120 protein-coding genes and 2 tRNA genes (2 of these 122 running past the window's edge) are annotated in these 110050 nt (G+C 61.8%); 60 read left to right on the top strand and 62 right to left on the bottom strand.

The annotated features are described in order from the left end of the window. A protein-coding gene (locus AB8A27_RS15575; protein ID WP_441242666.1) for a tlde1 domain-containing protein crosses the window boundary here: on the top strand, positions 1-6 show its 3' portion. Its footprint begins 1128 nt before the window's first position; the window shows 6 of its 1134 coding nt (coding positions 1129-1134); the start codon falls outside the window, past its left edge; it ends in the stop codon at positions 4-6. Between the two features lie 47 nt (positions 7-53). Here AB8A27_RS15575 and AB8A27_RS15570 read toward each other — a convergent pair whose 3' ends face one another. The 4 genes from AB8A27_RS15570 to AB8A27_RS15555 all read right to left on the bottom strand — a co-directional run bounded on the left by AB8A27_RS15570 (position 54) and on the right by AB8A27_RS15555 (position 2128). Next, positions 54-968 (bottom strand): tetratricopeptide repeat protein, encoded by a 915-nt coding sequence (locus AB8A27_RS15570; RefSeq protein ID WP_441242665.1) that lies wholly within the window; start codon positions 966-968, stop codon positions 54-56. Positions 969-1037: 69 nt separating this feature from the next. Then, on the bottom strand, positions 1038-1313 hold the full coding sequence (locus AB8A27_RS15565) for a DUF1488 family protein (protein ID WP_441242664.1): 276 nt from the start codon (positions 1311-1313) through the stop codon (positions 1038-1040). Positions 1314-1571: 258 nt separating this feature from the next. Continuing rightward, complete coding sequence (locus tag AB8A27_RS15560; RefSeq protein ID WP_092146841.1) at positions 1572-1868, bottom strand: hypothetical protein; 297 nt, start codon at positions 1866-1868, stop codon at positions 1572-1574. Continuing rightward, positions 1865-2128: a hypothetical protein gene (locus AB8A27_RS15555; RefSeq protein WP_092146843.1), complete on the bottom strand. Its 264-nt coding sequence runs from the start codon at positions 2126-2128 to the stop codon at positions 1865-1867. The genes AB8A27_RS15560 and AB8A27_RS15555 overlap by 4 nt, the downstream gene beginning before the upstream one ends. Positions 2129-2400: 272 nt before the next feature. Between AB8A27_RS15555 and AB8A27_RS15550 the strand changes: the two genes are divergently transcribed. Continuing rightward, positions 2401-3228 (top strand): transglutaminase-like domain-containing protein, encoded by an 828-nt coding sequence (locus tag AB8A27_RS15550; RefSeq protein WP_441242663.1) that lies wholly within the window; start codon positions 2401-2403, stop codon positions 3226-3228. A 124-nt stretch (positions 3229-3352) separates the two neighbouring features. Continuing rightward, on the top strand, positions 3353-3697 hold the full coding sequence (locus AB8A27_RS15545; protein WP_441242662.1) for a hypothetical protein: 345 nt from the start codon (positions 3353-3355) through the stop codon (positions 3695-3697). 97 nt (positions 3698-3794) lie between these two features. Here AB8A27_RS15545 and AB8A27_RS15540 read toward each other — a convergent pair whose 3' ends face one another. Beyond that, a complete protein-coding gene (locus AB8A27_RS15540) occupies positions 3795-4547 on the bottom strand; it encodes an SDR family NAD(P)-dependent oxidoreductase (protein WP_441242661.1) in 753 nt (250 codons plus the stop codon). 84 nt (positions 4548-4631) lie between these two features. Here AB8A27_RS15540 and AB8A27_RS15535 point away from each other — a divergent pair, with 84 nt between their 5' ends. Then, complete coding sequence (locus tag AB8A27_RS15535) at positions 4632-4958, top strand: ArsR/SmtB family transcription factor (protein ID WP_441242660.1); 327 nt, start codon at positions 4632-4634, stop codon at positions 4956-4958. A gap of 123 nt (positions 4959-5081) precedes the next feature. On the opposite strand, the gene AB8A27_RS15530 is transcribed toward AB8A27_RS15535, so the two are convergent. From AB8A27_RS15530 to AB8A27_RS15500, 7 genes are all read right to left on the bottom strand, one after another. Further along, positions 5082-5543 (bottom strand): MarR family winged helix-turn-helix transcriptional regulator, encoded by a 462-nt coding sequence (locus AB8A27_RS15530; RefSeq protein ID WP_441242659.1) that lies wholly within the window; start codon positions 5541-5543, stop codon positions 5082-5084. Positions 5544-5701: 158 nt separating this feature from the next. Further along, positions 5702-6415, bottom strand: a complete 714-nt coding sequence (locus AB8A27_RS15525; RefSeq protein ID WP_441242658.1) for an SDR family NAD(P)-dependent oxidoreductase — start codon at positions 6413-6415, stop codon at positions 5702-5704. 70 nt (positions 6416-6485) lie between these two features. Continuing rightward, entirely contained in the window at positions 6486-6887 is a 402-nt protein-coding gene (locus tag AB8A27_RS15520; RefSeq protein WP_441242657.1) for a hypothetical protein, read from the bottom strand. Next, positions 6884-7765, bottom strand: a complete 882-nt coding sequence (locus tag AB8A27_RS15515) for an NmrA family NAD(P)-binding protein (protein ID WP_441242656.1) — start codon at positions 7763-7765, stop codon at positions 6884-6886. Before AB8A27_RS15515 ends, AB8A27_RS15520 begins: the two co-directional genes overlap by 4 nt. Before the next feature lie 433 nt (positions 7766-8198). Beyond that, complete coding sequence (locus tag AB8A27_RS15510) at positions 8199-8588, bottom strand: hypothetical protein (RefSeq protein ID WP_441242655.1); 390 nt, start codon at positions 8586-8588, stop codon at positions 8199-8201. A 192-nt stretch (positions 8589-8780) separates the two neighbouring features. Beyond that, positions 8781-10421, bottom strand: coding sequence for a chaperonin GroEL (groL, locus tag AB8A27_RS15505; RefSeq protein WP_441242654.1), 1641 nt, complete (start codon positions 10419-10421; stop codon positions 8781-8783). Positions 10422-10461: 40 nt separating this feature from the next. Then, entirely contained in the window at positions 10462-10779 is a 318-nt protein-coding gene (locus AB8A27_RS15500) for a co-chaperone GroES (protein WP_441242653.1), read from the bottom strand. Positions 10780-11198: 419 nt separating this feature from the next. Here AB8A27_RS15500 and AB8A27_RS15495 point away from each other — a divergent pair, with 419 nt between their 5' ends. The 3 genes from AB8A27_RS15495 to AB8A27_RS15485 all read left to right on the top strand — a co-directional run bounded on the left by AB8A27_RS15495 (position 11199) and on the right by AB8A27_RS15485 (position 13294). Continuing rightward, positions 11199-11483, top strand: a complete 285-nt coding sequence (locus tag AB8A27_RS15495; RefSeq protein WP_068736319.1) for an usg protein — start codon at positions 11199-11201, stop codon at positions 11481-11483. A 108-nt stretch (positions 11484-11591) separates the two neighbouring features. Then, positions 11592-12131, top strand: coding sequence for a cupin domain-containing protein (locus AB8A27_RS15490; RefSeq protein WP_441242652.1), 540 nt, complete (start codon positions 11592-11594; stop codon positions 12129-12131). A 101-nt stretch (positions 12132-12232) separates the two neighbouring features. Beyond that, positions 12233-13294, top strand: coding sequence for a dipeptidase (locus AB8A27_RS15485; RefSeq protein ID WP_441242651.1), 1062 nt, complete (start codon positions 12233-12235; stop codon positions 13292-13294). 19 nt (positions 13295-13313) lie between these two features. Here AB8A27_RS15485 and AB8A27_RS15480 read toward each other — a convergent pair whose 3' ends face one another. The 7 genes from AB8A27_RS15480 to AB8A27_RS15450 all read right to left on the bottom strand — a co-directional run bounded on the left by AB8A27_RS15480 (position 13314) and on the right by AB8A27_RS15450 (position 20161). After that, positions 13314-14564, bottom strand: coding sequence for a NupC/NupG family nucleoside CNT transporter (locus AB8A27_RS15480; RefSeq protein WP_441242650.1), 1251 nt, complete (start codon positions 14562-14564; stop codon positions 13314-13316). 78 nt (positions 14565-14642) lie between these two features. Further along, positions 14643-15401, bottom strand: coding sequence for an SDR family oxidoreductase (locus tag AB8A27_RS15475; protein ID WP_441242649.1), 759 nt, complete (start codon positions 15399-15401; stop codon positions 14643-14645). A 50-nt stretch (positions 15402-15451) separates the two neighbouring features. Continuing rightward, positions 15452-15973 (bottom strand): GNAT family N-acetyltransferase, encoded by a 522-nt coding sequence (locus tag AB8A27_RS15470; RefSeq protein ID WP_441242648.1) that lies wholly within the window; start codon positions 15971-15973, stop codon positions 15452-15454. Then, positions 15970-16716, bottom strand: a complete 747-nt coding sequence (locus AB8A27_RS15465) for a proteasome-type protease (RefSeq protein WP_093756417.1) — start codon at positions 16714-16716, stop codon at positions 15970-15972. Before AB8A27_RS15465 ends, AB8A27_RS15470 begins: the two co-directional genes overlap by 4 nt. Before the next feature lie 135 nt (positions 16717-16851). Then, positions 16852-17694 carry a transglutaminase family protein gene (locus AB8A27_RS15460; protein ID WP_441242647.1) on the bottom strand — a complete coding sequence of 281 codons (843 nt, stop codon included), beginning with the start codon at positions 17692-17694 and terminating at the stop codon, positions 16852-16854. A gap of 41 nt (positions 17695-17735) precedes the next feature. Next, complete coding sequence (locus AB8A27_RS15455) at positions 17736-18680, bottom strand: alpha-E domain-containing protein (protein ID WP_092146872.1); 945 nt, start codon at positions 18678-18680, stop codon at positions 17736-17738. A 62-nt stretch (positions 18681-18742) separates the two neighbouring features. Continuing rightward, positions 18743-20161, bottom strand: a complete 1419-nt coding sequence (locus tag AB8A27_RS15450) for a circularly permuted type 2 ATP-grasp protein (protein WP_441242646.1) — start codon at positions 20159-20161, stop codon at positions 18743-18745. A 221-nt stretch (positions 20162-20382) separates the two neighbouring features. Between AB8A27_RS15450 and AB8A27_RS15445 the strand changes: the two genes are divergently transcribed. From AB8A27_RS15445 to AB8A27_RS15435, 3 genes are all read left to right on the top strand, one after another. After that, positions 20383-21117, top strand: coding sequence for a competence/damage-inducible protein A (locus AB8A27_RS15445; protein WP_441242645.1), 735 nt, complete (start codon positions 20383-20385; stop codon positions 21115-21117). Positions 21118-21180: 63 nt separating this feature from the next. Continuing rightward, a complete protein-coding gene (gene gpt / locus AB8A27_RS15440; RefSeq protein WP_441242644.1) occupies positions 21181-21705 on the top strand; it encodes a xanthine phosphoribosyltransferase in 525 nt (174 codons plus the stop codon). A 23-nt stretch (positions 21706-21728) separates the two neighbouring features. Then, complete coding sequence (locus tag AB8A27_RS15435; RefSeq protein WP_441242643.1) at positions 21729-22346, top strand: hypothetical protein; 618 nt, start codon at positions 21729-21731, stop codon at positions 22344-22346. Between the two features lie 153 nt (positions 22347-22499). Here AB8A27_RS15435 and AB8A27_RS15430 read toward each other — a convergent pair whose 3' ends face one another. Further along, positions 22500-23522 (bottom strand): methionine synthase, encoded by a 1023-nt coding sequence (locus AB8A27_RS15430; RefSeq protein WP_441242642.1) that lies wholly within the window; start codon positions 23520-23522, stop codon positions 22500-22502. Between the two features lie 134 nt (positions 23523-23656). Here AB8A27_RS15430 and AB8A27_RS15425 point away from each other — a divergent pair, with 134 nt between their 5' ends. The 4 genes from AB8A27_RS15425 (at position 23657) to AB8A27_RS15410 (ending at position 28253) form a co-directional block, all read left to right on the top strand. Further along, positions 23657-24361, top strand: coding sequence for a glutathione S-transferase N-terminal domain-containing protein (locus AB8A27_RS15425; protein WP_441242641.1), 705 nt, complete (start codon positions 23657-23659; stop codon positions 24359-24361). Positions 24362-24502: 141 nt separating this feature from the next. Further along, positions 24503-25132, top strand: coding sequence for a 2-hydroxychromene-2-carboxylate isomerase (locus AB8A27_RS15420; protein WP_441242640.1), 630 nt, complete (start codon positions 24503-24505; stop codon positions 25130-25132). Further along, positions 25132-26109, top strand: a complete 978-nt coding sequence (locus tag AB8A27_RS15415; protein ID WP_441242639.1) for an NADPH:quinone oxidoreductase family protein — start codon at positions 25132-25134, stop codon at positions 26107-26109. The genes AB8A27_RS15420 and AB8A27_RS15415 overlap by 1 nt, the downstream gene beginning before the upstream one ends. Positions 26110-26207: 98 nt before the next feature. After that, positions 26208-28253 (top strand): methyl-accepting chemotaxis protein, encoded by a 2046-nt coding sequence (locus AB8A27_RS15410; RefSeq protein WP_441242638.1) that lies wholly within the window; start codon positions 26208-26210, stop codon positions 28251-28253. A 97-nt stretch (positions 28254-28350) separates the two neighbouring features. Here the strand turns inward: AB8A27_RS15410 and AB8A27_RS15405 are convergent, their stop codons facing one another. From AB8A27_RS15405 to AB8A27_RS15370, 8 genes are all read right to left on the bottom strand, one after another. Beyond that, a complete protein-coding gene (locus AB8A27_RS15405) occupies positions 28351-29022 on the bottom strand; it encodes an esterase/lipase family protein (protein ID WP_441242637.1) in 672 nt (223 codons plus the stop codon). 8 nt (positions 29023-29030) lie between these two features. Continuing rightward, entirely contained in the window at positions 29031-29921 is an 891-nt protein-coding gene (locus AB8A27_RS15400; protein ID WP_441242636.1) for a crotonase/enoyl-CoA hydratase family protein, read from the bottom strand. 152 nt (positions 29922-30073) lie between these two features. Further along, positions 30074-31234 (bottom strand): M20 aminoacylase family protein, encoded by a 1161-nt coding sequence (locus tag AB8A27_RS15395; RefSeq protein ID WP_092146895.1) that lies wholly within the window; start codon positions 31232-31234, stop codon positions 30074-30076. Between the two features lie 12 nt (positions 31235-31246). Then, positions 31247-32770 carry a M81 family metallopeptidase gene (locus tag AB8A27_RS15390; RefSeq protein WP_441242635.1) on the bottom strand — a complete coding sequence of 508 codons (1524 nt, stop codon included), beginning with the start codon at positions 32768-32770 and terminating at the stop codon, positions 31247-31249. A gap of 157 nt (positions 32771-32927) precedes the next feature. Beyond that, a complete protein-coding gene (locus AB8A27_RS15385) occupies positions 32928-34604 on the bottom strand; it encodes an ABC transporter ATP-binding protein (protein ID WP_441242634.1) in 1677 nt (558 codons plus the stop codon). Continuing rightward, complete coding sequence (locus AB8A27_RS15380) at positions 34601-35485, bottom strand: ABC transporter permease (protein ID WP_092146899.1); 885 nt, start codon at positions 35483-35485, stop codon at positions 34601-34603. The genes AB8A27_RS15385 and AB8A27_RS15380 overlap by 4 nt, the downstream gene beginning before the upstream one ends. Positions 35486-35498: 13 nt before the next feature. Further along, complete coding sequence (locus AB8A27_RS15375; RefSeq protein WP_092146901.1) at positions 35499-36440, bottom strand: ABC transporter permease; 942 nt, start codon at positions 36438-36440, stop codon at positions 35499-35501. 285 nt (positions 36441-36725) lie between these two features. Next, positions 36726-37859 (bottom strand): M20/M25/M40 family metallo-hydrolase, encoded by a 1134-nt coding sequence (locus AB8A27_RS15370; protein ID WP_441242633.1) that lies wholly within the window; start codon positions 37857-37859, stop codon positions 36726-36728. A 330-nt stretch (positions 37860-38189) separates the two neighbouring features. On the opposite strand from AB8A27_RS15370, the gene AB8A27_RS15365 reads away from it, so the two are divergent. Further along, positions 38190-39809: an ABC transporter substrate-binding protein gene (locus AB8A27_RS15365; protein ID WP_441244918.1), complete on the top strand. Its 1620-nt coding sequence runs from the start codon at positions 38190-38192 to the stop codon at positions 39807-39809. 608 nt (positions 39810-40417) lie between these two features. Further along, the gene (locus AB8A27_RS15360; protein ID WP_441242632.1) at positions 40418-42043 is read left to right on the top strand and encodes an ABC transporter substrate-binding protein; all 1626 of its coding nucleotides are present in this window, start codon (positions 40418-40420) and stop codon (positions 42041-42043) included. Positions 42044-42288: 245 nt separating this feature from the next. On the opposite strand, the gene AB8A27_RS15355 is transcribed toward AB8A27_RS15360, so the two are convergent. Next, a complete protein-coding gene (locus AB8A27_RS15355; RefSeq protein WP_441242631.1) occupies positions 42289-42852 on the bottom strand; it encodes a helix-turn-helix domain-containing protein in 564 nt (187 codons plus the stop codon). Between the two features lie 34 nt (positions 42853-42886). On the opposite strand from AB8A27_RS15355, the gene AB8A27_RS15350 reads away from it, so the two are divergent. The 9 genes from AB8A27_RS15350 to AB8A27_RS15310 all read left to right on the top strand — a co-directional run bounded on the left by AB8A27_RS15350 (position 42887) and on the right by AB8A27_RS15310 (position 51061). Then, a complete protein-coding gene (locus AB8A27_RS15350; RefSeq protein WP_441242630.1) occupies positions 42887-43048 on the top strand; it encodes a hypothetical protein in 162 nt (53 codons plus the stop codon). A gap of 133 nt (positions 43049-43181) precedes the next feature. Next, positions 43182-43529: a RidA family protein gene (locus AB8A27_RS15345; RefSeq protein ID WP_441242629.1), complete on the top strand. Its 348-nt coding sequence runs from the start codon at positions 43182-43184 to the stop codon at positions 43527-43529. A gap of 157 nt (positions 43530-43686) precedes the next feature. Then, on the top strand, positions 43687-45006 hold the full coding sequence (locus AB8A27_RS15340) for an MFS transporter (RefSeq protein WP_092146913.1): 1320 nt from the start codon (positions 43687-43689) through the stop codon (positions 45004-45006). A 96-nt stretch (positions 45007-45102) separates the two neighbouring features. Beyond that, complete coding sequence (locus AB8A27_RS15335) at positions 45103-45624, top strand: MOSC domain-containing protein (RefSeq protein ID WP_441242628.1); 522 nt, start codon at positions 45103-45105, stop codon at positions 45622-45624. After that, entirely contained in the window at positions 45621-46577 is a 957-nt protein-coding gene (locus AB8A27_RS15330; RefSeq protein WP_441242627.1) for a PDR/VanB family oxidoreductase, read from the top strand. The genes AB8A27_RS15335 and AB8A27_RS15330 overlap by 4 nt, the downstream gene beginning before the upstream one ends. 287 nt (positions 46578-46864) lie before the next feature. Next, positions 46865-47893: a 2-keto-3-deoxygluconate permease gene (locus tag AB8A27_RS15325; RefSeq protein ID WP_441242626.1), complete on the top strand. Its 1029-nt coding sequence runs from the start codon at positions 46865-46867 to the stop codon at positions 47891-47893. Position 47894: 1 nt separating this feature from the next. Next, the gene (locus tag AB8A27_RS15320) at positions 47895-49145 is read left to right on the top strand and encodes a four-carbon acid sugar kinase family protein (RefSeq protein ID WP_441242625.1); all 1251 of its coding nucleotides are present in this window, start codon (positions 47895-47897) and stop codon (positions 49143-49145) included. Then, complete coding sequence (pdxA, locus tag AB8A27_RS15315; RefSeq protein WP_441242624.1) at positions 49142-50143, top strand: 4-hydroxythreonine-4-phosphate dehydrogenase PdxA; 1002 nt, start codon at positions 49142-49144, stop codon at positions 50141-50143. The genes AB8A27_RS15320 and pdxA overlap by 4 nt, the downstream gene beginning before the upstream one ends. Positions 50144-50209: 66 nt before the next feature. Further along, positions 50210-51061 carry a DeoR/GlpR family DNA-binding transcription regulator gene (locus AB8A27_RS15310; protein ID WP_441242623.1) on the top strand — a complete coding sequence of 284 codons (852 nt, stop codon included), beginning with the start codon at positions 50210-50212 and terminating at the stop codon, positions 51059-51061. Between the two features lie 96 nt (positions 51062-51157). Here the strand turns inward: AB8A27_RS15310 and AB8A27_RS15305 are convergent, their stop codons facing one another. From AB8A27_RS15305 to AB8A27_RS15290, 4 genes are all read right to left on the bottom strand, one after another. Next, positions 51158-52471: a serine hydrolase domain-containing protein gene (locus AB8A27_RS15305; RefSeq protein ID WP_441242622.1), complete on the bottom strand. Its 1314-nt coding sequence runs from the start codon at positions 52469-52471 to the stop codon at positions 51158-51160. A gap of 174 nt (positions 52472-52645) precedes the next feature. Then, on the bottom strand, positions 52646-53059 hold the full coding sequence (locus tag AB8A27_RS15300; RefSeq protein ID WP_441242621.1) for a hypothetical protein: 414 nt from the start codon (positions 53057-53059) through the stop codon (positions 52646-52648). A gap of 266 nt (positions 53060-53325) precedes the next feature. Then, positions 53326-55272 (bottom strand): glycosyltransferase, encoded by a 1947-nt coding sequence (locus tag AB8A27_RS15295; RefSeq protein ID WP_441242620.1) that lies wholly within the window; start codon positions 55270-55272, stop codon positions 53326-53328. Further along, complete coding sequence (locus AB8A27_RS15290) at positions 55269-56636, bottom strand: HlyD family secretion protein (protein ID WP_441242619.1); 1368 nt, start codon at positions 56634-56636, stop codon at positions 55269-55271. The genes AB8A27_RS15295 and AB8A27_RS15290 overlap by 4 nt, the downstream gene beginning before the upstream one ends. Before the next feature lie 396 nt (positions 56637-57032). Between AB8A27_RS15290 and AB8A27_RS15285 the strand changes: the two genes are divergently transcribed. After that, positions 57033-57479 carry a DUF4279 domain-containing protein gene (locus AB8A27_RS15285; RefSeq protein WP_441242618.1) on the top strand — a complete coding sequence of 149 codons (447 nt, stop codon included), beginning with the start codon at positions 57033-57035 and terminating at the stop codon, positions 57477-57479. A gap of 33 nt (positions 57480-57512) precedes the next feature. Here the strand turns inward: AB8A27_RS15285 and AB8A27_RS15280 are convergent. Next, positions 57513-57598: transfer RNA gene (locus tag AB8A27_RS15280), tRNA-Leu, on the bottom strand. 150 nt (positions 57599-57748) lie between these two features. Between AB8A27_RS15280 and AB8A27_RS15275 the strand changes: the two genes are divergently transcribed. After that, positions 57749-58156: a twin-arginine translocation pathway signal gene (locus AB8A27_RS15275; protein WP_441242617.1), complete on the top strand. Its 408-nt coding sequence runs from the start codon at positions 57749-57751 to the stop codon at positions 58154-58156. Positions 58157-58166: 10 nt separating this feature from the next. Here the strand turns inward: AB8A27_RS15275 and AB8A27_RS15270 are convergent, their stop codons facing one another. Then, the gene (locus AB8A27_RS15270; RefSeq protein WP_441242616.1) at positions 58167-59333 is read right to left on the bottom strand and encodes an FAD-dependent monooxygenase; all 1167 of its coding nucleotides are present in this window, start codon (positions 59331-59333) and stop codon (positions 58167-58169) included. A 9-nt stretch (positions 59334-59342) separates the two neighbouring features. Continuing rightward, on the bottom strand, positions 59343-59588 hold the full coding sequence (locus AB8A27_RS15265) for a zinc-finger domain-containing protein (RefSeq protein WP_092146933.1): 246 nt from the start codon (positions 59586-59588) through the stop codon (positions 59343-59345). Between the two features lie 241 nt (positions 59589-59829). Between AB8A27_RS15265 and AB8A27_RS15260 the strand changes: the two genes are divergently transcribed. The 4 genes from AB8A27_RS15260 (at position 59830) to AB8A27_RS15245 (ending at position 63256) form a co-directional block, all read left to right on the top strand. Then, a complete protein-coding gene (locus AB8A27_RS15260) occupies positions 59830-61008 on the top strand; it encodes a hypothetical protein (protein ID WP_441244917.1) in 1179 nt (392 codons plus the stop codon). Positions 61009-61058: 50 nt separating this feature from the next. Continuing rightward, positions 61059-61811 carry an alpha/beta fold hydrolase gene (locus AB8A27_RS15255; protein WP_092146937.1) on the top strand — a complete coding sequence of 251 codons (753 nt, stop codon included), beginning with the start codon at positions 61059-61061 and terminating at the stop codon, positions 61809-61811. A 226-nt stretch (positions 61812-62037) separates the two neighbouring features. Beyond that, entirely contained in the window at positions 62038-62865 is an 828-nt protein-coding gene (cysE, locus tag AB8A27_RS15250) for a serine O-acetyltransferase (RefSeq protein ID WP_441242615.1), read from the top strand. A gap of 172 nt (positions 62866-63037) precedes the next feature. Further along, positions 63038-63256, top strand: a complete 219-nt coding sequence (locus AB8A27_RS15245; RefSeq protein ID WP_441242614.1) for a DUF3126 family protein — start codon at positions 63038-63040, stop codon at positions 63254-63256. Positions 63257-63328: 72 nt separating this feature from the next. Here the strand turns inward: AB8A27_RS15245 and AB8A27_RS15240 are convergent, their stop codons facing one another. Next, positions 63329-63979, bottom strand: a complete 651-nt coding sequence (locus AB8A27_RS15240; RefSeq protein ID WP_441242613.1) for a response regulator — start codon at positions 63977-63979, stop codon at positions 63329-63331. Continuing rightward, positions 63976-65355, bottom strand: coding sequence for a histidine kinase (locus AB8A27_RS15235; protein ID WP_441242612.1), 1380 nt, complete (start codon positions 65353-65355; stop codon positions 63976-63978). The genes AB8A27_RS15240 and AB8A27_RS15235 overlap by 4 nt, the downstream gene beginning before the upstream one ends. A 195-nt stretch (positions 65356-65550) precedes the next feature. On the opposite strand from AB8A27_RS15235, the gene AB8A27_RS15230 reads away from it, so the two are divergent. The 3 genes from AB8A27_RS15230 to AB8A27_RS15220 are packed head-to-tail and all read left to right on the top strand — an operon-like array spanning position 65551 to position 67557. Further along, positions 65551-66312 (top strand): MotA/TolQ/ExbB proton channel family protein, encoded by a 762-nt coding sequence (locus tag AB8A27_RS15230; RefSeq protein ID WP_286144369.1) that lies wholly within the window; start codon positions 65551-65553, stop codon positions 66310-66312. Then, positions 66309-66947, top strand: coding sequence for a hypothetical protein (locus tag AB8A27_RS15225; RefSeq protein ID WP_092146947.1), 639 nt, complete (start codon positions 66309-66311; stop codon positions 66945-66947). Before AB8A27_RS15230 ends, AB8A27_RS15225 begins: the two co-directional genes overlap by 4 nt. A gap of 4 nt (positions 66948-66951) precedes the next feature. Next, on the top strand, positions 66952-67557 hold the full coding sequence (locus tag AB8A27_RS15220; RefSeq protein WP_441242611.1) for a hypothetical protein: 606 nt from the start codon (positions 66952-66954) through the stop codon (positions 67555-67557). 1219 nt (positions 67558-68776) lie between these two features. Here the strand turns inward: AB8A27_RS15220 and AB8A27_RS15215 are convergent. Beyond that, positions 68777-69484 (bottom strand): hypothetical protein, encoded by a 708-nt coding sequence (locus AB8A27_RS15215; protein WP_441242610.1) that lies wholly within the window; start codon positions 69482-69484, stop codon positions 68777-68779. 229 nt (positions 69485-69713) lie between these two features. On the opposite strand from AB8A27_RS15215, the gene AB8A27_RS15210 reads away from it, so the two are divergent. Both AB8A27_RS15210 and AB8A27_RS15205 read left to right on the top strand, forming a co-directional pair. Next, positions 69714-70043 (top strand): DUF6949 family protein, encoded by a 330-nt coding sequence (locus tag AB8A27_RS15210; protein WP_441242609.1) that lies wholly within the window; start codon positions 69714-69716, stop codon positions 70041-70043. Between the two features lie 47 nt (positions 70044-70090). Further along, complete coding sequence (locus AB8A27_RS15205; protein ID WP_115029522.1) at positions 70091-70621, top strand: gamma carbonic anhydrase family protein; 531 nt, start codon at positions 70091-70093, stop codon at positions 70619-70621. A 21-nt stretch (positions 70622-70642) separates the two neighbouring features. On the opposite strand, the gene AB8A27_RS15200 is transcribed toward AB8A27_RS15205, so the two are convergent. Both AB8A27_RS15200 and AB8A27_RS15195 read right to left on the bottom strand, forming a co-directional pair. Next, positions 70643-70816, bottom strand: a complete 174-nt coding sequence (locus tag AB8A27_RS15200; RefSeq protein WP_441242608.1) for a hypothetical protein — start codon at positions 70814-70816, stop codon at positions 70643-70645. Beyond that, positions 70785-71063 (bottom strand): hypothetical protein, encoded by a 279-nt coding sequence (locus AB8A27_RS15195; protein WP_441242607.1) that lies wholly within the window; start codon positions 71061-71063, stop codon positions 70785-70787. The genes AB8A27_RS15200 and AB8A27_RS15195 overlap by 32 nt, the downstream gene beginning before the upstream one ends. A gap of 141 nt (positions 71064-71204) precedes the next feature. Here AB8A27_RS15195 and AB8A27_RS15190 point away from each other — a divergent pair, with 141 nt between their 5' ends. The 3 genes from AB8A27_RS15190 to AB8A27_RS15180 all read left to right on the top strand — a co-directional run bounded on the left by AB8A27_RS15190 (position 71205) and on the right by AB8A27_RS15180 (position 72353). After that, positions 71205-71510 carry a hypothetical protein gene (locus AB8A27_RS15190; protein WP_441242606.1) on the top strand — a complete coding sequence of 102 codons (306 nt, stop codon included), beginning with the start codon at positions 71205-71207 and terminating at the stop codon, positions 71508-71510. A gap of 155 nt (positions 71511-71665) precedes the next feature. Further along, complete coding sequence (locus tag AB8A27_RS15185) at positions 71666-72046, top strand: hypothetical protein (RefSeq protein ID WP_441242605.1); 381 nt, start codon at positions 71666-71668, stop codon at positions 72044-72046. Positions 72047-72161: 115 nt separating this feature from the next. After that, positions 72162-72353, top strand: coding sequence for a hypothetical protein (locus tag AB8A27_RS15180; protein WP_441242604.1), 192 nt, complete (start codon positions 72162-72164; stop codon positions 72351-72353). 243 nt (positions 72354-72596) lie between these two features. Here AB8A27_RS15180 and AB8A27_RS15175 read toward each other — a convergent pair whose 3' ends face one another. The 3 genes from AB8A27_RS15175 to AB8A27_RS15165 all read right to left on the bottom strand — a co-directional run bounded on the left by AB8A27_RS15175 (position 72597) and on the right by AB8A27_RS15165 (position 74872). After that, positions 72597-73220: a transglutaminase-like cysteine peptidase gene (locus AB8A27_RS15175; protein WP_092146963.1), complete on the bottom strand. Its 624-nt coding sequence runs from the start codon at positions 73218-73220 to the stop codon at positions 72597-72599. Positions 73221-73551: 331 nt separating this feature from the next. Continuing rightward, positions 73552-74166 (bottom strand): PilZ domain-containing protein, encoded by a 615-nt coding sequence (locus AB8A27_RS15170; protein WP_092147246.1) that lies wholly within the window; start codon positions 74164-74166, stop codon positions 73552-73554. A 148-nt stretch (positions 74167-74314) separates the two neighbouring features. Next, entirely contained in the window at positions 74315-74872 is a 558-nt protein-coding gene (locus AB8A27_RS15165) for a PAS domain-containing protein (protein WP_441242603.1), read from the bottom strand. 506 nt (positions 74873-75378) lie between these two features. Between AB8A27_RS15165 and AB8A27_RS15160 the strand changes: the two genes are divergently transcribed. Both AB8A27_RS15160 and AB8A27_RS15155 read left to right on the top strand, forming a co-directional pair. Beyond that, complete coding sequence (locus tag AB8A27_RS15160; RefSeq protein WP_441242602.1) at positions 75379-76161, top strand: rhomboid family intramembrane serine protease; 783 nt, start codon at positions 75379-75381, stop codon at positions 76159-76161. Between the two features lie 237 nt (positions 76162-76398). Next, entirely contained in the window at positions 76399-76827 is a 429-nt protein-coding gene (locus AB8A27_RS15155; protein ID WP_441242601.1) for a CBS domain-containing protein, read from the top strand. A gap of 15 nt (positions 76828-76842) precedes the next feature. Here AB8A27_RS15155 and AB8A27_RS15150 read toward each other — a convergent pair whose 3' ends face one another. Further along, positions 76843-77895 carry a patatin-like phospholipase family protein gene (locus AB8A27_RS15150; RefSeq protein WP_441242600.1) on the bottom strand — a complete coding sequence of 351 codons (1053 nt, stop codon included), beginning with the start codon at positions 77893-77895 and terminating at the stop codon, positions 76843-76845. Positions 77896-78121: 226 nt separating this feature from the next. Between AB8A27_RS15150 and AB8A27_RS15145 the strand changes: the two genes are divergently transcribed. Both AB8A27_RS15145 and AB8A27_RS15140 read left to right on the top strand, forming a co-directional pair. After that, on the top strand, positions 78122-79192 hold the full coding sequence (locus AB8A27_RS15145; RefSeq protein ID WP_441242599.1) for a hypothetical protein: 1071 nt from the start codon (positions 78122-78124) through the stop codon (positions 79190-79192). 240 nt (positions 79193-79432) lie between these two features. After that, positions 79433-81901, top strand: coding sequence for a putative bifunctional diguanylate cyclase/phosphodiesterase (locus AB8A27_RS15140; protein ID WP_441242598.1), 2469 nt, complete (start codon positions 79433-79435; stop codon positions 81899-81901). A 7-nt stretch (positions 81902-81908) separates the two neighbouring features. Here AB8A27_RS15140 and AB8A27_RS15135 read toward each other — a convergent pair whose 3' ends face one another. The 3 genes from AB8A27_RS15135 to AB8A27_RS15125 form a co-directional block, all read right to left on the bottom strand. Beyond that, entirely contained in the window at positions 81909-82475 is a 567-nt protein-coding gene (locus tag AB8A27_RS15135; protein ID WP_441242597.1) for a nitroreductase family protein, read from the bottom strand. 97 nt (positions 82476-82572) lie between these two features. Continuing rightward, positions 82573-82977 (bottom strand): hypothetical protein, encoded by a 405-nt coding sequence (locus tag AB8A27_RS15130; protein ID WP_441242596.1) that lies wholly within the window; start codon positions 82975-82977, stop codon positions 82573-82575. Continuing rightward, positions 82977-85208 (bottom strand): YadA family autotransporter adhesin, encoded by a 2232-nt coding sequence (locus AB8A27_RS15125; RefSeq protein ID WP_441242595.1) that lies wholly within the window; start codon positions 85206-85208, stop codon positions 82977-82979. The genes AB8A27_RS15130 and AB8A27_RS15125 overlap by 1 nt, the downstream gene beginning before the upstream one ends. A gap of 199 nt (positions 85209-85407) precedes the next feature. Between AB8A27_RS15125 and AB8A27_RS15120 the strand changes: the two genes are divergently transcribed. Further along, on the top strand, positions 85408-86340 hold the full coding sequence (locus AB8A27_RS15120) for a hypothetical protein (protein ID WP_441242594.1): 933 nt from the start codon (positions 85408-85410) through the stop codon (positions 86338-86340). 19 nt (positions 86341-86359) lie between these two features. Here AB8A27_RS15120 and AB8A27_RS15115 read toward each other — a convergent pair whose 3' ends face one another. Further along, positions 86360-86563: a hypothetical protein gene (locus AB8A27_RS15115; RefSeq protein WP_441242593.1), complete on the bottom strand. Its 204-nt coding sequence runs from the start codon at positions 86561-86563 to the stop codon at positions 86360-86362. 293 nt (positions 86564-86856) lie between these two features. After that, positions 86857-88890 (bottom strand): threonine--tRNA ligase, encoded by a 2034-nt coding sequence (gene thrS, locus AB8A27_RS15110; protein WP_441242592.1) that lies wholly within the window; start codon positions 88888-88890, stop codon positions 86857-86859. Positions 88891-89087: 197 nt separating this feature from the next. Here thrS and AB8A27_RS15105 point away from each other — a divergent pair, with 197 nt between their 5' ends. Beyond that, entirely contained in the window at positions 89088-90212 is a 1125-nt protein-coding gene (locus AB8A27_RS15105) for an MFS transporter (protein WP_441244916.1), read from the top strand. On the opposite strand, the gene AB8A27_RS15100 is transcribed toward AB8A27_RS15105, so the two are convergent. Then, positions 90209-90535, bottom strand: coding sequence for a GrlR family regulatory protein (locus AB8A27_RS15100; protein ID WP_089264900.1), 327 nt, complete (start codon positions 90533-90535; stop codon positions 90209-90211). The genes AB8A27_RS15105 and AB8A27_RS15100 overlap by 4 nt on opposite strands. Before the next feature lie 16 nt (positions 90536-90551). Here AB8A27_RS15100 and AB8A27_RS15095 point away from each other — a divergent pair, with 16 nt between their 5' ends. Continuing rightward, positions 90552-91106, top strand: coding sequence for a DUF3574 domain-containing protein (locus AB8A27_RS15095; RefSeq protein ID WP_441242591.1), 555 nt, complete (start codon positions 90552-90554; stop codon positions 91104-91106). Here AB8A27_RS15095 and yidD read toward each other — a convergent pair. Next, on the bottom strand, positions 91103-91441 hold the full coding sequence (gene yidD, locus AB8A27_RS15090; RefSeq protein ID WP_441242590.1) for a membrane protein insertion efficiency factor YidD: 339 nt from the start codon (positions 91439-91441) through the stop codon (positions 91103-91105). The two genes, AB8A27_RS15095 and yidD, sit on opposite strands and share 4 nt — an antisense overlap. A gap of 237 nt (positions 91442-91678) precedes the next feature. Between yidD and AB8A27_RS15085 the strand changes: the two genes are divergently transcribed. Continuing rightward, positions 91679-92617: a hypothetical protein gene (locus AB8A27_RS15085; protein ID WP_441244915.1), complete on the top strand. Its 939-nt coding sequence runs from the start codon at positions 91679-91681 to the stop codon at positions 92615-92617. A gap of 11 nt (positions 92618-92628) precedes the next feature. Here the strand turns inward: AB8A27_RS15085 and AB8A27_RS15080 are convergent, their stop codons facing one another. Beyond that, positions 92629-93093 (bottom strand): iron-sulfur cluster assembly scaffold protein, encoded by a 465-nt coding sequence (locus AB8A27_RS15080; RefSeq protein ID WP_092146984.1) that lies wholly within the window; start codon positions 93091-93093, stop codon positions 92629-92631. Between the two features lie 265 nt (positions 93094-93358). On the opposite strand from AB8A27_RS15080, the gene folE reads away from it, so the two are divergent. Both folE and hisI read left to right on the top strand, forming a co-directional pair. Then, positions 93359-94081, top strand: a complete 723-nt coding sequence (folE, locus tag AB8A27_RS15075; protein WP_441242589.1) for a GTP cyclohydrolase I FolE — start codon at positions 93359-93361, stop codon at positions 94079-94081. 102 nt (positions 94082-94183) lie between these two features. Beyond that, on the top strand, positions 94184-94624 hold the full coding sequence (gene hisI, locus AB8A27_RS15070; RefSeq protein ID WP_441242588.1) for a phosphoribosyl-AMP cyclohydrolase: 441 nt from the start codon (positions 94184-94186) through the stop codon (positions 94622-94624). Between the two features lie 18 nt (positions 94625-94642). Here hisI and AB8A27_RS15065 read toward each other — a convergent pair whose 3' ends face one another. After that, the gene (locus AB8A27_RS15065) at positions 94643-95338 is read right to left on the bottom strand and encodes a hypothetical protein (RefSeq protein WP_441242587.1); all 696 of its coding nucleotides are present in this window, start codon (positions 95336-95338) and stop codon (positions 94643-94645) included. A 227-nt stretch (positions 95339-95565) separates the two neighbouring features. Between AB8A27_RS15065 and AB8A27_RS15060 the strand changes: the two genes are divergently transcribed. Then, the gene (locus AB8A27_RS15060) at positions 95566-96555 is read left to right on the top strand and encodes a transglycosylase SLT domain-containing protein (RefSeq protein ID WP_441242586.1); all 990 of its coding nucleotides are present in this window, start codon (positions 95566-95568) and stop codon (positions 96553-96555) included. A 300-nt stretch (positions 96556-96855) separates the two neighbouring features. Further along, the gene (locus tag AB8A27_RS15055) at positions 96856-98028 is read left to right on the top strand and encodes a DUF2336 domain-containing protein (RefSeq protein ID WP_441242585.1); all 1173 of its coding nucleotides are present in this window, start codon (positions 96856-96858) and stop codon (positions 98026-98028) included. Positions 98029-98187: 159 nt separating this feature from the next. On the opposite strand, the gene AB8A27_RS15050 is transcribed toward AB8A27_RS15055, so the two are convergent. The 4 genes from AB8A27_RS15050 to AB8A27_RS15035 form a co-directional block, all read right to left on the bottom strand. Next, complete coding sequence (locus tag AB8A27_RS15050; protein WP_441242584.1) at positions 98188-98769, bottom strand: Hpt domain-containing protein; 582 nt, start codon at positions 98767-98769, stop codon at positions 98188-98190. A 22-nt stretch (positions 98770-98791) separates the two neighbouring features. Further along, on the bottom strand, positions 98792-99337 hold the full coding sequence (locus AB8A27_RS15045; protein ID WP_068731951.1) for a response regulator: 546 nt from the start codon (positions 99335-99337) through the stop codon (positions 98792-98794). 87 nt (positions 99338-99424) lie between these two features. After that, entirely contained in the window at positions 99425-100204 is a 780-nt protein-coding gene (locus AB8A27_RS15040; RefSeq protein ID WP_441242583.1) for an NAD kinase, read from the bottom strand. Between the two features lie 192 nt (positions 100205-100396). Beyond that, positions 100397-100969, bottom strand: a complete 573-nt coding sequence (locus AB8A27_RS15035; RefSeq protein WP_441242582.1) for a tetratricopeptide repeat protein — start codon at positions 100967-100969, stop codon at positions 100397-100399. Between the two features lie 167 nt (positions 100970-101136). Here AB8A27_RS15035 and AB8A27_RS15030 point away from each other — a divergent pair, with 167 nt between their 5' ends. From AB8A27_RS15030 to AB8A27_RS15015, 4 genes are all read left to right on the top strand, one after another. After that, on the top strand, positions 101137-101547 hold the full coding sequence (locus tag AB8A27_RS15030; protein ID WP_441242581.1) for a His-rich protein BRANT: 411 nt from the start codon (positions 101137-101139) through the stop codon (positions 101545-101547). A 221-nt stretch (positions 101548-101768) separates the two neighbouring features. After that, positions 101769-102203, top strand: a complete 435-nt coding sequence (locus AB8A27_RS15025) for a hypothetical protein (RefSeq protein ID WP_441242580.1) — start codon at positions 101769-101771, stop codon at positions 102201-102203. Positions 102204-102529: 326 nt separating this feature from the next. Further along, positions 102530-103249, top strand: coding sequence for an outer membrane protein (locus tag AB8A27_RS15020; RefSeq protein ID WP_441242579.1), 720 nt, complete (start codon positions 102530-102532; stop codon positions 103247-103249). A 1416-nt stretch (positions 103250-104665) separates the two neighbouring features. Then, positions 104666-104740 (top strand) — tRNA-Thr (locus AB8A27_RS15015). Positions 104741-104801: 61 nt separating this feature from the next. Here the strand turns inward: AB8A27_RS15015 and AB8A27_RS15010 are convergent. Together AB8A27_RS15010 and AB8A27_RS15005 are read right to left on the bottom strand one after the other, a co-directional pair. Next, positions 104802-105113, bottom strand: a complete 312-nt coding sequence (locus tag AB8A27_RS15010; protein ID WP_441242578.1) for a hypothetical protein — start codon at positions 105111-105113, stop codon at positions 104802-104804. 175 nt (positions 105114-105288) lie between these two features. Further along, positions 105289-105432 (bottom strand): hypothetical protein, encoded by a 144-nt coding sequence (locus AB8A27_RS15005; protein WP_441242577.1) that lies wholly within the window; start codon positions 105430-105432, stop codon positions 105289-105291. A gap of 151 nt (positions 105433-105583) precedes the next feature. On the opposite strand from AB8A27_RS15005, the gene AB8A27_RS15000 reads away from it, so the two are divergent. The 3 genes from AB8A27_RS15000 to AB8A27_RS14990 all read left to right on the top strand — a co-directional run bounded on the left by AB8A27_RS15000 (position 105584) and on the right by AB8A27_RS14990 (position 107025). Further along, entirely contained in the window at positions 105584-105805 is a 222-nt protein-coding gene (locus tag AB8A27_RS15000; RefSeq protein WP_441242576.1) for a hypothetical protein, read from the top strand. Positions 105806-106248: 443 nt separating this feature from the next. Next, a complete protein-coding gene (locus AB8A27_RS14995; RefSeq protein ID WP_441242575.1) occupies positions 106249-106650 on the top strand; it encodes a hypothetical protein in 402 nt (133 codons plus the stop codon). Positions 106651-106902: 252 nt separating this feature from the next. Then, the gene (locus AB8A27_RS14990) at positions 106903-107025 is read left to right on the top strand and encodes a hypothetical protein (protein ID WP_441242574.1); all 123 of its coding nucleotides are present in this window, start codon (positions 106903-106905) and stop codon (positions 107023-107025) included. A gap of 483 nt (positions 107026-107508) precedes the next feature. On the opposite strand, the gene AB8A27_RS14985 is transcribed toward AB8A27_RS14990, so the two are convergent. Continuing rightward, positions 107509-107772 (bottom strand): hypothetical protein, encoded by a 264-nt coding sequence (locus tag AB8A27_RS14985; protein ID WP_093762074.1) that lies wholly within the window; start codon positions 107770-107772, stop codon positions 107509-107511. 290 nt (positions 107773-108062) lie between these two features. Here AB8A27_RS14985 and AB8A27_RS14980 point away from each other — a divergent pair, with 290 nt between their 5' ends. Then, entirely contained in the window at positions 108063-108488 is a 426-nt protein-coding gene (locus AB8A27_RS14980) for a hypothetical protein (RefSeq protein WP_092151882.1), read from the top strand. A gap of 49 nt (positions 108489-108537) precedes the next feature. Beyond that, entirely contained in the window at positions 108538-109188 is a 651-nt protein-coding gene (locus tag AB8A27_RS14975; protein WP_441242573.1) for a hypothetical protein, read from the top strand. 78 nt (positions 109189-109266) lie between these two features. Here AB8A27_RS14975 and rlmB read toward each other — a convergent pair whose 3' ends face one another. Beyond that, on the bottom strand, positions 109267-110050 hold the 3' portion of the coding sequence (gene rlmB / locus AB8A27_RS14970; protein ID WP_441242572.1) for a 23S rRNA (guanosine(2251)-2'-O)-methyltransferase RlmB. The gene runs 92 nt beyond the window's last position; 784 of the gene's 876 nt are visible here — the last part of the coding sequence; its start codon lies off the right edge, out of view; the stop codon is at positions 109267-109269.

The raw sequence follows: 110050 nt of genomic DNA, 5'->3' as shown, positions 1-110050 counted from the left end.
GACTGATCGATATGACTGACGTGTCGCCCACGAAGGCGATGCGTGTTCAGTCACTATGAGCCGACCTTCGGATCGATCTTTCGGGCACTCGCGACATCTGCTGCGCCGCCGGCGTTGTCGCCCATTTCAAGCCGTGTCATGCCGCGCAGATAGAGCGCCTTGGCGTATTTCGGATTGATGCGCAGCGCCGCATTGAAATCGGCCATGGCGCGGTCGTTGTCACCCTTGTCGGACCACACGCCGCCACGATTGGTCAGCGCCGCCACATAGGTCGGTGCGATGCGGATCGCCTCGCTGTAGTCAGCGATGGCGCGATCGTTGTCCCCCTTCAGGCTGAAGGCGAAGCCGCGATTGAACACCGGACAGGGGTCGTTCGGATTAATCCGGATCGCTTCGCTGAAATCGGCGATGGCACGCGCATGATCGCCCTTCACCAGCCAGGCGCCGCCGCGATTGCTATAGGCGCCACCTTCCTGCGGATTGAGACGGATCGCCATGTCGTAGTCGACAATCGCCCGGTCATTGTCATCCTTGGCGTACCAGGCGACACCGCGATTGACATAGGCATCGGTGTTGTTGGGATCGAGATTCAGTGCGACGCTGAAGTCGCTGATGGCGCGGTCATTATCGCCGCGGGCGAGCCAGAGATTACCGCGCATGAAATAGGCGCGGGCATAATCCGGATTCAGGCGGATAGCTTCGTCGAAAGCGGCCATGGCAGGGCCGCTTTCGTGCCGCTCGTGATATTCGAAGGCGCGATTGAAGTGCAGTTCCGCAAGCCGGCGTCCGCTGTAATTGCCCGAGGCGATGGCGCGATCGCAGGCTGCGATCGCGAGAACGCCGGAGGCATCGGTACATTGCTGTGCATCGTCAGCAGCAGCTTGCGCGATCGGCATTGCTGCGCTCGCCAGCATGGCAGCGAACAGGACGCGGATGGCGCAACGGTTCAGGCTTGGAAAGTGGCGCATGGCTCGATCTCTCGCGTGTGACAGGCGTTGGTCACACGGCGAGGAGGAAGGGTTCAATCGCGGAAGAAGCTACCGGAAATCGATGCTCCGGAGCACGATGCCCGGTGGTCTGCCCTCAAATTCGGAATTCGCGAATTTGCGTGCCGCGCAGGCCTCGATGCGATCGCGCAGCCGGGCGAACTGCTCCTCGCGCTGTTCGGGCTTGGTGCGTGTTGCTTTTTCAAGCTCGTCCATCGCGCTGGTGCTGATCGCGCAGGCCACTTCGGTGGCGTCGTTCATCATCGAGAACAGAACGACCATGCGATTATATTCGAAGCTTTGGAAAACACCGTGTGTGAGCGCCATGATGGTCCTCCAGCGTCAGAGCTTGCGCTTCGGTACGACTGGCGTGAGTTCTGCGATCCTGCGCAGGCATTCGGCCTCGGTGTGATGTGGGCCTGTGACAAATGTACTGCTGATCTTGGTGCTGTACCAGCCGGACTCGACGCCAAGACGGAGAGATTCTGCGACTTGAACGTGACGGTGTAAGAGGTTCCGCATAAGGATGCCTTCGGTTGAGCGCTGGCTGCTGCAGGATCGCTGCGACCTGTGTAATGATAGGGATCAATCGTTGGCGGCGAGCCGCGTGAAGTCGTCCAGCACGATCGCGATCAGATCGCGGTGGCGGGCATCCTGCACACTCAGGGAAGCAGCGTAGAGATTGAGCACATAACGTGCCTTGGCAGCGGCCTCCGGCCATGTCGCGGCAGGCGCGGTAAGGAGCTGCTCTTCAAGTTCCTGCTGCCGCTCCCGCAGTGCTGCGGCATTGGATTCGACTTCGGCAAGACTACGCCTGAGGTCGGTGGCTTTCTGTGCCGCCAAGCCGCGGCGGCTGTCCAGCTCGACGGGAGTGTCGGTCATGGCGCGCTCGCGTCGATGCGCTGCGCATCTGCCAGCTCAAGCGAGCCAATGGAGATCATTTCCATGGATCTCGTATGGGGCGGTGCGCCTGGCACGATGATCATGGTTGCCGTGCGCCGATAGCTGGCGAAGGACAGTCCCTCGATCATCTCTTCATCGGTGATGACCTCATATGATCCCGCCGGGATCAATCGATCGAGGCCTTTCAACTGGAAAGGGTGTTTAAAAGTAACGGTCTCGCGGCGCGATCTCGTCGTCACGCGCGTATGTCGCTGCTGAGATCTGGCATGAGGCTAGCGTGCGCTTATTCATGGGCATTAGCTATCGATTTCTTTGCGCGATCCGGTATTTCGCCGAATATCGCTTCTGTTGTCTTGTTATCGGACGTTTCGTTGCCATTTCGAGGATGTATCCGACATTGACGACGGTCTGGCCGAGGCTTGCGCTGAGTTTTCTCGCAAGATCGTCGCCTGGTGTGCGACGCTTGCGTTGCCTTTGAAATCGGAGATCTTACCAGGATGAGGTGTTTTGCATGAAGATCCGCGTTGGCTACGAGATGATCTATGATTTCCCGCAGCCGACGCCTGTGATGATCGTGATGGGCACGCATTTCACGCGTGCCTCCGACGTAGTGGTACCCGACTATCTCACGATCAATCCCTCAGTTCCGATCACGCCGTATCGCGATGGCTTCGGCAACTGGTGCAGCCGCATTGTCGCGCCGCCGGGCCGCATCACGTTCAAAGCCGACGGGATCGTCAACGATAGCGGCAAGCCGGATATCATCGTGCCGTCCGCCATGCAGTACACAGTAGAGGATCTGCCCGCCGAGACGATCGTCTATCTGCTTGGCAGCCGTTACTGCGAGACGGATCGGCTGTCGGACATCGCGTGGCAGTTGTTCGAGAAGACTGTGCCTGGCTGGGTGCGCGTGCAGGCAATCTGCGATTTCGTGCACAACCATATCCAGTTCGGTTACGAGCATGCACGCGCCACCAAGACCGCTTGGGATGCTTACAACGAGGGCAAGGGCGTGTGCCGGGACTATGCGCATCTGGCCATCACCTTCTGCCGCTGCATGAATATTCCGGCGCGCTACTGCACCGGCTATCTCGGCGACATCGGCATGCCGAAGCCGTGGGCCGACGGCGATTTCGCCGGCTGGTTTGAAGCTTATCTCGGTGGTCGTTGGTATACATTTGACGCACGCAACAACATTCCGCGCATCGGTCGCGTGTTGATCGCACAGGGCCGTGATGCGGCGGATGTGCCGATCACGCAAACTTTTGGGCCGAACACGCTGGTGAGTTTCAAGGTGTGGACCGACGAGATTGATGAAACCACGCAGGCCGCCCACTGATTTCCTTTGTCGGCTCTGTCGCACCTTCGCCTAAGCCTGCATTCAGCAGCATGTGAGCGGCCGGCAAGGAACCGAGCGCTCAGGCGAGAATTTCACCTGTCATAACTTCCTAAGGACAGGACCGATGGCAAACACTCTGACAAGCCTGACGACCGCCGTGGCGTTGATTGCGGGTTCCAGCGCCGCGGCTTTGGGCAGTGGCACGGACGCACAGCGCGAAGCATGCACGCCCGATGCGTTTCGCCTCTGTACATCCGCGATGCCGGATGAGGGGCGGGTGGAAAACTGCCTGCGCAATGCTGGCCCGCGATTGAGCCGCGCCTGTTATGATGTGTTCTATCCGCGGATGGAGAACGATCAGGCTCGGATGGCGCACGGGCAGGCGCCGTCACGCGAACGCATGAAGCCATCAGCGGTGGATCGCATGCAGACACCGTCGATGCCGCCAGCCGGCGAGGATGATGATTGAGGCAAGGCGAGATCAGACCTCGCATAACGAGCGAAGGCGGTGCTGATGGCACCGCCTTCGACATATGTCGGATCGCCTGTTGAGCAGAACGCGTGGGTTACCTGAATCCGCCGGTGGCGTGCAGCGTTTCGCCGGTCACATAGGATGCGGCATCAGAAGCCAGGAAGGCCACGACGGAGGCGATCTCCTCGACCTTGCCGATACGCCCCATCGGCGTCGCCGATTCAATCCACTTGCGCATGTCGCCTTCATGGAAGCCGGCTGACACCACGCCCTCGGTCGCGATCATGCCGGGATTGACGGCGTTGACGCGGATCTTGCGCGGCGCAAGCTCCTTCGCCAGGACCGATGTGATCGCATCGACCGAGGCCTTGGTCGCGGTGTAGACCGCCGAGCCCGGCGGGGTGATGGTCGAGACGCCCGATGAGATGTTGATGATGCTGCCGCCATTGGCGTTGAAGTGTCTGGCCGCTTCCTGCGAGGCGAGCAGCAGACCGAGCACGTTCAGATCGAAATGCCTGTGAAAGTGCTCCGGCGTGATGTTTTCGAGCGGCGCGAATTCGTAGACGCCTGCGTTGTTGACGAGAACGTCGATCGGGCCGAACACCTTGACGGTCTCCGCCACCACGGATTTCGCGCCGTCCGGCTCGGCGAGATTGCCGTGCACGGCGATTGCCTTGCCGCCCTTGGCGGTGATCTTCGCGACGACCTCGTCGGCGCCCTTCTTGCTCGATGCGTAATTGACGGCGACGGCAGCGCCCCCGGCGGCGAGCTGGATGGCGATTTCAGCGCCGATGCCCTTGGAGCCGCCGGTCACCAGCGCAACTTTGCCTTCGAATGTCTTGGTCATGGTCGTGATCCCTCTTGGATGCTTCGGTAGTTCGGAAGTATGGAACTATTGAACCAGTGCAAGGGGGCGCCTATATCTTTTTTCATGGTTCAGTTCGTTCACCCCGCGACCAAGGACATCACGCTATCCGGCGTGCTCTCGGCGCTGGCTGATCCCATTCGGCTGCAGATCGTCCGGGGCTTGCTGCAGGAGAGCGGCTGCCTGTCCTGCACGGCGGCGTCGCCATGCCCGACCATCGCCAAGTCCACTTTGTCGAACCATTTTCGCGTGCTGCGCGAGGCCGGCCTGATCCAGACCAGCAAGAAGGGTGTCGAGCATCAGAACGCGGTGCGCGCGGCGGATATCGAAGCGCGGTTTCCCGGGCTGTTGATGGCGATCCTGGCGAATTCGGGGGATGAGGGAGCGGCGTAGGCGCGTCGATGTGGCGGCGGGCAGCAAGCCGCTGAGCAGGTAGAAACGCTTCCCTTGTCAGCGAAGCGCGCCGTAAACTCATGATTTGAGTGGACGTGAACCCGGCCTCAACCCGGAAATCCTTTAGTCCTTCGATGAATTTGCCTTCGGCTGACCGACCGTCAGATCCTCCAACACGCCTCGCAGCGCGGCGACATTTTCCGCGCCATTCAATTTCACCAACTGTCGCTGAGCCTTCTGCCAGAGGGGGGAGGCTTCGCCGTGAAGACGGCGACCCGCTTCGGTGATTTCTATCAGGCGGCTTCGGCCATCCGTGGGGGAGGGTCGAATTTTGACCAGGCCGTCACGTTCCAGAAATCCCACCATCTTGCCCATCGCTGTTCGTTCGATGTCGAACCGCTCGGCGAGCGCATTGACCGCGACGCTCTCCACCTCGTTGAGGGCAGCCAAAGTGAGGAATTGCGTAATGCGAAGGCCCGTTGGCTCGAGGTGATCATCATAGAAGCGGGAAATCTGTCGGCTCGCCTTTCTCATGGCGAAGCAGTTGCATTGATCGATTCCGAGAGGCTGGTTGATCGACAGCATCTGTTTGCCCTTTTCAATTTCTACCGGTTACCGGTGGGCTCGCGCTACACACGAGCCCTGTTACGTTGTTCATGAAAGCGGATATCACAGACTCGGAGTCCTGTGACGTATCCACCTCGCATGTCGCCGAGGGAATACTTGTTTGCCGACCGCCGTGTTCAGAGACCGGGCGGTGGAGTGATATAGCCGGGCACCTCGGCCGCGAGCGTGCTTTTCAGCAACGTCGTTCCCTTGTCGGCCATGATCTCGCTCTTGCCCGCCAGCAGTGCATCGTAGGTCTGGCGAACAACGTCCTCAGGATTGGCTTTTGGCACGTCGATGCCGTTGGTCAGGTCGGTGTCCACGAAGCCGACATGCAGGCCGAGAACCTGGACGCCGCGTTCATGCAGGTGAAAGCGAAGCTGGTTGGTGTAGCTCCACGCCGCCGCCTTCGACGCGGCATAGGGCGTCAAAATCGGACGCGGAAGCCACACGATGTCGGACAGCACATTGATGATGCCGGCATGTGGCTTGTTCAACAATGTCTGCTCAAAGGCCTGCGTGACGCGCACCACGCCATAGTAATTGGTATCGAAGATGCGGGCTGATTGCGTCTCGACGTCGGGCGAGAGGGGGCCCTCAATCAGAGCGGCGATGCCCGCATTGTTGATCAGCAGATTGGTATCTGCCGCCAGTTCTGCAGCAGCGGCAATCGACGCCTTGTCGGTCACGTCGATCCGGACCGGAACGATGCCCGGCTCGTCGAAGCCGCTGGTGTTGCGCATGCCCGCATATATTTTCGCCGCGCCGCGGCGACGCGCCTCTTTTGCAAAGGCCAAACCCAGGCCGCGATTGGCGCCGGTGATGAAGACGGTAGCGTTCTTGATATCCATGATGAGCTTCCTTTTCAAAGCCACCTGCCACGCGCGCCCGGATGGTTACGCTGGCCTGTGGGCGTTCAGTTCAAAGAAAAACGTGGGTCGGCAACTGTTTCGACAGCGCCTCCCGCAAATCGGCCGCGAGAGACAGGACCGAGCCAAGCGGGCTCATTCGCACGCTGACACGTGGCACCGAACCATCAGGGTTGTGGTCGACGACCACGGTCGCACTCAGGCTTTCGCCACTCTTCAGGGTGGCCTCGTATTCGAGAAAAAGCCGCGACCCCACGGTCTGAAGAAACGTAGGCGTCTGGGAGGCGTAAAACGTTCCGACCGTATTGACCGCCAGCCTGATCGCATCGCGTCCGACGACAGGTTCACGCAGCACAGAACTCACAAGCTCTGCATCCGACGCCAGGTCATCCAGAAACGGATGACGTTCATTCTGGGTGTGTGACATTTCCTCAAACCCTTGCTGCGTGCTCAAGCAAACGCGGCTCGATTCTGGGAGATAAACTGCTGAACCGAGAGTGGCGGTTTTCCTGTTATCTTCTCGACGGCGTTATTGGTGCCCGAGAAGATGCCGTCGCGATAATTCTGGGCGACTTCAACCAGATGCTGCGTGAGGAACGGTGGGAACTTGTAAAGAGTCTCCATCTTGTTCCGGAATTCCTCGATGGAGGTCGGCGCATAATCGATACGTGATCCGAGGACTTCGCTCATCGCCGCGGCGATCTCCACATGGTTCATCTCAACGGGGCCGTGGAGTGTGTAGGTTTTGCCTTCGTGGCCTTTTGGTTCGGCCAACAGATGGGCGATGACCCGCCCCTGATCGTCCGCCGCGATGGGTGCGTGACGACCATTCGCGAAGGGGAATTCGATCTTTTTCTTCGTCCAGATCTCTTTCGCAAAATGCGGGTAAACCAGCCAATCGGCAAAGAACGTGGGACGTAAATGCGTCGTCGGAACGCCTGACCAATCGAAGACCCGCTCTGAGATCCAGTGGTCCTGTGCCGCGTGGCTTGTCGACTCCCGCCGTGCCGAAATCTGCGACATGTTGACGATCGCCGCGACGCCCGCTTCCTTTGCAGCTTGGGCGAAATAGGCGGCGGCACTGACAATCCCCGGCGCGATCGGATGAAGGAAGTAAGCCGATTTGATGCCTTCCATCGCGGCGCGAATTTTGTCGATGTCCGAGAAATCACCGACGGCGATGTCGACACCGCGCGCCCTCAGGGCAGCTGCCCGTTTGTCGTCGGAGCGAACATAGGCGCGCACGCGCCGACCCATTTTTAGAAGTTCGTCGACGGCAACGCCTCCGGTCCGTCCAGTTGCACCGCTCACAAGAAAATCCACGTCGCTCATCGTTCTGCTCCATGTCGATATGAGAGCATATGCTCTTATATCGAGGAATGTAGGAGCATATGCTCGCTTATGCAAGGTCTATTTTGGCGCTGATTTTTGTCGCTGGTCGCGCCTCCGGAGCACCCGGCTCGATCCGGCCGATGGCAGGAGGGGCGACGACGGGTCAGCAACGGACAAGTACGACGGTTGATCGTCGCGGCTCCGAAGGATTGGCGGAGCCGAACCGACAATGGCAAAACAAATCGTCCGATGCCCGACTGCCCAAACAAAAACCCCGGCATCGCTGCCGGGGTTCTGCATTTGATAGTTTGCCTGAACAGCGTCGGACTTAGAAGTCCATGCCGCCCATGCCGCCGCCCGGAGGCATGCCGCCGGCCGGAGCTGCCTTCTTCGGCAGTTCGGGAGTCGTGGCTTCCGTTAGCCCGCGTGGCGCCTACCTCACCATGATGTTGAAGTTACCGCGTCGCGAGGTGCCGTTCGGAAAGAATGCTTCAAGGGCGACGCTGTCCGATCCCACATAGCCGCGCTCCGAAACGTATTTGACGATAACTCCGGGAACACACCGCCAGTTGCAGTCGCTGCGTGGATTGATGGGGCGGAAATACGGAAAGATCGACGCCTTGGTGATGATCAGACGCCCGTGCTCGGGGCTCTGTGTCACCCGCACGACGGGACGGCCCGCGTCACTGCAGTCTGGGTTAACCGATGCAAGTTGTCCTAATTCGATCGGGCTGCCGCTCAGGGCAACCTTGTTACCGTATTGTGCTTGAGCCGCGACGCTCGACAGAAAGAGACACATGGCAACGATAGCAATGCGATACATTTCCAATTTCCTAGTGGAAGCCGTCCGAATAAGTCGGCGGTATCCTATTCGGGAACCGACTGTATGCAATTAGTAATTGCATCGATCGCAGCGATAAATGATACGGAATATCCGCACGACTTGATCCAAACAAAAACCCCGGCATCGCTGCCGGGGTTCTGCATTTGATAGTTTGCCTGAACAGCGTCGGACTTAGAAGTCCATGCCGCCCATGCCGCCGCCCGGAGGCATGCCGCCGGCCGGAGCTGCCTTCTTCGGCAGTTCGGCAACCATGGCTTCCGTGGTGATCAGGAGGCCGGCAACCGAGGCTGCGTTCTGGATCGCTGCACGGACAACCTTGGTCGGGTCGATGATGCCCTTCTTGAGCATGTCGCCATAGGTGCCGGTCTGCGAGTCGAAGCCGTGGCTGTAGGCCGCGTTTTCGAGCACCTTGCCGACGATGACCGAACCGTCTTCGCCTGCGTTGATGGCGATCTGGCGAGCCGGAGCCGACAGGGCCTTGCGGACGATCTCGACGCCGGTCTTCTGGTCGTCGTTGGCGGTTTTGATCTTCTTCAGCTGTTCCGAAGCGCGGAGCAGAGCGACGCCGCCGCCGGGGACGATGCCTTCTTCAACCGCAGCGCGGGTCGCATGCATCGCGTCATCAACGCGGTCCTTGCGCTCCTTCACTTCGACTTCGGTCGCGCCGCCGACGCGGATGACGGCAACGCCGCCAGCCAGCTTGGCGAGACGCTCCTGCAGCTTCTCACGGTCGTAGTCCGAAGTGGTCTCTTCGATCTGCGCCTTGATCTGCGCCACGCGTGCTTCGATGTCGGCCTTCTTGCCGGCGCCGTTGACGATGGTGGAGTTTTCCTTGTCGATCATCACCTTCTTGGCGCGGCCGAGCATCTGCAGGGTCACGTTTTCCAGCTTGATGCCGAGGTCTTCCGAGATCGCCTGGCCGCCGGTCAGGATCGCGATGTCCTGCAGCATGGCCTTGCGGCGATCGCCGAAGCCCGGAGCCTTCACGGCGGCAACCTTGAGGCCGCCACGCAGACGGTTGACGACGAGGGTGGCGAGAGCTTCGCCTTCGACGTCTTCAGCGACGATGACGAGCGGCTTGCCGGTCTGCACGACGGCTTCGAGCAGCGGCAGCATCTCGTTCAGCGAGGAGAGCTTCTTCTCGTTGATGAGGATGTAGGCGTCGTCGAATTCAACGCGCATCTTGTCGGCGTTGGTGACGAAGTAGGGCGAGATGTAGCCGCGGTCGAACTGCATGCCTTCGACGACGTCGAGTTCGGTTTCGAGCGACTTGGCTTCTTCAACCGTGATGACGCCTTCGTTGCCAACCTTCTTCATCGCGTCGGCGAGGAACTTGCCGATTTCGCTGTCGCCGTTGGCCGAGATGGTGCCGACCTGGGCGATTTCGTCGTTCGAGGTGACCTTCTTGGAGTTCTTGACGAGGTCAGCAACCACGGCTTCCACAGCCAGGTCGATGCCGCGCTTCAGGTCCATCGGGTTCATGCCGGCAGCGACCGACTTGGCGCCTTCACGGACGATCGCCTGGGCGAGCACGGTGGCGGTGGTGGTGCCGTCGCCGGCCGCGTCGGCCGACTTCGAGGCCACTTCGCGCACCATCTGGGCGCCCATGTTCTCGAACTTGTCGTCGAGCTCGATCTCCTTGGCGACGGTGACGCCGTCCTTGGTGATGCGGGGAGCACCGAACGACTTGTCGATGACGACGTTGCGGCCCTTCGGACCGAGGGTGACCTTCACCGCGTTGGCGAGAATGTCGACGCCGCGCAGCATCTTGTCGCGGGCATCAACGCCGAATTTTACTTCTTTGGCTGACATGTTTTGCTTCCTTGAAAATCAGGATGGAGGGGAAAGGCGCTTAAGCGGCCTTCTTCTTGGCAGGAGCGGCACCTTCGAGGACGCCCATGATGTCGCTTTCCTTCATGATCAGCAGGTCCTGGCCGTCGATCTTGACCTCGGTGCCCGACCACTTGCCGAACAGGACGCGCTCGCCAACCTTCACGTCGAGCGGGACCAGCTTGCCGGATTCGTCACGGCCGCCGGGGCCGACGGAAACGATCTCGCCCTGGGAGGGCTTCTCTTTGGCGCTATCCGGAATGATGATGCCGCCAGCTGACTTCTCTTCGGCGTCGATACGCTTGACCACGACGCGGTCGTGAAGCGGACGGAATTTCATGCAGTCCTCCTAAGTTTCTGTAGATGCTCGAGAAATTTAAATTGGCAGTCTGTGCCAACAAGTGCCAGCGCAGCTGGTCCGGACATAGGCCGAACGTTCCCCACCGGCAAGGGTCTGTACCAAATTTTTTGGCACTCAAATATGACGGGTGCCAGAATTGGTTAAGGTCCTCCGACACCAGTCCCCGGACGCGTTAGCAATCGCGGTAAGCTGCTGCTAACGCTGGGCTTTCAACTCATTATTAAACTTTTAAGCTTGTGATGAAGACGTTGCTTGCGTCACATTTCATGCATCGTGTTGTCATGGGCGAAGTGGAAGCCGGTTCGCTGCAGTCAGCGCGGTCAAAGGAGAGCAGAGCGAAGTTCGACGTCAAACCGGAATCCACTTAGCCGAATGCGCTCTGTCCATGGAGGTTGAACATGGTCTCGAGAAATGCAGCTTCTGACGATTTCAGAAAGCAGGTGCTTGGCTACGGACTGACGACGGCGCAGATCCTCTACCGCATGCCCGATCACCCCTCGCTGCTGCAGACCTATGTCTGGCAGAACTACGATCTGTTTCCGAAATTTCCGGCGCTAAAGGATTTCCTCGACTTCTGGCAAGAGAAGCTCGATGGCCCATTATTCGCGGTCACCGTCGCGCATTCGAAACTGATCAAGCCGGCCGAGCTTCGTGCCGTGGATGGCGTCTTCCGGTTGCACTAGTCCGCGCCTCTCAACGCGCCGGATGAATTGCCGCTGTGCTGAACTACCGCTAGGTTCTCCACACGCGCTGGCCGTTTGTTTGGCATTGCGCCGGGTGGGAAACACGACATGGCGAAGCTGAAGCGAACGTCAAAGAGCGCGCTGAAAACGGCTGCGACGAAGAAGTCTGCGACACGGGCGGTGGCGAAAGCGGCAAAGAAAGTCTCTGTCGGTAAACCGGCAAAGCCGAGCGCGAAGAGCGTCGCTGCGAAGCCCGGCCCGCGCCGCAAGCAGCGCGTCGCGATCAGTCACTATCAGGAAGAAGCATTTCTCGGCGACGGCCTGCGTGCCTATGCGAAGTATCGCGATCTCGGCGTCGCCGCTGCGACCAGCGGTTTGGCGCACGCGCATGTCATCCGGCTGATCGGGCCTTGCGATCCGAAAGAGGTCTCCAAGCTTCACTATCACGATGCCGAGTTTCAGCTGGTCTATGTGCTGAACGGATGGGTGAAGACTTACATGGAGGGCGAGGGCGAGACATTGATGCGTCAGGGCTCGAGCTGGACCCAGCCGCCGCGCATCAGGCACCTGATCCGCGATTACTCCGACAATTGCGAATTGCTGGAAGTGATCCTTCCGGCGGAGTTCAAGACGGTGGAAGTCCGGTAGTTCGCGTGCGGAAATGCGACGCGTGCCTTGTTCGCGCGTCGCAGTGACGTTGAATCAGCTATGCTGAGCCCGTCGCTGCCCTGGCTCTCAACGAGTATCTCATGACTGCATCCGTTCCGGTTTTCGACGGTCACAACGATGTGCTGCTGCGGCTGTACAAATCGCAATCGCACGATCCGGTATCCGACTTCCTGACCGGGGAAGCCGCCGGTCACATCGACCTGCCGAAGGCGAAGGCCGGCGCGTTCGTCGGCGGGCTGTTCGCGCTGTATTCGCCGGCGGCTCAGGCGTCATCGGGATTCATGGCGCAGATGACGGGCGGACGCTACGCCGTGCCGCTTCCCGAGCCGCTGACGATGGACGAGGCGCGCAATTCCGTCGTCGCCGAACTGGCCATCCTGCTGCAGCTCGAACGCGCTTCCGCAGGCGCGGTGGCGATCTGCACCACTACCGCCGAAATCCGGTCCGCCATTGAGCGCAAGGCGCTGGCCGTGGTGGTCCATCTGGAAGGCGCAGAGGCCATCGACGCCGAGCTCAGATTCCTCGACGTTCTCTATGCGGCGGGGTTGCGGTCGATCGGGCCGGTGTGGAGCCGGACCAACATCTTCGGCCATGGCGTGCCGTTTCACTTCCCGTCCGGGCCCGATCTCGGCGATGGTCTCACCGCGGCCGGCGAGCGGTTGATCGGCGCCTGCAATGACCTGAAGATTCTGGTCGACCTGTCGCACATCACCGAGAAGGGTTTTTGGGACGTGGCGCGGCTGTCGAAGGCGCCGCTGGTGGCGACCCATTCCAATGCCCATGCACTGTGCCCGTCGCCGCGCAATCTCACCGACAAGCAGCTCGCCGCGATCCGCGACACCGGCGGCATGGTCGGCCTGAATTTCGCGACCTGCTTCCTGCGCCCCGACGGCAGCATGCGGCCCGACACCGGCATCGAGCTGATGGTGCAGCAGATCGACTATCTGCTGGAGAAGCTGGGCGAGGATCACGTCGGGCTGGGATCGGATTTCGACGGCGCGGTGGTGCCCGAGGCCATCGGCTCCGCCGCGGGTCTGCAGGCGCTGTTCGTGGCCTTGCGCGACAAGGGCTATTCCGAGACGCTGCTCGGCAAGCTCGGCGCGGGCAATTGGCTCGGTCTGCTGCAGCGGACGATCGGCTGACCGGCGCTGGCGGCGTGTCTCAGGTGAGCATGCCCACGATCGCGCCCATCAGGCAGGTCGTCAGCGTGCCCGAGACGATCGACTTCACACCGAGCGCATTGATTTCGTTGCGACGCTCCGGGGCCATGGTGCCCAGGCCTCCGATCATGATTCCGAGGCTGGCAAAATTTGCGAATCCGCACAGCGCATAAAGCATGATGAGGCGCGAGCGCGCATCCAGCGCATCGGGACCAAGCTTCGCCAATTGAACATAGGCGATCAACTCGTTGAGGATCGTCTTGACGCCCATCAGCGAGCCCGCGGTCAGCGCCTGGTCCCACGGCAGGCCCATCAGCCAGCATATCGGCGCCATCAGGTAGCCCAGCATCCGCTGGACCGAGATCGGCGTTCCTCCGATCGTCGGCATCATCATGAGGATGGCGTTCATCAGATACATCAGCGCCACGAAGACCAGCAGCAGGGCGATGATGTTGACAAGCAGTTCGATGCCCGCACTCGTGCCCTTGACGATCGCATCTATCGTGCTCGTGGCCGATGCGCCCGGATTGGCGAGCAATCCGCCGGTGCGACGATCCTCGGTCTCAGGCACCATGATCAGGCTGACGAGGATTGCCGCCGGCGCCGAGAGCACGGACGCAATCACGAAATGCGCCGAGGCATCGGGGATCAGCGGCGCCATGAAAGTGGCATAGAGCACCAGCACGGTGCCGGCGATTCCCGCCATGCCGCCGGTCATCACCAGAAACAGTTCGCTGCGCGTGAGCTGCGCGAGATAGGGGCGAATAAACAACGGGGCCTCGACCATGCCCAGAAAGATGTTCGCGGCCGTTGACAGCCCGACTGCGCCACCGATGCCGAGTGTGCGTTCGAGCAGCCACGCCATGCCACGCACGATCGGCGGCAGGATACGCCAGTAGAACAACAGGCTGGTCAGCACGCTGATGATCAGCACCACAGGGAGCGCCTGCAGCGCGAGCACGAAATCCGCGCCGGGATTCTTGAGATCGAACGGCAATGCGCCGCCGCCGAGATAACCGAACACGAAAGATGTGCCGGCGCGCGACGCTGCGGCGATGGTACTGACAGCATCGTTGATGCTGCTGAAGGCGCGGGTCACGACGGGAAGCTTCAGCAGGGCCGCGGCAGTGAGGATCGTCAATGCGAGACCGATCGTGGCCTGTCTCAGCGACACTTTGCTGCGGTTTTCACCGAGCGCCCAGGCGATCCCCAAAAGTGCGATGACGCCGAACGCCGATTGTAGCTGCAGCATGAATCCCCCGAAACCGCGGCGATGATGCCGCGGCTCCTTATGTCATGCAATCGTAATGCCGCTGAGGCGGGTTACGTTTTAGCCGCGTCCGACGAACGGCATCTTCGTTGCCATGACCGTCATGGTCAGCACATTGGCGTCGAGCGGCAGGCCGGCCATATAGGCGACGGCGTCGCCGACGGCTTTGGCGTCCATGCGTGGCTCCTGCTTCGAGGTGCCGTCAGGCTGCAGCACGCCGGGGCCGTTGACCATGCGGTCGGTCATGGGTGTGGCGGCGTTGCCGATATCGACCTGGCCGACGGCGATGTCATAGGCGCGGCCGTCGAGATTGCTGGCCTTGGTCAGGCCGGTGATGGCGTGTTTGGTCGACGTGTAGGCGGCCGAGAACGGGCGCGGTGCATGCGCCGAGATCGAGCCGTTATTGATGATGCGGCCGCCGCGGGGCGTCTGATCCTTCATGATGCGGAAGGCATGCTGCGTACACAGGAACGGCGCAGTGAGATTGGTGTTCACCACAGCCTGCCACTGTTCGAGGCCGAGGTCTTCGAACGGGATTGCCGGCGCGCCCATGCCGGCATTGTTGAACAGCACGTCGAGCCGGCCGAATTCCTGCATGATTTTCGCGAACAGCGCGGCGATCGAGGCGGGGTCGGCCATGTCGGCGCTCACGGGAAGGCTCTTGCCGCCATTGGCTGCGCCGAGCTTCTGGGTCTCTTGCAGCAGTTCGAGCCGGCGACCGGCGAGCACGACGGTGAAACCGGTATTCATCAGCGCGAGCGACGCGGCACGGCCGACGCCGGTGCCAGCTCCGGTCACGAGTGCGATCTTGTTGGTCATCTGTTTCGTCCCTGTTTTCTTTTTACGAGAGGTCTTTTTGAGTGAGGTCTTTATTTTGAGAGATCCCGGACCATGAAGCGTGCGTTGTCGCCGTAGCTTTGCAGTTTCTGATCCAGTTCGGAATCGCGCAGGATGGTGAAATCGTGCCGTTGCCAAAAATGAACTGAATTGTTGACGGCAACAAGCGTCATGTTGGGCAGTTGCATCAACCTGGCGCATGCCGCCATCATATCGACGGCGACGGTCGCGGCGCCGGATCTGCGAATTTCGGGCAACAATGCGAGATCGTGAATGTAGAAGGTTGACGGCGCGGCAGGCATCGTCAGCAGGCTGTTCAGTGGCGGTGGCGCCTTGAACTGCCAGGGATGGCAGATGGCGTAACCTTTGATGCCGTCTTGGCCTTCCAGCACGGCGCAGCCGGTTGGATTCAGCGCCATGCGGTTCGCGAACACGACCTCGTCTTCGGGAAAATCGGGATGAACGGCATCGGCGATGGCGAGGACGGACGGCAGGTCCGCCTCCGTCATGATGCGCCATTTCATCGGAACTGCGGTCATCGCGGCCGCGCTCAATTGTCTTTCTTGTAGGGCGGGCGCGGAATGTTTTGATGCGCCGCGCGCAGTGCTGCCGACCAGCGCGAGCGCAGGTCGTGGAAATAGGGCTCGCCGGCTTCGATACGGTGATTGAGATCGGCGTCGCAGACATCGGTGCGCACCACCAGCACATCGATCGGCAGGCCGACGCCGATATTGGAGCGCATGGTCGAGTCCATCGAGATCAGGCCGGTCTTGAGCGCCTCATAGAGTTCGACGTCGTAATGCATCGCGCGGTCGAGCACCGGCTTGCCGTATTTGTGCTCTCCGATCTGCAGATAGGGCGTGTCCACCGTGCATTCGATGAAGTTGCCGGCCGGGTAGATCATGAACAGCCGCATCTTGGCGCCCTTGATCTGGCCGCCGAACAGGAACGAGACGTCGAAATTGATATCCTCGGCCTCCAGCGCCTTGCCCTCGGTGGCGTTGACGTGCCGGATGGCGCGGCCGATGCGCTGCGCGGCCTGAAACATCGTCGGGGCGTTCAGCAGGGTCTCTAGCTCGCCCGTGGTCGGGTTCTCCAGCCCCTCGCTCAGGGTGGAGAGCACCGATTGGCTGATGGCCAGGTTGCCTGCCGAGGCCACCGCCATGATGCGGTCGCCGGGCTGGTTGAAGATGTGCAGCTTGCGGAAAGTCGAAATGTTGTCGAGCCCGGCATTGGTGCGCGTGTCCGCGATCATCACCAGGCCGTCCTTGACGAGAATTCCGCAGCAATAGGTCATCTTTGGTCCCTTGCGAGCGCGATCAGCAAAAGTGGACCACGGTTTTGCGTCCGATCGCGCTCCAGAATAATACAGGGAAGCGTCTTACGCGGTGGGTATCGCCCGGGCAACCTCGGAAAACCAGCCTGAGGTTGTTCAGGACTGGCTCTGTGACTGCGACTGGCCGCGGCCATTGGCCTGATCGACCTTGACGGCCACAGTCAGGGTTTCCGTGCCGCCGCCATAGCGGGTGCCGCGGACCGGGGCTGCCCCGAGGTAATCCAGGCCGATGGCAACACGGGCATGGGCGTCGGTGGTGCAGATGGCATTGGCGGGATCGAAGCCGACCCAGCCGAGATCCGGCACATAGGCCTCGGCCCAGGCATGCCCGGCCAGCTGGTTGATCTCGCCATCGGCACGCCAGAAATGGCCGGAGACGAAGCGGGCGGGTACGCCGGCCGAGCGGGCACAGGCGATGAAGATATGCGCGTAATCCTGGCAGACGCCGCGCTTGCCGATGAAGGCCTCGCTGGCCGACGTGCCGGTGCTGGTTGGATCGGTGTCGAAGGTCATGTGCTCGTTGATGGCCATCATCAGCGCATGCAGGAAGCCGAGCACGTCGGTTTCCGCGCCCGGCACAAGGTCCTTCGTAAAGACCTGCATCGCCGGGCTGACATCGGTCAGGTCGGTCTGGCGCAGGAACAGGCTTGGCGGAAACCGCTCGTCCGTGCCCTTCAGCACGCCGCCGGTGTCCTGGGTGTCGATCAGGCCCTCGACACTGACGGTCAGGTCCGAAATCGGCCCATGCGTCAGCACATGGGTGATGTTGCCGAATGCGTCCTCATGCAGATCGAGGCGGGAATCGGTGGAGACGTCGATCTGCCACTCGGCGACATACTGGCCGTCATGGCTGCCCGGCGTCATGCGCAGAATCTGGATCACGCCCGAAGCCGGTGGCTCATAGCGATAGGTCGTCGAATGGGCGATACGCAGGCGCATGGCAACGTGTCCGAATCTGCCGAAAGAGCCGCGAGGCTGGCTCAAATCAGATATTGCTTGGAGATGATGTCGCCAAGGCGGCTATTGTCCGCAATGAATTCCTGGATGAATTCATGCAGGCCGTGCTGGAAGATATCCTGCATATTGCTGTGTTCAAGCCTGTTGCGGACGCCGCGGGCATGGCGCTGGGCGGCGCCTTGGCGGCCATAGGACACGCCGATCTGGTCGAGATTGCGTACCAGATTGCCGTAGCAGCTCGCCAGCGAGCGCGGCAGCGTGTCGTTGAGGATCAAAAGGTCCGCGATCAGCCAGGGCTTCAGCGTCTCGCGATAGACCCAGTGATAGGCCGTGAGCGCCGACACCGACCGCAGGATCGAGGTCCACTGATAGTAATCGAGCGGGCCGCCGACATGTTCGTCCTCGGGCAGCAGCAGATGATATTTCACATCGAGAATGCGCGCGGTATTGTCGGCGCGTTCCAGATGCAGGCCGAGCCGCGAAAACCAGTAGGCATCGTTGCGCAGCATGGTGCGGTAGGCTGAGCCGTCGAAGCGCAGCGATGTCTCCTGCACGAAGCGCAGGAAGTTCGCCAGTTGCTCGCGTGTCTTGGCGCCGCCGCTCCAGACCGACTGCAGCTCCAGCCACGCGCTGTTGATGGTGTCCCACATCTCGCCGGTCAGTGCGGTGCGCACGGAACGCGAGTTCAGCCGCGCCGCCTCGATGCAATTGCGGATCGAGGAGGGATTGGCCGTCGAGAACGAGAGATATTCGACGACGTTGGTCTCGTTGGCTTCCTCGTACAGTTCATAAAAGGACGCACTGACGCCTGCGGTGAGCAGCGCCGAGTCCCACTCATTGGTCTGGCCGATATACGTATTCGGCAGCGCGGTGACGCGCAGCGTCGCCTCGATCGTGCGTGCGAGATATTCGGCGCGTTCGACGTAGCGGGCTAGCCAGTACAGGTTTTCGGCGGTGCGCGACAGCATGCGGGAATGTTACTCTTTGAAAATTGGATCGTCGGTCGAAGTCCGGTTGCCTGTTTCGAGAATTATTCGTCGAGTATCCACGTATCCTTGGTGCCGCCTCCCTGGCTGGAATTCACCACCAGCGAGCCTTCCTTCAGCGCCACGCGGGTCAGGCCGCCGGCTACGATGGAGACGCTCTTGCTGCCGGTGAGCACGAAGGGACGAAGATCGACGTGCCTTGGTGCCAGGCCTGACTCGGTGCAGGTCGGGCAGGTCGACAGCGCCAGCGTCGGCTGGGCGATGAAGCCTTCGGGCTCGCGCTTGAGCTTGTCGCGGAAGGCTTCGATGGTCGCCTTGGTGGCGGCCGGACCGATCAGCATGCCGTAGCCTCCGGAGCCATGGACTTCCTTGACCACGAGTTCGCTCAAGTGATCGAGCACATAAGCGAGATCGCCGGCTTCACGGCAGCGCCAGGTCGGCACATTCTTCAGGATCGGTTCTTCGCCGAGATAGAACTTCACCACTTCCGGCATGTAGCTGTAGATCGCCTTATCATCGGCGATGCCGGTGCCGACTGCATTGGCCAGCGTGACATTGCCGGCCATATAGGCGGACATCAGGCCGGGGACGCCGAGCGCTGAATCCGGGCGGAAGGTGAGGGGATCCAGAAAATCGTCATCGACGCGGCGATAGATCACGTCGACGCGTTTGAGCCCTTCGGTGGTGCGCATGAAGACTTCATCGTTCTTGACGATGAGGTCGCGGCCCTCGACCAGTTCGACGCCGAGCTTGTCGGCCAGGAACGAGTGTTCGTAGTAAGCCGAGTTGTAGACGCCGGGTGTCATCAGCGCGACGGTCGGTTCTGTCGAGGCAGATCGCGGTGCGACGGAGCGCAGACAGGACAATAGTTCGTCCGGATATTTCTCGACCGGCGCGACGCGATGCCGCGCGAACAGGTCGGGGAAAAGCCGCATCATGATCTCGCGGTTCTCCAGCATATAGGAGACGCCGGAGGGGGTGCGGGCATTGTCCTCGAGAACGAAGAATTCATCCGGATTGGTGCGGACGATATCGATGCCGGCGATGTGCACATAGACATCGTGCGGGACGTCCTGGCCGTTCATCTCCGGACGGAACACCGGGTTCTGGAAGATCAGGTCATCCGGGATCAGGCCGGCGCGGAGGATTTCGCGGCCGTGATAGATGTCCTTGAGGAACATGTTGATGGCGCGGGTGCGCTGCTTCAGGCCCTTTTCCAGCAGGGTCCATTCCTTGCCGGAAATGATCCGCGGAATGACGTCGAAGGGGATCAGGCGTTCGGTGGATTCGGAGTCGCCGTAAACCGCGAAGGTGATGCCGATCCGGCGGAACAGCAGCTCCGCTTCCTGGCGGCGATGTTCCAAAGCGTCCGGAGGCGTCTCCTGGAGCCAACGGGAGAGTTCTTCATAGGCCGGGCGGAGCTCGCCTTGGGGCCCGTTCATTTCGTCGAACGCGACTGCCATGTACCCTGACTGTTGTTTCGAGGCCGTACGGAGATTGCACGACTGAAAGGGATGGTAGCAAGGGGCGGGCCAGCACGATATGCATTCAACAAGAGCAATTCGTATGAGATGCGTGTAAAGCTGCCTGAAAAAACGGCTGGACGCTGCTCGTTTCGGCAGCAAAACCCCGTGACATCAGGACTTTGCCTGCGCATGGTCCCGGGAATGGTGAGGAACGACGAATGACCGAGATTGTGACCGCGGGCATCCTGGTGATCGGCGACGAGATTCTGTCAGGTCGGACCAAGGACAAGAACATCGGCTTCATTGCCGAGTATCTCACTAATATCGGCATCGACCTCAAGGAAGTCCGCGTCGTCTCCGACGATGAGCCGGATATCGTCGCGGCACTCGATGCGCTGCGTAAACGCTACACCTACGTTTTTACCACTGGCGGCATCGGACCCACCCATGACGACATCACGGCGGATGCGGTGGCCAAGGCGTTCGGCGTCAAGATCGATCATCATCCCGAAGTGGTCGCGCGCTTTCAGGAGCGTTTCGGCGCTGATCTCAACGAAGCCCGGCTGCGGATGGCCCGCATTCCCGACGGCGCCGACCTGATCCAGAGCGCAACGATTTTGGCACCCGGTTTCAAGATCGACAATGTGATCGTGATGGCCGGCGTGCCGTCTATCATGCAGGCGATGATGGACATCGTTGCGCCAAAGCTGAAGTCCGGCCTACGCATGCTGTCCGACACGGTGAAGGCCAATGCGCGTGAAGGCGATGTCGGCGGTCCGCTGCGCGATATCGCGAAGGCGCATCCGGATACGATCATTGGCAGCTATCCGTTCATGGATGAGCAGGGCAAGCCGAACACCCATCTGGTGGTGCGTTCGCGGGATCAGGATAAGCTCAATGCGGCAATGGAGGCCGTCAAGGCGATGTTGGCGACAATCAATACGCCCAAGTGAAATTAAACGAGTCAATCAACATAAGTCCGGCCGCCTGAGGGCGACTGATGCAAGGAGACGAACATGGCCGATCATCCGGAATTGAGCGCTGAGGAGCGCGCCGGCAAGGCATTCCCGGTGTCCTGGGATCAATTCCATCGCGACTGCCGCGCGCTGACCTGGCGACTGAACAGCGCAGGTCCATTTCATGCGATCATCGCCATCACGCGTGGCGGCCTCGTGCCGGCAGCGATCGTGGCGCGCGAGCTTGGCGTCCGTGTCATCGATACGGTTTGTATCGCCAGTTACGAGCACAACAAGCGCGGCGAATTGCAGGTGCTGAAGGGGCTCTCGGCCGATGCACTGAAATTCGGTGGTGGCGACGGCAAGGGCCTCCTGATCATCGATGATCTCGTCGATACCGGCAAGACGGCGCGCATTGTCCGCGACATGCTGCCCAAAGCGCACTTTGCGACGGTCTATGCCAAGCCGATGGGGCGACCTCTGGTCGACACCTTCATCACCGAAGTTTCGCAGGATACCTGGATCTTCTTCCCGTGGGATCTCGGCCTGTCGTTCCAGCCGCCGATGCGCGAAGGCGCTGGCTAGGCTCTCGTTGCGAGGAGACGCGATTGCCACTGCAAAATCGTGTCACGCCGACAGGCGATATCGTCGCGACGCCGGAGCGCGGAACGTTCACCGGCAATCGTGGCATCATCCATGATCCCTCGAGCAAAACGCTTCTGAACAGGCGCTGGTCCAATCCAGCCTGGATCACCTGCGTCTGCGAATTCCGCGGGCGTCGCCGCGATGTGATGGCGACACGCAGCTGGACCGAGCTGTTCTTCCTCGACGAGGCCACATCCTTCGCGGCCGGTCACCGCCCATGCTTCTACTGCCGCCGCGAAGACGCGAACCGCTTTCGCGCAGCGTGGGAGGAGGGCAACGGCGTCACGCGTGTGCGGGCGACGGAGATCGATGCGGTGCTGCATCGGGAACGGCTGGAGGGGCGCAAGAAGCGACTGCACCCGCTGAACGAACTGATCGAGGCATTGCCGGATGGGGCGATGGTACAGGCGGGTGGTGAGAGCTATTTGATCGCGCAGGGGCGGGCGTTGCAGTGGTCGTTTGCGGGCTATAGCGCCTCGGTCGGAAAACTCTTCGACGCGCAATTGCTGACGCCGCCATCGACGCTGAATGCATTTAGCGCCGGCTATCGGCCGGTGCTGCATGGAAGTGCCGGTCTGTAACTAAAACTCGTCATTCCGGGATGCACGCAAGTCGGCGTAGCCGACTGGAGTGCAGACCCGGAATCCCGAAGTGTTCAACCAAGTTGGGATTCCGGGTTCGCGCGCAAAGATGCGCGCGCCCCGGAATGACGAGGTGTCGGGCGGCGAAGTACCTTACCCCAGCTTCTGCCTCGCCAGCTTCGCGCCGGCCCCCAGCGCCCGCAGCTTCGCCTCCGCGATATCGCGCTGCATCGGCGCCATGCCGCAATTGGTCGTCGGCACGATCTTGTCCTTCGGCACGTACTTCATCACGGCCTCGATGGTGGCGACCACATCCTCCGGCGTCTCGATCGTATCGCTCGCGACATCGATCACACCGGCCTGCACGACCTTGTTTTTCAGCAGTCCCAGCAATTCCAGCGGCACGCGCGAATTGCGGCATTCGATGGCGACTTGCTGGATCGGGCTGGCGTCGATGGCCGGGAAGATCTCTTCATATTGCCGCCACTCGCTGCCGAGCGTTTCCTTCCAGTCGGTATTGGCCTTGATGCCATAGCCGTAGCAGATGTGAACGGCTGTGGCGCAAGTGAGGCCCTGTGCCGCGCGCGCCAGCGCCTTGACGCCCCAGTCGGCGGCTTCGTCCATGAAGACGTTGAAGGCCGGCTCGTCGAACTGGATCATGTCGACGCCGTCGGCCTGTAGCGCAAGCGCTTCCTGATTGAGAAGTTCGGCGAAAGCGAAGGCCATCTTGACGCGATCGCCGTAATAGCTGTCGGACAGGGTGTCGATGATGGTCATCGGGCCGGGCAGAGTGAACTTGAACTTGTTCTTTGTATGCGCGCGGGCAGCCTGCGCCTCGAAGGCGTGAACGCGGCCCTTGAGCTGCAGCGGCGCGATCACCTGCGGCACCATCGCCTTGTAGCGATCCTTGCGGATGCCCATCTCGACCTTGTGGGCGAAGTCGATGCCGTCGACCTTCTCCAGAAAGCCATGGACGAAATGCTGCCGCGCCTGTTCGCCTTCGGTGACGATGTCGACGCCGGCGTCTTCCTGCACCTTCACCGCCAGCAGCGTCGCATCGCGCTTGGCGCGGGCCAGTTCGTCGCCGGAGGAGCGCCAGGTCGGCCACAGCTTGTTGGGTTCGGCGAGCCATTCGGGCTTCGGCAGCGAGCCGGCGATGGTGTTTGGAAACAGCATTTGTTCGCTCCCCGGAAATTGTGTTTTGCGGAGGCCTATCTGCCACGTTCCTGCCCCTCCGTATATGGGATTGGCGCACCCATAAGGGAGGGCTAGGATTGGCCAAAACGTATCGGGGACGCCGGGAAAATTATATGATCGACCTGCATTACGCATCGACGCCGAATGGCTGGAAAATCTCGATCATGCTGGAGGAATGCGGGCTGCCTTATACGGTCGTCCCCATGCAGCTCGGCCGCGGCGACCAGCACAAGCCTGAATTCCTCAAGCTCAGTCCCAATGGCCGGATGCCGGCCATCGTCGATCGCGCGCCCGCCGATGGCGGCGATCCGGTCTCGATTTTCGAGAGCGGCGCGATCCTGATCTATCTCGCGGAGAAGTCCGGCCAGTTCATGCCGACCGAGATGCGCAAGCGTTTCGACGTCATGCAGTGGCTGATGTGGCAGATGGGCGGGCTCGGTCCGATGCTCGGTCAGAACGGGCATTTCCTGCTCTATGCGCCCGAGAAGATTCCCTATGCGATGGATCGCTATACGCGGGAGGCGAAGCGCCTGTATGGCGTGCTCGACGCGCATCTTGGCGAGGGCCGCGATTACATCGCCGGCGACTACTCCATCGCCGATATGGCGTGCTTTCCCTGGATCATGACCCACAAGGCGCAGGGCCTGACGCTGGATGACTTTCCGCATGTGAAGCGCTGGTTTGCGCTGGTCCGCGCACGGCCGCAGGTGCAGGCGGGTCTTGCCGTCGGCAAGCAGGACAAGAAGCCGATGGATGAGCAGGCGCGGAAGATCATGTTCGGTGTGGACCAGCCGGCGCATGCGCAGCAACAGCAGTGAGATTCGTCGTTCCGAGGCGGCGGCGCGCCTTCGCGCCGACGAACCCGGAACCTGGCAGTAATAAAAACACATCGGGATTCCGGGTTCGCGCCAAGTGGCGCGCCCCGGACTGACAGAGAACAACAATAAGAGGAAACACCCATGATCGAATTCTTCTTCGACTGTTCCAGCCCCTGGACCTATCTGGCCTTCCACAATATCCAGCCGCTCGCGAAGGAGTTTGGCCAAGAGATCTCGTGGCGGCCCATTCTGGTGGGTGGCATCTTCAATTCGATCAATCCCAGCGTCTACGAGTCGCGCAAGACGCCGGTGCCGGCGAAGGCGCGCTACATGAAGAAGGACCTCGGCGACTGGGCGCGTTCGGCGGGCCTGGCCATCAAGATGCCGCCGACGGTGTTTCCGGTGAACAGCGTCAAGGCGATGCGCGGCTGCATCTGGCTTGGAAACGATGCGATGGTGCCGTTTGCGCGCGCGGTGTTCGAAGCCTATTGGGGCGACGACAAGGATATCTCGCAAGATGATGTTCTTACGGAGATCTGTACGCGTACCGGCATCGATCCCGCGAAATTCTTCGCGGGCATCGGCGATCAGGCGATCAAGGATCAGCTCAAGGCGAACACCGATGAAGTGATCGCGTGGGGCGGCTTCGGCTCGCCGACCATCTATCTCGGCAAGACCGACATGTATTTCGGCAATGATCGCCTGCCGCTGATCCGCGAGGCGCTGCAGCGTCGCAAGGCTGGCGCTGCAAGCGCCGAGAGTGCCGCCTGATGCCGAGAGCAATTGTTTGCCGTGAGCTCGGGTCGCCTGAAAGCCTGCGCCTCGAACAATTTGCATCAGTGCCGCTGAAACCCGGGCAGGTCCGCGTTGCCGTGCGCGCCGCGGGCATCAACTTCCCGGATATTCTGATGGCGGCCGGCGAGTATCAGCTCAAGCCCGAACTGCCGTTCACGCCGGGCATGGAAGCGGCGGGCGACGTCAGCGAAGTCGCCGGCGATGTGCCGGGCTTCGCGGTCGGGGATCGCGTTATCGTCAAGCTGCGTCATGGCGGCTATGCGGACGAGGTCGTGGTGACGTCGGCACAACTCACTCCGCTGCCGTCGACATTCGATTACGCGGAGGGAGCGACGTTTCTTGCGGCGCATGGCACCGCGCATCACGCGCTGGTCGACCGTGGCCAGATCAAGCCGGGTGAAGTGCTGCTGGTGCATGGCGGCGGTGGCGGCGTCGGTCTGGCGGCGGTGGAGATCGGCAAGCTGCTGGGCGCCACGGTCATCGCGGCTGCATCCTCGGAAGAGAAGCTTGCAGTCGCCAAAGCGCGCGGTGCGGATCATGGTATGCTGTATGGGTCCGAACCGTTCCGTGACGCGGTGAAGCGCATCACCGAGGGCCGCGGCGTCGATGTGGTCTTCGATCCGGTCGGTGGCGAGATCTTCGAGCAAAGCCTGCGCTGCATCAATTGGGGCGCCCGCCTGCTGGTGATCGGCTTCACCGGTGGTATCGGTGTGGCGAAAACCAATCTCGTGCTCATCAAAGGTGCCAGCGTGCTCGGCGTTCGCGCAGGCGAGGCGGCGCGGCGCGATCCAAAGATCGGCGAAGCGCGCATCGCGCAGCTCCTCGCATGGGCAGAGGCGAGAAAGATCAGGCCAAATATCTCGCATCGATTGCCGCTGGCTGACGTTGCGCAGGCCATGCGACTCCTCACCGAACGCAAGGCCATTGGTCGCGTCGCGCTCATGATGGACTGACTAATTTTTAGTCAAGGTAGAACGAGGGTTCCTTTACGAATTACACGTAAAACGAGTGTCGTTGAGTGAGAACGACATGTTGTTGAACGAGAGTGATCATGTTGAAGCATACCAAAATACTCTACCGCATCGCTCTTTCCGCAATTCTGCCTCTGATCATTCTGGCCGTACTGGCTGCCTATGAGATTTCCACCAAGGCCGCCGTGCATGGTGAAATGTCGCGGCTCGAACCCGTCGCGGCAAATGTTACCAAGCTCAGCCGCCTCGTTCACGAATTGCAGAAGGAACGGGGCATGACCTCGGCCTTCCTGAGCAGCAAGGGCGCGCAGATGCGCAGCGAGCTGGCGGAGCAGCGCAAGCGCAGCGATGCCGAGCGGGCGATGGCTACGGGGGCGCTCAGGGAGCTCAAACGCTCGACGCTGACCGATCTCGCGCAGGCTGCGGAAGCAGGCGACGAAAGTCTCGGCAAGCTCGATGCCCTGCGCGGCGAGATCGACGCGCAGACAGTAGCCGCACCGGTAGCCTTCGGTCGTCTGACGGAAACGATTGCACGTCAGATTTCCGTGATCACCGGCATCTCCAATCTCAGCACCGATGACGACATCTCCAAGGCGATAGCGGCCTATGCGAATGTGATCGAAGGCAAGGAGCGCGCAGGCCAGGAGCGTGCGCTGAATGCGGGCGGCATTGCAGCCGGCAAATTTGAACTGCCGGTTTTCTCCCGCGGCATCGGCCTCGCCGCCGCTCAGGACGGTTTCTTCGCAGCGTTCCGTGCCACCGCGTCGCCACAGGCGATTGCATTGTTCGGGCGCAACATGTCGGGTCCCGCGATCGATCGCGTTCATACGATGCGCAAGACGATCGAGCAGGGCGGCCTCACTGGTGACTTCAAGTCGCTCGACAGCAAGAGCTGGTTCGACGCCAGCACCGTGCGGATCGATCTCCTGAAGTTGGTCGAGGACGGTCTCGCCAACGATCTCGCCGCGCTGGTGACTGGCAAGAAGGCCGACGCCGCTCGCGCACTGACGATTGCCTCGGCATTGATGATCCTGGCGCTGCTTGCCAGCGGTGGTGCCGTGGTGGCAATGGCCCGGAGTATCACGCGCCCGATCGGCGAACTGTCGACCTCGATGACCGACCTTGCGAAGGGCGATGTCTCGACGCAGATAGGCGGCACGGATCGCGGCGACGAGATCGGCGGCATGGCGCGCGCTGTCGCTTTCTTCAAGGAGAACATGATCAAGACCAACGAGCTCAGCGCCCGGGAAGCGGAGGAGATCAACCGGCGTAACCTCCGCACGGCGCGGGTGACCGAGCTGACCAATGCATTCGACAGCGAGATCGGCACGCTACTGTCATTGCTGACCACCGCGTCGTCGCAATTGCACGGGACGGCGGAATCGCTGACGTCCACGGCGGGGGAGACCATTCGTCAGGCAACCGTCGTGACGGCGGCCTCGACCGAAACTTCGACCAATGTGCAGACCGTTGCGGCTGCGGCCGAGGAATTGTCGAGCTCGGTGGTGGAAATCGGCCGGCAGGTCTCGCATTCGTCGGCCATTGCGCAGAAGGCGGTGGAAGAAGCCGGCCGCACCAATGATACGGTGATAGCTCTGTCATCGGCCGCCGAAAAGATCGGCGATGTCGTCAATCTGATTACAGAGATTGCCAGCCAGACCAATCTGCTCGCGCTGAACGCCACCATCGAGGCGGCGCGTGCGGGCGAGGCCGGTCGTGGTTTCTCGGTCGTCGCCTCCGAGGTGAAGAGCCTTGCCGGCCAGACGGCGAAGGCGACTGAAGAAATCCGCACGCAGATCGCGGCGATCCAGTCCTCGTCGGGCAATGCGGTCGTCGCCATCCGTGCGATTTCCGGCACCATCGGCACCATCAACGAGATAGCCGCGTCGATTGCCAGCGCGGTGGAGGAGCAGAGCGCCGCGACTCAGGAGATCGCGCGCAATGTCCAGCACGCGGCCCAGGGCGCCAACGAGATATCGCGTACCATCAGCGGCGTCAGCGATATGGCTGGCGACACCGGTTCATCGGCCGGCCAGGTGCTGAGCGCGTCAGACGACCTCGCGCGGCAGTCGACCCGGATGCGCAATCAGGTCGAAAGCTTTCTGGCGGCGATCAAGTCGGCCTGAGAAGCTGCGCAGGCGCTCGCAGCCGGCCCTTGCCGGGGGAGGTTAGATCCCATGTGGCGCTTATGCGCTTACGTCGGAATGTGATTGCTCATTTGGGTCACACGTCGAACCGCCCGTGTTTCAGGAAGGCGATGGTCTGCATGATCGCTTCCCTGTTCCGGATCATCATCGCATGTGAGGCGTGGATGACGAGGTGGTCGGTCATACCTTCAAGCTTCGTGCGCGCGACGGTGACACGGCCATCATTCGGGCCACGCAACATCAAGCGCGAAGCGATCGGATCGAGCGTGCGATCGCCGGCGATGATGCCGACCGGATAGTCAACTGGGGGAAGCATCGCCTCAGTTAAGTCATCCCGCACCGTAACGAGTTGTTGGCCCGCCGGGCCGAAATACATGCGATAGGCCCGCCAGTTCTTGAGACGGTCCGCAATCTCGCTGCCGCCGTTCGGCGTGCCCAGCATCACCACGCGGCCCAGACGCGGCGGGCGATGGCGCGCCAGATAGACCCGCGCCAGCAGGCCCCCCATCGAATGGCAGACGAAATGCGTGCAGCCTTCGTTGGCCTCGGCGAATGGCGCGATGGCGGGGTGAATGTCATCGGCCAGTGCAGACAGCGTCTTGCCCCGGCTGGGATAGCCGATATTCCGCGTTGCGAAGCCTGCGGCTTCGACCGCCTGCTGCATCTTGATGAAGGATCGGAACGACCGGCTGATGCCGTGCAGGAAAATGACGCCCTCAGACGGACGATGAGAGGGCGTCGATTTCATTGACGGTCCTATTTGTAGTCGCGCTCGTCCCACCACGGGAAATAGCTCGGCATGTCCGTGCTGACCTTGTTCTTGAACTCGGCCGGACGCTTCTCGAGAAACGCCACGACGCCTTCCTTGACGTCTTCCGAGCGACCGCGGGTATAGATGCCGCGGCTGTCGATCTTGTGCGCTTCCATCGGATCGTCGGCGCCCATCATGCGCCACATCATCTGGCGGATCAGCGCCACAGACACCGGCGCCGTCTTGTCGATGAAGGTCTTGGCCAGGGCGCGTGCGGTTGGCAGCAACTCATCGGGCGGCACAACCTTGCTGGCAAGGCGCCCGGCGAGGGCTTCTTGTGCGGGGAACACGCGGCCGGAGAAACACCATTCCAGCGCCTGCGAGATGCCGACGAGACGCGGCAGGAACCAGCTCGACGCAGCCTCCGGCACGATACCGCGCTGGGAGAACACGAAGCCGAAGCGTGCGGCTTCGGAGGCGATGCGGATGTCCATCGCGAGCTGCATAGTGGCGCCGATGCCAACGGCCGGGCCGTTCACGGCAGCGATGACCGGCTTGAGGCATTTGAAGATGCGCAGGGTCACCTGGCCGCCACCATCGCGCACCATCGGATCGCTATAGTCGACATCGCCGCTCGCAAGACGCTTCACCGGACCGCGCTTCGCGTCGCGATCGAAAGTGTCGGCGCCGGACGACAGGTCGGCACCCGCGCAAAAACCGCGTCCGGCGCCGGTCACGATGATCGCGCGCACATTGTCGTCCGCATCGGCCTTGTCGAAAGCGTCGATCAGCTCGGCCTGCATGGTGGCGTTATAGGCATTGAGCTTTTCAGGGCGGTTCAGCGTGATGGTGAGGATCTGCTCGTCGACGCTGTAGAGGATGGTCTCATAGGCCATGGTGGTTTCTTCCCTGTTTGTTTTTGTTTTGATCTTGATCGTCATTCCGGGGCGCGCCATTTGGCGCGAACACGGAATCCCGATGTGTTTTCATTATTACTAGATTCCGGGTTCGCGCGCGAAGATGTGCGCGCCCCGGAATGACGCCAAGATTACACCGGCAACCTTGTCTCGACGATGCGGGCGAACATGCTGGCGCCGATGGGCAGGATTTTGTCGTCGAGATAGTAGCCGGGATTGTGCACCGGTACCGAGCCTTCTTGCCCGACCCAGAAATAGGCGCCGGGCACGGCATGCAGCATGTCGGCGAAATCTTCCGAGCCCATTTTCGGCTTCGCGCGGGTGATCACATTGGCGTCGCCGACGATGGTGCGGGCCACGTCCTCGACGGCCTTGGAATGTTCTTCCTGATTGACCAGCACGCTGAAGCCGTCACGGATATCGACCTTGATCTCGCAATCGAACGCCGTCGCCATGCCGGCAGCGAGCGCATGCATGCGTTCACGGATCTGCATCCGGACCTTCTCGGAGAAGCAACGCACGGTGCCACAGAGCTTGGCATCATCCGGAATGACGTTATAGGCCGAGCCCGAATGGATCTGGGTGATCGACAGCACCGCGGATTCGAACGGATTGACGTTGCGGCTGACGATCGACTGCATCGCCTGACCGAGCGACATCGCGATCACGACAGGGTCCTTCGAGCGCTCCGGCATCGCGCCATGGGCGCCGTAGCCGCGGATGGTGATGTCGAAGAAGTCGGCGGCGGCCATTGCGGGGCCGGGGAAGATGCCGACTTCGCCGTGATTCATGTCCGGCGCGTTGTGCAACCCGTAGATTTCATCGCAGGGGAACTGCTTGAACAATCCGTCCTTGATCATCGCGCGCGCGCCACCGAGGCCTTCTTCGGCGGGCTGGAAGATGAAATGCACGGTGCCGTCGAAATTGCGGGTCTCGGCAAGATAGCGTGCGGTGCCGAGCAGCATGGTGGTGTGGCCGTCATGACCGCAGCCGTGGAAACGGCCGGGAATGGTCGAGCGCCAGGCGAGGTTGGTGTTCTCTTCCATCGGCAGCGCGTCCATGTCGGCGCGCAGACCGATCCGCCTGGTGCCCGAGCCTTTGCCCTTCAGCACGCCGACGACGCCGGTGCCCCCCAGGCCGCGATGCACTTCGACGCCCCAGGACGTGAGCTTGTCGGCAACGATGCCGGAGGTGCGGACTTCCTCGAAGCCGATTTCCGGATGCGCATGCAGGTCGCGGCGGATGGCGGTGAGTTCGTCGGCGAAGGCGTCGATACGTTCGAGTGTGGGCATGGGTTTATCCGTTCACGGCACGAGGGCGGGTGATGAGGTCTGGGGCGTAAATGGTTCGCCATTCGGCTTCAGCCGAATGCCCGGACGCAGATGCTTCCACGGCAGTACCGACGTATCCGCCGGCATCGCGCCGGGCGCGGCGCAGATCAAAAGCTTGCCGGCGATCGGCTCGAAGTCGGCGCGGAAATGCACCGAGCTCTTGTTGACGAGAATGTTCTGCTCAGTCGGCTCGATGCCGACATAGCGATACATCGACTGGTCGGCGAGCTGGGCCTTGTGCGAGGAGATGATGACGCGAACATCGTCGATACGCAGGCAGGCCGAGGGGCCCATATCCATGTCGCGACCGCCATAATAGGGGCCGGGAGCGACGAACTTGCCGTCCGACAGTTTCTCGACCACGAACGTGTTCTCATAGGGCGCGTCGCCGGGAATGCCCGACTTGCCGCCGATCGAGAGTTTCACGGTGGCGCCTTCACCGGCCTCATGTGCGGCCTTCGCGGCAGCGGGGTCGTAGATCACGCCATGGGCGGCCTTGATCGCCTTGTTCTTCACCAGCGCGCGCAACATGCCCGTGGTGTCACTGTCGCCGCCGGCGCCGGGATTGTCCTGGGTATCGGCGATCACGACCGGCTTGGTGAGGGTCTTCGCCAGCTCCATGGCGTGCAGCACGCCTTCGTCCGGCCTGTAGATCTTGCCGTCGAAATCGTCTTCGTGGCCCATCACCAGTTTGACGATGGTGTCTGCGGCAGCGTCTGCATCGGCCTGCGTCACGCCATAGGCGAACACGCTCGGGCAGCAATGCGGGAAATCGGCGGCAGGAAAGCCGGGGCAGAACGACAGCGTCGGCACCTGGTCGTGTTCGAGCGCGGCGAGCTTCAAATAGACGCCCTTGGTCGGCTCGTCATTGGTGCATTGCCAGCTGATCGGAATCAGGAACGGCAATTGCCGGAACGCCTTGGCGAAGCGGTTGCCGGCCAGCAGCAGCTCCATGTGGCGCGCGCAGGCGCGGCCGGTATCGGCCATGTCCACATGGGGATAGGTACGATAGGCGATCAGCGCGTCGGTGTATTCGACCGTTTCCGGCGAGATGTTGCCATGCAGATCGAGGCTGACCACGAACGGGATATCCGGCCCGATCACCTCGCGCACCCGCCGCGCGATCTCGCCTTCGCCGTCATCGAGATGTTCGGTGACCATGGCGCCGTGCAGATCGAGATAGACCGCATCGAGGGGCAGTGCTGCCCTGATGCCGTCGATCATCTCGCCGACGATGCGCTCGAACGCATCCTTGGTGACATGCGCCGAAGGGCTGGCGCCGCAGGCGATGGTCGGGATCAGCTCCCAGCCGCGTGTCTCGGCTTCCTCGACGAAGCCGGCGAGGCCGACATTGATGCCACGCATCACCTTGAGGACGTCGGCGCCATGGGTCATCGACGGCCATCCGCCGCCATGCACGAAAGCCTCGTAAGTCGCCTTGGTCGGAGCGAAAGTGTTGGTCTCGTGGAGGAAGCCGCCGACGGCGATACGGGTCATGAAGTCATTCCAATTGAAGCCAAGCTGTCATTCCGGGATGCGACAAACGGCGAAGCCGGATGGCGCAGGCCCGGAATCTCCAAGTGTTTTGAACATATCGGGATTCCGGGTTCGCGCGCAGCTTGCGCTGCGCGCGAACCCGGAATGACGGGGGATACTAGACGGCCGCCGGCACGGCGGTGCTGCCATCGACCGCGCGGAAGTTGGCGAAATCCCATCCTCGTCCGGGCGCCGCGTCAAGCAGCTGGCGCGTATAGGGCTGTTGCGGATTTGCGAGGACTTCCGCCGCGGGACCCTGTTCCACCACCCGGCCATGCTGCATCACGGCAACGTCATCGCAAATCTGGGCGGCGACGCGCAGATCGTGGGTGATGAACAGGATGGCGATGCCGAGCCGGGTCTGGATGTCATCGAGCAGCCGCAGCACTTGCGCCTGCACCGAGACGTCGAGGGCCGAGACGGCTTCGTCGGCCACCAGAACTTCCGGATCAAGGGCAAGCGCGCGCGCAATGGCGATGCGCTGGCGCTGGCCGCCGGAGAACTGGTGCGGATAGCGCGACACTGCGTCGGGTGGAAGACCGACCAGTTCGAGCAGTTCACGCGCCCTGGCCATTGCCACCGAATGTTTGGTGCCGAAATTGATTGGACCTTCGCAAATGGACTCGCCAATGGTGATGCGCGGATTGAGCGAACGATAGGGATCCTGGAAAACGATCTGTATCTTCTTGCGGTGCGGCTGCAACGCGTGACGTGACAGGTCGGAGATTTCGCGTCCGGCGAGACGGATGCCGCCCGAGGTTGGATCGATCAGTCGGACGATACAGCGCGCGACGGTCGATTTGCCCGAGCCGCTTTCGCCGACGATGCCGAGCGTGCGACCCTTGCGCAGTGTCAGCGTGACGTCCTGGGCTGCGTGGACCTCGCGCGGTTTCCCGAACATGGACCGCTCGCGATAGACCTTGCCGAGCTCATTCGCTTCGAGCACGACGGGATTGAAGCCCACTTCCTCGCGGGCCGCGCGGGGAATGAGGCTCGGCACCGACGACAGCAGGTTACGAGTATAGTCCTGCGTGGGTGCGCTCAGAACATCCTTCAATGCTCCGGTTTCGACCAACCGTCCATGACGCATCACGGCGACGCGGTCGGCGATATCGGCGACGACGCCCATGTCGTGAGTGATGAACAGCACGGCGGTGCCGTGATCCTTCTGCAGCTCGCGGATCAGCTTGAGGATCTGCGCCTGGGTGGTGACGTCGAGCGCCGTGGTCGGTTCGTCGGCGATCAGCAGCTTGGGTTCGAGTACGAGCGCCATGGCGATCATGATGCGCTGGCGCTGGCCGCCGGAGAGGCGATGCGGATAGGACGCGAAGATGCGCTTCACATCCGGCAGGTGGACCTGCTCCATCATGTCGAGGATCTTGGTGCGCCGTGCGCTAGCGCCGAGACTGGTATGGGTGCGCAACACCTCGTCGATCTGCTTGCCGACGGTGACCACCGGATTGAGCGCGGTCATCGGCTCCTGGAAGATCATCGCCATGGTGGTGGCGCGGAGCTCGCGCAGCCGCCGGTCGCTCGCCTGCAACACGTCCTCGCCAACCAGCTTGATGCTGCCGCCGATCGCCTTCAGGGAATCCCGCGGCAGCAGCCCCATGGTGGAGAGCGAGGTCACGGATTTGCCGGAGCCGCTTTCGCCGACCACGCAGAGGGTTTCGCCTTCGCGGACCTGCAGCGAGATGCCATCGATGATCTTCTTGCCGGCTCCGGTCTTGCCGACGCCGACGACGAGGTTTTCGATTTCCAGTGCGATGGGGCGGGTATTCACGGTGGTGTTCACTTGCCGGCCTCACGCTGCTTCATGCGGGGATCGAGTGCGTCGCGGGCAGCGTCGCCGATCAGATTGACGGAGAGGATGGCAATCGACAGCAGCAGTCCGGGCCAGAAGATCAGCGACGGTTTGACCTGGAAGAAGGCGCGACCCTCGGCCATGATGTTGCCCCAGGTCGGGGTTTCCGGGCTGATGCCGGCCCCGAGGAACGACAGAATCGCCTCGGTGAGAATGGCGGATGCGGCGATAAAGGTGCCCTGGACGATCAGCGGCGCCACGGTGTTCGGCATCAGATGCTTCCACATGATCTTCGGCATGCTGGAGCCGAGCGAGATCGCCGCCTCCACATAGGGCTCCTCACGCGCCGACAGCACCACGGAACGCACCAGTCGCGCGACGCGGGGGATTTCCGGAATAGTGATCGCAATCAGCACCGTCGTCAGGGTGGCGCCTGACAGCGACACGACGGCGATGGCCAGCAGCACGCCGGGCATCGCCATCAGGCCGTCCATGACACGCATCATCACAGCGTCAGCCAATTTGAAGAAGCCCGAGAACAGGCCGATGAACAGGCCGATGACAATACTGGTGACGGCGGCGCCGAGGCCGATCAGGAGCGAGATGCGACCGCCATAGAGGATGCGCGCCAGCACGTCGCGGCCGTAAGCGTCGGTGCCGAGCAGATATTCCGAACTGGCCGGCTTCAGCCGCAAGGCGGGTGCCAGCAATTGCGGATCGTGCGTCGTCAGCCACGGTGCGAAGATCGCCGACAGGATCACCAGCGTCAGGCAAATCGTCGCCACTGCGATGATCGGCGTCGCGGTGAGAAAGCCGAGCGACGGACCGCTGCGGGAGGGGAGGGCCGGGTTGGGAAGGGATTCGATCGCCATCAGATACAGATTCCTAGTAACGAATTCTGGGATCGAGCAGTGCGTAGGCAAGGTCGATAAGCAAATTGACCCCGACATAAACGCCCGAGGTCAAAAGGATCATGGCCTGGATCACGGGAAAATCCCGCGCAAGCACGGCATCGACCGTCAAGCGACCGATACCGGGCAGGTTGAACACACTTTCGGTGACGACAACGCCGGAGATCAGCAGTGCGAAGCCGGTGCCGATCACCGTGATGACCGGCACAGCGGCGTTGCGCAGCGCATGGCGGAACAGCACGCCGCCCTCGTTGATGCCCTTGGCGCGCGCGGTGCGGACATAATCTTCGCCGAGCACACCGAGCATCGCCGCGCGGGTCATGCGCGCGATCAGCGCGACATAGACGAAAGACAGCGCGATGGTCGGCAGCGTGATGCGTTCGACGAAGGGCCCGAAGCCGCGCGAGATGCTGCGGAAACCCTGCACTGGAAACCAGCGCAGTTCGATCGCGAACACCTGAACCAGCACGTAACCGATCACGAACACCGGCACTGAGAAGCCGAGCACCGACAGCGCCATCACGAAGCGATCGATCCATGTGCCGTGCTTCCATGCGGCGATGACGCCGAGCGGAATCGCAACAAGGATCGAAACCAGCATCACGCATAGTGCAATGCTCAGGGAGGGCTCGATGCGCTGGTTGACCATCTGCAGCACAGGCACGTTGGAGATCAGCGAGGTGCCAAAGTCACCGTGCAGCAGGCGCCAGACCCAACTGAAGAACTGGGTATAGAGCGGCTCGTTGAGGCCGAGCTGGGTCCGGATACGGTCGAGCTGCTCGGGCGTTGCGTTATCGCCAGCGATGATCGCAGCAGGATCGCCCGGCGTCAGCCGAAGCAGCAGGAAGACAAACAGGGCCACCACGCCCATGACGGGTATGGCCGCAAGAATCCGGCGAATGAGGTATCCGAGCATGGCGCTTTCCTATTGGTGGTGTTGATCGAACGTAACTGGACCGCGTCGGTCAACCGGAAACGTCACGGGCTCGCTGCTTCTGATCGTCATTGTTTGTGAAAAACACAAGGTTTGTGACGAACGCTGGGTTTGTGACAAAACTGGATTTTTCGAGAAACGCTGATTCACTGTCGCAACTGGCCTCAACCCGAAGTTCGCTAAACCTGAAAGTAGAGGGAGCAAGTCCTGTGCCACCTCACGGTTCGCGCCATGCCATGCACCGCGCGAACCGGGGCGACGATTGCATCAATCGAGGGTCGCCAGCAATCCCGCCATCAGGCGGCCGCGATCGACCAGGCTCTGCGCAACGATATATTCGTTGAGCGTGTGCATGTCGGCGCCATGAACGCCGAGCCCGTCGAGGGTCGGGATGCCCATCGCGCCGGTAAAATTACCGTCGGAACCGCCGCCCTTGCTGCCATGGGTCAGTTCGGGCAGGCCGAGGCTGGCATTGATGGCCTTGGCTTTCTCGAACAGCGCCATGGTCGCAGCGGAGGGTTCCCATACCGGGCGGGTGACGCCGCGGGTGACCTTGAAGGTGACGTCATTCTCGGTGCCCGACAGCGCGAGCATGCGCTCGACGCCTTTGTCGAGATCTTCCTGGCGCTTGGCCATGCTCAGTGCTTCGCCGGTACAGGAGGAGGCAACGCAATTGACCCATTGTCCGCCATGCACGATGCCGACGCTGAAGGTGCAGTCCGGTCCGGTCATCTCGTCGATCTGGACGATTTTCTTCGCCATTTCGCGAATCGCGGAGCGGCCGTTCGACAGTGTCGCGCCGGAATGGCTGGGCCGGCCGATGGTTTCGAGATTGAAGCGGGCGATCGCGTAGCGGCCTGACGTGACGCCGTTGTTCGCGCTGCCGGGTTCCGGCACCAGCACGTATTTGTTGCGCGCGGCCTCGGCTTCGATGATGTCGCGGGTCGATGGCGTGCCGACTTCCTCGTCCGGCGTGAACAACACGGTGATCGGCAGCGGTGTCGTATAGGAGATGCGCGCAAGCTGGCGGATAGCTTCGAGCGACAGGTAATTTCCGCCCTTCATGTCGCAGATCGCCGGGCCGTAGCAGAGTTCGCCGTCACGGCGCCACTTCAGTTTTTCGATGGTGCCAACCGGATGAACGGTATCCATGTGGCCCGCGATCAGAATACCGGGCTCGCCGAATTTCGGATGTGGAAAACGCGCACGAACGCAGCCGCCGAAGCCCATGCGTCCCGCGATGCGCTCGATGGTCGCACCCATGACCTGCATGTCGCGCGCGGCAAGATCGAGCATGCCGTTGACCGCATTCGCGTCCCATGTGGGGCTCTCGCATTCGACCCAGACGCGCAGGCCCTGCAACATGTTCTCGAGATCAAACGGGAGTTCGGCGGGGTTCATCAAGTCATTCCTCTTGGGTGAGAATTTCGTCACGGATGATTAAGGCGCTCCGTGCCTGCGCACATTGCGAGAGTTCGTTGGCGAGACTTGGGGCGTGACTTAGCAGCAGCGCAATCGCCTTTGCAAATCGACGATGTGCATTGCAATGCATTCTACACCGTGTGGATGTATCGCGTGGAAAACGCGATTGACGCACATCACGCTTGATGCCAAGTCTTTGAAGCCTAAATGATAAAGGCAATACGCGAAGGTGCCTAAAGTTCTATCGCGTTGCATAATCGATCATCGATCGATGATCGGATTCCAGCCAGGAGAGATTGAGTGTCCTATATGTCACGTTGGCAGCATTCCGCGGCCTTCACGAAATTGACACTGCCGGGTCTGGCAGTAGCCGTTGCGCTCGCGCTGCCGGTGCTGTCGTCGCCCGCGCATGCGGCCGGCAAGACTATCACTGCAGTGATGCATTCCGATCTGCGCGTGATCGATCCCGGCATCACCACCGGCTATATCGTCCGCGACCACGGCTATATGGTATATGACACGCTGCTCGGCATGAACTCGAAATACGAGATCAAGCCGCAGATGGCCGACTGGAAGGTCTCCGACGACAAGCTTGTCTATACCTTCACGCTGCGCGATGGCCTGCTGTGGCATGACGGCAAGCCGGTGACCGCGGAAGACTGCGTCGCCTCGCTGCAGCGCTGGGGCCGCAACGACGGCATGGGCCAGAAGCTCATGGACTTCACCAAGAGCATCGAGGCCCCCGACGCCAAGACCATCGTGCTGACGCTCAAGGAGCCCTACGGCCTCGTTCTGGATTCGATCGCCAAGCCATCGTCGCTGGTGCCGTTCATGATGCCGAAGCGTCTGGCCGAGACGCCAGCCGGCAAGGCGATTGCCGAGCAGGTCGGTTCGGGTCCGTTCAAATTCGTGCAGTCCGAATTCCAGCCCGGCGTGAAGGCGGTCTACGAGAAGTTCAAGGAGTACAAGCCGCGCTCCGAGCCGACCGACTGGCAGGCCGGCGGCAAGGTGGTGAAGGTCGATCGCGTCGAATGGATCACCATGCCCGATGCACAGACCGCGGTGAATGCGCTGCAGTCGGGTGACATCGACTTCATGGAGAATGGTCCCTACGACCTGCTGCCGGTCCTGGCGAAGGATCCGGAGCTCAAGATCGAAGTGCTCAACCCGCTGGGCTTCCAGACCTTCGGTCGCATGAACTTTCTCAACCCGCCTTTCGACAATCCGAAGATTCGCCGTGCCGCGTTCCTGGCCATGAGCCAGAAGCCTGTGCTGGATGCGCTGGTCGGCGATGCCAAATACTACAAGGTCTGCGGCGCGGTGTTCGGTTGCGACACGCCGAATGCGACGGATGTCGGTTCGGAAAGCCTGGTGAAGGGCAATGGCGTCGAGGAAGCCAAGAAGCTGCTTGCCGAGGCCGGCTACGACGGCACCCCGGTGGTGATCATGGCGCCGACCGACGTGACCACGCTCAAGGCTCAGCCGATCGTTGCCGCGCAGTTGCTTCGCAATGCCGGCTTCAAGGTCGAGGTGCAGGCCACCGATTGGCAGACGGTGCTCAGCCGTCGTCCGAGCCAGAAGCCCGTCAAGGAAGGCGGCTGGAACATGTTCTTCTCGAACTGGGTCGGTGCGGACATTCTCAATCCCATCAGCAATGTCGCGACCTCCGGCCGCGGCAAGGGCAATGGCGGCTGGTTCGGCTGGAGCGAAGATGCCGAGCTGGAAGTTCTGCGCGACAAATACGCACGCGCGACCACGCCGGAAGAGCAGAAGAAGCTTGCCGTCGAGATCCAGAAGGAAATCTACGACAAGGTGATCTACATCCCGCTCGGCGAATACAAGGTGCCGAGCATCTGGCGCACCTCGCTGACCGGCGTCACCCAGGGCGCTGCGATTCCGATGTTCTGGAACATCGACAAGAAGGACTGACCGGCGCCGCTGTGGTGACCAGGTTTGAGTAACAGAACGCCGGCCTGAGTGATCAGGCCGGCGTTTTTGTTTTGGGAGAAGTGGATCGCAAGTTTCTCAGCACGTCGTCCCCGCGCAGGCGGGGACCCATACACGCTTGAGATTCATTATGAGCGCGGTCCTATCTAACTCTGCCGTTTCTATTTCGACGATCGTGGTTATGGATCCCCGCCTGCGCGGGGATGACCACAGCGTGTACAGCGCATTACCGCTCCGACGATGCCGCCGACGCCACGAGCGATACTTCGGCCTTCGGCTTGCCGGCCCGAGCGAAGCGATGCGCTCGATGGTCGCACCCATGCGATGGCGCGTAGCGAGGTCGAGCATGCCGAAGGCCGCGCACGTGACTTCCCAGCAGGGCAATCGCCTTTGCAAATCGACGATGTGCATGGCGATGCATTCCACTGCATGTGGATGTAGCGCGTGGAAAACGCGATTGACGCGCATCATGCTTGATGCAAGTCTTTGATGTCTAAAAGATAACGGCAATGCGTGGTAGCGCCTAATTTTCTATCGCGTTGCACAAGCAATCATCGACCGATGGTCAGTTTCAAGTCAGGAGAGATCGAATGTCCTACATGTCACGTTGGCAGCGTTCTGCGGCCTTCACGAAATTGACGCTACCGGGTCTGGCGGTAGCCGTTGCGCTCGCGCTGCCGATGCTGTCGTCGCCCGCTGATGCGGCCGGCAAGACCATCACCGCAGTGATGCATTCCGATTTGCGCGTGCTCGATCCCGGTATCACCACGGCCTATATCGTGCGCGATCACGGTTACATGGTCTACGACACGCTGCTGGCGATGGATGCGAATTTCAAGGTCCAGCCGCAGATGGCGGAGTTCAAGGTCTCCGATGACAAGCTGGTCTACACCTTCACGCTGCGAGATGGCCTGAAGTGGCATGACGGCAAGCCGGTGACTGCGGAAGATTGCGTCGCTTCGCTGCAGCGCTGGGGCCGCAATGACGGCATGGGCCAGAAGCTCATGGACTTCACCAAGAGCATCGAGGCGCCCGATGCCAAGACCATCGTGCTGACGCTCAAGGAGCCCTACGGCCTGGTGCTGGATTCGATCGCCAAGCCATCGTCGCTGGTGCCGTTCATGATGCCGAAGCGTCTCGCCGAGACGCCCGCCGGCAAGGCTATCCCGGAGCAGATCGGTTCGGGTCCGTTCAAGTTCGTGCAGGCTGAATTCCAGCCGGGCGTGAAGGCGGTCTATGAGAAGAACAAGGACTATGTGCCGCGTTCCGAGCCCGCGAGCTGGGCGGCCGGTGGCAAGGTCGTCAAGGTCGACCGCGTCGAATGGGTCACGATGCCCGATGCGCAGACCGCGGTGAACGCGCTGCAGTCCGGCGACATCGATTTCATGGAGAACGGTCCCTACGACCTGCTGCCGATTCTCGCCAAGGACAAGGATCTCAAGATCGAGGTTCTGAACGAGCTCGGTTACCAGACCCTGGGCCGCATGAACTTCCTGTTGCCTCCCTTCGACAACGTCAAGGTCCGCCGCGCGGCGTTCCTCGCGATGAACCAGAAGCCGGTGCTCGATGCGCTGGTCGGTAATGCCGACTACATGAAGGTCTGCGGTGCCATGTTCGGCTGCGGCACACCGAATAGCACCGACGTTGGTTCGGAAACCATGGTCAAGGGCAGTGGCATGGCGGAAGCCAAGAAAGCTCTGGCCGATTCCGGTTACGATGGTACGCCCGTGGTCATTATGGCGCCGACCGACGTATCGTCGCTGAAGGCGCAGCCCATCGTTGCAGCGCAGCTTCTGCGCGATGCCGGCTTCAAGGTCGAAGTGCAAGCCACCGACTGGCAGACCGTGGTGACGCGCCGCGCCAGCCAGAAGCCCGTCAAGGAGGGCGGCTGGAACATGTTCTTCACCAATTGGGTCGCTGCTGACATTCTCAACCCGGTTTCCAACGTCTCGACGTCGGGTCGCGGCAAGAATGGCGGCTGGTTCGGTTGGTTCGAGGACGCCAAGATCGAAGAACTGCGCGACAAGTATGCGCGCGCAGCGACGCCTGCGGAACAGAAGGCTGCCGCTGTGGAAGTCCAGGCCCGTGCGCTCGAGCAGGTCGCGTATCTGCCGCTCGGCGAATACCGGATCCCCAGCATATGGCGGAAGTCACTGACCGGCGTGCTGCCGGGCGCGGCCACTCCGGTGTTCTGGAACATCGACAAGAAGGAATAACCGGCGCCGCTGCGGCGGGCAGGTTTGGATAAGAGAGCGCCGGCCTGAGTGATCAAGCCGGCGCTTTTGTTTTTGGGAGACGTGGATCGCAAGTTTCTCAGTACGTCGTCCCCGCGTAGGCGGGGACCCATACACGCTTGAGATTCGTTGTGAACGCGGTCGGATCTAACTCTGCCGTTTCTATTTCGACGACCGTGGTTATGGATCCCCGCCTGCGCGGGGATGACCACAGCGTGTATAGCGCATTAGCGTTCGGGCGATGCCGCCGACACCACCAGCAGCACGTCGGCCTTGGGCTTGCCGATGCTGCGCACCCAGTGCGGGGTCTCGCCGGAAAAGTACAGGCAGTCGCCTTTCTTCAGGATGATCTCTTCATCCTCGATCTTGATCGCCATCTTGCCCGATATGACGAACAGGAATTCCTCGCCCGCATGCGATGCACGCGGTGCGAATTTCAGCGGCGGCCGGATCAGGAACGGCTCCATCATCTTGCGTGTGCGTCCCGCAGCCAGCGCCAGCAGATCGACGCCGTCGTCCTGCATCGGCGTTTGCTGCTCGTCCTGGCGGAACAGCGTGTAGCGCGGGGCCGGTGTCGGGTTGGGATCGAACAGATAGGTGACGTTGACATCGAGCGCGGCGGCGAGGCGCAGCAGCGCGTTCACCGACGGCGTCTTCAAGCCGCGCTCGACAAGCGAGATATAGCCGCGCGTCAGCTCGCTCTGGGTGGCGAGCTGATCCAGCGTCAGTCCCTTGGCGGTGCGTAACTGGCGCAGGTTGAACCCAACCGCATTCTTGCTGACGTCGAGCAACGTCGATCTCCTGATGAAGTGCTCATTCTTTTAGATGGCGGCGGGCGATGGCGAAAGGGCCGTCTCGCCGGTCTCCTTGAAAGAGTTCCAGGGCGGCGCCGGCGTGTTTCTGCTGGAAAACATTGCTGCAGAAATTTCCAGCATGGGCAAGGATAATTTAGGCAAACCTGCCCGAAAACGGCGATTTATAGCCTGACCTATGTGCATCTGTCGCATTCTGCCGGTTTAGGCATCAGATGCCGATTTTCGTGACGTTGATTTCTGTCAGTAAACCTGTTGGATTTTGATAACGGGAATATGTCCTCAGAAAACGACACGAAGGCAGATATATGATCAAGCGTTTGAAGCCCGGTAAGCGGCTCAGCATGGCCACTATTCATGGTGGTCTCGTTTATCTCGCAGGACAAGTGCCGGACGATCTGTCTGTCGGCGTCGAGGCGCAGGCCAGTGAAGTGCTCGCCAAGATCGACGCGCTGCTGAGCGAAGCCGGCACCGACAAGTCATCGATCCTGAGCGCCACGGTGTGGCTGCCGAACATTGCCGATTTCGCGGCTTTCAACACGGTCTGGGATGAGTGGGTGCCGGCAGGCGCATCGCCCGCACGCGCCTGTGTGGAAGCGCGGCTCGCCAATCCGTCGATCCGCGTCGAGATCGCAGCCATCGCTGCGATTCCCTAGGAATCGCTGCCATTCCTTAAGCGTCCCCGACGCCTGCGCTGAGGCGACTGAAAGAACAGCGAAAGTTCACGAGAAGACCCGGACTGCGCCGCGAGATGTCGCGGCACGGAACGAGCCCACGCGCCTGAAACTGAACATGTCTTTTGAAGGAGTGAACATGACCGTCGCAGAAGAATTCAATACAGTCACTGCCGTGTCGGAGAATCCCGACGACGCGGCCATGCGCAAGATCGTATGGTCGAGCGTGATCGGCACCGCCGTCGAATGGTACGACTTCCTGATTTACGGCGCGGCCACCGCGCTGGTGTTCAACAAGGTGTTCTTCGCTGCCGGCGATCCGGCGCTTGCGACCATCGCGGCCTTCGGCACCTATGCCGTCGGCTTCCTCGCGCGTCCGCTCGGCGCGGCGATCTTCGGTCATTATGGCGACCGCGTCGGCCGCAAGGCGATGCTGGCGATTACCATCATGGTGATGGGCCTCGGCACTTTCGCCATCGGCCTGCTGCCGACCTACGCACAGATCGGCATCGCGGCGCCGATCCTGCTCATCGCACTGCGCTTCCTGCAGGGCATCGGCCTTGGCGGCGAGTGGGGCGGGGCCGTGCTGATGGTGGTCGAGAATTGTCCGACGCATAAACGCGGCTTCCTCGGCAGCATGGTGCAGGTCGGCAATCCCGTCGGCAATCTCGCGGCCATCGGCATGTTCGCGCTGGTCTCGCAACTGCCCGAAGAAGATTTCATGAGCTATGGCTGGCGCATTCCGTTCCTGATCTCGATCCTGCTGGTCGGCGTCGGCCTGTGGATCCGCATGAGCATGGAAGAGACGCCCGCGTTTCGCGCCATCAAGGCCAAGAACGAAGTCGCCAGGATGCCGATCGTCGACATCTTCAAGTATCATCGCCGTCCGTTCTTCACGGCAGTCGGTCTGAAGATCTCGGAAATCGCCTATGCCTCGATCGCCGGCGTGTTCATCATGTCCTATGCGACGTCGAAGCTCGGCCTGTCGCGCGGCCTCGTGCTGAACGGTGCCTTCATCGCGTCCTTTGTCGCATTGTTCTCGATCCCGTTCTTCGGCTGGCTGTCGGACAAGGTCGGGCGCAAGACGATGTTCTATGCGAGCTGCGCGTTCTGCGCCGCCTTCGCATTCCCGATGTTCTGGCTGCTCGACACCCGCGATCCGACCATCGTGATCCTCACCATCGTTGTCGCGATCTCCTTCGGCCAGATGGTGATGTTCGGCATCGGCGCGCCCTGGTATTCGGAACTGTTCACCGCCAAGCTGCGCTATAGCGGCGCGTCGCTCGGCTTCCAGGTCGGCGCGGCCATCTCGGGCGGCCTCAGCCCGCTGATCGCGGCTTCGCTGATGACATGGGCCGGCGCGACCTGGCCGGTGTCGATCTTCCTCATCGTCTGCGCCTGCATCACCGCGATCGCGACATCCTTCGCGCCGGAAATGGCGAACAAGGAACTGACCTGACGGTCCTTGCCTGACGCATCGGGGCGGCAGCGCGTCTGTCGCCCCGACCCGTCCAACAATCGCTGCGATGATCTGATCTGCAGAAGGAATTGAGCGATGCTCGATACGTTGACGCCAAAATCCGCAACCGGCGCCGTGGTCCCGTCATGGACCGGCGTTGTGCGCTATCTCCACATCACGCCGCGCGCGTTCCTGCCGATGCGCGAAATGCCCGAACTCACACTGGTCGCCGGCAAGGGCATCGAGGGCGATCGCTACATGATCGGCCGCGAGGAGGGGTTCTATTCGCACAAGCCGGAAGAAGGGCGGCAGGTGACGCTGTTCGAATACGAGACGCTGGTGGCGCTGAAGCGCGATCACAATATCGATCTCGGTCCCGAGGAACATCGCCGCAATGTCACCGTATCCGGCGTGCCGCTGACGCATCTGGTCGGCCGCCAGTTCTGGCTCGGCGAGACGCTGCTGGAGTCGACGCGGCTGTCGATCCCGTGCCGGCATATCGAGGAGATCACCGGCAAGGCGATCTTCGATCCGCTGATCAACCGCTCCGGCCTCAACTGCAAGATCCTGCAAGGCGGCACCGTGCGCGTCGGCGATGCCGTGCGGAACATGCAATGAGCGCGCTGCCAAACACCAAAGTCAGGACCATCGTCGATACGATCGAGGATGGCGGCCAGGGCATCAAACTGTTCTCGCTGGTCGATCCCGATCGCTGGGAGCTGCCGCCGTTCCGGCCCGGCGCGCATATCGATCTGCATCTGCCCGGCGGACTGGTGCGGACCTATTCGCTCTGCAACGATCCCGTCGATGACAAGCGCTATGTCGTTGCGGTGAAGCGCGAGGCCGAAGGGCGGGGCGGCTCCATCGTGCTGCATGATGCGGTCAAACTCGGCGACACCATCGGCGTGACGTTGCCGCGCGGCGGGCTCGATCTCTCCACTGAAGTGACGCGCTTCACTTTCATCGGTGGCGGCATCGGCGTCACGCCCTTCCTCTCTGCCGCGGCCTGGCTCAAGCGCATGGGCCGTTCGAAGTTTACGCTGCACATGATTGCGCGCGGCGAGCCGCCGCTGGCCGATCTGCTCGCGCCGCTGCGCAAGTCCGGCCATCTGGTGATCCACGACACGTCGAGCGGACAGCGCCCGGATATCGCGGCGCTGGTCGGCCGGCCACTGTCGGATGTTGCGCTCGCCTGCTGCGGCCCTGACGGCATGATCGATGATTTCGAACAGGCGTCACGCGACTGGCCCGCCGATCGCGTTCATATCGAACGCTTCGTGCCGCCGCCGCTGCCAGTCGATCCCGACGCCAAGCCCTATGTGCTCGCGCTGGCGAAATCGAACCGGGAAATCACCGTGGCCGCAGGGCAGACCATGCTGTCGGCGCTGACAGATATCGGCATCGATGTCCCCGCGTCGTGCTGCGGCGGCATCTGCGGTTCCTGCAAGGTGGACTGGCTCGAAGGACAGCCGGTGCATCGCGACCGTGTGCTGTCGCCGGCCGAGCGCGAACGCAGCCTCCTGGTCTGCGTGGCGGGTTCCGCAAAAGACCGTCTGGTTCTCGACCTCTAATTCACCGATCGGGCAGGCAGCAGGCGGCGACGGTTGATCCGTTGCCGCCTGTTTGCGTTCGATCCCGTGCATGGCAGGGCCCGCCGTTCCGGTCGGCGGAACGGGCGCTGTGGATGGCTTACGGACATACCTTGGTCATTTAACTAATTTTTAGAAATTGCGCAATTTGCGCAAAAAGTGTTTGATGTCTGCGCAATTTGCGCATATCGGGCGATGTGCGCAGGGGCTCCTGAGGGAAATTGCGCAGAATAATCAGTGACGCGCAGGACGCGGGAAGGAAATAGACCATGCAGATTCCAATTAAGCGGGCGATTGAGAAGGTGCCCGGCGGCATGATGACGGTGCCGCTGCTGATCGGCGCGCTGTTCGCGACCTTTGCCCCCAACACCCCGAAATTCTTCGGCTCCTTCACCGGCGCGCTGTTCTCCGGCGGCGCTCTCAGCATTCTCGCCGTGTTCTATGTCTGCATGGGCGCGAGCATCGACTTCAAGGCGACGCCTTACATCGTGAAGAAGGGCGGCGCCCTGATGATCGTGAAGGTCGGTACCGCAATTATCCTGGGCCTGATCTTCGGTCGCTTCCTCGGCGAAGCTCCGGTCACCGCCGGCATCTTCGCAGGCGTCTCGACGCTGGCGATCGTCGCCGCCATGAACGACACCAATGGCGGTCTCTACATGGCGCTGATGGGCCAGTATGGTCGCCCGCGTGACGTCGGTGCCTACAGCATCATGACGCTGGAAAGCGGTCCGTTCCTCACCATGGTGACGCTCGGCGTCGCTGGTCTGTCATCGTTCCAGTGGCCCGCGCTCGTCGGCGCGATCCTGCCGCTGGTGGCCGGCATGATCCTTGGTAATCTCGATCGCGAGCTGCGTGACTTCCTCAGCAAGGCCGTGCCTGTGATGATCCCGTTCTTCGCCTTCGCGCTCGGCACCGGTTTGAACCTGACGCAGGTCTGGCAGGCGGGTCTGCTTGGCGTCGGCATGGGCGTTGCGGTCGTCATCGTGACCGGCATTCCGCTGTTCCTCGTTGATCGTCTCACCGGCGGCAACGGCGTCGCGGGTGTTGCTGCGGCATCCACCGCTGGCAATGCGGCGGCTGTGCCTGCGATCGTTGCTGCGGCCAATCCGGCCTATGCGGCTGCTGCCGGTCCGGCGACCATTCTCATCGCGGCCTGCGTGGTCGTGACTGCGATCCTGACGCCGATCCTCACCTCGTGGGTTGCGGGCATCGTCGGCCGTGATGTCGAGCCGGAAGCAGAGGCGATGACGCCTGCTGCGCCGGTTGTCGCAGCGCCCGCACCAGCGGTTGGGCACTAAGATGACGGGTCGCTGGCTGATCCTCGCTGACGATCTCACCGGTGCAGCAGACTGCGCCATCGCCTTCGGTCGCCGGGGCCTTGCGGCTGCCGTGACCTGGGGCGAGATCGCAGGTGCCGGGGATCGCCAGCATCCGGTTCTCTCCTATGATGCAGCGAGCCGCGGCCTGTCGGCCGAGGCCGCTGCGCATCGGCATGCCGAGATATTGCAACAGTTGATGGAGCCGGATCGGCTCCTGTTCAAGAAGATCGACTCCACGCTGCGCGGACAGCCGGCCTCCGAGACAGCAGCTGCGCTGGCGCATCTCAAGGCGCAGTCCGGTTCGGCCTTCGGCATCTTCGCGCCGGCCTTTCCCGCGACCAACCGCACCACGATCAATGGCCGCGTTGTCGTCAATGGCCGTCCGCTTGAAGAGGCCGAGGTCTGGAAGCGCGATCACACCTATGACAATGCCGATATCGCCGATGTACTGGCCTCTGCCGGCGTGCGCAGCGAGAAGGTGCTGCTCGGGACCATTCGCGGCAGCGATCTCAAGGCGCAGCTCGCGCGTATCGCATCTGGCGATAGTGTCGTTGCGATCTGCGATGCGGAGACGGAGCACGACCTGCATCTGATCGCGGAAGCCAGTCTGAAGATTTCACCGGCGACGCTGTTCATCGGCAGTGCCGGCCTCGCGCATGCGCTGGCTGAGCTCGATGACGCCAGCGCCGCCGAGAAGCTCGAAATTCCGACGAGCCCATATGGCACCCTGATTGTCGTCGGCTCGCTCGCCGGCGCGTCGCGCTCCGCCGCGCGCAAGCTGGTCGCCAGTGGCACTATCATCCATCTGCCGGTCACGCCGGAAGTCTTGCTCGGCGACAAGGCAGGACAGGCGGCGCTGGCCACGCGCGTGACCGAGGGACTGACCGCAGGCGGCGATGTGCTGGTCGAGATCGTGATGGATGACAATCCGAAAATGTCGCTCGGCCCGCGGCTCGCGCAGAATCTTGCCGATGCGCTGATGCCGGTGGCGCCCAGCATCGGCGCCTTTGCGGCGACCGGCGGCGAGACCGCCGCAGCATTGCTGTCGCGCTTCGGCGTCAACGGCATCCGTCTTGCCGACGAGATCGAGCCCGGCGTTTCGCTGGGTCTTACGCTTGGCGCACTGTCAGTTCCGATCGCCACCAAGGCCGGCGCCTTCGGCGACGAGAACAGCCTGATCAAAATTCGCGAACGTCTTCACACCGTCCGAACTCAAGGAAGCTTCACATGACCCGTCCGACCATTGCGATCACCATGGGCGATCCCGCAGGCATCGGGCCCGAAGTGATCATGAAGGCCTTCGCCCATCCCGAAATGCTGGCGATGTGCAATCCGCTGGTGATCGGCGATGCCAATCGCTTGCGCAAGGCTGGCGAGATCGTCGGCGCGAAAATCGGCGTCGACTCGCTCGCTGACGCCAAGGCGGCGAATTTCGACGCCAAGGCGGTGCAGTGCGTGGATCTGAAGATCGTGCCCGATGACCTGCCGTTCGGACAGAACTCCCCGATCGCGGGCGAGGCGGCTTACCGCTTCATCGAGAAGGCCGTCGAGATTGTCCAGGCCGGCATCGCCCAGGGCATCTGCACGGCGCCGCTGTCCAAGGAAGCGCTGCATGCGGCTGGCCACAAATATCCAGGCCATACCGAACTGCTCGCGCATCTCACCGGTACGCCGGAAGTGTCGATGATGCTGGTGTCGCCGAAGCTGCGCGTGATTCACGTCACGACGCATATCGGCCTGATCGATGCCATCAGGAAGATCGAGCCGGGTCTGGTCGAGCGCGTCATCACACGCGGTCACGACGTGCTGGTGAAGGCCGGCATCAAGAATCCAAAGATTGGCGTCTGTGCCATCAATCCGCATGCCGGCGAGAACGGGTTGTTCGGCTATGGCGAGGAAGCCGAGAAGATCACGCCGGCCGTGGAAGCCTGCCAGAAGAAGGGCTGGGACGTGCGCGGTCCGCTGCCGGCGGACACGCTGTTCTTCCTCGCCGGTCGCGGTGACTACGACATGGTGGTGGCGATGTATCACGATCAGGGTCATGGCCCGATCAAGGTGCTGGGTCTGGAATCCGGTGTGAATATCACGGTCGGCCTTCCGGTGATCCGCACCTCGGTCGATCACGGCACCGCCTTCGACATCGCCGGCAAGGGCATCGCCGACGAGCGCAGCCTTCTCGAGGCCTTGCGGCAGGCGGTGGATCTCGCGCCGGGCGCCAAGGCGGCTTGACAAGCTCCTCCGTCATGCCCGGCCTTGTGCCGGGCATCCACGTCTTGTTACTTCACGAAGACGTGGATGGCCGGGACGTCAAGCGAAGCTCGCTTCGCGCTGCCCGGCCATGACGAAACGCCGGTGAATACCAGGTTGAGGGGGCCGGATTCGATGTCGATGCGCAGCAAGGAGCGGCACGCCCGCCTGTTGGACGCCCTGAATGCAGGAGAGATCGATGTCGACGATCTCGCGCGGCGCTTCGGCGTGTCCGGCTCCACCGTGCGGCGCGACCTGCAGCATCTCTCCAAGAACAACGCGGTGCGCCGCACTTACGGTGGTGCGATTCTCACCGGCCATGTCGCCGAGACCACGCTCGATCAGCGCTTCGCCGTGCAGGGTAAGGAGAAGCAGGCCATCGCGCGCGCCGCGATCGACCTCATCGAGGACGGCGACACGCTGATCCTCGATGCCGGATCGACCGTTGCGGCTTTCGGCAAGCTGCTATTGCAGCGCCGCCTGCGCATCATCACCAACAATATCGCGCTGCTGCCGTTTCTCGCCAAAGCGCCAAGCATCGAACTCGTGGTGCTGGGCGGCGCGCTGCGCGCGACCAGCATGAGCACCATGGGGCCGCTGGCCAGCGACGCGCTGCGCCGCATGACGGCCGACCGCGCCATCATGAGCGCCGACGGTGTCGTCAGCACCCGTGGCCTGTGCGAGGCCGATCTCGATCAGGTCGCGCTGAAGTCGCTGATGATGCAGCAGTCCAAGGACGTCATCGTGCTCGCCGACGCCGGCAAGCTCGGCCGCGCCGAACAGGACGCCTGGGCGCCGCTGCCGCCGCGCTGGACGCTGGTGACGGGCGCAGGTGCCTCTGCGGAGCAACGCAGGCTGATGGAGAGTGCAGGGGCGCGTATCGTGGTGGCGGGCGGGTAGGCGCGGCCGCTGCGTTCTACGACTGAAGCGCGAGATGGCGGGCTTGAGACGCATAAGGTTCTAGGACGCGGACTCATTAAGCCGCAGCCATAGTTATCAGCCTAGCTGATCGACCAATGCCGACCATAGAGCCCATTGTTCGCCTCGATGTACCGGGTCCTCAATTGCAGTGTGCACCATGACGACCTTAGAGGTCGGATCAACGCAAATATACTGGCCCTTGAATCCTAACAACGCGAACTGCCGCCTCTCACCGGGAAACAACCACAAGAGATAACCGTAGCCCAATTTCTTCGTCGCCGCGACCGGTCGCAGATAGTCATCCGAAGCTCGAACGGTGGTTGCATCGATCATCCATTGCGTCGGAACGATCTGCTTGCCATCCCATGCGCCATCATGCGCCAGCAAGCGTCCTAGCCGGGCGTAATCGCGCAGAACGGCATTGAAGCCAAAGTGCCCCAGTTCGAAGCCTTCTGCGTCTACCAGCCAATTGGCATCCGCTTCCGCGCCGATCGGCTCCCATACTTTCTCGCGTAGATAGTCAGATGCTGACTTGTTGACAGCACCGTGAAGCACCATGCCGAGCACGTCGGCTTCTATGCTCGCGTAGTAAAATCTCGTTCCCGCTGGGGCGACACGCTGATTGAACTGCACAATGCTCTTAACCGTACCCAACTTTGAGTCCGGGAACGCGATCCCCATGCCGTTCCATAGGCGATTGAGGTCACGTCCTCCGTCTCTTGTTTCACCGAAATCGACGCCTGAGGACATGTGCAGAAGATCGCGAATTGTCGTCCTGCCGTACTCGCTACCCATAAAACCCGGTACATAACTTTCGGGGGTATCATCGACCGACTTAATCGCCCCCTCCGAGATGGCGATCCCGATCAACAGTCCGGTTATCGTCTTGACCATCGACTGGGATACGAACCGATCTTGATCAGTTCGCGCGTACTGATAGCCCTCGAAGATAATCTGGTCGTCCTTGGCGATCAGCAGGCCAGTGGCCGGATTGCGCGACATGTAGTCGAGGGGCGAAAACTTGCTCCCCTGAAAATGGTAGTGAACGTCTGCCCTCGAGCACTTGAACTTCCAAGGCGTCGCAGCTCGCCTGATGAGCCGCGTTTGATAGATGTGATCGATATGGGTGAATGCGCCGACACGGTATTTTGGCTCCCAAGGGTCGCCTTGCCTCCGCGCCTCCGTAATGTCGGGAAGAGGATAACCATCTTTGGCGCCGTAAAGCTCGGCGTTTGGACCTGTTGTGGAGAAAATCGGACCGGCGCAGTCTTGCGTTTCGCCGGGTGAAACTGGTTTCGCGGTTGCGGGAATCGGACCGGCAAACGCACAGGCGACCGTAGCAGCCAGCGATGACACAGCCTTGCGACGGGAATATTGCGGCGCCGACATGACGTCCCCCAAAGATTCCCGCAAGTAGAGATCAAAATGGGTGGAAACTTCAAGGAGTATGTCTCCTATTGGCCCAGCGCGACATATTGCGCTACCGCCCAAACTCGGTCGCTATAGGGGCAAAGCAGACATTGCTTTAGTCGCATCACGCCGCCGTGTTTATGGGTACACGGCCTAGTACCGTCTCAACAGGCCGCGCGCCGCGCTGATATCACCGTAGTCGGCACAGGCCGCTTTCGGGTTTTTGATGAGGTCTGCCCGGAGCCGCTTGGACGTTCTGCTGGCCGCCTCAAACACTTCGGGACGAAATTTACTTCTATCGTAGTCTTCGCCGTCGTAAGCCTTTATGGCCGCGGCATAGGCGTCGATCATTGCCATCGCGGCAGCAGGGCTTCCAAGAAGTCTGGCGCCGAGTTGAACGCCGTGGGCGCCGTCGGCCTCGTATCCGCTGCATCGTTGTTCGAGCACCGCGGCTGCGGTGACAAGTTGGTCAAGGAACGTCGCCTCGGCGTCGGTGAGTATTGCGGCATCTGCCCGTCCTGGCGCGATCATCGCGAGCAGCGCAATTGCTGGCAGTTTGATTTTCATTGCCATTGCTCTCCCCGAAAATCCCGGTGTCACAAGACACACGCTCCGACGATATGACCAAGCTTGATGCAAACGGATGGGCGAAGCAGGACGTGCAAGTCGAGCGCTCTTTAGCTTATTGCGCAGCAGCCTGGTGATGAGGCTTGACGTAGATCAACGAACAGCCGCCGTTTCCTTGCTGCAACCATATCGGTTCAACCCAGGGAACGCCGAAATGCGAAAGTGTGCTGTAGGCCGTTCCGGCGCCGTGCCGATACGGCTATGGTTCAATTGAACAGTCGCATCAATAAGGCTTTGCCAACCGGGACTGCCCGGACACCGTGAAAGGCGCGAACATACTCTCCTGCGTAAAAGGCGCGGACGACGCGAATTCGCGTTGCGGCGGCTTCTTCGAAGCGAACACCGAAACCATCACTCGTGCGTCGCATGACCGTTGCCGACACATTCTGACCGTATACGTTGCACTTGAGAACAGTCCCCACTTGCGGCGGCGCAGGATCGATGAAGCGAGCACCGGTGATCGAGATGTCTGCCATGCGAACCAGCCGCGGGGCGCTGTCCTCGTGAATGAGGACGGGCTCATCGCGCTCAAATCGCTCGGCCTTCCGACGGCGAGGCTGCTCGATACAGATGAAGCACACGATCGCGAGGACGACGCAGTTGTACAAACTCCAGCCAAGCGCCAGTCCGCCGTAAGCAATACTCTCTCCCTTCAGATTGATAATGAAGGCGTAAGCGATCGCCAGCATGGTGATCAGCAGCGCAGATCCATAAAGCCGCAGAAGCGGCCACTCGATGAACCTCTGATTGCGATCGCCGCCTTTGGCGGTGACCTTGAACTTGTGACCCTTTGGTTTGATCAGGCCCGTGATGATTGCTTTCAGGACTGCGGGTGCCGCGATGTATTGCGAGACGTCCGTCATGATCGCCAGTGAGCGGCCGCGGGAAATCCAGGTCATCGTAAATGCGTGCCAGACGTAGAAGGGCAGGAAGTATGACAACAGCTCGGAGAGATCGGCGTAGATCGCCTTGATCCCGAACAGGAGATAGAGCCACGGCACGATCAGGCCGAGCATCTTCGTTCCATAAGCCCCGGCCCAGCTCATGAAAGCGTCGACGAGCGAAAGCCGGTCGATGAAAGCGAGTCTCGATTGCGATGAAAAGGGCCCGCTTCGGCCTCTTACGATTTGCATGAAACCGAGGCACCATCGACCGCGCTGGGTGATGTATTCCTTGAGGCCTTCGGGCGCCAATCCAAGCGTAAGCCGTTCGTTCAGATAGACCGTGTGATAGTTACGCTCCTTCAGACGCAATGTGACGAGATAGTCCTCGGTGACCGAGTCCGTCGGGAATCCACCGATCTCCATGAGGCTTGAAAAGCGGATTACCGAGGAGGTGCCGCAGCAGAAAGCCACCCCCCAGGCGTCTTTGGCCGGCATCAGAATATCAAAAAAGAAACGTTGCTCGTCGGGCCACACCTCGGTGGCGGCCAGATTGGACTGGATCGGATCCGGATTGATAAAGTGCTGCGGCGTCTGCACAACGCCAATGGTCTTGTCTTCCATCAAACTGGTCGTGCGCGTGAGAAACTCCGGCAGGGGAACGAAGTCGGCATCCAGGATGGCTACGAAATCCGGTTTGTCTTGTAGTCCAGCGACGTGGCGCAAAGCGTGATTGATGTTACCCGCTTTTGCATGCTGATTGTCCGGACGGGTCAGGTAATGACAGCCGAGTACTTCGGTCAGGCGTTTGAGCCATAACCGTCGCCCGTCATCCAGGACCCAGACACGATAGTTGCCGTATTCCAGTCCCGTGGCGCCGATGATCGTGCGTTCGAGGATCGCTTGCTCCTCGTTGTATGTGCAGATGAAGACATCGACGAGCGGAACCCGCGCGGCGGCCGCGGCTTTTTTTATTGCAGCCTCGACGTCGGCAGAGCGATCAATCGTTCGGCTGAGAAACAGCATCGACAGGCAGACAGCAAGTAACGAGGCAGCCTCAGCCAGCATGAAGGGGTAGCCGACGAGAAAGTCGGCGGTAAAGCCGGGCGGCGGAAGCGTCTGCGTGACACGCCACACGAAGTATCGGATCAGCAGAATGACGGATATCCCGGCCATCAATGATCGGGCGAACGTGCTGTCGCGCTTCAGCATCGGCGCGATCGCGAGACAAGCACCGAGAGTGGCGATGCCTGGTGCGAAGGCTGAGATCATGGGTTCGACGTGCCGTGATCGAACACGACCCGTCCCGTGCGCCCCACTGCACAGTCTTTGCCCGTGGTATCGAGATTGGGCATCGAGACCGTCACACGATAGGGTTCCTTGTTCAGCGTGTCGGGATTGATGGCCAGGTTCGCGGGCGCACCAGATGCGCCAGTGAGATTCACGATCGACCCCTCTATCGCCGGACTGCCGTCATTCGGCTCAAAAGTCGCCTGCTCGCTCAGCCTGAGCCTGTTGTAAACACGTTCGGTGACATTCGCCGTTACCACAGCGCCGCTGCAATCAAGTAGCTTCAGCAATGGTTGTCCGGCCCGGACATCCTCGCCTGGCGACGTCATCATCTCCCAGATCCGGCCAGTCACGGGCGCTTTGATGTCCGCTTCCGATCGACTGACATAGAGCAGTTGCTCGGACGCGATCTCGCTTGCGAGCCATGCGATCTGGGCATCCGCATGCGCCAGATCGGCTTTGAGATCATTCGCACGTTGCCGCATCTCTTCTTCGCGCTGGGCCGAACTTGGGCGGTCATTGTAGCTATCGCCAAGATATGTGCCCTTCTGCGCGGCAATGAGCTCGATCTTGGCGGCATCGAGTCTTCGGCGCGCGCCGATCTCGGTTTGCTGGGCGACCGATTGCTCCCGGGTCAAGCGGGCGAATTCCACGCTGGAGACGCTGCCCGACTTGATCAGCGACGATGCCCGCTCGACGGCGGCGGTCGCCTCTTCCCGCCGGGACGCAGCGGCTTCGATCGCCGACTGTATTTCAGCGATGCGTGCTTCCAGTTGGAGGCTACGGCCTTCCTTGAATTGGGAGGCCTGCCGCGCGAGATCTTGCTGCGCGGCTTGAGCCGAGGCGAATTTGGTCGCCAGACTCGGACGCTCATTGTCCAGTCGCGACATCTGTCGTCTGAGATCATCCAGCCGGTTTCGATCGCCCCGCGCATTCACGACGCGCAGGAGGAGGTCACCTTCATTCACTGCGCTCGACGTCGAACGGCCGGACTTCGAACTGACTTCGCCATCGATCGGCGACCTCAGCGTCACGAGCCTGGCATTGACCACCGCCTCCACGCTGGAGGTTTGCAGGACTGCTCTGAGTGGCAGCCATCCGAACACGGCGACAATGGTGAGACCGGCAGCGATCTTCAGCACCCGCCGAACGGTGCTGTTTGAGTGCGGAGGCGTTGTCGGATCAGGCGAACTGCGGTTTGCCGGCTCGTCGATATCCGGCTTCAGTCGATCTTCCAGATCGCGCTGCAAACCCCTGGCGCCGGGATCGAGGGACTGGACATCGTCCTCGACAACGGATGAGGGGGCGAAGCCGGAGGAAAATTGAGTCTTTTGCGCACGATCCATGGCAGCCGAGCCCGAATTGTCGGAGAGCGGACCAATTCGGTCCCTTCGAAGCGATTCCATGTCAGGTGAGTAGAGTGTGCCCCCGCTTAAGAGCCCGCTAAGGTAGACCCCGCATCTTTCGATAAAACTGCAGCAATCCGGGGGTACCATTCTCCGAACAACCGCTATTCCCGATACGTTCAGAACCGAACGCTACGCCGCGCTGACGCGACTGTCGGGATCTCGCGAACCACAACGGTTTCGGTTGGAAAACGTTTGCTGGCCGGGGCGGAAAAGCTATGCAGATCAATAGGGCGGACGTGGCGGAACTGGTAGACGCAAGGGACTTAAGATAAGTCGAGTTGCACGCGTTGACTAAGACTCGACCGTCTAGGTTTGTGGACCTGAGGTGCCTTCATGTCGGAAGCGTATGGCTCGAAAGAAGGGGGGAGGCGTTTCGACGTTGAGCTTTTTATTATACACCCCACACTTCGCCCAGATGATATTTCCGCGGCGCTCGGCCTAGACGCGCATTTTTCTCATGGCGTGGGTGAGCCTCGGGTCACACCAAAAGGAAATTCCTTGCCGGGCACTTACAGTGACACGCGATGGCGGCACACGGTACGGCACACTGTCCAAGATCAGCGGTTCGCGCAGCAGATCGCCGATTTCGTTAATAGCATGAAGCCTCATAGCGAGACGTTCGCTAAGCTGAGAGCCAGCGGTGGGCGAACAAATCTCGTTTTTCAGTTCCTTGGCGACGGCTATTTTGGTGATGAGATTCGTCGCGACACGCTATCGACGATGATTGAACTGGGACTGAATTTTCAGATTGAATGCTTCGCGGACCCACAAACGGGTTAAGGCCGCTCATGTATCTAGCTAACTTTGCGGTTTTGGTGCCCCCTGCCGGACTCGAACCGGCACGCCCAGAGGACTCAAGATTTTAAGTCTTGTATGTCTACCAATTCCATCAAGGGGGCAGGCTGCGCTTCCTTACCTTTAAAATCGCCGGCCGCCAAATCGCTTATGAGATCAGGCAAATAGTCGGCGGGAGCAGGCAGCTTCAGCCTCAATCCGGCCACCGGCGGCTGCTTTACGCAACTTCAATCCTGCCCGGCTAGAAAGTCCCGATGATCGCATCTCCCTCCCGTTCCCGCCTGCCGACGCACGCTGCCGCGCTGGCGTCGTTGCTCGTTCTGGCCAGCTATCTCGGCGGCTGCGCCAGCATGGGCGATGGCATGGTGTCGGGCGCCTTCGTCGATCCCGCGAAATATGACCTCTACGACTGCAAGCAGCTCGAGACCGAGCGCAAAACGCTGGCGACGCGGACGGCCGAATTGCAGGGGCTGATCGACAAGGCCCAGACCGGCGCGGGCGGGGCAGTGGTCAGCGAACTCGCTTATCGCAACGATTACATCTCCACGCGGGCGCAGGCCAAGCTGGCGGAAGAGAACTGGCAGAAGAGCAAATGCGTCGCGAGCGCGCCGGTGGCGCCGCCTCCCGCTGCACCGCGCCAGCGATCCGGCGCGCGTTCCTGAGCCGTCCGGCTCAAAGCTTCCAGTTATAGATCCAGTCCTGCCGCGCCTGCAGACGGCCTGCACCCAGCGCGCGCATCGTCAGATCGCGCGCCAGCGCCATGGGCCCGCGCAGATGATAGATCTGGCCGGATTGCCGGGCGGTGCGCTGGACATGGGCCACGCGTGGCTGCCGCAGCATCGCGTAGCGTGCCAGTGCGGGCGCAACCGCTGCCGCATCTTCGCCGACCGTCGCGAGACATTCCGCCAGCACCGCCGCATCCTCGATGGCCATGCCGGCGCCCTGCGCGGCGAATGGCAGCATCGCATGGGCGGCATCGCCGAGCAGCGCCACGGGGCCTTCGTGCCACATGCCGCCGTCCTGCATCGTGAACAGCGGCCAGCGCCGCCAGTTATCGATGCGCTCGATCATGGCGCGTGCATTGGCGGGCCATCGCGATGCTGCAAAATGTCGGCGGATCTCGCTGGCGTCGCCGGCATCGTTGCTGCCGGGCTGCATCACGGCGCCGGGCATGATCGCGACCATGTTGATCCGCTCGCCCGATGACACCGGATAGACGACGAGATGGGCCTTCGGCCCCATCCAGAGCTGGACGCCATCGGGGATCAGGTGCCTGTCCAGCCGGCTCGTTTCCAGCGTCCCGCGCCAGGCGATCAGGCCGGAGAATTGCGGTCGCGTCTCGGGAAACACCTGTCGCCTGACGGTCGACCATGCGCCGTCGGCGCCGATCAATGCGAGCGCAGACTCGTCGTTCACGGCAATGCCGCCGGGCATTGCACGGAAACTTTCCACGGGACAACCGAGGCGCAGTTCGATGTCGGGATGCGCCGTGACAGCGCCAAGCAATGCCGATTGCAGATCGGCGCGATGCACCAGCCAGTAGGGGGCGTCATCGCGGGCGCTGCCGAGCGGCAGGCGGATCACTTCGCCGCCGCTGCGCGCGGTCATGATGCTCACACTGGCGGGCGTCGTGACATAAGGCGCAAGGCGCGGTTGCAGGCCGAGGCCGATCAGTATGCGGGTCGCATTGGGCGAGAGCTGCAGTCCGGCGCCGACCTCTTCGAGCCGTCCGGTCTTCTCACAGATGAGGACGCGAAACCCTTTGGCGACCAGCGCCAGCGCGGCCGTCAATCCGCCGATGCCCGCACCAGCGATCACGATGGTGCGCGGGGCCGTCACGGCCGGAAATCAGGCGACCTTGTCTTTCACCACGCATTCCGGCGGACGCGACTGGCCGGCAGCGAGATCGGCGGCAAAGCGGTACAGGGTCGAGCAATACGGGCAGATGATCTCGTTGTCGTTGCCGAGATCGAGGAAGACATGCGGATGGTCGAACGGCGGATTGGCACCCACGCACATGAATTCCTGCGAGCCGATCTCGATGATCGGAACGCCGGCGTCATTGTGAAAGTGCGGAACCACGTGGTCGGACATCTTCTCTACCTTTGCTCGCAACAGCCGCGGGCGTTATGAGCCTGCGCGCCATTCAGTGCGGCGCACCATACTGGTCCGGAACCATGATTCCTAGACCGCGCAGGCGTCATTCAGCCGTGGAAATTCGACACAATTCGGGTGTCTCCGAATAGCCCTTCTTTCGTCGGGGCGGTTGTGTCCCCGAGATGACGCACCATGTCTGAGAGGTGCAGGAATAGGGATGAGGTGGGGCTTTTCCACGATGTGGTTCCGACTCGATACAGCTTTGACAGGGGTAGCGGTCTGCGCGACCGCTGGACTGCTGCTGTGGCCGCATGCCCGCGATGCCGGCGCCATGCTGGCCGCCCAGGATGACCCCGTCGCTCTGGCCGATGCGCAACTCAGCTCTGCATTGCGGAATGATCCCGGGATACTTGCGCGCAATGTGGAAGATGCGCTTGCTGCGAAAGACGCCGATCTGGCGAAAAGCTTTGCCGATGTTGCCGCCGCCAGGAATATTCAACTGCCGGAGGATCTCTCCCGGCGCGTGACCGAGGCGGTTGCGGACGAGAATTCCGCGTCCCATTTCGCCAGCCGCTTTGCGACCGGGTTCGTCACCGGTACGGCCGATGATGTCGGCAGCCTGTCCGGTACCGTGGCCGGCGACCTCTTCGTATTCGGCGATATCCGCGACGTGGTGCGCGAAGGCAAGCACATGGCGATGGGGGAGGATACCGATCACCTCATTCTCGGCCTTGCTGCCGCAGGCCTCGCCGTGACCGCCGCGACCTATGTCAGCGTTGGCGGCGTGGCGCCCGTGCGTGCAGGCCTCACGCTGGTGAAGGATGCGCGCAAGGTCGGCCGGATCGGCGAGGGCCTCACCACCTGGGCGGCGCGCTCGGCACGCGGCGTGGTGGACGGACCGATGCTGCGCGCGGCGGTGGCCGATGCCTCCGTGCTGCGGCCGGGCAAGACGATCACGGCGGTGAAAGCCGCATTCCGCACCGAGAAGGCCGGCGGCATCGTCCGTCTCGCAGGGGATGTTGGCCGCGTCGGCGAAAAGGCCGGCACGCGCGGCGCGCTCGATACGCTGCGTATCGCCCAGAGCCCGAAGGACGTCACGCGCGCCGCGCGCCTTGCCACCGCCAAAGGCGGCCAGACCCGCGCGATCATGAAGATGTTCGGTCGCGGCGCGCTGCTGCTGGCGGCGGGCGCGTTCAATCTGTCCATGTGGGTGTTCTGGGCATTGTTCGCGCTGCTCGGGTTTGTCGCGTCGATCAAGGCCACCACCGAGCGCATCACCTGGTCGTGGCTGCAGCGTTCCAAGGCGAAGCGGGCGCAGCGCGAGCTGACGGTACGACAGGACGCATTACTCAGGGACATGGCTCTCCGCCATCCGGCGCCGGCTCACTCACTGGCGCCGGTACTCGTCCACGGGTAAACTGCGCGCTTCCCACCACATTCATTCTCTCAGTCAAAACGGAATTCTGGATGCCGAGCTTTCACAACGGCGCTGTCGAAATTGCTTATCTCGATGAAGGCGAGGGCGATCCGATCGTTCTCGTGCACGGCTTTGCATCGAGCAAGAACGTCAACTGGGTCTATCCGACCTGGGTGTCGGAGTTGAAGAAGCACAATCGCCGCGTCATCGCGCTCGACAATCGCGGCCATGGCGATTCCAGCAAGCTCTACGATTCCGAACAATACAGCATCGGCGCGATGGCGGCCGATGTGCGCGCGCTGCTCGCGCATCTCGGCATCGCCCGCACTGACATGATGGGCTATTCGATGGGCGCGCGCATCACTGCCTATATCGCCTATAGCCATCCCGAATTGATCCGCAGCGCGATCTTCGGCGGTCTCGGTATCGGCCTCATCAAGGGCGGTGGTCCCGGCGAGAACGTTGCGCTTGCGCTCGAGGCGGACTCGCTCGACGACGTCACCGATCCCGTCGGCCGCACCTTCCGCGCTTTCGCCGATCAGACCCGTTCGGACCGCCGCGCGCTCGCAGCCTGTCTGCGCGGCTCGCGCCGGCTGATGACGAATGAGGAAGCCGCCGGCATCAAGGTGCCGCTGCTGATCGCGGTGGGAACGACGGACGAGATCAGCGGCTCCGCGCAGGAGTTGCAGAAGGTCATCGCCGGCTCCGAAGTGCTGGATATCCCGAACCGCGATCACATGCGGGCGGTCGGCGATCGCGTTTACAAGGAAGGCGTGCTGGATTTCCTGTCCCGCCGCCCGTGATGACAATTGGCGAGGGGCGCATCTTGTTTTGATCACACGAGCGCCCACTTCTGATGCACGCCCGGTTTGTGGGCGGGGTGGGGTCGCCCCGGGAACGCCTGCGCTTTCAAGGTGTTAGCGAGGGATTGCCGGGTAAGCCACCGTTCACGATGGCAGGAGCCGTGTCACGACAGCGATACGTCTTGTGCTATAGTCGACGCCCTATTCAGGAAATTGCGAGTCCGCCATGGCCGTGCAGAGCATCAATCCGCAGAACTCAAAACTCGCAACGCTGGATCCGATCTGGGATCGCATCCGTTCCGAGGCGGAGGACATCGTCCATCGCGAGCCTGAACTTGCATCCTTCATCTATTCGACCGTGCTGCATCACAACCGTCTGGAAGATTCGGTGGTGCATCGCGTTTCCGAACGTCTCGATCACGCGGCGCTGTCCGGCGACCTGATCCGCCAGACCTTCGACGAAGCGCTGCGCGATGAGCCGGATCTTGGCAATGCGTTCCGCGCCGACCTCGTCGCCGTGTTCGACCGCGATCCGGCCACCACGCGCTTCATCGATCCGCTGCTGTACTTCAAGGGCTTCCATGCCATCCAGGCGCATCGTCTGGCACATTGGCTTTATGGCAAAGGCCGCAAGGATTTTGCGTGGTATCTGCAGAGCCGCTCGTCGGCCGCCTTCCAGACCGACATCAATCCCGCCGCCAAGATCGGCCGCGGAATCTTTCTCGATCACGCGACTGGTTTTGTCGTCGGTGAAACCGCTGTCGTTGAAGACGATGTCTCGATCCTGCATGGCGTCACGCTCGGCGGCACCGGCAAGGAAAACGAGGATCGTCATCCGAAGATTCGCCGCGGCGTGCTGATTGGCGCCGGCGCCAAGATTCTCGGCAATATCGAGGTCGGCCATTGCGCGCGCATTGCCGCGGGCTCCGTCGTCGTCAAGCCCGTGCCGCACAACGTCACCGTGGCGGGCGTGCCGGCGAAGATCGTCGGCGAAGCGGGCTGTGCGGAGCCGTCGCGCACCATGAACCAGATGCTGAACGCGATCGGACTCTGATTTTCGTGCCTGTGATTTTGGGCTTGCGATTTTCAGGCACTGATTTCGCACGCGTTTTCGTTCGCCTGTGGGATCGCGTGATTTTTCGAGAAACGGCCTAGCCGTGGCCGTCATCTCGCATTAAAGCTTCTCTCCATCAGCTCAACAGACATCAACTGCATTGGAGACACCTGTGGACGTTCAGGAAGTCAGAAAGCTCGACGCCTATCTCAAGCGCGTGTTCGGCAACCCGAAGCTCCGCGTGGTGCCGCGCCCGAAGAAGGACGACTCCGCCGAAGTCTATATCGGCGAAGAATTCATCGGCGTGCTGTTCGTCGATGACGAAGACGATGATCGCTCGTTCCAGTTCCAGATGGCGATCCTGGAAGAAGACCTCGTCGATAACGACTGAGGCTGCGCCTTGCCCCCGCCTGGCGGCGGCGAGGTCGCGCAAGCGCTGCACAGGCCTCGCGCTCTGTGCACGCTAGGCCGCGTTGTCCGGCGCGACCAGGCCGGCGGCGGTGGCAAGCCAGACCAGATGCGCGTCGGTGCGCGCGCCGATCTTCGATTTGATCTGGTAGTGATAATTCTGCACGGTCTTGGTGCTCAGATTGAGCGATGTCGCAATCTGCTCCGTGGTCCAGCCTGACGCCACCAGCCGCAGGATTTCCGTTTCGCGCGGCCCGAGATCTTCCACCAGCGACCGTTCGTTGCCGAGCCGCTCGCTGGCGATTTCGCGCGCGATGTCTTCGCTCAATGCGCGTCCGCCGCCGGCGACGGTGGCGATGGCGCGCACCAGTTCGTGCGGTGCGCTGCTCTTTGTGATGTAACCGCAGGCGCCAGCCTCGAACGCTTTCAGCGCGAACGCAGCGCTCGCATGCATGGTGAATACCAGCAGGCGCGCGGTGCGATCCCATTGCCGGATATGCCGGATCGCTTCCAGCCCGCCGGGGCCGGGCAGCGACAGATCCATGACCACCACGTCCGGGCGCTCTGCCTGATAGGCGCGATAGGCCGCAGCGGCATCCTCGGCCTCGGCACTCACGCGAAAACCGGCCTGCCGCTCCAGTAGCCGGCGATAGCCTTCGCGCACCACCGGATGGTCATCGACCAGCAGGATGCTGACGGCGGTCATGCCGCCGCCTGTCGCGGCTGCAGCGGAATCACCGCGGCCACGCGGATACCGTGTGCCGCCGGAGCGATCGACAGGCTGCCACCGAGCGCGGCGATGCGTTCGCGGATGCCGAGTATGCCGTGGCCGGAGGCGGTGTGGGCCTGCGTTGCGTCGCCGCCGCCGTCATCCTCGACGCTGACGGCGACGGCGTCGCGGACCTCTTCCCCATGGTTGATGCGGAGATGGACGTGCTGCGGCCGGCCGTGACGTGCGGCGTTGGTCAGGCATTCCTGCGCGATGCGGTAGATGTTGACGGCGGCTTCTGCGGGGACGGCGGTGAGATCGCCGGTCACGTCGAGATGAAACACCGCGCGCCGCGTCGTGCTCGCATTCCACTGCGCCACCAGTTGCACGAGGCTGGCCTGCAATCCCAGTTCCTCGAGATCCTGCGAGCGCAGCCGCGCCAGCGCGCTGCGCAGTGTCGTCATCATCTGGCCGGTGATGCGGGCGATGGCGCGGGCATCGTCGGCGAGATCAGGACGGGACGGCGCGGCGCCGGTCTCGATGGCTGCGGCGAGCGCCGCGGTGGCGGTGAGGCACTGGCCGAACTCGTCGTGCAGATCGCGCGCCAGTGCGCGGCGTTCTTCTTCCTGGACCTGAAACAGTCGCTTGGTCAGTGCGACGCGTTCTGCGGTGGTGGCTGCAAGACGGCCGGCGAGATCGTTGACGGCGCGGGCGATATGGCTGAATTCGGTGGCGCCGAAAGCGGGCAGGCGATGGCGATGGTCGCCATGCTCGAGACGGCGCAAGCCATGTACGATGCTTCGGGCCGGCATTAGCGCATGGCCGATCAGGAGGATCGCGAGCAGGCTGATGCCCAGCGCCATCGCCGCGGCGACGCTGACCATCACGGTCACCTGCCGCCAAGCCTGACGCACGGCGGCGACGGGTTCGACACGGGCTTGCACGGTGCCGGCATCGCGCTGTCGCACGGTAAGCGGCCGCGTCACCGTGGCATGCGGCCCGAACAGCGCGCCGTAGAGACGGACGAACCATGACGGCGCCGGGCTGCCGATGTCTTCGGTCTGGCTGCACAGATCGAAGGGCGGTGCGCTGCCGAGCCGGAAGTCGATGCACACGCCTGGCGCGATCACCTTCATGGTGGCCATGGATTTCCAGTCCGGCAGCGGCAGCAGTGCATCGCGGTAAGTGCCATCGCGCCACAGCAATTCGCGCCAATACAGGTTCTGCAGGGTTGCCGCGACGCGGTCGGCGGAGGCGGCAGTGTCGGCCTCGATGGTGCGGTGCGCATCGACCAGAATCCATCCGACCGTACAGGCCAGACAGAGCAGCACCACAGCGACGAGACGAAGGACGAGATGTATCAGCAGGCGCATGATCACATTCCCCGCGGTCGGACGTTGATATTAAAGCGACACGCGCCGCGGTCTGGCAAGCGGTCCCTGCGTCGTTTGGGCAATTTGCCCGGCGTGTGACGGGTGCAATGCCCTTGGAGGCTCAGTCGTACAGACGGCAGATTGAAGCCAACCGCCGATCGTGATCAGCGAAACAACCAGCAGGAGGGACATGTGGTGAGCCGGCATCATCTCGATCCGGCAGATCGCGCGCCGCTGCTGCACTGGTTGATCTTTACCGGGCTCTGCCTGTTCGCCGCGGTTCTGCTCTGGCACTATGGTCTGGTCCGGCAGATGCTTGCCGTCGATCGCACCTATATCTCGTCGGTGATCGTGCTGCTCTATTTCGGCGCGTCGCTGCATTGCCTGTGGCGCCTGATCGCGGTGTCGCGCGAAGCCGATGCGGCGCGGGGGGCAGCGCAACTGTTTGCGCAGGGCGGTCAACGCATCGTCGTGGCCGGCGACGGTGTGGCGATCGATGGTGTGGGCGCATTGCCGAAAGGCCTGATGGCGTCGCATATCCGCGACCTCGCCGTGAAGTCCGCGCTGCAAAGCGAGCGACGGCTCGACCAGACGCTGTTGCTGCGTCGTCTCGCCGGCAATCTGCGCGGCTCCAACGGCTTCGGCGGCTTTGCCGGAGATACGCTGATGAAACTCGGCCTGATCGGCACGATCGTTGGCTTCATCATGATGCTGGCGCCGATCGCCGGCCTCGACACCGGCAATCAGGGCGCCATCAAGGCCTCCATGAACCTGATGAGCGAGGGCATGGCGGTGGCGATGTACACCACGCTGGCGGGGCTGATCGGTTCGATCCTGATCCGCATCCAGTATTACATGCTGGAGGACGCAACGGCCAAACTGTTCGCCTTTGCCGTCGGTGTCATCGACGTCCACGCCGTGTCGCTGCTCGAACGTGAAGCGGAGCATGCGAGGTGATCGACGAGTTCGAATTCGCCGACAAGGAAGCGCCGTTCGATCCGCTTGGCGTCATGCTGTTCAAGGCGCTGCAGGTGATCGCGTTTCTGTTCTTCATCGCGCTGCTGGCGATCAAGACCAAGGACGATGAAGGCAAGGTCGATCCCAAGCTGGAGTTTTTGATCACGGTGAGCTGGCCCGACAAGCACCCGGACGACATCGACATGTTCGTGCAGGACCCGATCGGCAACATTGTGTGGTACCGGCGGCGTGAGACCGGCTTCATGGTACTCGACCGCGATGATCGCGGCGGGCTCAACGATTTCATCATGGTCAACGGCCAGAAGGTGCTCTCGCCGATCCGGCAGGAGATCGTCAGCGTGCGCGGCATCGTGGCCGGCGAGTACATCGTCAACATCTACCATTTCGCGGCGCTGACCGGACAGCCTGTGCCAGTGACGGTCAAGGTCGAGAAGCTGAATCCGAAAGTCCAGGTGGTGCACTACGACACCGTCAATGTCGATCATGGCGGTGCCGAGACCACCGCGGTGCGCTTCATCATGGACAAGGCCGGCAATGTGACCGAGGTCAATCACGACCAGACATCGCTCGTGCGGATGCTGAACAAGCGGTACAGGGAGCGCAAGGCCGGATGAAGCGATGAGCCTGCAAGCCAGCATTCTCGGTCTGTCACTCGGCTACGCGCTGCTCGGCCTGTTGCTGTTGCTGGCGGTGGTGCGGGCGCGGCTGCCGTGGCTGGTGAAGGTCGGTGCGGTGGTGGTGACCTCCGGGTTTTACGTGCTGGTGTTCTTCCGCACCCAGGGCCTGCTCGGCTGGTCGGCGGACGATCCGCTGCCGCCAAACTTCCAATTGTTGTGGGTGCGCAGCGTCGAGCCCAACATCGCGCAGGGCGAGCCCGGCGCCATCCACATGTGGGTCGAGGCCCTCGACGACGACAATCTGCCGAGCGGGGCGCCACGGGCCTATCGGCGGCCTTACTCCACCGCGCTGGCGCGCAAGGCCGAGCGTGCGCGCACCGAGATTGCCGCGGGTCATCCGCAGGGCGGGCGCGCTGCGCAATTCGGATCCGGCGACGGCGAGATGCCCCCTGGCGGTCCGCAAGGCGCGTTGTTCGCCAGCGGCGAGCCCGGCGGCGATCCATCCGGCGGTGGTCTGCTGGACCCCGCTTTCATGCGCGGCGACTCCCAGTCCATCACATTCGCCCCGCTGCCCGTGCCCGTCCTGCCGGCGAAGGATGTGCCGTAGCGGCGATGGCCATCGCGAAGGTCAGCTCCACGCGGCTCCACATGGAGTGGCGGGGAATCCCGATCCAAGCTCGTCATTCCTGGGCGCTGACCTCCCGACTGTCATTCCGGGGCGCACGAAGGCGGCGAAGCCGCTACAGTGCGAACCCGGAATCCCGGAGTGTTTTGCGCTGAACATGTCGAGATTCCCCGCCACTCCAATTGGAGTGGCTGGGGTTCGCGTGCGCGAAGGCGCGCCCGCGCCCCGGAATGACGAGTGTATGAACGCGCTGACCTCTCCGCGTCGTCCCCGCGCAGGCGGGGACCCATCACCACGGTCAGCGTGATTGCGGCAGAGCCACAACGACAACGCTCTCACCAGTCCTCCAGCGTGTATGGGTCCCCGCCTGCGCGGGGACGACAGTGGAGAGGTTCGGGTTAAACATTTTTTCCTATTCTCCATTGACAATATCCCCGTCATGATTATATTCCCCAATGTCCTGCCCCACCGAGAGGGGCGATCGCGATCGTCACGTTCGCGGGGTGGGATGCGGTGGACGCCGGAGATGCGGCGTTACGCGGTTCACGGGTGACGTCTGTCTTCGGGCAGGACGGATCTGCGCCAGCACTGCCACTGGCAAGGAAACGGCCGACCTTGTGATGGAAAGACCCCTGGACAGTGTGACGGACGACCAAATCGAAATGCGTCCGGCCCAAGTGCTTGAGGCTCCCTTCCCATCGCCTTGGGACTTTAATTTGGTGATCGGATCGTTCGCTGAGGCAAAGTGCAAGCAAGTCGAAAAAACACCGCAGGCGGAACGTCGGGCACTTGCTCGTGATTCCGAAAGTCTTGATGCACACTATAGATTGCGGAAGACCGCATCGCATCAGGCCCAAGGGTGCAACGGGCACCTGGCGTTCCGCACGCCCTCTCACAGGGGGCGGGAATGCAACAGACGACGGCGCCCCCGCGCCGCTAACAATGGGGGTGATGACGCATGTCTGACCAGCAGTGGCTGTTTGACAGTTGAATCAGGAGAGGCGTGGCGCCCGTGGTCACGACATACTCAGTCGTCATGCGCGGGCTTGTCCCGCGTATCCACGTCTTGGCGACAAAGGAAGGCGTGGATGGCCGGAACAAGTCCGGCCATGACGACTGAGAGTGTTACGCAAGATTCGTAGGGTAGCTAGGGCGCAGATGCTCACCCCATCCCACGATCAACGCAATCACGACGCGTGTCTTACCGCAGCCCGCTGAGCTGCGTGGTCAGCCGATCCATCGCATTGCCCACGTCGCGCCATTGCTCGAGCCAGCTCCGTGGAAAGCGGAAGATGAGATCGGCGCCGCCGATGCGGCGTTCGCTCATGCACATGCCGGGCGTGGCGCCGTCGCGCGTGCAGCGCGCCACCAGTGCCGGCGTCGTGCCGAGATAGAGATCTTCATTGCTGTAGGGCGAGTTGTCGCGGAACGGCTGGACGGTCAGGCCGTCCTCGCTGCCTCCGGTGCGATCGATGTAACGCGGATAGATGGTGCGCAAGCGCGTGTCCGGCGAGGTGGCATCGTGATGCGCCGAGATCGAGACGAAGATGCGATCGATCGGCTGCGCGTTCTCATCGAAATTCTCGACGCTGACATGCCTCGGCAGGTTACTCGCTTCGAGCGACGGATAGACATAGCTCAGGTCGACGCGTTCCTGCGGCCCTGAATGTTTCTGCACCTTGCGGCGAAAGGCATGGGTCGGGACGTTGAACAGCGTTGCGCCCACGCTCACCGGAATGCGGTCGGGATCGCCCGGCTTCTGGCTCTGCCAGGTCGGCCACAGCAGATAGGCCACCACTGCGATAGCAGGGGCTGCAAGTGCTGCACCGATCAGCATCGGTACGACGTGGTTGCGGCGGTGGCGGCGCCGCGGCCGCGTCGTCGGGTGGGTCGGAAACAGCAGAGACATGCGCACGCTAAATTGGAACTGGGACGGTGTAACGGGTGGGCGAATCAACCGCGAATATGCCAGCCGATGGTTAACGGCCTCGCGTATCCCGCCGCGGAAGGTACCCTGGAGCCATGCGCGGTACGTGGTTCCGGCTTTTGCCGTTAACCCTTTATTAACGTTGTGCTGGCGTGGACCTGCGCATTTTGCGATGCAGGGCGGTGTTTGCATGTGTAGCGAAGGCGGTTCGATGTCCCCCGATGCGTTGAATTCATTTCTCGAACTATGCATTGGCTTCGCTCTCGCAGGCGCCATTGCAAGCGCCTATCAGGCCTTCGCCAAACGTCCCCCGAGCTTCAGCCTGCTTCAGCAGGGGCCGTCCCCTGAAGCCTTCGCCGCAGTGCCGCTGCTCGTCTTCACAGCGCCCTTCATCATCATGCGCAACACATTGCGCAACGGCGCGCCCGAGGAGCATCGCATTCAGTTCGTGATGATCGCGACGGTGCTGGCCGGCGTCTGGAGCCTGATGTCGGGCACCTTCATCGTGATGACGCTGAAAGCGCTGGGCGTACTGGCCTAAGCGCAAGAATTCATGGCAGTGTCTCCCGTAAAGGAGACCAAGAGACCATGGCTATCTACGAACTCGACGGGCAGGGACCGGATCTTCCGGCCAGCGGAAATTACTTCATCGCCGACACGGCCGATGTGATCGGCAAGATTCGTTTGCTGGAGCAGGCGAGTGTCTGGTTCGGCGCGGTGCTGCGCGGCGACAACGAATGGATCGAGATCGGTGAAGGCTCCAATGTGCAGGACAACTGCACGTGCCATACCGACAAGGGTTTTCCCCTGACCATCGGCAAGAACTGCACCGTCGGCCACAACGTCATCCTGCACGGCTGCACGATTGAGGACGGCGCGCTGATCGGCATGGGCTCGATCGTGATGAACGGCGCCAGGATCGGCAAGAACAGCATCGTGGGCGCCGGTTCGGTGATCACCGAGGGCAAGGAATTTCCGGAGAATTCGCTGATCATCGGATCGCCGGCGCGCGTCATTCGCACGCTGTCGCCGGAGCAGGTGACGGCGATGGGCAGCGCGGCGCGGTTCTACGCGGCCAACGGCCCGCGCTTTACGAAGGGTCTCAAGAAGATCGGCTAATTTTGATCGCGCCGCGCGCGGTCACGTCCTTTCGGACTCGCTGGCTTCTGTATTGCCGGCCACGCGCTCGTGGCCGGCGCTCCATAGCGCATGCTCCTCAGTGCCGTCCTGATAGGGATTGGCCTCGGCAGGAATGCCCTCGCTGGCGGCACGCTCGCCTTCCTCAAATGGATCTTTTTGCGGATCGTTTGGCATGGGCCTTCTTCCTTGCTGGACGTGACGGGGCGGGGCGCATCGCAGTCTTGCGGCTGGATGCGGATGATGAACCGGCGGCTTTCACGCTCTTGCGCAAGGCGTCCGTAAGATCGATCGGCACGCCGTGCTTCTTCAGGAGATCGGCAAAGGCCTCATCGGCGAGTTCTTGCGTCGTCGCCATACGGTCGCGTCCAAGCTGGATGAGCTTGTCGAGGGTCTCGTCGTCGAAGTCGATCAGCTTGCGCATGACATCTGCTAACTCCGGCCCGTCCCAGGACACGCACACTTCTCCTCGGCCATTTCAGGGATTCAAGCCGCCGGCGCCAAATTCGTTCCCGCTGCGGAACCCGTTTCCGCCGGTCTCGTTGAACGCCAAAGGAGATTTCCAATGGCGCATTCCTCGAAACTCATCGCGGCTGCAACGGCTGCCGTCCTGTTGTCCTCGGCCGTGGCACTCGCCCAATCCGGCAGTGCAGGCAGCTCAGGCGGCGGCGCGACTGGCGGCACAGCAGGGACCAATAGTGCAGGCACGGCGAATGCGGGCAGTGGACGCGCCGCGACCGGGATAACGACAGGCGCGAGCGGGACCGGACAGGCGTCGCCCGATGGCAAGCCGACGACAGGCGATGCAGCGGTCGATGCGCAGGATCGCGCCGTCGATCGCAAGGTGAAGAGCATCTGCAAGGGGTGCTAGCGCAACGTTGCGCGACAGGCGTTCAGCAACACACCGTAATCGATAGTCGCGAACAAGTGACGGCTATTGATCGTCACACCGTGGCGGTTCACGAGTGAAAGAGCTACCTATGTCACAAGGGCGGCGCTGGAATGACCCGTGACGGAGTGTAGTTGATGTTACGCAAATTGGTGTTTGGTCTGGTGACCCTCGCCGCAGTCGCGCTGGTTGCGCCGACGGCCGCATCGGCGCGCGGTGGCGGCGGGCACGGTGGCGGCGGAGGCTTCCACGGCGGCGGATTCCATGGCGGTGGATTTCACGGTGGTGGCTTGCATGGCGGCGGCTTCGGATGGCGCGGTGCCGGTATCGGCTTCGGGCTGGGTCTTGCCGGCGCCGGCCTTTATGGCGGCTACTACGGCTACGGCCCCTATGCGTATTACGGTGGGTACCCTTACGCTTATGGCGGTTATGATGACGAAGGCGGATGTTATGTAACGCGTAAACGCGTATGGACACCGGCTGGATATCGGCTGCGTCGTGTCGAGGTTTGTGAGTGATTGGCCTTTAGCGACGCCACCTATTACCTCGTCGGCTCCAGTATAGCTGTGCTGGAGCCACATCATGGCTGGTTAGATTGTCTGGTACGCGTTTTGCAAAATCGAAACGATGACCATGACCCTCGATAATATTGCCAACCTCACTCTGCTGTTTGTCACCACCGTCTTTGCGCTGGCGATGGCTTTCGTCTGGATGTTCTGTGAGTTCGAACGCCGCTTCGGGAAGCGGTTTGCCGCAATCGCATTGGCTCGCTTCGGCTATCGGCCCGACGGCACCATCGACCGAAACGCAAATCGCCTCGACTAGCGCGGCGATTTTCATGTCAGCTCGTGTTCTCGGATGTCAGTCCGAGATCAGGCTGGCACATCGTGCGTCAGCCGGACCCTCGTCTGTTTCCACACATCGTCGCAGCTTCTTGTCGGCAGCAGCGTGACCACCTCCCCAAAAAGTTGCGGCCGAACCTTGGGGGAGGTTCGGCCGCGCGCGATCCGGTCTGGGACGGGGAGGGGTGGGGATGTGACCGGGTCGCGTGTCTCCAATTCGTGTTGTTTAGCGATCCCGCGCGCTGGCCGTGGCCACCGCAGGACGGTTGTCGCCGAGCGAAACCCAGACATTCGGATCGCTCTGTGACTGACGCTTGACGAAGCGGTAGCCGGTCTCGGTCCAGGCGAGGACGTTCTCATTCTGGTTGTCCAGAACGTATTCGCCCTTGTCCGTCTTCACCGTGAGCACGGCGTGGCCTTCGCCCTTCTTGTCGCGCACCACGGTGATCAGCAGCGCCTCGCGTGGCCAGCCTGCCTCGATCAGCATCTTGCGCTTCAGGAGCACATAGTCTTCGCAGTCACCGTAGCCATCGGTCGGCAGCGACCACTTCTCGATCACGCCCCAATGATCCATGTCGGTCATCGGCTTGACGGTCTCGTTGACCCAGCGATTGACGCGCACCAGATCCTTCCACGCAGTCTGCGTGATGACGATGTCGCGTGGCTGCGTTGCGCCGCCACGGCAGTCGGTCGGATTATCTGAACAGAATTCGACCCAGCCGATCGGTGCGCGCGTGCTGTCGCCCAGACTTGCGTAGAGTTTTTCGTTGCCGGCACGTGCCGACGAAGTTACCCCAAGAAGGACTGCTAAAACGGCCAGTCCGAAGTATCGCCCCTTGTTACCAAACATTGTGGCCCCCGTTTTCTTGTTGGGACCATGTTTCGCACAAAGGATTTTCGTCGCCGCTAAATCGCTCAAGTACAATTGAGGCGATTACTAGTAAAAGGAGCGGCGAATTCGAACTATACTTGAATCGAATTCGATTCAAATTTTAGCTAATTGCATTTGATTCAAATTTTACGCGTTAATGGCTTGAATGCTGCAATTCAGGAACTTGCATGCGCAAGGCGGCGTGAAATTAACCGCTCGCGGCAGAGTAAAGATGAGGCGCAACGGTATCCGCTGACGCGGATAGCGCCTTCGGATCATCGAAAAACCGGGATTAGGGGCGTTCCGCCGTTTACCGGGCGTTGACGCTGTCTTCGAGCGTCTCTGCCAACTGCTCGTGGAAGAACTCCAGCGCGAAGCCTTCTTCGAGATGGCGGACCACGCGGGACTGGATCCGGCCGAGCATGACAATCGAGTTCAGCGGCGGACGCTTCTCTGCGGCGATGGCGGCGCCGGAGAGCGACAGGTCGATAATACGGCCATTCATCTGGACGCCATCCTCGAGGGTGAGGAGCGCGATCGGATTGCGCGGCACGATACGGTCGTGGCGGCGGTCTTCCGGCAGATTGAGAATGTCGCGGTTGGCCAGCCAGGTCAGCTGGGCTGCCAGTTTGTCCCGTTTGCGCGGCGTGGCACCCACGGTCATGGCGAAGCCGTTGTCGATGATGCGGGTTATCTTACCTTCGACGCGGCCGATATGGTCGAGATAGGCGATGACGCGGTCGCCTACATTGCCGATGCCGGGACCGAGCAGCGCGAGGCCGCCGGGCGACATATTGATGACCTGACACGGAAATTCGCGGCGATCCGGCAGCATGTAGCGGCCGAGCAGGTGCACTTTCACCCGCTGAAAGCGACGGCGTTCTTCTGCAGACGGAAGAATCGATTTTGTTTGCGCGAACGCCATCAGTGCCGTGCCGGTCATGCGGGTCGGGTTTCGACCGACCCTACGGCCCGCAGGGTTAACGCCGCGTTAGCAAATACCGATGGGGCGCAACCAGGTGGCGTGCATGTTCTGTGCGACAGCTACAGTGAGCGAGGCGATGGAAGGCTGCCTAGCGCAACCCTTCATAGACCATCAGGCCGCGGGCAACCTGCAGCTTGCGCAGGGCGCGCGGTGCAAAGCGCTGCGGCTGGTGGGCGAGATAGCGGAACGAGGTCAGCTGGAACGCGCCGAGCCGGCCGCGGACTTCATACATGGGCGCCAGCAGGCCGGTCACGCTGATCGGGGAATGCGCGCGCGTCGCGAATGGCAGCAACAGCAGTTCCAGATGCGCCTTCTGGCCGAATTCGGTCATCGCGGTCACGCCCGCGACGGCGACAAGCTGTTCCTCGGACACGACGGTGATCATGTCCCGGATCTCGTCGCGGCACTCGGGCGCGAACAGCAACGGAAACGCCTGGTTCTTCAGGTCGCGGCCGAGCAGGGCACAAACTCTTGTGCCGGCCACGCGGAACGGGAACTCGATGGGCTGGTCACAGGACAGCACGAAGATGTCGCCGAGCAACTCGCGCACCGGGCCGGGTTCCAGCTCGCTCCGATCGGGAGCGCGCGCAAAACCGCGCTTGTCGTCCCAATAGGCGAAGAACGCGCGGCTGGATGGATGTTTCATTCGCCTGATCCTGACCCGGCTTGCAGCGGATCGGGGACATTTCTGTCCCGAATCCATCCACGGCTCGCCGCTACATGTTGTGCAGATCAGTCATTGCAGCGTCCATGCCGAAGGCGCGTTTTCCACCGTGTTCGGGCAGGTCTCCCGAATTAACGTTAAATTAAGCATATTCTTGCGGTCAGCCGGATCATGGGGGTAGGATCGTCTCACTCCAGAGCGGAGCGGGCTGTCTCCAGCAGTTCGTGACGCGCTTCGATAAACAGGTGGCTGAAAACAGAATTGGTCGTCACGCGGGGAGGGGTGGGGATGTCGGCTTGTCCGACGTACCGGGACATCCATTCGCGGGAAAAGATCAAAACGGACCCGGGGAGAGCCTTTCTCAGAGGCTCTCCCTTTTTCTTTTGGGCGAGTTTGCCGTCCCGCGGCGATCCCGAGCTTGCACCGCACCGGCAAAGCCGACTATCTGGGGCATCGCTCGCCAGAGCTGCTGACAGGCCGTTATTCCCTTGGACACATTGGCTTCCCCCGCTCCTCCGCGTGAACCGATCCTGACCCTGCCGGGAGCGCTGACGGCCTATGTCGGTTTGCTCGCCGTGATCCACATTATCCGCATGCTGCTGCCGGTGGATCTGGAATACTGGACCATCGAGGTCTTCGGTTTCATTCCGAAGCGCTACGACCAGACGCTGCTGTCGATGCCGTTTCCGGGTGGCAACGGCGCCAAGGTCTGGAGTTTCGTCACTTACTCCCTGTTGCATGCCAATCTCAGCCATATCGGCTTCAACGTGTTGTGGCTGCTGCCGTTCGGTAGCGCGCTGGCGCGGCGCTTCGGCGCAGTCCGCTTCTTCATCTTCATGGCGGTGACGGCTGTGGCTGGCGCCGCTGCGCATCTGGTTACCCATGAACACGAGCTCGCCCCGATGATCGGCGCCTCGGCTTCGGTCTCCGGCGCGATGGCGGCAGCCATCCGTTTTGCCTTCGTGCGCGGCAGCTTCCTGTCGTTCAACCGCGGCGATGCCGATGAAGCGGCGCGTGTGCCGGCGCTTCCGCTGCTGCGTGCATTGCGCGATCCGCGCGTGATCGGATTTCTGGCGGTCTGGTTCGGCGTCAACATCATCTTCGGCATTGGCTCGATTGCGATCGGAGCAGAAGGGGCGAGCGTTGCATGGCAGGCGCATATCGGCGGCTTCTTCGCCGGGCTGCTGCTGTTCTCGCTGTTCGATCCCATTCCGAGATTGCAGCGCACGGGTTCGCAGACATCGTCTCCGGACATGTCCGACCTGCATTGAGCGTGTACCGGCTTCTTGCGAGGCCGACGCATTTGATCCATCTTATATATTCGACAGGTGGCTCACGTTGGCAGGCTCGGCCCTTGAGGTCGATCCCGTTCCCGGCGCGAATGGTGTGTCAGTTCGATCACCACATCTGAACGACTGTTGAACTGCGCTGTTACACTGCATCTGTCTGACGACCCAAGAATGAAAGACCGCGCCTGACAAAGGGCACGGTCGACTCAGGAGGCGACAATGACGGTACGTGCAATTCTCGATTCCAAAGGCCACCAGATCATCAGCGTCTCGCCGAACGATAAGGTCTCGTCGGTCGTGCAGATGCTGTCGCAGCGAAAAATCGGCGCCGTGCTGGTGATGAGCCATCACCACATTGACGGTATCCTGTCCGAGCGTGACATCGTACGGGTGATCGGAGAGCGCGGCGCCGGGGCACTGGATGAAGACGTGAGCGCCGTGATGACGCGCAAGGTCATCGGTTGCAAACCGTCCGATACGGTCGGTGCAATCATGGAAAAGATGACGACCGGAAAATTCAGGCATCTGCCCGTTATCGAGAACGAAAAGGTTGTTGGCCTGATCTCGATCGGTGACGTCGTCAAATTTCGCTTGCGTGAATTCGAACGCGAACAGGAAGCGCTGCGCGAATATATTGCGACGGCCTGAGGTCGGTCGCCGCGCTCAGCTCTGCGAAGCGGTCGGCTTCTGCGCAACGACGGGCGCAGGCGAGTTTGCCACTTCGGGGGCGAGGATTTCGATCGCCTCTTGAATGGACTCGACGGCGCGTTCTGCGGCACGCGCGCCGAGCGTGATCATTTCTTCTGCGCGGTGGAAGTCGAACCAGCCGATGCGGCCAACGCGTGGTGCGATCAGAAGATCCGGCGGATCGCCGGCAAGGCGCGCACGGGTAATGCGATCCTGCATGATGTTGAAGGCATCGACCATCACGGTGGAGATGCCCGGTCGTCCGCCGCCGCCGAAGAATTCGCGCTTCATGGTGCGCTCGGCCGAGAAGAACTTGCTGAAACCCCGCTTTGGCGCTTCGACTTCGATGATGGGCTCGGCCATTTCCGGTCCCGTGCCGTGGTCGAAAATCGTGGTCGAATGGCCAAACACATCATTGCTGAGATTGGCTGCGATGACGATCTCGGCGCCCAGCGCGCGTGCCGCCGATACCGGTACCGGATTGACCAGCGCGCCATCGACCAGCCAGCGATCGCCGACCAAGACCGGCGAAAAGATGCCCGGCAGCGCATAGGACGCGCGCATCGCATCGACCAGGCGACCATGAGTCAGCCAGATTTCATGGCCGGTGCGCACCTCGGTGGCGACGCTGGCGAATTTCAGCGGGAGATCTTCGATCAGCGCATGGCCCAGCGATGCTTCGAGTTGCGCGGCCAGCTTGTTGCCGCCGATCAGGCCGGAGCCGTTCAGGCGGATGTCGAGATAGCTGAGAATATTGCGGGGCTGCAGACCGCGGGCCCATTCCTCGAGCGTATCGAGGTGTCCGGCAGCGTAGGAACCGCCAACGACGGCACCGATCGAGGTGCCCACCACGACGTTCGGGACGATGCCATGGGTCAGCAAAGTGCGGAGGATGCCGATATGGGCGAAACCGCGCGCCGCACCGCCGCCGAGCGCCAGACCTATGATCGGGCGTCGAACGCTTCCCAAGCCAGGCTTGTCGCGACCGTTCGCGCCATTCTGGCTGCGCCCCATCAAAATCTCCAGCACACAAAGCTCCTCGACGCCGCCGATACTAAATGCAGCAACGTCATCATTCCAGACGGTAGCTAATTCATGATTTATGTCGCGTTTGCGAGGTTTAGGCACCAAATGTGACTGCAGAGCGACCCGTTACCGCACGGTGCACCGGTTCCTGGAGACCTCACGCGATTGTGGGCCTGGCGACGGTACAGCCGCGTCAAGGCTTGAATTTGTCGCGTTTTGGGTGAAAAGCATGACGATGACTGCACGGGGCCACGATTTGCGAACATCCGGCCGGAGCGGACGGCTGGCTATGGTGCTGGCTCTCGCTCTGCTGCAGGCTGTTGCCTTGCCGCAGGCCGCGTCCGCACAGTTCTTTTCGGATCGCCCGGCACCGGTTCCGCCGGGCTCGATCCCGGATGTTCCGTCGGGTCCGGCCATCAGCCTCGCGCCGCCGTCCGGTCCTGCTTCCACGCCCCTGTTGCCGGCGCCGTTGACCCAGCCGCCGGTTGCCAATGTCGCGCCGCCTGTGCCGTCGCCGGTCCAGGCTGCTCCAACGGGGCCTGCACAGGGCGTGCTGGCGCTTACCGCGCGCTATGGCAAGGATATGCCGGTCATCAATAGCGGTCTGGTCTGGCGGGTCTATTCCGACAGACCGGACGAGACTGGTGCCTTCAAGCTGATCCGCGAGGATCGCGGCGCGACGCCCAATATCGTGCTGCCCCCGGGCAGCTATGTGGTCCATGTGGCGCTGGGCCTTGTGAGCGCCGTTCGTCCGGTGACCATCAAGTCCGAGACCGATCGTGAAGCGTTCGTGCTGCCTGCGGGCGGATTGCGTATCGAAGGCCGCGTTGGCACCTCGAAGATTCCGCAGAACCAGATCTCGTTCTCGATCTACAAGGGCAGCCAGTTCGAAGGCGGCGAGCGCACGCCGCTCTTGCCGAGCGTTCCTGCGGGTGATGTCGTGTTGTTGCAGGAAGGCACCTACTACATCATCTCGAATTACGGCGACGCCAATTCGGTGGTGCGCTCTGACATCCGCGTACAGGCGAGCAAGCTCACCGACGTGACGATCACACATCGTGCGGCGGTCATCACCATGAAGCTGGTGAGCGACAAGGGCGGCGAGGCCCTGGCCAACACCGCATGGTCGGTGATCACGCCGGCAGGCGACGTCATCAAGGAATCGATCGGCGCATTCCCGCGCGTCACGCTGGCGGAAGGCGAATATCGCGCCATTGCCAAGAACGAAGGCAAGGTGTTCGAGCGCCCCTTCAATGTCGTGAACGGTGTCGACGGCGAGATCGAAGTCATCGCGCGCTGATTTCCGACGGCGTTTCTTTCGCCAACGAATTCAAAATCAGATCCGTCTCGCAGACAACACGTCTCAAACACGATCGATTTGTCACGCGTGTGTCATGGTCCTGAATCGCGAACTAACCATCGCGCCAGTTTGTCGCGCCTCAACGCGTCGTTGCTATCCGCGGCGGCAGAACGTTTACATGGCGTTAATCCCGGTGGGCCGATTAGCGTGTATCGCTACAAGTGTTCCGAAGGGGATATCGTGACCACGGCAAGGCAGTTATCCGGAAGCCCGGACGTCAAATTGTTCGACGACATTCCCGCTTTGCAGCGCAAATGGCGGGCAGCCGTTCGCCCGGGCCAGATCCTCCCCGGCTATGAAGAAGTCATGCTCGGCAGTCTTGGGCGGATGGCCGATCACATCGTCCTGCTCAAGGTCGAGGGCGAGACGCTCGAAGTGTCACGCAGCGGCCGCTATGTGCAGCAGTGGCTGGGCGACGATCGTTGGGACATCCCCCTCGACGTGCTGGCGCCTGATTGCGTGCGTGCACTGACGGAAGCTGCAAATTGCGCGCTGCAAGTTAACCGGCCGCATCTGATGGTCGCGCATTGTGTGCGTGACGGTCTGGTCCACACCTATGATATTCTGGCGCTGCCGACAGCATCGCGCTGGGGTGGCCGGTTGGTTGGCGTCTATGTCAACGAGCAGGGCACCCGCTACAATCTGGTCGATGCGATCTTCTCGTCGACCGACGAGGGCATCGTGTCGCTTGCAGCGATCCGGGATTCCGCGAGCAAGGCTTTCGATTTCCAGATCGTGCATCATAATCAGGGTGCATCGCGCCTGCTGAAAGTGTCACCCGCCGATCTTCAATGGCGCAGGCTGAGCGCAGGCGGCCACGCATTATCGCTGCCCGTGGTGACGCGATGGCTTCTGTCGATGATTGCCAATGGCCAGAGCGGTCAGCTGGAAATTGACAGCGAAGATCGCAACCTGCGGCTCAGTGCTACGGCGTTCGGGGATCTCGTGTCGCTCACGGTCTCCGACGTCACCGACATCAAGCGCCGCGAGGCCTCGTTTCGACTGCTGTTTGACAGCAATCCCATGCCGATGTGGGTGTTCGATGCCCAGACGATGGATTTTCTCAGCGTCAATGACGCGGCTATCGCGCATTACGGATACGATCGCGCAACGTTCCTCCGCATGCAGCTCAAGGAAATCTGGCCGCGCGACGAGTGGGAGATTCATACGCGCGCCCTGATGCAGCTCGGAGACATCTACCAGTCGGACCGCAACTGGCGCCATCTGAAGGCCGACGGAAGCGAGATCGAGGTGCTGACCTATGGTCGCCGCGTGATGTTCGACGGGCGCGACGGCTTCCTCGTGGCTGTCGTCGACATCACCGAACGTCGCAAGGCCGAGGCGCGCGTGGCACACATGGCGCATCACGATGCGCTGACGGATTTGCCGAACCGTATTTTCTATCAGGAACGTCTCGCGCAGGCGCTCGATCACGACGATCCGAGCAAGCATGTCGCGGTTCTCTGCATTGATCTCGACCTGTTCAAGAACGTGAATGACTCATTCGGCCATCCGATGGGGGATCGGCTGCTGAAGATGGTCGCCGGGCGGATGCGCGCCGAGGTCCGCGGCAACAATCTCGCAGCCCGGCTCGGCGGCGATGAATTTGCCGTGGTGCTGGCGGCCGATATCACACCCAACGAAGCCAATGATTTCGCTGCACGGCTCATCGAGATCATCAGCGCACCCTATGACATGAACGGCGTCGAGGTTGTGATCGGCGCCAGCATCGGTATCGCCATGTCACCGGGCGATGGCGATACCAGCGAAGAGCTGATGCGCAATGCCGATATGGCACTGTATCGGGCCAAGTCCGAAGGCGGCGGTGTGCATCGCTTCTTCGAGCGGGAGATGGATCGCCAGGCGCAGAAGCGCCGCGACATGGAGCTCGATCTGCGGAGCGCTTTCGCCGATGGCGACTTTGAACTGCACTACCAGCCGTTGGTGGATCTGGCCGCGGACCGCATCACCGGATTCGAAGCGCTGCTGCGCTGGAAGCATCCTGAAAAGGGCATGATCTCACCGGCGGATTTCATCCCGGTTGCGGAGGATATCGGCCTCATCGTCACGCTCGGTGAATGGGTGCTGCGCAAGGCCTGTGCCGAAGCTGCCAAATGGCCTGATGACATCAAGGTCGCGGTCAATCTCTCGCCGGTGCAGTTCCGCAGTCGCAATCTGGTGCAGGTCGTGGTGGCCGCGCTGGCCTATTCCGGCCTGTCGCCACATCGCCTGGAGCTGGAAATCACCGAGTCGGTCTTTCTTGCCGAAACCGAGGCCAATCTGGCCATCCTGCATCAACTCCGTGCGCTGGGCGTCCGCATCTCGATGGACGACTTCGGCACCGGCTATTCCAGCCTGAGCTATCTCCGGAGTTTTCCGTTCGACAAGATCAAGATCGACAGGTCTTTCGTGAAAGATCTGATCGAGCGCCCCGATTGTGTCGCCATCGTGCGCGCGATCTCCGGGCTCGGCCGCAGCATGAACATCACCACAACGGCCGAGGGTGTCGAGACGATCGATCAGCTCGACTGGCTGCGTGCGGAAGGCTGCAATGAGGTGCAGGGCTTTCTGTTCAGTCCGGCCAAGCCTGCGTCGGAAATCGAGAACCTGCTGCGCCGGTTTGGCAACCAGGCGTCGCAGGCCGCATAAAGCCGGTTCAGAACCGGCTCACGACGTCCTTGAGTTCTGGCCGCGGCCGGTCCTCGATCACCCTGTCGGGTTTGCCGCCGATATGGACGAAACCGGCTATCTTTTCATTGGCGACGAGGCCGAGGCCTTCGAGCACGTCGCGGTCATAGGCCATCCAGCCGGTCAGCCAGTTGGCGCCATAGCCCATGGCTGTGGCAGCCGACACGATATTCATGCAGCTCGCGCCTGCGGACAGTTCCTGCTCCCATGGCGGGATCTTCGGATGCGGCTTGATGATGCTGACCACGGCGACGACGAGCGGGGCTTCCATCAGACGGCGTTTCTCGACCTCGATATCCTCGACCGGCGCATCGGGATTCTTCCGTGCGAAGACGGTCGCGATGACATTGCCGGCGCGCTTGCGGGCGTCACCTTCGAAAATGATGAAACGCCATGGCGCCAGCTTGCCGTGATCCGGCACGCGTGCCCCGATGGTCAGGATGACTTCGAGTTCGGCGGAGGAGGGACCGGAGCCGGTCATCTCGCGCGGCTTGACGGAGCGGCGGGTCTTCAGGAAGTCGATGGTGTCGGGCACGAAAAAATCTCTCAAGTGCAGGTACCGAACCGCTTAGCACGCGCGGTCCTCGTCAACGAGACGGTTTTGCCGAATCTGGAGCGATTGTGAAGGCGGCTCAGGGTCTTCGGGCCGTTGCCGGCGCGGCGGCGCGGGCCGCGGCCGGACCGCAATTGATCGAGCCGATGGTATTGGGACCGTACTGCACGAAGCCGGAGGCGGTGGTCGGCGAATGCGGCGCCGAGATCGGCAGATAGAGATAGCAGATCGTGCCGTCGACCGGGTCGCGCCAGCGCTGGATCACCGTGTCCTGCAGCGGTCCGGCGAACTGGCGTTCGAGCACCATCTTCGGCAGGTCGTTCCACTGCGTCGATTTTACAAACGGCTTTGCCTGTTGCGGTGGCGCAGAGGGGGGCGTGGCGCCAGGTAGCTGCTGCGCAAGAACCGGCTGCGCCCAGGTCGCGATCGCCAGCGTTGCGATGACGTCGCGAAGCCGCGTCATGTTGGTGACGGATCTCGCCACTAGAACTCAACCGCCATACCGGCGCGGCCGACATGTTCGGCGCCGCCGCCATTGGAATAGCTGCCATAGACGACGGTGGGCATGTTGAAATTCAGGCGATGGGAAAAGCCGATGCCGACGCCGGCCTCGCCGCGATAATAACCGGTATTGACCGCGACGGTGGTGCGCCCCGCCGCCGACGGCATCAGCACCGGCGCCACAGCGACTGCGGCAACGATGCCGCGCCGCGCCTCGACCTGGTTGGCCGTGACCTGCGATTGGATGCCGGTGAGCTGCGACTGGAATCCGGAGACGGTGGACTGTAACTGCCCGACGTTAACGGCGTCGGTGGCGTTGATGCCGGCGGCGACGTTGGTGAGACGGCGCTCGTTACCAGCGCTGCCGAACGACACTGTGTTGGCAACGGTGTTGGTCGAACCCGAGCCGATCGCGACTGAATTGGCCGCAGTCGCCGACGCATTGGGACCGAGCGCGGTTGCGAGCGAACCGGTCGCCGTCGCGCCGTCGCCGAACGCTGCGCCGCCGTTCGCGGCCGAGGCGGCGGCACCGACGGCGACCGAGCCGGTGGCGCTGGCGCCGGTGCCGATGGCGATGGCGTTGACGCCGGTCGAAGATGCATTCAGGCCCATCGCGATAGCGCCGTCCTGTGTCGCCTGGGCATTGGTGCCGAAGGCTAGCGCATCGGCGCCGCTGGCGCTGGACCCCGAGCCGATGGCAGCTGCGTCGGCGCCGGTCGCCGAGGCCGCCGGGCCGGTGCCGTTGGCGCGGATGTAATTCGATCCGGTTCCGCTGCCGCCGAGCCCGGCCACGACGGCGGAGAGATTGGCGATGTCCGATGTATTGGCGGCGACCTGCTGGTTGGTGGCATAGAGCTGGCTACCGTTGACGGCGTCGCTACTGGTCGAATTTATCGCGCCGTTGGCGACGCCGGTGACGGCGCGGTTGCCCGCCGTGCCGGACACGTCGACGACGGTTCCGTCTGTGCTCGCGCCGATGCTGATCGGCTGGCCTGCAGCGCTTTGCTGTACCAGGCCGCTCGATCCGCTGACTTGGGTCTGCAGGCTGGTCAGGGTGGCGGTGGTGGTGGTCATCCAGCTATCCACCGCGCCGAAGGCGCTGCCGACACTGCTGTAGGCCGTGCCCTGGATCGTGAAGCTCGGCGCAGTGAGCTGGCCGTTGGAATCCAGCGTGCTGCCGAAGGCATCGGCGACGCGCTGGTTGGCGGTGTAGAGCTGGCCGGCGGTGGCGGCGTCGGTCGAGCCGGACGCGATGGTGCCGTTGGCGACATTGACGATACGGCGTTCGCTGCCGAGCGCGCCGACCGACACGGTGTTGGCGACAGCGGCGAGCGAGCCCGTGCCGAGTGCGACGGAGTTCGCCGCAGTCGCGCTGGCGCTGGCGCCGAGCGCGAGCGCATTATTGGCTTGAGCGCTGGCGCTGATGCCCAGGGCAGTGGCGTTGGTGATACTGCTCGCGCTGCTGCCTGCCGCGGCGCGCTGGCCGATCGCGGTGTTGCCGGCGTTGGTGAAGCCATTGGCACTGTTGCCGCCGGCCGCGGCACGATTGCCAATGGCGATACTGCCGAGACCCGACGAATAGGCGGCCTGCGTTGCATTCAGGCCGCCGCCGATCGCGATCGCCTCCTGCCCGGTGGCTTGGCTAGAAACGCCGACTGCCGTGCTGCGTATGCCCGAAGCGAGGGCGCCGCTGGCCAGCGCGGTGGCCTGCGCCGCAGTGGCCAGAGCCGATGTGCCGAATGCGCTGGAGCCGAGCCCGGACGAAATGGCGGAGGAGCCGTAGGCCACACTCGAGCCCCCGGACGCGAGTGCATGATAGCCGGTTGCGATGGCAGACGTGCCCGTCGCCCCGTACAATTGATTGCCGCCGCCATCGGTCCCCGAATCCGTGTTGATCGCGATGCTGTAGTCGCCTTGTGCAAGGCTGCCGAAGCCGAACGCCGCGCTCTGCTGGCCGGTCGCCGAGGTCGATCCACCGACGGCTGTGGTGAAGCTGTTGGTTGCGTGCGCCACATAACCAAACGCCACGCTATTCATGCCGATCCCGGTTGCGATGGCGTCGACACCGCAGACGGTGTTCTGGAAAGCGCCGGCATCCGACGTTCCCGAGGCTGCTCCGGCGGTTCCGTCGCAGGTGAAGGCGTGCGCCGGGGTCGTTCCCAGGCACGGCACGGTTGCGGCCGATATCGCGATGGCCGCAGCGAAACGCCGCACCCGGCTTGACGATCGGGCAGCAAATGCCCTTCCTACACGTCGGCAGAGTGTCGTCCGCGTCGTCAATTCAGGTCCCCTTGTTTGGGGCGAAACTAGACGCTGGTGGTGCGCCCGCAACTGCAGAAATTTGATCGTATCTGGCGAAATGTAGTGTCTTGCGAATTAACTAAAGTGGCGCGCGATCGCGAACGGACGTGGAATGAAACAGGTGGCAGCGTCGGGGGCAGGTGATCTCGAGGCGAAGATTGCGGCGCTGCGCGCGCATCCTTCGTTCCCGCAGGCGGCGCGGAATATGGCGATCGGGCTCACCGGCTTCTATCGCGGCGGCCCACTGCTGAACTGGCTGATGGACGATCGCGCCCGCGTCGTGCTCAGCCATGTCGTGCTGCACTGCCATTTTGCGCGCGATCCCGCTGATCCGTCCTCCGGGTTGACGCCGACTCGGATCAAGCAGCTCTGCCGCGAGTTCGATCTCTGCAGTCCAGGGCGGGCCACCGCGATGGTGTCGCTGATGCGTTTTGCCGGTTATCTGGCGCTGGATCCGGACGCCGCCGACCGGCGCAGCCGTCCGCTGTTGGCGACGCCCAAGCTGCTTGAGTTGCTGCGCCCGCGCTGGCGGTCGCATTTCATCAGCGGCGTGCCGGTGTTTCCCGATGGCGCTGTTCTGGCCGATCGCCTTGACGATCCGGTCTTCGTGCGGACTTTCGTCGCCGCAATGTTTGCGCGCTACGAGGACGGCTTCCGGCTGATCATGTACACGCCGGGGCTCGGCCTGTTCGGTGATCGCAGCGCCGGCATGATGATCGCTTCGACCTTCCTGGCGGCGGGCGCCGAAGACGACACCGTGCCGCCGTTGCGCCCGTTCACGATCTCGATCTCGGAGCTGTCGCGCCGCTTCGGCGTGTCTCGCGCCCATGTCGCTAAGATGCTGCGCGACGCCACGACGGAGGGGCAGTTGGTGCGTGCCGGCGACAAGGGCGAGGAGATCACGCTGGCGCCGGTTCTGGCCGAGGCGCTCAGCGTGTTCTACGCCAACGCCTTCATCTACTTCTTCGACAGCGCGCGAGAGGCCGCCGCCACGCTCGATGCGGAGGCGCGGGGCGCCAGCGAACGCAGGCAGCGCTCCGCGTGACGCCGCGCATCTAGCGAAACTAAGGCCGCGTCTTTGCCGGCATTTTCGCCGCGCGGTCGAGCAGATCACGGCCGAGGTCTTCGAGAATCTCCCGTGTCGCCAGGAACAGGCTGTGTCCCTCGCTGGTCTCGATCGCCAGCGCCACCACCGTCGGCCGGTTGGGATCCGGGATCAGTTGATAGGCGCGGATCGGATAGGCCGGCAGGTGCTGTTCTTCGGTCATGGACGTGTTCCTTGATAGTTCCGCAGAGCGACGGTTATCAGCTAAGGCGCAGGTCGGCCATGATGTAGCGAAGATCGGAAGACGTGGCTACGGATATCGCACCGATCAAGTTCGCTGCGCAACTACCGCCGGGTTCTCAAGAAGATCGAAGGCTCGATGAGCGCCCGCCGCATTCGCGTGCACGAAGTACCTAACCGCAAGCTGACGCTCGCCATGATCCGGAAATTACATGAGGGACTCGGCATCCTCGCCGAATCCCTCATCACGTCCGGGCGTAGCGAAGCGGCTCGCGCTTACGCCTCCGCCGTCGCGCGCTTCACGTCCGGCGGCGTCGCCTCGTCGACCAATGCAGCGATCGCCTCCTCGGTGGGCATCACCTTCTGGCCGTCGCTGCCGAGACGGCGCACCGAGACGGAGTGGGTCTCGGCTTCCTTCTTGCCGACGACGAGCAGAGCAGGGATCTTGGCCAGCGAGTGTTCGCGGACCTTGTAGTTGATCTTCTCGTTGCGCAGGTCGATCTCGACGCGAAGGCCAGCCTTGCGCGCGGCCGCGGCGACGACCTTGGCATATTCGTCGCCTTCCGAAGTGATCGTGGTCACGACCACCTGCGTCGGCGACAGCCAGAGCGGGAAGTTGCCAGCGAAGTGCTCGATCAGAATGCCGATGAAGCGTTCCATCGAGCCGCAGATCGCGCGATGCACCATGACCGGCGCCTTCTTCGAGCCGTCGGCGTCGATATAGAACGCGCCGAAACGTTCCGGCAGGTTGAAGTCGACCTGCGTGGTGCCGCACTGCCAGTCGCGGCCGATGGCATCGCGCAGCACATATTCGAACTTCGGCCCGTAGAACGCACCTTCGCCCGGCGAGATCTCGGTCTTGATGCGACCGCCGGACTGGCTCTCGATGACCGACAGCACGGTAGCCATCACGCGCTCGGCGTGATCCCACATCTCGTCGGTGCCAACGCGCTTCTCCGGCCGCGTCGACAGCTTGACCACGATATCGCCGAAGCCGAAGTCGGAATAGGTCGACAGGATCAGATCGTTGATCTTGAGGCATTCCTCGGCGAGCTGTTGCTCGGTGCAGAACACATGGGCGTCGTCCTGGGTGAAGCCGCGCACGCGCATCAACCCGTGCATGGCGCCCGACGGCTCATAGCGATGCACCACGCCGAATTCGGCGAGGCGCAGCGGCAGGTCGCGATAGCTCTTCAGGCCGTGCTTGAAGATCTGCACATGGCCGGGGCAGTTCATCGGCTTCAGCGCGAACCAGCGCTTGTCCTCCGCCTCGTCGCCGGCGGACTGCGCCGCGAACATGTTCTCGCGATACCATTCCCAGTGGCCCGAGGTCTCCCACAGCACCTTGTCGAGGATCTGCGGCGCGTTGACCTCGCTGTAATCGCCGGTGAGACGGCGGCGCATATAGGCGATCAGCGCCTGGAAGATGGTCCAGCCCTTGGGGTGCCAGAACACGACGCCGGGGCCTTCTTCCTGGAAGTGGAAGAGGTCGAGTTCGCGGCCCAATTTACGGTGGTCACGCTTCTCGGCTTCCTCGATCTGCTTGAGATACGCGTCGAGGTCTTCCTGCTTGGCGAAGGCGGTGCCGTAAATGCGCGTCAGCATCGGATTGTTGCTGTCGCCGCGCCAATAGGCGCCGGCCACCTTCATCAGTTTGAAGGCGTTGCCGACCTTGCCGACCGATGTCATGTGCGGGCCGCGGCAGAGGTCGAACCAGTCGCCCTGGTAGTAGATCTTGATCGGCTCGTTACCGGGAATGGCGTCGACCAGCTCGACCTTGAAGGCTTCACCCTTGTCGCGGAACACCTGTTTGGTCTTTTCGCGATCCCAGACGTCCTTGGTGAACGGTTTGTCGCGCGCGATGATCTCGCGCATTTTCTTCTCGATCGCGTCGAAGTCCTCGGGCGTGAACGGCTCGTTGCGGAAGAAGTCGTAATAGAAACCGTTCTCGATCACCGGACCGATGGTCACCTGGGTGCCCGGCCACAGTGTCTGCACGGCTTCGGCGAGCACATGTGCGGCGTCGTGCCGGATCAGCTCCAGCGCGCGGGGGTCATCGCGGTTGATGAGTTCGATCTTCGCATTGGCCTCAATGGGATCGTTGAGGTCGCAGACCGTGCCATCCAGCGCCATCGCGACGGTACGCTTGGCCAGCGACGGCGAGATGCCTTTGGCGATGTCAAAGCCGGTCGTGCCCTTCGCGAATTCGCGCTTGGCGCCGTCAGGGAATGTAACGGTGATGTTGTTGTTTTCGGCGGGGGTGAGGTTGGCGAGGCCGAACTTGAAGCCGGAGCCTTCATTCTCAGTCATGTCTTCTCTCCTGTGGCTCACTCCTGCACACGGGCGCAGGTAAGCGGACGAGCGGTATAGCAGCCGATTCGGGCGTTGCAACACCAGTCTGGCTGACCTGATTTGCACGCTTGGCGGGCAGGTTTGACTTGCATGCAGTTGCATCCATAAGATGCGACATCTTGACAGTCGCTCGCCCCTACGCCCCCACCGCACTCATGATCGGCAATTTCGTCACCGGCATTGGCCTGATAGGGCCGACGGCGATGCTTGGCGAGTTGTCGGCGGGGTTGGGTGTCAGTATCCGCGAAGCGGGGCTTTTGATCACCTTCGGCGCAGTGATGCTGTGCATCTGCTCGCCCCTGATGTCGTGGCTGACCAGCCGGATCGAGCGAAAACCTCTGCTACTGGGCATCATCGCGGTGGTAGCCGTGGCCAATCTCGCATCGGCTTTCGCGCCGAATTTTGCCGTGCTGCTGGCGATCCGCCTGGTGATGTGCATCGCTGCCGCGCCCTACACGCCGCAGGCCGCGGGCGCGGTGGGGATGCTGGTGCCTCCGGACAAGCGCGGCAGCAGAGTCGCTTATGTGTTTCTCGGCTGGACGCTGGCGGCCGCGGTCGGTCTGCCGCTGGTGACCTTCATTGCCAGCCGCTATGGCTGGCGCGAAGTTTACGCATCCGTCGGTGTGATGAGCTGCCTGAGCTTCATGCTGCTGGCGTGGCGATTACCGCGCGGACTGTTCGGCGCACCTGTCGATCTCAGCACCTGGTCTTCGCTGGCGCGCAATCGTCTGGTCGTATTGCTGCTGATCATCACGACGCTACAGCTTTCCGGGCAGTTTGCGATTTTCACATTCATAGCGCCGCTCCTCGAGCGGCTCGCGGGGGCAGGGCACGATGCGGCAGCCTCGGTCTTCGCGATCTATGGCGTCTGCGGCTTTCTCGGCATCATGACCGCGACGCGGATCGTCGATGGCTGGGGCGCGCTCAATACGTCCATCCTGTCCACGTCGCTGGCGCTTGCGGGCATAACGGTGTGGAGTTTCGGCGCGGGCCTGCTGCCGGTGATGGCGCTCGGCGTCGCGATCTGGGGGCTCGGCTTTGGTGCCATCACCTCGATGCAACAGGTGCGGCTGATTGGAGCAGCGCCATCGGCCGGCACGGCGTCAGTCTCGCTCAATACGTCGATGCTCTATGTCGGCCAGGCGATCGGGTCGGGCATCGGTGGTGCGCTGTTCGCCGGCGGATACTTCCAGACTTCGGGCTTTGTCGCGATGGGTTTCCTGACGACGGCACTGGCGGCTATCGTATTCAGCCGTAAAATGTCGGAACGTATCGCTTAGTCGCAGATGCGGGTCAGTTGCGCCTTGAACGGTACGCCGGGCAATTGCAGCGCACTGCCTTCGAAATCGAGCAGGTCGCCATTGACGCGGCCGGTCAGTGCCAGTGTGACACCTTCAAAGCCGAAGACCGACTTGAAGCTCTGATCCGGGTTGTAGCGTTTCGATGACACCTTGGCGGAGATGGTCTCGCCTCTGTTTTGATAGTTGCCCATGAAGGCGAAAGCGGAGTTTCCACCGCGCAGCTTTCCGCCGATTGCATAGACGACGCCGGTCCCGGTGCCGTGAATAGTGTGAAAATGTACTTCGTATAGGCCGTCTTCCACCTGAGTGCCCCGGGCAATGATGTTAAGTGAAGATGAATTTGGCGAGATGAAGTGGCGGCACCCTATGGTATCAAATGTTATTCAACAATCCCGTCGAGAGACATTTCCAAAAAATAGCTATGATAATTTGGGGTTCGGCGTGCTGCGACATATCCGCCAACTGTTTTCTGCATGCGTTGCTACATTAACAATCAGCGTATTGATGAGCGGCTGTGCATCGCTGCCACCATCGTGCCTGCCGCCGTCGCGCATGATGGTGTCCGCGGAGATGATCTTCGGTCGCAATATTGGCGATCGGCCTGCTATCAGCGAATCTGCATTTGATAATTTCGTTGCAAGGGAAATCACGCCGCGTTTTCCTGACGGTCTCACCGTGATGAATGGAAACGGCCAGTGGCGCGACGCTGCTCGCAATGTTGATGTCCGCGAAAGGGCAAAGGTCGTGTTGATTACTTTTGCCGACGACGCTCAGAAACGTGCCGGCCTTGTTGCCATCGCGGAAAGCTATAAGCGGCAGTTCAGTCAGCAGTCCGTGCTCACGAAGGTCGGCAATGTCTGCGTAAGCTTCTAGTTTGCGCTGTCATTGACACCGCGCCAGCGCGCGTAGCGCCACGGTGTGTACCAACGGGCATCGGGCGACAGCTTGGCCGGCACGTTATCGATACCCGAAGTGCCCCATGGCTGGCAGCGGAGCAGCCGAGCCAGTGTCATCCATCCGCCGGCCCACAATCCGTAGCGCTCGATGGCTTCGTCGCCATAAACCGAACAGGTTGGGAGGTGCCGGCAATTGTAGCCAACGAGCGGAGACAGCGTGTGGCGGTATATCCAGATCATGCCGCGACCAGCATTGCGCGGCAGCCGTTGAATAGTACCGGCACAGTTCGGGCACACGGATGAATGTTTCATGGTCGGTTTGCTATCAGATCAGCCGGGTTTTGCCCGGTTCCTTTGCATGGAACCCATCTACTTATGCATCGGAGACACACCTGCCAATTTATCACACGCAGTGCAGCAAAAGTAACTGGACGCTGCGGCGAAGCCCGCTAGGTTTTCACTTGACGCCCGTGTGACAGAATCATGAGCGTTATTTGGGGCCGTTGCCATTGCTCATGAGAGTGCGGGGAAGGATCCGACTTGGGACGTATGAGGTCGCTTCGATCAGGTAGTTCGGCGCTGTTTCGCGCCGCGACCTTTTGCATCGTTCTTCCCGGCCTCGCGGCTGGCCTGTTGGCTTCGGTCGCGTCCTCTGCCCAAGCTGCAGTGGTTCTCGAAGAACGCAAACTCCCGATGCGCTTCACCTGGGTCGCCTGCGAGCCGAATTGCCGTGGCTGGATCGGTGCGGTGGGGATTGTCACCGGCGACACCGTCAGGGATTTCGACGAGTTTTCCAAAGGTCGCGATCTGACTGACGCAACAGTGGTGCTGGATTCCAGCGGTGGCTCGGTCAATGACGCCATCACCATGGGTCGCCGCTGGCGCAAGCTTGGCCTGCGCACCACGGTCGGTATCACGGTGGATCAGCAATCGTCCTCGGGCGCCATGAAGCCGGCGGTCGTGCCGCAGGCCTATTGCGAATCCATGTGCGTGTTTCTGCTGCTGGCGGGCAAGATCCGCTATGTGTCTGAGGAATCCCAGGTGCGCGTCCACCAGATCTGGATGGGCGACCGCGCTGACGATCCGAAGGCTGCGAGCTATACGGCAAACGACCTGATGATCGTCGAGCGCGATATCGGCCGTCTCGCCAAATATACCTTCGACATGGGAGGCACGGGCGATCTCTTGTCATTGTCGCTCAGCGTGCCGCCGTGGGACGATCTGCATCGGCTTACGGAAACCGAATTGGAGCTGACCAATCTGATCACGACTCATAGTGTCGGTGATGTGTTGTCCGAGCCTCGCGACCAGGAGACGCCGGTCGCCTCACTGGCGCCGAAGTCGGTACAGGATCGTTTCGTGAGTGGGCCGGAAAACGAAAACACCCCGGTCGCGTCGTCGCCGGTCGCATCTTCGGCGAAGTCGACCAAGACGGCCGAGGCCTCGGTGCCGACCGGCGGCGTCGTATCGGCAGCGTCAGGAAAATAGCCGCACTGGCGTTACGCCGGCGTCGGCTGGCTGGCTCCGGTGTTTGACTTGGCCTCAATCTGCCCGATAGCGTCCACGACCGCATCGAATGTGAGCAGCGTCGAGGCGTGGCGCGCCTTGTAGTCGCGCACCGGTTCGAGCAGGGCGATATCGGCCCACTTTCCGCCCGACGGCGGTGCGCCATTTTCCTTCAGCATTTTGCGCACGGTCTCGCGCAGCGCACGCAATTCCTCGGCAGTCGAACCCACCACATGGCTGGCCATGATCGACGACGAGGCCTGGCCAAGCGCGCAGGCCTTCACGTCGTGGGCGAAGTCGGTGACCACATCGGCATCCATCATGAGATCGATCTTCACGGTCGATCCGCAGAGCTTGGAATGGGCGGTGGCTGACGCATCGGGGGCAGGGAGGCGGCCCAGCCGGGGAATGTTACCGGCAAGCTCGATGATGCGCTTGTTATAGATGTCGTTCAGCATCTGATTCGGACCTTAACTGTGCCCTCAGGCGCCGGGATCGTGCCCTTGGCGCGCGAGGAACTGGACCTTATATAGGATGACAGCCCAGCCATGAGAATGCCGGGCATTCTCCAGATCGCCGGAATTTGAGAATTCAGTTCGGCGGCCTCGGTGTTATTGTCGCAAGACGATGTTTTATTGACGGACTCAGGCGTCCGGCGGCCCGACCGCCCCGTCTGCCCGGTGACACTCCGGCCTCCCGTGGGGCCGGTCGAACGGAGTAAAGATGGACGCAGTGATCAAGCCGCTTCGCGGCAAATCCCCGGATGGCAAATCTTCTGAAATCAGATCTGCCGACAGCAAAGTGCAGGAATTCCGGCCGTCGGAGCTCGATCCCGCCGAGTTTCTGGCCGCGGCGGTAAATCCCGACCAGCCGCGCCCCTCGCGCGCCGAGGCTGAGCAGGCCGTGCAGACCTTGCTCGCCTATATCGGCGAGGATCCGCAGCGCGAAGGTCTCATGGACACTCCGCGGCGTGTGGTTGAGGCCTATGACGAGCTGTTCCAGGGCTATCTTCAGTGCCCGGCCGAGGTCCTGAACCGGACCTTCGGCGAGACCGCGGGCTATGATGATTTCGTGCTGATCCGCGACATGGCCTTCGTCTCCCATTGCGAGCATCACATGATGCCGTTCTACGGCAAGGCGCATATTGCCTATACGCCGGTGGAGCGCGTCGTGGGTCTCTCCAAGCTGGCGCGTCTCGTCGATATCTTTGGCCATCGGCTGCAGACCCAGGAGCATCTGACCGCGCAGCTTGCTGCCGCGGTGGATGAAGTGCTGAAACCGCGCGGCGTTGCCGTCATGGTCGAAGCAGAGCACACCTGCATGTCAGCCCGCGGCATCCGCAAGGAAGGCTCGCGCACTTTCACCACGCGTTTCACCGGCAATTTCCGCGACAATCCTGCCGAGCAGGCGCGGTTCATGTCGATGATCCAGTCGATGTCCCGTTAATATGGTGTCGCGCTGATCGCGCGGCGATCGTGAGTTGCTGCTAGAGTATCGGGCGCATCAGGCGCCCGATTTTCGTTTGACGACCACAGCGAGAGATTTTCCGTGTCCAATACATCGCACGCACACAGCCATGATCTCGAGGAAGGCCTCGTGCTCACGCCGAAATTCGACGCCGCCGGTCTCGTCACCGTCGTGACGACCGATGTGGCGAATGGCGACGTGCTGATGGTGGCGCATATGAATGAAGAGGCGCTGCGCAACACCATCGAAACCGGCGATGCCTGGTATTACAGCCGTTCGCGCAAGGCGCTATGGCGCAAGGGCGAGAGCTCGGGCAAGACCCAGCGCGTGGTCGAGATGCGGATGGATTGCGACCAGGATGCGATCTGGATCAAGGTCGAGCAGATCGGCGGAGCCGCCTGCCACACCGGCCGTCGCTCGTGCTTCTACCGCGCCATCACCAAGGGCGAGGGTGGGGCAGCGAAGGTCTCGTTCATCGATGCGGACAAGGTGTTCGATCCGGCGTCGGTCTACAAGAGCTGAGCTGGCTCCGGGCTCAGGTCACGCCAGCCGGCTGGCGAAATCCTGCCGGGATTTGGCGGCGCTGATGCCGGTTGGATCGGCGATCATGTCCATGTAATCGACGGCCGCCGACCGTAGCTTGCCGTCCTTCATGGTCATGACGCCAGACAGGGTCTGGATGTTCATCGAGCGGATATTGTAGTTCTTCCAGGCTTCCGCCTGTTTCGCTTCGCTATTGGTCGATTTTTTCTGCTCGTTGTAGAGATCGAGCGAGGCTTGCGCCGCCTTCAGGGCATTCAGGCCCGAGACTTCCTTCATCTCCTTGGCGAGCGCCGGATCGTCGCTGAACATCTTCTCGATCTTGGCCTTCCAGGGGCCTTCGGCAGTCACGTTGCCGAACTTGTCGACCTTCATATGCGTCGCATATTCCGGCGGGATGTTCATTTTCTCGAATGCTTTGGAGAGGCGGTCGGCCAGGGCGTCGGTCCGCTTTGTCAGCATTTCGTCGAATGTATCGGTGAGCCGTTCGGTCGCGGTCTGATCGGCCTTGGCCTTTTCGATGACGGCCTTGGCGCGGTCTGACAACGATACGAAGGCGGCAGGAGCTACCGGCGCAGATGCAGGCTTGTCGGATGAGACAGATGGCTTAGTGGAGGCAACGGCGGCGGGGGTCGCCTTGTCCCGCGGTTGTGCCGACGTCGAATGCGCGCTTGCGCCATTTGCGACCGCAACCATCGTGATCTCCATTCCCGTTGCCGACGGCAGCGAATCTCCGTCAGACACATACGGAAACACCCTCGCGTTAATGCGCTGTAAAATACTCAACCAAGGATGGAGCTATTGAGCGCCAAAACCGCCTTAGCATTTCGTTAACCATGAATGTCCCACTGTGTCCGCGGCTTCCGCACGGCTGACAGGGCACGATTCCCGGTGGTCGTTTCGCGGCAGCGGGGCACCACACTATGGCGGTCGACGCGACCAACCTCGCATCAGCACTCTCGTCAACGCGCAGTCAGGTGACCGGCGCGATCAAGACTGCTGCCGGCACCACGGGCACGAGCTTCGAATATCTGCTCGCCACCGCCAAGATGGAATCCAATTTCAATCCTTCGGCCACGGCTTCGACGTCCTCGGCCAAGGGCCTGTTCCAGTTCATCGAGCAGACCTGGCTCGGCACCGTGAAGGAAGCCGGGACGCAGCTCGGCTACGGCAAATATGCCGACGCCATCACCAAGTCGCCGTCGGGCAGTTATTCGGTGAGCGATCCGGCTGCGAAAGCCGAGATCCTCAAACTGCGTGACGATCCCGTCGCGAGTTCAGCGATGGCCGGCGTGCTGACGCAGTCCAACAGTTTCAAGCTCACCGGCGAGATCGGTCGTCGTCCGAGTGACGCCGAACTCTATATGGCGCATTTCATGGGCGTCAGCGGTGCATCGAAGCTGATCAACAACGCGGCGAACAATCCGAACGCTTCGGGCGCTGCACTGTTTCCGAATGCCGCTGCAGCGAACCGGTCCATCTTCTACGATCAGAGCGGCAGCGCGCGCAGCGTGTCGCAGGTCTATTCGGTGCTGTCGTCGCGCTATGACAGTGCCGCGAATTCCACGGCGACACGGACGGCGATGGCATCTGCGGGCGTGGTGACGGCGCAGGCGGTCTCGCCATTGACGCCGTCCAGCAATGCAACATTCCTGTCCCGCTTCCCGGATCTGAGCACGGCGCAGGTCGCAAGCTTTGCATCCGATCAGTCATCGCCGGCCGTGCAGGAGCAGCCGATTTTCCGGTCGCTGTTCCAGGGTGGCGATCGTGCGCAACCTGTATCGCCGGCCGTGCAGGAATTGTGGGGCAACCGCACGTCTTTGACATCCGTGTCGCTGCCTAAAACGCCGGAGGTTGGCGTGCCCAAGCCGCTCGATCTGTTCAGCGATCGCGCCGGGACTTTTAGTAGTTAAGTAATGCGCTGACGCAGTTCGGATGCGGCATGGCGCAGTCCAGATTTGATCCTGCAAGTCTGAACTACACTTTCAAATACACGACTATCTTCGACGACCGCATGTCGGATCGCGCCGCGTTTTATCCGCGTGACAGACTTCTGGGGCTGGCTGCAGATTTCCCCGCATGTCCGATCCCTTAACAAAACATCAACAAAGCCATAAGCTTATGGTGAACCGTTTGTTAAGTGGGATGGTTTATTTTCTCTGACAGTGGCATCGCGTTTCGGTGTTGATCTTGTTGCGTAGGCTGGCAGAACCATGATTGTTCGGCAGTTCATTAGTTGGGTACGGACCGCTCCAGCCAGCGAGCGGGCAGAGGCAACGCGCTCTTTGGCGCGGGCCTGGATTTTCTCAGACCTGTCAGACGACGATCGCGCTGCTGCCGAAGGCGCGCTGCTGATGCTGCTTGATGATGCATCGCCGCTGGTGCGCCAGGCCATGGCGCAGGTTTTCGCCCGCGCGCCGTCGGCGCCCCCGGCCATCGTGCAGGCGCTGTCGGTGGATCAGTCCTGCGTATCGCTTCCAGTGCTCGAACATTCGCCACTGCTGATCGATGCCGATCTGGTCGACATTGTCGCCACCGGCAACAGCGAACTGCAATGCGCCGTCGCGCGCCGCGTCAATCTGCCGATCTCGATCTGCGCCGCCATTGCCGAAGTCGGATCTGCCGCTGCAGCGCTCGAACTGATTGAAAATCCCTATGCCGAACTGGCGCAATTCTCCTGGGACCGTATCGTCGAACGGCACGGTCATCTAGCCGCGATCCGCGAAGCGATGCTGGCCCTCGACAATCTGCCAGCCACGACGCGCCTGGCGCTGGTGGCCAAGCTCTCCGAAACGCTGACCCGCTTCGTCGTTGCGCGGAACTGGCTGTCGCCGGATCGTGCCGAGCGCATTGCCGACGAGGCAATGGCGCGCTCCACGGTCAACATTGCCTCGCGTTCACGCGGCGACGAAATGCGCGATCTCGTGCATCACTTGCGTGAAACAGGACAACTGACCGTCGGACTGATCCTCCGTGCCCTGCTGTCAGGCAATCTCGACCTGTTCGATCAGGCGCTGGTGGAACTGTCCGGCCTGCCGCAGGGCCGCGTGGCCGCATTGGTCTATGACGGCGTCGGTGCCGGGCTGAATGCGCTGCTGATGCGTGCGGGCTTTCCGGAGTCGACTTTTCCTGCCTTCCGCGCTGCGCTCGCTGCGCGCGACGAGATCGGGTTCATCGGCTCCGTCGGCGGTGCCGTGCGGCTGCGCCGTCGCATGGTCGAGCGCGTGTTGACGGTGTGCGAAACCGATGAGGCGGCGTCCGAGCCGCTGTTGATCCTGCTGCGGCGTTTCGCAACGGAGTCGGCCCGCGAGGAAGCGCGGCTGTTCTGCGACGAGTTGGCCGAGCAGGCGAATGCGCGTGACGAGTATCAGCTGATCGCGGCGTAGGCCAAACAACGTGTCATTCCGGGGCGTGTGCGCATCTTTGCGCACGCGAACCCGGAATCCCGAGATGGCTTAAAGCTCTGAGATTCTCATGTCGGGATTCCGGGTTCAGCTCGATCCGCTGCGCGGCTCAAGCTGCCCCGGAATGACGATGAACGCGAACTATTCCTTTGGCACGATGCTTGGTGCCGAGATCATCTCGAGATGGTCTGGTCGATCGCGATTCACCACCATCAGATAGTCATCCGCGACGGCACGCAGGCGGGCGCTGAGTTCGTTGGCCACGCCGGCCTTCTCGATGGTGTTGTGTTCGCGCACGATCGCCTGGATCGCATCGATGTGATGCTGGATCAGATCCGGCGGCACGGCATCAAGATCGGGGGCGTGTTCGAGAATCCGGCACAGACTTTCGGCGGCAGCGCCAGCCGCGGGGAAGCCGAAGGTCGAGGCGTCGCCCTTGATGTCGTGAGCCGCACGAAACAGTTCGCCGCGGGTGTGCGCATCGAAACCCTTTTTCAGGATGGCGGTATGCGCCGCAGAGAGGCGGTCGCATTCGCTGCGCATCCAGGTCTTGAACTCCCCGGAGAGATTGGCGAGCGCCTGTTCGGCGCGCGCCACGGGATCGTCGAGGTCGCGATCGATGACGCGGCGGATCGCGTGCTTCAGCGTGTTCGGTGGCGTGATGACGTGGTGGTCGGCGAAAGCCTGCACCTTCGGCGGCGCCGGCGCTTTGTGCTTGGCCATGGGCGTTTCTCCGAACATTGCGCTAGCCAGTGACACGGGCTTTATCCAGCAGCGACGGCTGCTGCAGAACCTCGGCTTCGCCGCCGTTGCGGCGTTCCGGTCCGATATAGGCGACGGTGGTGTTGCGGCGGCGGTCGGGCCCGAAATAGTTCTTCGTCTTGATGAAGGGGCGGGGATGCGCGACCACGCTCATGATGCGCAGATAGAGGCCCTTGGCCGAGATCGGCTTGGCCAGAAATTCGGTGACGCCGGCGTCGCGCGCCATGGTGATGCGGCGCTTCTCGGAATGGCCGGTCAGCATGATGATCGGCGCGTAGGGATTGCCCTTGGAATCCGGCTGCCGGATCATCTGCGCCAGTTCCAGCCCGTCGAAAATCGGCATCGCCCAGTCGGCGATCACGATGTCGGGCACATAATGGCTGTACATTTCGAGCGCCGTGGCGCCGTCCTCGGCTTCATAGACTTCGCGGGCGCCAAACGAATGCAGCAGCGTGCGCAGGATGCGCCGCATGTGCGGATTGTCGTCGCAGACCAGAAAACGCAGCTTGTTGAAGTCGATACGGAACATGATGCGGCTCGAACCGGGCGGGGACCGTTACCCGATGTTAACCATACCGCGCCGCGTCTTAACGAATGGTTGAGGCGGGCGGCCGCCTCAATAGCTGAACTGCTCGCTGAGGATGCGCTCTTCCAGGCTGTGGCCGGGGTCGAACATCATGCGCATCGAAATCGACCTGTCGGAGATGATTTCGACCCGCCGGACGTCACGGGCTTCCTCGTTGTCGGCGACGGCGGCCACCGGGCGCTTTTCGCCTTCCAGCACCTCGATCGCGACGATCGCCGTATTGGGAAGTAGCGCGCCGCGCCAGCGCCGCGGGCGGAACGCGCTGATCGGCGTCAGCGCCAGCAACGCGGCATTGATCGGCAGGATAGGACCCTGCGCCGACAGGTTATAGGCCGTGGAGCCGGCGGGCGTAGCCACGAGGATGCCATCGGCAGCAAGTTCGGCCATCCGTTCGCGTTCATCGATGAGGATGCGGAGGCGCGCCAGTTGATGCGTCTGGCGAAACAGCGAGACCTCGTTGATGGCATGATGGATGTGCACGCCGCCATGGACGTCCGTGGCGCGCATCAGCAGGGGATTGATCAACGTCTCGCGAGCCGCGGCGAGGCGCGTATGCAGATCATGCGTCGAGAACTCGTTCATCAGAAAACCGACGGTGCCGCGATGCATGCCGTAGATCGGTTTGCCCGTGCGCATGAAGTCATGCAGCGTCTTCAGCATCAATCCGTCGCCGCCGAGGGCTACGATGATATCGGCAGTGGCCGGATCGGCATTGCCATAGAGCTGCGTCAGCTGGTCGAGCGCTGTTTGCGCTTCCGCACTGGTGCTGGCCACGAAGGCGATCCGGTCATAGCGCTTGGACGTGGTCATCGGGGAATCGCGGGCCTTCAGCTCGATGCATGTCGGGCGAGGTCTGTATCGGCCTTCCCTAGGGTTGTCGAGGCAACACTAAGGGCAGTTTTCGCCGATATGTCGAGGGCAGGGAGACTGGATGGTTACCGCGTCATGCAGAAGCCGGCACAATCCGAAGGATTGCGCCGGCTGACTGATCCGCGAACGGGATCAGTAGGTGAGACCGGTGCCCGGCGCCTTTTCGAGGGCCGCCGCCAGCGATTTGTATTCGGCTGAATCTTTGCCGCTCAGCATCGCGATCTTGTTGAGATGATACTGCGCCTGATCGCGGTTGCCCTGTTCGACCTGCCACAATCCGTAATACTGCCAGGTGCGGACATGGGCGGGGTCGGCCTTCAGCGCGCGCTCATACCAGATCTGCGAGACCTTGTAGTCGCCGAGCTTGCGATAGGAGTAGCCGATCAGGTTGGCGACATCGGCGCGGTCGTCCTGGCCGAGCGCCTTGAGCTGCACGATCGCGGCCGTGTAGTCCTGCTTGTCATAGACCGTGGCATAGGCCGCGCGATAGTTGGCGAGGAACGCGGCATTCTCGGTGTTCGGCCTGGTCTCGGTTTTCTTCTTCTTGTCCTTGGTGCCCTTGGTGTCGGACGCCGGCGGTGCGGAAGGCGTATCGCCGCCTGCGGCATAGGCCGGGGTAAAGAATACCGGGCTCAACGAGGGCGTGGCGGCAACGGCCACGGAAAACATTGCCAGCGTCGTCAGCCTGATCGCGAAGTGGGTCATGCAGCGCTCCTGTTTGCAACAGCAATAATCTGACACGGAAGTCTCAGGTTGTGAACACCGGGCTTGGGTGTTCATTCCCGCTTTTGCCGACATGGGGAGCAGGTTCGGAGCATCAGACTTGGGGCAGGACGCCTGACCCAGCCGATTATGACGAGGATGTCACCGAGATGAACGAAGCCTGTCCGGCTCCCTCAGAGTGGGTTCAGCACAGCGTCGCTAGTCTGACTGCATTGATCGACAAGCCCGGCCAACCGACCGGTCAACTTCGTGATCGACACCGACAGGAGACGACCATGTTGAAGAAAATTTCCGCCGCGTTGATTGTGGCTTCCATGATTGTCGCGCCCGCGATGGCCGCGGGTATCGCCAAGACCACGCCAGCACCGATCACCAAGCCGGTGACGTCGGCCGATAACAAGGTGCAGGCCAAGCCCGGCGTGCTGAACGCAAATGCGAAAATGGACCGCCATCATCACCGCCATGCCCGTCCTCATCATCGCGTCCACAAGAAGATGAGCACTCACCAGGTTCACAAGCACACCGCCATCCAGACCACAGTCGCTCACAAGCGCGGCTGAGGGGGCTCCGCGGTCGCGGCCTCATATTGCCCAGCTGTGATCGCGGAGTTTCAAGGGCCGGTCTGCTGCACCTAATCCCCTGGGATGCATAACATCCCTGAGGTGCAGCAGGCCGGTTCGTTTGCGCGGGGCCGTCACCGAGATGCGAATTCCAATTCGGGAGCGAACCGTCTAGGAGAGGCATGACGGGGATAAGCCTGCGCAAGCGAGACGCACGACGGATGAGACGACATTTGGGGATATCTTTGAGGCGGGTAGCAGCGGTGCTGTTGCCGCTGTGGCTTGCAGCATGCGGAGGAGGCGGCGCCGGCGGCGGTATCAGCTTCACGGACGATCAGGGCGTTGCCGCCCAGCCATTCCCGACCAATTATCGCACCGATCTGCTGGCGTTCTTCAAGACCTATCTGAACAATCCCGTCGGCGTCCGCGACGCCATGATGGCCGAGCCGGTGCAACGCACCGTCGGCGGCCGGCTGCGCTATGTCAGCTGCGTGCGCTACACGGCGAAGGATTTCGACGGCCGATACACCGCGCCGCAGGAGCGGGCAGTATCCTATGTCGACAAGCGCCTCGATCGCATTGTCGAGAATGTCAGTGAGGCCTGTGCCGGCGCCACCTATGCGCCGTTCCCCGAGATGGAAAAGATGACGCGTTAGGCGTTGGTGATCCGGCCTCGTCGGATCTTCTGCGCGGTGCTCGCTGCACGCACGATCAATGCTGGCGTGGCCGCCTTCAACTGACCGCAACGTCGCCACAGGATTGCCGCAGCCTGACGCGGGTATCCAGACACTGAAAGAACCGATCAAGTTCGTGTGAGCATTGAACCAAAAGCGCTTCTGCTCCGCCTGAAAATGAATAAGTCAAAAAGTGTTGCTGCTTTGTCGCAGTCGGCAAACATCGTCATGGCAGGGCCTGCCGTGAAGCAACCAAACTGCTGCCACGTTGTTTTTCGATGGTCAGTACGCAACACAGGGGAACAACAATGAAGAAGCTTTTGCTCAGCGCGTCGGCCATCGTTGCCGTGGCCGCGATCTCGTCTTCAGCCTTCGCTGCCGATCTTCCGGCGCGGCCCTATACCAAGGCCCCGGCCTATACGGCGCCGGCTTTGGTCTACAACTGGACCGGTTTCTATATCGGCGGCCATCTCGGCGGCGCCTTCGGTGACAGCAACAGCCTCGTCGGCGATAGCGGCCGTTTCATGGGCGGTGTGCAGGGCGGCTTCGACTATCAATTCGCCACCAACTGGGTGATCGGTGTTGAAGCCCAGTACAGCTGGCTGACGAACAGCAATACCAGCCTCGTCTTCCCGAATGGCACGACCATCACGGGCGGCGGCAACGATCAGCTCGGCTCGGTCACCGGTCGTCTCGGTTACACTTGGGGTCCGGCACTGCTCTACGCCAAGGGCGGTTACGCCTGGAAGGATAACAACAACCTGACCATTGCCGCTCTGGCTCCTGCGGTTGCTGTCATCGATGGCAACAAGAAGGACGGCTACACGGTCGGTGGCGGTCTCGAATACATGTTCACGCCGAACTGGTCGGGCAAGGTCGAATATCAGTACTACAACTTCGGCAACACCACGATCACCTCGACGGCCATTCCCGGCGGCTCGGCGCGCTTCAACAATGACGAGCACACCATCAAGGCCGGTCTGAACTATCGTTTCGGTTGGGGTGGCCCGGTGGTCGCCAAGTACTGAGCAAGTACGAAACCGATTCAATCTTCGACGGAAAGGCCGGCATTACGCCGGTCTTTTTTGTTTGCCGATGTGTGAGGATGCAGGCGCGATGCGCCTGCGCTCCACCGATCCTGCGATCTTGCGTAACGCTCTCGGTCGTCATGGCCGGACTTGTTCCGGCCATCCACGTCTTCCTTCGTGTGTGGCCAAGGCGTGGATACCCGGCATTCGCCGGGCATGACGGCGTTTGGTGGAGCGTGCGCGCGTCACGTCATTCACGGATTCAACTGTCAAACAGCCACTGCGCTTCAGACATGCGACATCACCCCTGTTGTTAGCGGCGCGGGGGCGCCGTCGTCTGTTGCATTCCCGCCCCCTTGTGAGAGGGCGTGCGGAACGCCGGGTGCCCGTTGCACCCTTGGGCCTGATGCGAATGCGGTCTTCCGCAATCTGGAGTGCATCAGGACTTTCGGAAACACGAGCAATTGCCCGACGTTCCGCCTGCGGTGTTTTTTCGACTTGCTTGCACTTTGCCTCAGCGAACGATCCGATCACCGAATTAAAGTCCCAAGGCGATGGGAAGGGAGCCTCAAGCACTTGGGCCGGACACGTTTTGACTTGGTCGTCCGTCACACTGTCCAGGGATCTCTCCATCCCAAGGCCGGCCGTCTCCTTGCCAGTGGCAGTGCTGGCGCAGATCCGTCCTGGCCAAGGGCAGACGTCACCCGTGAACCGCGTAACGCCGCATCTCCGGCGTCCACCGCACCCTGCCCCGCGAACGTGACGATCGCGATCGCCCCTCTCGGTGGGGCAGGACGGAGGGGATAATAGTCCTTAATGGAATATTGTCAACAGGAGATAGGAAAAAATGTTTAATGTCCAGCCCAAACTGTCATTCCGGGGCGCGGCCGGCACTTGCCGGACGCGAACCCGGAATCTCAGCATGGGAGTCTCCGGTCAGCGCACAACATTCCGGGATTCCGGGTTCGTGCTCTGCCGGCTTCGCCGGCGACGCACGCCCCGGAATAACGAGCGCGGGGCGAACGCCCCGGAACGACGAGTGTGGTTCAGTGCTTTCAGGCAGTTTGCAACCACCCCCCGGACCCAGGAATCGAAAGTAAACGAGTCCTGAATCCCGGGAAAAATAAGGTTCGAGACTCCCTTGCCAGAATCGCCTGATGGTCATCGGGCGATGAAAATGATCGACAATATCCGCAGCGACGGGGTGCAGGTGGCGCTTACGGTCGCCCTGATGGCCGCCTGTGCGGTCAATCTGCTGCTGCTTTACGCGTGGCTGTGAGCGCGTGCGCCGGTTTGGCGCGCGCGGGAGTAGCCGTCGCCGGGCAACTCTGATATCTGACTGCGCGACGCGGGCAGGCGACTGATCCGGACGTCCCGTTTCGATCTTGGGTCATCAATTAACCCATTGATCCTGTTGCCGGTTTAGCTCAGCGGTAGAGCAGCGGTTTTGTAAACCGAAGGTCGGGAGTTCAATCCTCTCAACCGGCACCACCATTTCAATAAATTGGCCAAAACGGTCTTATCGCACCGGCTCGCCATCGGTGGGCCAGACCTATGAACGTTGTTCCAGGGTCGCCCGGACCTTTGCGATGACCTCCTGATAATCGGCCTCCCGCTGGTCCTGCATTGCCTGCTGCCGGGCCTTGAACGATGCCACGCGATTCCGGATGTCTTCGCGGAGATCAGCCAGTTTCATCGGCTGGGCAGGTTCCGGCACGATCTGCTTCGGATTTTCAGCGGCTTTGATCTCGGCGTTGACCGCAACGGTCAGCTTCGCGGCCAGCTCAGGCTGGTCGCCGGACACCTCTTTTACAAACGCCAATGTCTCCGCGATCAATTGGTCGCGCTCTTCTACCCAACTCATGGGGGTGATCATTGGCGCCCGCGTCCGGTATTTCAAGGTTTTCAGCGGGTTAAGCCTAACGTGACAGGGTAGAATCTGGGCTCCGTCGTCGTGTCAGCGCCAATGTGTCTCCAAGCGGCCTGCTGACGCCTTTGGGCGGGTGGCCGTGGGGAGGTCTGCCGAAGGCGAACGGGCGTCAAATAAACAGACAGGCTGCGACCGAGGCGGTCAGGCCGAAGAGTAGGGCGCCTGCGCAGAGGGCGCGCTCCAAAACCTCGCGTTCGTGATGTCGCTCAAAGCACTGCCGGCTGAAGTACTGGTGAGTGAAGTGGTCTTCCATCTCCGCCTCCCTGAACGGGGATAGAGAATCCTTCACGAGATTCGCCGTCAAGCGGAGTGTGTGTTAGGCTGTTAAATAAGCCCCGCGGCGAATTGAACCAATTTGCCGTTTGCGCGACCTAAGCGCATTCTCAATGAGTAAGGGGGATCGCATGACTTTTCGCGAATCCATCACCCGGCTTTTCGGCAACACCTCAACGCCCGAATCTGAAGAGCGCGCCAGGCGACTGAACGCGTCCATGGATGAGTTTGTGCGGCTACTGCATACCAATGGCTATGACAGCAAAAGCCCCACCACCCTTGGAGAGGTGGCAGGACTTTCGGAACGTCCATCCTGCGCTCAGGACGCTCAGTCTTCCAACCAAAACCCGTGAGAGTCGTTCCTAGGTCACTGCCGGCGGTACCGCGATCGGCTTGCCCATGTCCTCTTTGGTGCTGCACGGCTGAATGGTGTTGCCGTCCTCCAGCATCGTCTTACCGTCCACAACGTCAACGAGTCCGGCTCTGTCGGCATGTTGCCAGACGTCTTCCTCGTTCGGAAAATCCTGGCTGAGCTTCTGGCCGCCTTCGAATAGCGCGTAGGATATGCGGCATCTGCAACGCGGGAGCCGCTGCTTTTCCGAGTCTTTTTTCGAATCTGCCCACTCCTAGGCGAGTTTGAAAAAGCAACAGCGTCACGCCGCCACCGCGAATCCGTTGTCTAGGGTTACCCTGACTCAACGCACAGAAAAAAACGCGCGGATCTAATCACTTATCGGCATAGCGAAGGTGCGGGCATTTGTTGAGTGATTTCAGGGTCTTCATTTGTAAATGAATTATGAATTTCTTTTTCGTTTTACGATGCCTGGATCGGGGCTGTCACTTTGAAAATCAGCGCGTTGTTTCAACACCTTACCGCGCTGCTAGAAAAAACGGCGACTTGATGCCGGGTATCGAAGTGAGGTTTTTACTGGGCGGTGGAAAAATGATTCCATTGCGAGAACAAGGCCGTGCTGTATTTCTGAAGACAGCGGCGATTTGTAGTTTGTCTTTCGCCCGAACTATCAAAACATCATTGCAGATCGCCGCGCGTCTTGTCGTGCCACAGGAGAGCTACGTTATGAGCGGTTTCAGTCGTAACCATTCACGTCGTAAAGATCCTGTGCCCGTTATACACAGGCCGAATTTTTCGAATTTCAAGTTGTCCACACTCATTCACAGTCTAAGTCATTGTTTTTGAGCGGGCAGAAGTTCGTGGCGGTTTGTTGTCCACAGATAGGTAAATCATTTTCCCGGGTATAATCCGGGAATCGACGTGTCCGACCACCACCGGGCACTGTAAAAAATGTCGGACGGTGCCCTTGGAAGCACCGCCCAACTTGCCTGGTGGAGAGATTTGAATTCCCCGCCCGAACAGCGAAGTTCTCGCTCTCCCCAGGCACCCTGTCAATCATTTGCGAGATGTCGTTTCTCGCCACGGAGAAGGTGTGCCATGTCGGATAAGTTGTCGGTGAGTTTTTTGGGAGCGAGTATCAGCGCGGAGGGGCTGTGGGCAATTGCAGCTGCTATCCTCATCGTTATTATCGTGGCTGCGGTGAGCAAGCGGCGCATTTAACAAACTGCGGCACGCTGTCACTGAACTACATTTTGAACATAGACGGCAGGCGGGAAGTGCTGGAAATGAGAAGCCTCAGCAATGGAGGCTCACATGAAGTACATCGCAGTATCTAACCGTGTGAACAAGGTTGTTACTGTTCATCTATCCGAGCTGTGCTGACCTTGGCGCTGAACCGATCGCCCAATCCAAGAGCGCGGAGAGGCGAAGTTTTGAAGATGGCATTGATGCCCTGGCTTTCGCGCGGTCCGAAAGACCGGAAAATTTCATGCTTTGCGGCCACTGCCTGAAAGAACTTAAGGCGGTGCTAGCTCGTTGAAGTCTGTGCTGGTGCGGGGCTAGGTAGCTCCCAGCATGCCGCAGTCGTCGGCAATCTTGATGGCGGCGTTTCTTGATTGGCAGTCACGAACCGGCCTGCTCATTGGGCCAAACGGCACCACTTCTCAACCGGCACCATTTACCAATCAGCCCACGGAACCCCGGTTAGAAGCAGGGATAGGCCCGGCCATCCTGGCCGCGATAGGCTGCGGCCGATTGCTTGCAGCGGGCGGCGAGGGGGCCGTCGTAATAGGCGAAGGTGCCGGGCTGCAGGCCGGGTCCGTAATTGTGCCCGAACTGGATCCGGTAGGGTTGGCCCGGTGCGGCAAAGACGAAGGTCTCGGCGCTGTGATGATGTTTCCAGTGGCGCGCGAAAGCAGGGGTCGCGACCAGCGTCGACAGGATGATGGCTGCACTGAGAAACTTCATCGGGACTCTCCGGACATGACGATTGAAACGTCAGGGATAGACAGTGGCTGACGGGATCAGATCACGTTGCGACAGCGATGCGCAAGATGCGCGCGGCGCATGCTTGACGTCTTTCGACCGGGATCACGTCGCAATGCGGGCCCGTTGCGTTAACGAAACCACGCTGCAGTCCGGCGCATTTGAAGTGCGCCTGATGCTTACGCGTTAGGCTTACCGGCAGTTTAGACCGCGTCCTTAACCCATCCTGCGAGGCGTTCGAATATCGTACCGCCGAGATGCAGGACATGGCCATGCGCACCCTTTCAGCACTGCTTTTCGTGATTGCCACCACGCTTCCGGCTGCAGCCGCCGATGGTTTCAACATCGTCGTGCCCGGTCGTCCCGGCGTGCCGATCATCATCAACGGCGTCGATGCGTCCTATCGCGTGATCGAAGGCGATTGGGGCTTGCAGCGCGGCATCCATATTCAGCCGACAGTCTATGGCGGACGCTATATCGATCCGGTCCCGAATGTCGGCCATTACTATCCAAGCCTCGGTCGGCAGCCCGGCTACGGGCGTCTGGAGATCCAGCCGCCGGCCAATCGCAAATTGCCGCAGCCGGCCGAGAGCTACCACGAGAGCTGGTCGGCGAAATCCGCGCCGATGGGGCGGGAGAACGAAGTGCCGTTCAATCCGCCTGAGGTCATCGTCGCACCGCCGGAATTCCGGCGCTGACCGATCAATCACCAACAACGAAAAAAGACACCGACAGGAGAGAGTATTCATGCGTAACGTGATTTCAAAATGGGTTGCGGCATTTGCCGTTGTCACCGCCACTGCCGGCGCTGCGCCTGCCATGGCCTGCGGCGGCGGCCTGTTCGCCGCGAGCGGCTGCTCGCCCTGCGGTCAGGCCTATGTCAGCCCCTGCGGCTATGGCGTGGGTTACGGCTATGCCGGTGTTGCCGCCTATGAGCGGCTGCCCGATCCGACCCCGGTGACCCGTCAGTATTATTACGCCAACCAGGGCCCGACCTTCAGCGGCCCGGGCATGTTCGCGCCGGTGCCGACCTATCAGGAGACCGCGATCGGCTGGCGCGGCTACGGTAATGGTTATGGCTACGGTTACGGCTATCGTCGCGGCTACGACGGCGGCCCCTACGCCAATCCGGTGAACTACTCCTACGGTCCGGCCTATCGCGGGCCGGCGATCACCAGCTATCCGTCGCGCAGCTACTATCGTGCGCGTCCGAGCTATCGTTACGGCTACGGCATGCGGCCGCGGGTTGGTTACGGTTACGCACAGCGCAGCTACGTGTCGCACACCGGTTATCATCAGGCGCATCGTTACGGCGCGCCGAAGATGACATATGCGCCGCGCGCTGCAGCCCCGCGTGGCTATCACCAGCAGCAGCGCCCGCAGCGCTACATGCATTGATCCGATCCGATCGTAAAAACGCCCGCGTGCAGCGATGCACGCGGGCTTTTTTATTGCCTGTCGTGTTGGCCTGCGGATCTAGCCCATCAGGCCGAGCTTGCTGGCGCCGACATAGAGCGCAAGCACGGCGGCATTGGACACGTTGAGGCTCTTGATCTCGCCGGGCATGTCGAGCCGCGCGACCACGCTGCAGGTCTCCCGCGTCAGCCGTCGCAAGCCGCTGCCTTCGGCGCCGAGCACCAGCGCCAGCGGCTGTTGCAGCGGGATCGCGCTGATGTTTTCGCTGCCCTCGCTGTCAAGACCGACGGTCATGAAACCGAGATCGTTCAATTCGTTCAGCGCCCGCGCCAGATTTGGCACCGTGATCATCGGCACCAGTTCCAGCGCGCCCGAGGCGGATTTCGCGAGGACGCCCGTGGCTTCCGGGCTGTGCCGCGCCGTGGTGATGATCGCCTTGACGGCAAAGGCTGCGGCCGAGCGCAGGATGGCGCCGACATTATGCGGATCGGTGATCTGGTCGAGCACGAGCACAATGCCGTTCTGGGGCAGGGTGTCCAGATCCGGCGATTCCAGCGGCTCGACCTCGGCCAGGAGGCCCTGATGCACGGCGTCGGGCCCCAGCCGGCGGTCGATCTCGTCCGGACGGACCAGGATCGGCGCCACGCGGGTATCGATCTTCTCCTCGGCGAGGCGCCGGGCGGCGTTTTCGGTCAGAATCAGCTTGCGAATGACCCGCTGCGGATTGGCCAGCGCCATGGTGACGGTATGCCAGCCATAGAGGATGGCCGGGCCGTCGCCGCCCGATTCCCGGCCCCGGCGGGGCGGGCGCCGTCCATGATCCCGGGCCTGATCGCGGGATTTA

The organism is Tardiphaga sp. 768_D3_N2_1, from assembly GCF_052076105.1.
Lineage (GTDB): Bacteria > Pseudomonadota > Alphaproteobacteria > Rhizobiales > Xanthobacteraceae > Tardiphaga.
Note: the sequence above shows the minus strand (reverse complement) of the source record. Positions and strands in the feature narration are given on the sequence as shown.

Bases quoted from the DNA above. Each gene is read 5' to 3' on its own strand.
- AB8A27_RS15300 (WP_441242621.1), bottom strand. From the start codon at position 53,059: ATGAAAATCAAACTGCCAGCAATTGCGCTGCTCGCGATGATCGCGCCA.
- AB8A27_RS15210 (WP_441242609.1), top strand. From the start codon at position 69,714: ATGTCCCCCGATGCGTTGAATTCATTTCTCGAACTATGCATTGGCTTC.
- AB8A27_RS15545 (WP_441242662.1), top strand. From the start codon at position 3,353: ATGGCAAACACTCTGACAAGCCTGACGACCGCCGTGGCGTTGATTGCG.
- AB8A27_RS15275 (WP_441242617.1), top strand. From the start codon at position 57,749: ATGATCGCATCTCCCTCCCGTTCCCGCCTGCCGACGCACGCTGCCGCG.
- AB8A27_RS14975 (WP_441242573.1), top strand. From the start codon at position 108,538: ATGCGTAACGTGATTTCAAAATGGGTTGCGGCATTTGCCGTTGTCACC.
- AB8A27_RS15445 (WP_441242645.1), top strand. From the start codon at position 20,383: ATGACCGAGATTGTGACCGCGGGCATCCTGGTGATCGGCGACGAGATT.
- AB8A27_RS15565 (WP_441242664.1), bottom strand. From the start codon at position 1,313: ATGGCGCTCACACACGGTGTTTTCCAAAGCTTCGAATATAATCGCATG.
- AB8A27_RS15490 (WP_441242652.1), top strand. From the start codon at position 11,592: ATGGCGAAGCTGAAGCGAACGTCAAAGAGCGCGCTGAAAACGGCTGCG.
- AB8A27_RS15035 (WP_441242582.1), bottom strand. From the start codon at position 100,969: ATGACCCACTTCGCGATCAGGCTGACGACGCTGGCAATGTTTTCCGTG.
- AB8A27_RS15415 (WP_441242639.1), top strand. From the start codon at position 25,132: ATGCCGAGAGCAATTGTTTGCCGTGAGCTCGGGTCGCCTGAAAGCCTG.
- AB8A27_RS15190 (WP_441242606.1), top strand. From the start codon at position 71,205: ATGGCGCATTCCTCGAAACTCATCGCGGCTGCAACGGCTGCCGTCCTG.
- AB8A27_RS15295 (WP_441242620.1), bottom strand. From the start codon at position 55,272: ATGATCTCAGCCTTCGCACCAGGCATCGCCACTCTCGGTGCTTGTCTC.
- AB8A27_RS15105 (WP_441244916.1), top strand. From the start codon at position 89,088: ATGATCGGCAATTTCGTCACCGGCATTGGCCTGATAGGGCCGACGGCG.
- AB8A27_RS14985 (WP_093762074.1), bottom strand. From the start codon at position 107,772: ATGAAGTTTCTCAGTGCAGCCATCATCCTGTCGACGCTGGTCGCGACC.
- AB8A27_RS15175 (WP_092146963.1), bottom strand. From the start codon at position 73,220: ATGTTTGGTAACAAGGGGCGATACTTCGGACTGGCCGTTTTAGCAGTC.
- AB8A27_RS15525 (WP_441242658.1), bottom strand. From the start codon at position 6,415: ATGGATATCAAGAACGCTACCGTCTTCATCACCGGCGCCAATCGCGGC.
- AB8A27_RS15485 (WP_441242651.1), top strand. From the start codon at position 12,233: ATGACTGCATCCGTTCCGGTTTTCGACGGTCACAACGATGTGCTGCTG.
- AB8A27_RS15005 (WP_441242577.1), bottom strand. From the start codon at position 105,432: ATGGAAGACCACTTCACTCACCAGTACTTCAGCCGGCAGTGCTTTGAG.
- AB8A27_RS15025 (WP_441242580.1), top strand. From the start codon at position 101,769: ATGAGACGACATTTGGGGATATCTTTGAGGCGGGTAGCAGCGGTGCTG.
- AB8A27_RS15410 (WP_441242638.1), top strand. From the start codon at position 26,208: ATGTTGAAGCATACCAAAATACTCTACCGCATCGCTCTTTCCGCAATT.
- gpt (WP_441242644.1), top strand. From the start codon at position 21,181: ATGGCCGATCATCCGGAATTGAGCGCTGAGGAGCGCGCCGGCAAGGCA.
- AB8A27_RS15265 (WP_092146933.1), bottom strand. From the start codon at position 59,588: ATGTCCGACCACGTGGTTCCGCACTTTCACAATGACGCCGGCGTTCCG.
- AB8A27_RS15085 (WP_441244915.1), top strand. From the start codon at position 91,679: ATGAGGTCGCTTCGATCAGGTAGTTCGGCGCTGTTTCGCGCCGCGACC.
- AB8A27_RS15570 (WP_441242665.1), bottom strand. From the start codon at position 968: ATGCGCCACTTTCCAAGCCTGAACCGTTGCGCCATCCGCGTCCTGTTC.
- AB8A27_RS15050 (WP_441242584.1), bottom strand. From the start codon at position 98,769: ATGGCCAAGCACAAAGCGCCGGCGCCGCCGAAGGTGCAGGCTTTCGCC.
- AB8A27_RS15420 (WP_441242640.1), top strand. From the start codon at position 24,503: ATGATCGAATTCTTCTTCGACTGTTCCAGCCCCTGGACCTATCTGGCC.
- AB8A27_RS15020 (WP_441242579.1), top strand. From the start codon at position 102,530: ATGAAGAAGCTTTTGCTCAGCGCGTCGGCCATCGTTGCCGTGGCCGCG.
- AB8A27_RS15460 (WP_441242647.1), bottom strand. From the start codon at position 17,694: ATGCGCCTGCGTATCGCCCATTCGACGACCTATCGCTATGAGCCACCG.
- AB8A27_RS15310 (WP_441242623.1), top strand. From the start codon at position 50,210: ATGGCCGGGACGTCAAGCGAAGCTCGCTTCGCGCTGCCCGGCCATGAC.
- AB8A27_RS15550 (WP_441242663.1), top strand. From the start codon at position 2,401: ATGAAGATCCGCGTTGGCTACGAGATGATCTATGATTTCCCGCAGCCG.
- AB8A27_RS15475 (WP_441242649.1), bottom strand. From the start codon at position 15,401: ATGACCAACAAGATCGCACTCGTGACCGGAGCTGGCACCGGCGTCGGC.
- AB8A27_RS15480 (WP_441242650.1), bottom strand. From the start codon at position 14,564: ATGCTGCAGCTACAATCGGCGTTCGGCGTCATCGCACTTTTGGGGATC.
- AB8A27_RS15290 (WP_441242619.1), bottom strand. From the start codon at position 56,636: ATGGATCGTGCGCAAAAGACTCAATTTTCCTCCGGCTTCGCCCCCTCA.
- AB8A27_RS15120 (WP_441242594.1), top strand. From the start codon at position 85,408: ATGAAACAGGTGGCAGCGTCGGGGGCAGGTGATCTCGAGGCGAAGATT.
- AB8A27_RS15560 (WP_092146841.1), bottom strand. From the start codon at position 1,868: ATGACCGACACTCCCGTCGAGCTGGACAGCCGCCGCGGCTTGGCGGCA.
- AB8A27_RS14995 (WP_441242575.1), top strand. From the start codon at position 106,249: ATGAATTTCTTTTTCGTTTTACGATGCCTGGATCGGGGCTGTCACTTT.
- AB8A27_RS15030 (WP_441242581.1), top strand. From the start codon at position 101,137: ATGAACGAAGCCTGTCCGGCTCCCTCAGAGTGGGTTCAGCACAGCGTC.
- AB8A27_RS15365 (WP_441244918.1), top strand. From the start codon at position 38,190: ATGTCACGTTGGCAGCATTCCGCGGCCTTCACGAAATTGACACTGCCG.
- AB8A27_RS15235 (WP_441242612.1), bottom strand. From the start codon at position 65,355: ATGCGCCTGCTGATACATCTCGTCCTTCGTCTCGTCGCTGTGGTGCTG.
- AB8A27_RS14990 (WP_441242574.1), top strand. From the start codon at position 106,903: ATGTCGGATAAGTTGTCGGTGAGTTTTTTGGGAGCGAGTATCAGCGCG.
- AB8A27_RS15165 (WP_441242603.1), bottom strand. From the start codon at position 74,872: ATGAAACATCCATCCAGCCGCGCGTTCTTCGCCTATTGGGACGACAAG.
- AB8A27_RS15430 (WP_441242642.1), bottom strand. From the start codon at position 23,522: ATGCTGTTTCCAAACACCATCGCCGGCTCGCTGCCGAAGCCCGAATGG.
- AB8A27_RS15115 (WP_441242593.1), bottom strand. From the start codon at position 86,563: ATGACCGAAGAACAGCACCTGCCGGCCTATCCGATCCGCGCCTATCAA.
- AB8A27_RS15465 (WP_093756417.1), bottom strand. From the start codon at position 16,716: ATGACCTATTGCTGCGGAATTCTCGTCAAGGACGGCCTGGTGATGATC.
- AB8A27_RS15535 (WP_441242660.1), top strand. From the start codon at position 4,632: ATGGTTCAGTTCGTTCACCCCGCGACCAAGGACATCACGCTATCCGGC.
- AB8A27_RS15530 (WP_441242659.1), bottom strand. From the start codon at position 5,543: ATGCTGTCGATCAACCAGCCTCTCGGAATCGATCAATGCAACTGCTTC.
- AB8A27_RS15500 (WP_441242653.1), bottom strand. From the start codon at position 10,779: ATGAAATTCCGTCCGCTTCACGACCGCGTCGTGGTCAAGCGTATCGAC.
- AB8A27_RS15305 (WP_441242622.1), bottom strand. From the start codon at position 52,471: ATGTCGGCGCCGCAATATTCCCGTCGCAAGGCTGTGTCATCGCTGGCT.
- AB8A27_RS15285 (WP_441242618.1), top strand. From the start codon at position 57,033: ATGTCGGAAGCGTATGGCTCGAAAGAAGGGGGGAGGCGTTTCGACGTT.
- AB8A27_RS15155 (WP_441242601.1), top strand. From the start codon at position 76,399: ATGACGGTACGTGCAATTCTCGATTCCAAAGGCCACCAGATCATCAGC.
- AB8A27_RS15055 (WP_441242585.1), top strand. From the start codon at position 96,856: ATGATTGTTCGGCAGTTCATTAGTTGGGTACGGACCGCTCCAGCCAGC.
- AB8A27_RS15255 (WP_092146937.1), top strand. From the start codon at position 61,059: ATGCCGAGCTTTCACAACGGCGCTGTCGAAATTGCTTATCTCGATGAA.
- AB8A27_RS15345 (WP_441242629.1), top strand. From the start codon at position 43,182: ATGATCAAGCGTTTGAAGCCCGGTAAGCGGCTCAGCATGGCCACTATT.
- AB8A27_RS15340 (WP_092146913.1), top strand. From the start codon at position 43,687: ATGACCGTCGCAGAAGAATTCAATACAGTCACTGCCGTGTCGGAGAAT.
- AB8A27_RS15215 (WP_441242610.1), bottom strand. From the start codon at position 69,484: ATGTCTCTGCTGTTTCCGACCCACCCGACGACGCGGCCGCGGCGCCGC.
- AB8A27_RS15455 (WP_092146872.1), bottom strand. From the start codon at position 18,680: ATGCTGTCGCGCACCGCCGAAAACCTGTACTGGCTAGCCCGCTACGTC.
- pdxA (WP_441242624.1), top strand. From the start codon at position 49,142: ATGACCCGTCCGACCATTGCGATCACCATGGGCGATCCCGCAGGCATC.
- AB8A27_RS15360 (WP_441242632.1), top strand. From the start codon at position 40,418: ATGTCCTACATGTCACGTTGGCAGCGTTCTGCGGCCTTCACGAAATTG.
- AB8A27_RS15330 (WP_441242627.1), top strand. From the start codon at position 45,621: ATGAGCGCGCTGCCAAACACCAAAGTCAGGACCATCGTCGATACGATC.
- AB8A27_RS15000 (WP_441242576.1), top strand. From the start codon at position 105,584: ATGACTTTTCGCGAATCCATCACCCGGCTTTTCGGCAACACCTCAACG.
- AB8A27_RS15320 (WP_441242625.1), top strand. From the start codon at position 47,895: ATGACGGGTCGCTGGCTGATCCTCGCTGACGATCTCACCGGTGCAGCA.
- AB8A27_RS15045 (WP_068731951.1), bottom strand. From the start codon at position 99,337: ATGTTCCGTATCGACTTCAACAAGCTGCGTTTTCTGGTCTGCGACGAC.
- cysE (WP_441242615.1), top strand. From the start codon at position 62,038: ATGGCCGTGCAGAGCATCAATCCGCAGAACTCAAAACTCGCAACGCTG.
- AB8A27_RS15540 (WP_441242661.1), bottom strand. From the start codon at position 4,547: ATGACCAAGACATTCGAAGGCAAAGTTGCGCTGGTGACCGGCGGCTCC.
- folE (WP_441242589.1), top strand. From the start codon at position 93,359: ATGGACGCAGTGATCAAGCCGCTTCGCGGCAAATCCCCGGATGGCAAA.
- AB8A27_RS15095 (WP_441242591.1), top strand. From the start codon at position 90,552: ATGATGTTAAGTGAAGATGAATTTGGCGAGATGAAGTGGCGGCACCCT.
- groL (WP_441242654.1), bottom strand. From the start codon at position 10,421: ATGTCAGCCAAAGAAGTAAAATTCGGCGTTGATGCCCGCGACAAGATG.
- AB8A27_RS15350 (WP_441242630.1), top strand. From the start codon at position 42,887: ATGGCGGCGGGCGATGGCGAAAGGGCCGTCTCGCCGGTCTCCTTGAAA.
- AB8A27_RS15510 (WP_441242655.1), bottom strand. From the start codon at position 8,588: ATGTATCGCATTGCTATCGTTGCCATGTGTCTCTTTCTGTCGAGCGTC.
- AB8A27_RS15405 (WP_441242637.1), bottom strand. From the start codon at position 29,022: ATGAAATCGACGCCCTCTCATCGTCCGTCTGAGGGCGTCATTTTCCTG.
- AB8A27_RS15335 (WP_441242628.1), top strand. From the start codon at position 45,103: ATGCTCGATACGTTGACGCCAAAATCCGCAACCGGCGCCGTGGTCCCG.
- AB8A27_RS15065 (WP_441242587.1), bottom strand. From the start codon at position 95,338: ATGGTTGCGGTCGCAAATGGCGCAAGCGCGCATTCGACGTCGGCACAA.
- AB8A27_RS15170 (WP_092147246.1), bottom strand. From the start codon at position 74,166: ATGGCGTTCGCGCAAACAAAATCGATTCTTCCGTCTGCAGAAGAACGC.
- AB8A27_RS15040 (WP_441242583.1), bottom strand. From the start codon at position 100,204: ATGACCACGTCCAAGCGCTATGACCGGATCGCCTTCGTGGCCAGCACC.
- AB8A27_RS15200 (WP_441242608.1), bottom strand. From the start codon at position 70,816: ATGCCAAACGATCCGCAAAAAGATCCATTTGAGGAAGGCGAGCGTGCC.
- AB8A27_RS15515 (WP_441242656.1), bottom strand. From the start codon at position 7,765: ATGAGCGACGTGGATTTTCTTGTGAGCGGTGCAACTGGACGGACCGGA.
- AB8A27_RS15400 (WP_441242636.1), bottom strand. From the start codon at position 29,921: ATGGCCTATGAGACCATCCTCTACAGCGTCGACGAGCAGATCCTCACC.
- AB8A27_RS15060 (WP_441242586.1), top strand. From the start codon at position 95,566: ATGGCGGTCGACGCGACCAACCTCGCATCAGCACTCTCGTCAACGCGC.
- AB8A27_RS15145 (WP_441242599.1), top strand. From the start codon at position 78,122: ATGACGATGACTGCACGGGGCCACGATTTGCGAACATCCGGCCGGAGC.
- AB8A27_RS15380 (WP_092146899.1), bottom strand. From the start codon at position 35,485: ATGGCGATCGAATCCCTTCCCAACCCGGCCCTCCCCTCCCGCAGCGGT.
- AB8A27_RS15205 (WP_115029522.1), top strand. From the start codon at position 70,091: ATGGCTATCTACGAACTCGACGGGCAGGGACCGGATCTTCCGGCCAGC.
- AB8A27_RS15495 (WP_068736319.1), top strand. From the start codon at position 11,199: ATGGTCTCGAGAAATGCAGCTTCTGACGATTTCAGAAAGCAGGTGCTT.
- AB8A27_RS15450 (WP_441242646.1), bottom strand. From the start codon at position 20,161: ATGGCAGTCGCGTTCGACGAAATGAACGGGCCCCAAGGCGAGCTCCGC.
- AB8A27_RS15390 (WP_441242635.1), bottom strand. From the start codon at position 32,770: ATGACCCGTATCGCCGTCGGCGGCTTCCTCCACGAGACCAACACTTTC.
- AB8A27_RS15260 (WP_441244917.1), top strand. From the start codon at position 59,830: ATGTGGTTCCGACTCGATACAGCTTTGACAGGGGTAGCGGTCTGCGCG.
- AB8A27_RS14980 (WP_092151882.1), top strand. From the start codon at position 108,063: ATGCGCACCCTTTCAGCACTGCTTTTCGTGATTGCCACCACGCTTCCG.
- AB8A27_RS15185 (WP_441242605.1), top strand. From the start codon at position 71,666: ATGTTACGCAAATTGGTGTTTGGTCTGGTGACCCTCGCCGCAGTCGCG.
- yidD (WP_441242590.1), bottom strand. From the start codon at position 91,441: ATGAAACATTCATCCGTGTGCCCGAACTGTGCCGGTACTATTCAACGG.
- AB8A27_RS15370 (WP_441242633.1), bottom strand. From the start codon at position 37,859: ATGAACCCCGCCGAACTCCCGTTTGATCTCGAGAACATGTTGCAGGGC.
- AB8A27_RS15180 (WP_441242604.1), top strand. From the start codon at position 72,162: ATGACCCTCGATAATATTGCCAACCTCACTCTGCTGTTTGTCACCACC.
- AB8A27_RS15425 (WP_441242641.1), top strand. From the start codon at position 23,657: ATGATCGACCTGCATTACGCATCGACGCCGAATGGCTGGAAAATCTCG.
- AB8A27_RS15375 (WP_092146901.1), bottom strand. From the start codon at position 36,440: ATGCTCGGATACCTCATTCGCCGGATTCTTGCGGCCATACCCGTCATG.
- thrS (WP_441242592.1), bottom strand. From the start codon at position 88,890: ATGACTGAGAATGAAGGCTCCGGCTTCAAGTTCGGCCTCGCCAACCTC.
- AB8A27_RS15080 (WP_092146984.1), bottom strand. From the start codon at position 93,093: ATGCTGAACGACATCTATAACAAGCGCATCATCGAGCTTGCCGGTAAC.
- AB8A27_RS15220 (WP_441242611.1), top strand. From the start codon at position 66,952: ATGAGCCTGCAAGCCAGCATTCTCGGTCTGTCACTCGGCTACGCGCTG.
- AB8A27_RS15240 (WP_441242613.1), bottom strand. From the start codon at position 63,979: ATGACCGCCGTCAGCATCCTGCTGGTCGATGACCATCCGGTGGTGCGC.
- AB8A27_RS15195 (WP_441242607.1), bottom strand. From the start codon at position 71,063: ATGCGCAAGCTGATCGACTTCGACGACGAGACCCTCGACAAGCTCATC.
- AB8A27_RS15325 (WP_441242626.1), top strand. From the start codon at position 46,865: ATGCAGATTCCAATTAAGCGGGCGATTGAGAAGGTGCCCGGCGGCATG.
- AB8A27_RS15010 (WP_441242578.1), bottom strand. From the start codon at position 105,113: ATGAGTTGGGTAGAAGAGCGCGACCAATTGATCGCGGAGACATTGGCG.
- AB8A27_RS15395 (WP_092146895.1), bottom strand. From the start codon at position 31,234: ATGCCCACACTCGAACGTATCGACGCCTTCGCCGACGAACTCACCGCC.